The organism is Streptomyces sp. NPDC031479, from assembly GCF_055581065.1.
Genome location: NZ_JBVIKC010000006.1, coordinates 1 through 112,675 on the forward strand (window position 1 = coordinate 1; position 112,675 = coordinate 112,675).

Annotated in this window: 101 protein-coding genes and 4 pseudogenes (1 of these 105 cut by a window edge); 68 read left to right on the top strand and 37 right to left on the bottom strand. The window is 72.0% G+C overall.

Annotated elements, in window-relative coordinates; genetic code table 11:
• Positions 1-92 (top strand): aggregation-promoting factor C-terminal-like domain-containing protein (locus ACZ5D2_RS09050; protein WP_468928562.1); only part of this gene is annotated, 92 nt, incomplete at its 5' end.
• 111 nt (positions 93-203) lie between these two features.
• On the opposite strand, the gene ACZ5D2_RS09055 is transcribed toward ACZ5D2_RS09050, so the two are convergent.
• Complete coding sequence (locus tag ACZ5D2_RS09055) at positions 204-725, bottom strand: MarR family winged helix-turn-helix transcriptional regulator (protein ID WP_371680774.1); 522 nt, start codon at positions 723-725, stop codon at positions 204-206.
• Positions 726-769: 44 nt separating this feature from the next.
• Between ACZ5D2_RS09055 and ACZ5D2_RS09060 the strand changes: the two genes are divergently transcribed.
• The gene (locus tag ACZ5D2_RS09060) at positions 770-1,183 is read left to right on the top strand and encodes a carboxymuconolactone decarboxylase family protein (RefSeq protein WP_468928297.1); all 414 of its coding nucleotides are present in this window, start codon (positions 770-772) and stop codon (positions 1,181-1,183) included.
• Between the two features lie 85 nt (positions 1,184-1,268).
• Complete coding sequence (locus ACZ5D2_RS09065) at positions 1,269-1,700, top strand: PPOX class F420-dependent oxidoreductase (protein WP_371680777.1); 432 nt, start codon at positions 1,269-1,271, stop codon at positions 1,698-1,700.
• A 47-nt stretch (positions 1,701-1,747) separates the two neighbouring features.
• On the opposite strand, the gene ACZ5D2_RS09070 is transcribed toward ACZ5D2_RS09065, so the two are convergent.
• Positions 1,748-2,194 carry an Lrp/AsnC family transcriptional regulator gene (locus tag ACZ5D2_RS09070; protein ID WP_371680778.1) on the bottom strand — a complete coding sequence of 149 codons (447 nt, stop codon included), beginning with the start codon at positions 2,192-2,194 and terminating at the stop codon, positions 1,748-1,750.
• 93 nt (positions 2,195-2,287) lie between these two features.
• Here ACZ5D2_RS09070 and ACZ5D2_RS09075 point away from each other — a divergent pair, with 93 nt between their 5' ends.
• The 5 genes from ACZ5D2_RS09075 to ACZ5D2_RS09095 all read left to right on the top strand — a co-directional run bounded on the left by ACZ5D2_RS09075 (position 2,288) and on the right by ACZ5D2_RS09095 (position 5,672).
• On the top strand, positions 2,288-3,106 hold the full coding sequence (locus ACZ5D2_RS09075; RefSeq protein WP_468928299.1) for an LLM class flavin-dependent oxidoreductase: 819 nt from the start codon (positions 2,288-2,290) through the stop codon (positions 3,104-3,106).
• Entirely contained in the window at positions 3,103-3,537 is a 435-nt protein-coding gene (locus ACZ5D2_RS09080; protein WP_371680780.1) for a nucleoside deaminase, read from the top strand. Before ACZ5D2_RS09075 ends, ACZ5D2_RS09080 begins: the two co-directional genes overlap by 4 nt.
• Before the next feature lie 343 nt (positions 3,538-3,880).
• Entirely contained in the window at positions 3,881-4,147 is a 267-nt protein-coding gene (locus tag ACZ5D2_RS09085) for a hypothetical protein (RefSeq protein WP_371680781.1), read from the top strand.
• Positions 4,148-4,688: 541 nt separating this feature from the next.
• The gene (locus ACZ5D2_RS09090; protein WP_468928302.1) at positions 4,689-5,171 is read left to right on the top strand and encodes an SHOCT domain-containing protein; all 483 of its coding nucleotides are present in this window, start codon (positions 4,689-4,691) and stop codon (positions 5,169-5,171) included.
• 219 nt (positions 5,172-5,390) lie between these two features.
• Positions 5,391-5,672 (top strand): hypothetical protein, encoded by a 282-nt coding sequence (locus tag ACZ5D2_RS09095; RefSeq protein WP_468928304.1) that lies wholly within the window; start codon positions 5,391-5,393, stop codon positions 5,670-5,672.
• Positions 5,673-5,808: 136 nt separating this feature from the next.
• Here ACZ5D2_RS09095 and ACZ5D2_RS09100 read toward each other — a convergent pair whose 3' ends face one another.
• Positions 5,809-6,438 carry a TetR/AcrR family transcriptional regulator gene (locus tag ACZ5D2_RS09100; protein WP_371680786.1) on the bottom strand — a complete coding sequence of 210 codons (630 nt, stop codon included), beginning with the start codon at positions 6,436-6,438 and terminating at the stop codon, positions 5,809-5,811.
• 72 nt (positions 6,439-6,510) lie between these two features.
• Between ACZ5D2_RS09100 and ACZ5D2_RS09105 the strand changes: the two genes are divergently transcribed.
• Both ACZ5D2_RS09105 and ACZ5D2_RS09110 read left to right on the top strand, forming a co-directional pair.
• Entirely contained in the window at positions 6,511-7,683 is a 1,173-nt protein-coding gene (locus tag ACZ5D2_RS09105) for an FAD-dependent oxidoreductase (protein WP_371680787.1), read from the top strand.
• A 124-nt stretch (positions 7,684-7,807) separates the two neighbouring features.
• The gene (locus tag ACZ5D2_RS09110; RefSeq protein WP_468928307.1) at positions 7,808-8,284 is read left to right on the top strand and encodes a hypothetical protein; all 477 of its coding nucleotides are present in this window, start codon (positions 7,808-7,810) and stop codon (positions 8,282-8,284) included.
• Positions 8,285-8,378: 94 nt separating this feature from the next.
• Here ACZ5D2_RS09110 and ACZ5D2_RS09115 read toward each other — a convergent pair whose 3' ends face one another.
• A complete protein-coding gene (locus ACZ5D2_RS09115; RefSeq protein WP_371680789.1) occupies positions 8,379-10,421 on the bottom strand; it encodes a M4 family metallopeptidase in 2,043 nt (680 codons plus the stop codon).
• A gap of 535 nt (positions 10,422-10,956) precedes the next feature.
• On the opposite strand from ACZ5D2_RS09115, the gene ACZ5D2_RS09120 reads away from it, so the two are divergent.
• The 7 genes from ACZ5D2_RS09120 (at position 10,957) to ACZ5D2_RS09150 (ending at position 18,232) form a co-directional block, all read left to right on the top strand.
• A complete protein-coding gene (locus ACZ5D2_RS09120; RefSeq protein WP_468928310.1) occupies positions 10,957-12,279 on the top strand; it encodes a S53 family peptidase in 1,323 nt (440 codons plus the stop codon).
• Positions 12,280-12,399: 120 nt separating this feature from the next.
• The gene (locus ACZ5D2_RS09125; protein WP_468928312.1) at positions 12,400-12,552 is read left to right on the top strand and encodes a hypothetical protein; all 153 of its coding nucleotides are present in this window, start codon (positions 12,400-12,402) and stop codon (positions 12,550-12,552) included.
• A gap of 51 nt (positions 12,553-12,603) precedes the next feature.
• Positions 12,604-13,452 carry a MerR family transcriptional regulator gene (locus tag ACZ5D2_RS09130; RefSeq protein ID WP_468928564.1) on the top strand — a complete coding sequence of 283 codons (849 nt, stop codon included), beginning with the start codon at positions 12,604-12,606 and terminating at the stop codon, positions 13,450-13,452.
• On the top strand, positions 13,415-14,626 hold the full coding sequence (locus ACZ5D2_RS09135) for a glycosyltransferase (protein WP_468928314.1): 1,212 nt from the start codon (positions 13,415-13,417) through the stop codon (positions 14,624-14,626). The genes ACZ5D2_RS09130 and ACZ5D2_RS09135 overlap by 38 nt, the downstream gene beginning before the upstream one ends.
• 315 nt (positions 14,627-14,941) lie before the next feature.
• Entirely contained in the window at positions 14,942-16,414 is a 1,473-nt protein-coding gene (locus ACZ5D2_RS09140) for a sialidase family protein (RefSeq protein WP_371680793.1), read from the top strand.
• A 116-nt stretch (positions 16,415-16,530) separates the two neighbouring features.
• Positions 16,531-17,478 carry an alpha/beta hydrolase gene (locus ACZ5D2_RS09145; protein ID WP_371681407.1) on the top strand — a complete coding sequence of 316 codons (948 nt, stop codon included), beginning with the start codon at positions 16,531-16,533 and terminating at the stop codon, positions 17,476-17,478.
• A gap of 10 nt (positions 17,479-17,488) precedes the next feature.
• A complete protein-coding gene (locus ACZ5D2_RS09150) occupies positions 17,489-18,232 on the top strand; it encodes a helix-turn-helix transcriptional regulator (RefSeq protein WP_371680794.1) in 744 nt (247 codons plus the stop codon).
• 44 nt (positions 18,233-18,276) lie between these two features.
• Here the strand turns inward: ACZ5D2_RS09150 and ACZ5D2_RS09155 are convergent, their stop codons facing one another.
• The gene (locus ACZ5D2_RS09155; protein WP_468928317.1) at positions 18,277-18,879 is read right to left on the bottom strand and encodes a hypothetical protein; all 603 of its coding nucleotides are present in this window, start codon (positions 18,877-18,879) and stop codon (positions 18,277-18,279) included.
• 324 nt (positions 18,880-19,203) lie between these two features.
• Between ACZ5D2_RS09155 and ACZ5D2_RS09160 the strand changes: the two genes are divergently transcribed.
• The gene (locus ACZ5D2_RS09160; RefSeq protein ID WP_468928318.1) at positions 19,204-19,938 is read left to right on the top strand and encodes a dienelactone hydrolase family protein; all 735 of its coding nucleotides are present in this window, start codon (positions 19,204-19,206) and stop codon (positions 19,936-19,938) included.
• A 15-nt stretch (positions 19,939-19,953) separates the two neighbouring features.
• Here ACZ5D2_RS09160 and ACZ5D2_RS09165 read toward each other — a convergent pair whose 3' ends face one another.
• Positions 19,954-20,613 carry a rhomboid family intramembrane serine protease gene (locus ACZ5D2_RS09165; RefSeq protein WP_468928321.1) on the bottom strand — a complete coding sequence of 220 codons (660 nt, stop codon included), beginning with the start codon at positions 20,611-20,613 and terminating at the stop codon, positions 19,954-19,956.
• 212 nt (positions 20,614-20,825) lie between these two features.
• On the opposite strand from ACZ5D2_RS09165, the gene ACZ5D2_RS09170 reads away from it, so the two are divergent.
• Together ACZ5D2_RS09170 and ACZ5D2_RS09175 are read left to right on the top strand one after the other, a co-directional pair.
• Entirely contained in the window at positions 20,826-21,335 is a 510-nt protein-coding gene (locus ACZ5D2_RS09170) for a RidA family protein (RefSeq protein WP_266844560.1), read from the top strand.
• Between the two features lie 118 nt (positions 21,336-21,453).
• Positions 21,454-22,272: a hypothetical protein gene (locus ACZ5D2_RS09175; protein WP_468928323.1), complete on the top strand. Its 819-nt coding sequence runs from the start codon at positions 21,454-21,456 to the stop codon at positions 22,270-22,272.
• Positions 22,273-22,291: 19 nt separating this feature from the next.
• Here the strand turns inward: ACZ5D2_RS09175 and ACZ5D2_RS09180 are convergent, their stop codons facing one another.
• Positions 22,292-23,035: an SDR family oxidoreductase gene (locus tag ACZ5D2_RS09180; protein WP_371680799.1), complete on the bottom strand. Its 744-nt coding sequence runs from the start codon at positions 23,033-23,035 to the stop codon at positions 22,292-22,294.
• Positions 23,036-23,208: 173 nt separating this feature from the next.
• Here ACZ5D2_RS09180 and ACZ5D2_RS09185 point away from each other — a divergent pair, with 173 nt between their 5' ends.
• The 4 genes from ACZ5D2_RS09185 (at position 23,209) to ACZ5D2_RS09200 (ending at position 28,029) form a co-directional block, all read left to right on the top strand.
• Positions 23,209-24,060, top strand: a complete 852-nt coding sequence (locus tag ACZ5D2_RS09185; RefSeq protein WP_468928326.1) for a helix-turn-helix transcriptional regulator — start codon at positions 23,209-23,211, stop codon at positions 24,058-24,060.
• A 138-nt stretch (positions 24,061-24,198) separates the two neighbouring features.
• Positions 24,199-25,281, top strand: a complete 1,083-nt coding sequence (locus tag ACZ5D2_RS09190; protein WP_468928328.1) for an SGNH/GDSL hydrolase family protein — start codon at positions 24,199-24,201, stop codon at positions 25,279-25,281.
• A 213-nt stretch (positions 25,282-25,494) separates the two neighbouring features.
• Positions 25,495-27,066 (top strand): AMP-binding protein, encoded by a 1,572-nt coding sequence (locus tag ACZ5D2_RS09195; protein WP_468928330.1) that lies wholly within the window; start codon positions 25,495-25,497, stop codon positions 27,064-27,066.
• A 75-nt stretch (positions 27,067-27,141) separates the two neighbouring features.
• Entirely contained in the window at positions 27,142-28,029 is an 888-nt protein-coding gene (locus tag ACZ5D2_RS09200) for a hypothetical protein (protein WP_371680803.1), read from the top strand.
• A gap of 65 nt (positions 28,030-28,094) precedes the next feature.
• Here ACZ5D2_RS09200 and ACZ5D2_RS09205 read toward each other — a convergent pair whose 3' ends face one another.
• Positions 28,095-30,083 carry a hypothetical protein gene (locus ACZ5D2_RS09205; protein WP_371680804.1) on the bottom strand — a complete coding sequence of 663 codons (1,989 nt, stop codon included), beginning with the start codon at positions 30,081-30,083 and terminating at the stop codon, positions 28,095-28,097.
• A gap of 215 nt (positions 30,084-30,298) precedes the next feature.
• On the opposite strand from ACZ5D2_RS09205, the gene ACZ5D2_RS09210 reads away from it, so the two are divergent.
• The 7 genes from ACZ5D2_RS09210 (at position 30,299) to galK (ending at position 38,548) form a co-directional block, all read left to right on the top strand.
• Entirely contained in the window at positions 30,299-31,645 is a 1,347-nt protein-coding gene (locus tag ACZ5D2_RS09210) for an ABC transporter substrate-binding protein (RefSeq protein WP_468928332.1), read from the top strand.
• Complete coding sequence (locus ACZ5D2_RS09215; RefSeq protein WP_371680806.1) at positions 31,642-32,565, top strand: carbohydrate ABC transporter permease; 924 nt, start codon at positions 31,642-31,644, stop codon at positions 32,563-32,565. The genes ACZ5D2_RS09210 and ACZ5D2_RS09215 overlap by 4 nt, the downstream gene beginning before the upstream one ends.
• The gene (locus ACZ5D2_RS09220; protein ID WP_371680807.1) at positions 32,562-33,392 is read left to right on the top strand and encodes a carbohydrate ABC transporter permease; all 831 of its coding nucleotides are present in this window, start codon (positions 32,562-32,564) and stop codon (positions 33,390-33,392) included. The genes ACZ5D2_RS09215 and ACZ5D2_RS09220 overlap by 4 nt, the downstream gene beginning before the upstream one ends.
• A gap of 2 nt (positions 33,393-33,394) precedes the next feature.
• A complete protein-coding gene (locus ACZ5D2_RS09225) occupies positions 33,395-35,179 on the top strand; it encodes a glycoside hydrolase family 36 protein (RefSeq protein WP_371680808.1) in 1,785 nt (594 codons plus the stop codon).
• The gene (locus tag ACZ5D2_RS09230; protein WP_371680809.1) at positions 35,176-36,189 is read left to right on the top strand and encodes a LacI family DNA-binding transcriptional regulator; all 1,014 of its coding nucleotides are present in this window, start codon (positions 35,176-35,178) and stop codon (positions 36,187-36,189) included. Before ACZ5D2_RS09225 ends, ACZ5D2_RS09230 begins: the two co-directional genes overlap by 4 nt.
• A 113-nt stretch (positions 36,190-36,302) precedes the next feature.
• Complete coding sequence (gene galT / locus ACZ5D2_RS09235) at positions 36,303-37,352, top strand: galactose-1-phosphate uridylyltransferase (RefSeq protein ID WP_468928336.1); 1,050 nt, start codon at positions 36,303-36,305, stop codon at positions 37,350-37,352.
• The gene (gene galK / locus ACZ5D2_RS09240) at positions 37,349-38,548 is read left to right on the top strand and encodes a galactokinase (RefSeq protein WP_468928338.1); all 1,200 of its coding nucleotides are present in this window, start codon (positions 37,349-37,351) and stop codon (positions 38,546-38,548) included. The genes galT and galK overlap by 4 nt, the downstream gene beginning before the upstream one ends.
• 32 nt (positions 38,549-38,580) lie before the next feature.
• On the opposite strand, the gene ACZ5D2_RS09245 is transcribed toward galK, so the two are convergent.
• Together ACZ5D2_RS09245 and ACZ5D2_RS09250 are read right to left on the bottom strand one after the other, a co-directional pair.
• The gene (locus tag ACZ5D2_RS09245; RefSeq protein ID WP_371680812.1) at positions 38,581-39,423 is read right to left on the bottom strand and encodes an alkaline phosphatase family protein; all 843 of its coding nucleotides are present in this window, start codon (positions 39,421-39,423) and stop codon (positions 38,581-38,583) included.
• Positions 39,424-39,530: 107 nt separating this feature from the next.
• The gene (locus ACZ5D2_RS09250) at positions 39,531-41,657 is read right to left on the bottom strand and encodes an alpha-galactosidase (protein WP_468928341.1); all 2,127 of its coding nucleotides are present in this window, start codon (positions 41,655-41,657) and stop codon (positions 39,531-39,533) included.
• Positions 41,658-41,831: 174 nt separating this feature from the next.
• Here ACZ5D2_RS09250 and ACZ5D2_RS09255 point away from each other — a divergent pair, with 174 nt between their 5' ends.
• The 7 genes from ACZ5D2_RS09255 to ACZ5D2_RS09285 all read left to right on the top strand — a co-directional run bounded on the left by ACZ5D2_RS09255 (position 41,832) and on the right by ACZ5D2_RS09285 (position 50,668).
• Positions 41,832-42,992, top strand: a complete 1,161-nt coding sequence (locus tag ACZ5D2_RS09255) for an ROK family protein (RefSeq protein WP_371680814.1) — start codon at positions 41,832-41,834, stop codon at positions 42,990-42,992.
• A 166-nt stretch (positions 42,993-43,158) separates the two neighbouring features.
• Entirely contained in the window at positions 43,159-44,382 is a 1,224-nt protein-coding gene (locus ACZ5D2_RS09260) for an ABC transporter substrate-binding protein (RefSeq protein ID WP_468928344.1), read from the top strand.
• Positions 44,382-45,395: a carbohydrate ABC transporter permease gene (locus ACZ5D2_RS09265; protein ID WP_468928346.1), complete on the top strand. Its 1,014-nt coding sequence runs from the start codon at positions 44,382-44,384 to the stop codon at positions 45,393-45,395. The genes ACZ5D2_RS09260 and ACZ5D2_RS09265 overlap by 1 nt, the downstream gene beginning before the upstream one ends.
• Positions 45,396-45,402: 7 nt before the next feature.
• On the top strand, positions 45,403-46,248 hold the full coding sequence (locus tag ACZ5D2_RS09270) for a carbohydrate ABC transporter permease (protein ID WP_468928348.1): 846 nt from the start codon (positions 45,403-45,405) through the stop codon (positions 46,246-46,248).
• Positions 46,249-46,324: 76 nt separating this feature from the next.
• Positions 46,325-48,301, top strand: a complete 1,977-nt coding sequence (locus tag ACZ5D2_RS09275; RefSeq protein ID WP_371680819.1) for a glycoside hydrolase family 5 protein — start codon at positions 46,325-46,327, stop codon at positions 48,299-48,301.
• Positions 48,302-48,370: 69 nt separating this feature from the next.
• On the top strand, positions 48,371-50,125 hold the full coding sequence (locus ACZ5D2_RS09280; RefSeq protein ID WP_468928351.1) for a beta-galactosidase: 1,755 nt from the start codon (positions 48,371-48,373) through the stop codon (positions 50,123-50,125).
• Positions 50,126-50,239: 114 nt separating this feature from the next.
• Entirely contained in the window at positions 50,240-50,668 is a 429-nt protein-coding gene (locus tag ACZ5D2_RS09285) for a nuclear transport factor 2 family protein (RefSeq protein WP_371680821.1), read from the top strand.
• Between the two features lie 100 nt (positions 50,669-50,768).
• On the opposite strand, the gene ACZ5D2_RS09290 is transcribed toward ACZ5D2_RS09285, so the two are convergent.
• Together ACZ5D2_RS09290 and ACZ5D2_RS09295 are read right to left on the bottom strand one after the other, a co-directional pair.
• Positions 50,769-52,193: an FAD-binding oxidoreductase gene (locus ACZ5D2_RS09290; protein WP_371680822.1), complete on the bottom strand. Its 1,425-nt coding sequence runs from the start codon at positions 52,191-52,193 to the stop codon at positions 50,769-50,771.
• A gap of 205 nt (positions 52,194-52,398) precedes the next feature.
• On the bottom strand, positions 52,399-53,274 hold the full coding sequence (locus ACZ5D2_RS09295) for a LysR family transcriptional regulator (RefSeq protein WP_468928354.1): 876 nt from the start codon (positions 53,272-53,274) through the stop codon (positions 52,399-52,401).
• 71 nt (positions 53,275-53,345) lie between these two features.
• Between ACZ5D2_RS09295 and ACZ5D2_RS09300 the strand changes: the two genes are divergently transcribed.
• A complete protein-coding gene (locus tag ACZ5D2_RS09300; RefSeq protein WP_371680824.1) occupies positions 53,346-53,714 on the top strand; it encodes a nuclear transport factor 2 family protein in 369 nt (122 codons plus the stop codon).
• A gap of 16 nt (positions 53,715-53,730) precedes the next feature.
• Here ACZ5D2_RS09300 and ACZ5D2_RS09305 read toward each other — a convergent pair whose 3' ends face one another.
• The 3 genes and pseudogenes from ACZ5D2_RS09305 to ACZ5D2_RS09315 form a co-directional block, all read right to left on the bottom strand.
• Complete coding sequence (locus ACZ5D2_RS09305; protein WP_371680825.1) at positions 53,731-54,045, bottom strand: hypothetical protein; 315 nt, start codon at positions 54,043-54,045, stop codon at positions 53,731-53,733.
• 105 nt (positions 54,046-54,150) lie between these two features.
• Positions 54,151-54,540 (bottom strand): annotated as a pseudogene (locus ACZ5D2_RS09310) (histidine kinase dimerization/phospho-acceptor domain-containing protein); the annotation flags it as partial.
• A gap of 4 nt (positions 54,541-54,544) precedes the next feature.
• A pseudogene (locus ACZ5D2_RS09315) lies at positions 54,545-55,102 on the bottom strand (response regulator transcription factor); the annotation flags it as partial.
• 83 nt (positions 55,103-55,185) lie between these two features.
• Here ACZ5D2_RS09315 and ACZ5D2_RS09320 point away from each other — a divergent pair.
• The 5 genes and pseudogenes from ACZ5D2_RS09320 to ACZ5D2_RS09340 form a co-directional block, all read left to right on the top strand.
• A pseudogene (locus tag ACZ5D2_RS09320) lies at positions 55,186-55,578 on the top strand (ferric reductase); the annotation flags it as partial.
• Between the two features lie 255 nt (positions 55,579-55,833).
• Positions 55,834-56,010 (top strand): annotated as a pseudogene (locus ACZ5D2_RS09325) (FAD:protein FMN transferase); the annotation flags it as partial.
• A 118-nt stretch (positions 56,011-56,128) separates the two neighbouring features.
• Positions 56,129-56,533, top strand: a complete 405-nt coding sequence (locus tag ACZ5D2_RS09330; RefSeq protein ID WP_468928357.1) for a pyridoxamine 5'-phosphate oxidase family protein — start codon at positions 56,129-56,131, stop codon at positions 56,531-56,533.
• 34 nt (positions 56,534-56,567) lie between these two features.
• The gene (locus tag ACZ5D2_RS09335) at positions 56,568-57,218 is read left to right on the top strand and encodes an Rv1733c family protein (protein WP_468928359.1); all 651 of its coding nucleotides are present in this window, start codon (positions 56,568-56,570) and stop codon (positions 57,216-57,218) included.
• Positions 57,219-57,381: 163 nt separating this feature from the next.
• Positions 57,382-58,281, top strand: coding sequence for a universal stress protein (locus ACZ5D2_RS09340; RefSeq protein ID WP_371680829.1), 900 nt, complete (start codon positions 57,382-57,384; stop codon positions 58,279-58,281).
• A 76-nt stretch (positions 58,282-58,357) separates the two neighbouring features.
• Here ACZ5D2_RS09340 and ACZ5D2_RS09345 read toward each other — a convergent pair whose 3' ends face one another.
• On the bottom strand, positions 58,358-60,712 hold the full coding sequence (locus ACZ5D2_RS09345; protein WP_468928361.1) for a phosphoketolase family protein: 2,355 nt from the start codon (positions 60,710-60,712) through the stop codon (positions 58,358-58,360).
• A 173-nt stretch (positions 60,713-60,885) separates the two neighbouring features.
• On the bottom strand, positions 60,886-61,365 hold the full coding sequence (locus tag ACZ5D2_RS09350) for a hypothetical protein (protein ID WP_371680831.1): 480 nt from the start codon (positions 61,363-61,365) through the stop codon (positions 60,886-60,888).
• Positions 61,366-61,618: 253 nt separating this feature from the next.
• Here ACZ5D2_RS09350 and ACZ5D2_RS09355 point away from each other — a divergent pair, with 253 nt between their 5' ends.
• The gene (locus tag ACZ5D2_RS09355; RefSeq protein ID WP_468928363.1) at positions 61,619-62,560 is read left to right on the top strand and encodes an NADP-dependent oxidoreductase; all 942 of its coding nucleotides are present in this window, start codon (positions 61,619-61,621) and stop codon (positions 62,558-62,560) included.
• Between the two features lie 74 nt (positions 62,561-62,634).
• Here the strand turns inward: ACZ5D2_RS09355 and ACZ5D2_RS09360 are convergent, their stop codons facing one another.
• Positions 62,635-63,063: an amidohydrolase family protein gene (locus ACZ5D2_RS09360; RefSeq protein ID WP_468928365.1), complete on the bottom strand. Its 429-nt coding sequence runs from the start codon at positions 63,061-63,063 to the stop codon at positions 62,635-62,637.
• Here ACZ5D2_RS09360 and ACZ5D2_RS09365 point away from each other — a divergent pair, their 5' ends adjacent.
• Positions 63,064-63,231, top strand: a complete 168-nt coding sequence (locus tag ACZ5D2_RS09365; RefSeq protein ID WP_371680835.1) for a hypothetical protein — start codon at positions 63,064-63,066, stop codon at positions 63,229-63,231.
• Positions 63,232-63,297: 66 nt separating this feature from the next.
• On the opposite strand, the gene ACZ5D2_RS09370 is transcribed toward ACZ5D2_RS09365, so the two are convergent.
• The 5 genes from ACZ5D2_RS09370 to ACZ5D2_RS09390 are packed head-to-tail and all read right to left on the bottom strand — an operon-like array spanning position 63,298 to position 70,781.
• Entirely contained in the window at positions 63,298-65,862 is a 2,565-nt protein-coding gene (locus ACZ5D2_RS09370; protein WP_371680836.1) for an acyl-CoA reductase, read from the bottom strand.
• A complete protein-coding gene (locus ACZ5D2_RS09375; RefSeq protein WP_371681408.1) occupies positions 65,859-67,007 on the bottom strand; it encodes a LuxE/PaaK family acyltransferase in 1,149 nt (382 codons plus the stop codon). The genes ACZ5D2_RS09370 and ACZ5D2_RS09375 overlap by 4 nt, the downstream gene beginning before the upstream one ends.
• Positions 67,008-67,024: 17 nt before the next feature.
• Positions 67,025-68,164, bottom strand: a complete 1,140-nt coding sequence (locus ACZ5D2_RS09380; protein WP_468928368.1) for a GNAT family N-acetyltransferase — start codon at positions 68,162-68,164, stop codon at positions 67,025-67,027.
• Complete coding sequence (locus ACZ5D2_RS09385; RefSeq protein WP_468928370.1) at positions 68,161-69,516, bottom strand: MFS transporter; 1,356 nt, start codon at positions 69,514-69,516, stop codon at positions 68,161-68,163. The genes ACZ5D2_RS09380 and ACZ5D2_RS09385 overlap by 4 nt, the downstream gene beginning before the upstream one ends.
• Positions 69,513-70,781 (bottom strand): phenylacetate--CoA ligase family protein, encoded by a 1,269-nt coding sequence (locus ACZ5D2_RS09390; protein WP_371680839.1) that lies wholly within the window; start codon positions 70,779-70,781, stop codon positions 69,513-69,515. Before ACZ5D2_RS09390 ends, ACZ5D2_RS09385 begins: the two co-directional genes overlap by 4 nt.
• A 626-nt stretch (positions 70,782-71,407) precedes the next feature.
• On the opposite strand from ACZ5D2_RS09390, the gene ACZ5D2_RS09395 reads away from it, so the two are divergent.
• Positions 71,408-72,082, top strand: a complete 675-nt coding sequence (locus tag ACZ5D2_RS09395) for a DUF4232 domain-containing protein (RefSeq protein WP_371680840.1) — start codon at positions 71,408-71,410, stop codon at positions 72,080-72,082.
• 274 nt (positions 72,083-72,356) lie between these two features.
• Here ACZ5D2_RS09395 and ACZ5D2_RS09400 read toward each other — a convergent pair whose 3' ends face one another.
• Both ACZ5D2_RS09400 and ACZ5D2_RS09405 read right to left on the bottom strand, forming a co-directional pair.
• On the bottom strand, positions 72,357-73,274 hold the full coding sequence (locus ACZ5D2_RS09400; protein WP_468928373.1) for an AAC(3) family N-acetyltransferase: 918 nt from the start codon (positions 73,272-73,274) through the stop codon (positions 72,357-72,359).
• Positions 73,275-73,300: 26 nt separating this feature from the next.
• Positions 73,301-74,263 carry an alpha/beta hydrolase gene (locus tag ACZ5D2_RS09405; protein ID WP_468928375.1) on the bottom strand — a complete coding sequence of 321 codons (963 nt, stop codon included), beginning with the start codon at positions 74,261-74,263 and terminating at the stop codon, positions 73,301-73,303.
• Between the two features lie 131 nt (positions 74,264-74,394).
• Here ACZ5D2_RS09405 and ACZ5D2_RS09410 point away from each other — a divergent pair, with 131 nt between their 5' ends.
• The gene (locus ACZ5D2_RS09410; protein ID WP_371680843.1) at positions 74,395-75,048 is read left to right on the top strand and encodes a TetR/AcrR family transcriptional regulator; all 654 of its coding nucleotides are present in this window, start codon (positions 74,395-74,397) and stop codon (positions 75,046-75,048) included.
• 97 nt (positions 75,049-75,145) lie between these two features.
• Here ACZ5D2_RS09410 and ACZ5D2_RS09415 read toward each other — a convergent pair whose 3' ends face one another.
• The 6 genes from ACZ5D2_RS09415 to ACZ5D2_RS09440 all read right to left on the bottom strand — a co-directional run bounded on the left by ACZ5D2_RS09415 (position 75,146) and on the right by ACZ5D2_RS09440 (position 82,996).
• Complete coding sequence (locus ACZ5D2_RS09415) at positions 75,146-75,805, bottom strand: DUF5825 family protein (RefSeq protein ID WP_371680845.1); 660 nt, start codon at positions 75,803-75,805, stop codon at positions 75,146-75,148.
• A gap of 53 nt (positions 75,806-75,858) precedes the next feature.
• Positions 75,859-77,760, bottom strand: coding sequence for a RiPP maturation radical SAM C-methyltransferase (locus tag ACZ5D2_RS09420; protein ID WP_468928378.1), 1,902 nt, complete (start codon positions 77,758-77,760; stop codon positions 75,859-75,861).
• Positions 77,761-78,009: 249 nt separating this feature from the next.
• Positions 78,010-79,863 (bottom strand): S9 family peptidase, encoded by a 1,854-nt coding sequence (locus ACZ5D2_RS09425; protein ID WP_468928380.1) that lies wholly within the window; start codon positions 79,861-79,863, stop codon positions 78,010-78,012.
• A complete protein-coding gene (locus tag ACZ5D2_RS09430) occupies positions 79,860-81,125 on the bottom strand; it encodes an MFS transporter (protein WP_371680848.1) in 1,266 nt (421 codons plus the stop codon). Before ACZ5D2_RS09430 ends, ACZ5D2_RS09425 begins: the two co-directional genes overlap by 4 nt.
• A gap of 262 nt (positions 81,126-81,387) precedes the next feature.
• A complete protein-coding gene (locus ACZ5D2_RS09435; RefSeq protein ID WP_468928382.1) occupies positions 81,388-82,035 on the bottom strand; it encodes a dihydrofolate reductase family protein in 648 nt (215 codons plus the stop codon).
• A 232-nt stretch (positions 82,036-82,267) separates the two neighbouring features.
• Positions 82,268-82,996 carry an SCO6745 family protein gene (locus ACZ5D2_RS09440; RefSeq protein ID WP_371680850.1) on the bottom strand — a complete coding sequence of 243 codons (729 nt, stop codon included), beginning with the start codon at positions 82,994-82,996 and terminating at the stop codon, positions 82,268-82,270.
• A gap of 79 nt (positions 82,997-83,075) precedes the next feature.
• On the opposite strand from ACZ5D2_RS09440, the gene ACZ5D2_RS09445 reads away from it, so the two are divergent.
• Entirely contained in the window at positions 83,076-84,005 is a 930-nt protein-coding gene (locus ACZ5D2_RS09445; protein WP_371680851.1) for a LysR family transcriptional regulator, read from the top strand.
• 110 nt (positions 84,006-84,115) lie between these two features.
• Here ACZ5D2_RS09445 and ACZ5D2_RS09450 read toward each other — a convergent pair whose 3' ends face one another.
• Positions 84,116-85,909: a hypothetical protein gene (locus ACZ5D2_RS09450; RefSeq protein WP_468928385.1), complete on the bottom strand. Its 1,794-nt coding sequence runs from the start codon at positions 85,907-85,909 to the stop codon at positions 84,116-84,118.
• 901 nt (positions 85,910-86,810) lie between these two features.
• Here ACZ5D2_RS09450 and ACZ5D2_RS09455 point away from each other — a divergent pair.
• From ACZ5D2_RS09455 to ACZ5D2_RS09485, 7 genes are all read left to right on the top strand, one after another.
• Positions 86,811-87,032, top strand: a complete 222-nt coding sequence (locus ACZ5D2_RS09455) for a DUF7489 domain-containing protein (RefSeq protein ID WP_468928387.1) — start codon at positions 86,811-86,813, stop codon at positions 87,030-87,032.
• 406 nt (positions 87,033-87,438) lie between these two features.
• Positions 87,439-91,344: an nSTAND1 domain-containing NTPase gene (locus ACZ5D2_RS09460; RefSeq protein WP_468928389.1), complete on the top strand. Its 3,906-nt coding sequence runs from the start codon at positions 87,439-87,441 to the stop codon at positions 91,342-91,344.
• A 193-nt stretch (positions 91,345-91,537) separates the two neighbouring features.
• Positions 91,538-91,888: an SH3 domain-containing protein gene (locus tag ACZ5D2_RS09465; RefSeq protein ID WP_371680856.1), complete on the top strand. Its 351-nt coding sequence runs from the start codon at positions 91,538-91,540 to the stop codon at positions 91,886-91,888.
• A 197-nt stretch (positions 91,889-92,085) separates the two neighbouring features.
• Positions 92,086-92,208, top strand: a complete 123-nt coding sequence (locus ACZ5D2_RS09470) for a hypothetical protein (RefSeq protein WP_468928392.1) — start codon at positions 92,086-92,088, stop codon at positions 92,206-92,208.
• A gap of 71 nt (positions 92,209-92,279) precedes the next feature.
• Positions 92,280-93,692 (top strand): tetratricopeptide repeat protein, encoded by a 1,413-nt coding sequence (locus ACZ5D2_RS09475; RefSeq protein WP_468928393.1) that lies wholly within the window; start codon positions 92,280-92,282, stop codon positions 93,690-93,692.
• Complete coding sequence (locus ACZ5D2_RS09480; protein ID WP_371680860.1) at positions 93,689-94,060, top strand: effector-associated constant component EACC1; 372 nt, start codon at positions 93,689-93,691, stop codon at positions 94,058-94,060. Before ACZ5D2_RS09475 ends, ACZ5D2_RS09480 begins: the two co-directional genes overlap by 4 nt.
• Positions 94,061-95,161 (top strand): caspase, EACC1-associated type, encoded by a 1,101-nt coding sequence (locus ACZ5D2_RS09485; RefSeq protein WP_468928395.1) that lies wholly within the window; start codon positions 94,061-94,063, stop codon positions 95,159-95,161.
• A gap of 366 nt (positions 95,162-95,527) precedes the next feature.
• Here the strand turns inward: ACZ5D2_RS09485 and ACZ5D2_RS09490 are convergent, their stop codons facing one another.
• Positions 95,528-96,037, bottom strand: a complete 510-nt coding sequence (locus tag ACZ5D2_RS09490) for a TspO/MBR family protein (RefSeq protein WP_371680862.1) — start codon at positions 96,035-96,037, stop codon at positions 95,528-95,530.
• A 331-nt stretch (positions 96,038-96,368) separates the two neighbouring features.
• Between ACZ5D2_RS09490 and ACZ5D2_RS09495 the strand changes: the two genes are divergently transcribed.
• Positions 96,369-96,548 carry a DUF6480 family protein gene (locus ACZ5D2_RS09495; protein ID WP_371680863.1) on the top strand — a complete coding sequence of 60 codons (180 nt, stop codon included), beginning with the start codon at positions 96,369-96,371 and terminating at the stop codon, positions 96,546-96,548.
• Positions 96,549-96,822: 274 nt separating this feature from the next.
• Here ACZ5D2_RS09495 and ACZ5D2_RS09500 read toward each other — a convergent pair whose 3' ends face one another.
• The gene (locus ACZ5D2_RS09500) at positions 96,823-97,680 is read right to left on the bottom strand and encodes an EamA family transporter (RefSeq protein WP_371681410.1); all 858 of its coding nucleotides are present in this window, start codon (positions 97,678-97,680) and stop codon (positions 96,823-96,825) included.
• A gap of 73 nt (positions 97,681-97,753) precedes the next feature.
• Between ACZ5D2_RS09500 and ACZ5D2_RS09505 the strand changes: the two genes are divergently transcribed.
• From ACZ5D2_RS09505 to ACZ5D2_RS09520, 4 genes are all read left to right on the top strand, one after another.
• Entirely contained in the window at positions 97,754-98,599 is an 846-nt protein-coding gene (locus ACZ5D2_RS09505) for a MurR/RpiR family transcriptional regulator (RefSeq protein ID WP_371680864.1), read from the top strand.
• A 99-nt stretch (positions 98,600-98,698) separates the two neighbouring features.
• Positions 98,699-99,421: a hypothetical protein gene (locus ACZ5D2_RS09510; RefSeq protein ID WP_468928398.1), complete on the top strand. Its 723-nt coding sequence runs from the start codon at positions 98,699-98,701 to the stop codon at positions 99,419-99,421.
• Positions 99,422-99,764: 343 nt separating this feature from the next.
• Positions 99,765-101,330 (top strand): alpha/beta fold hydrolase, encoded by a 1,566-nt coding sequence (locus tag ACZ5D2_RS09515; protein WP_468928400.1) that lies wholly within the window; start codon positions 99,765-99,767, stop codon positions 101,328-101,330.
• Between the two features lie 51 nt (positions 101,331-101,381).
• Positions 101,382-102,470 carry a serine hydrolase domain-containing protein gene (locus ACZ5D2_RS09520; protein WP_468928566.1) on the top strand — a complete coding sequence of 363 codons (1,089 nt, stop codon included), beginning with the start codon at positions 101,382-101,384 and terminating at the stop codon, positions 102,468-102,470.
• 112 nt (positions 102,471-102,582) lie between these two features.
• Here ACZ5D2_RS09520 and ACZ5D2_RS09525 read toward each other — a convergent pair whose 3' ends face one another.
• The 3 genes from ACZ5D2_RS09525 to ACZ5D2_RS09535 form a co-directional block, all read right to left on the bottom strand.
• Entirely contained in the window at positions 102,583-104,214 is a 1,632-nt protein-coding gene (locus ACZ5D2_RS09525; RefSeq protein ID WP_371680868.1) for a serine/threonine-protein kinase, read from the bottom strand.
• Positions 104,215-104,402: 188 nt separating this feature from the next.
• Positions 104,403-105,083, bottom strand: coding sequence for a DUF4436 family protein (locus tag ACZ5D2_RS09530; RefSeq protein ID WP_468928402.1), 681 nt, complete (start codon positions 105,081-105,083; stop codon positions 104,403-104,405).
• 4 nt (positions 105,084-105,087) lie between these two features.
• On the bottom strand, positions 105,088-105,801 hold the full coding sequence (locus ACZ5D2_RS09535; RefSeq protein WP_468928404.1) for an O-methyltransferase: 714 nt from the start codon (positions 105,799-105,801) through the stop codon (positions 105,088-105,090).
• Between the two features lie 257 nt (positions 105,802-106,058).
• Between ACZ5D2_RS09535 and ACZ5D2_RS09540 the strand changes: the two genes are divergently transcribed.
• The 7 genes from ACZ5D2_RS09540 to ACZ5D2_RS09570 all read left to right on the top strand — a co-directional run.
• Entirely contained in the window at positions 106,059-106,304 is a 246-nt protein-coding gene (locus ACZ5D2_RS09540) for a hypothetical protein (protein WP_371680871.1), read from the top strand.
• A 119-nt stretch (positions 106,305-106,423) separates the two neighbouring features.
• Positions 106,424-107,980, top strand: coding sequence for a hypothetical protein (locus ACZ5D2_RS09545; protein WP_371680872.1), 1,557 nt, complete (start codon positions 106,424-106,426; stop codon positions 107,978-107,980).
• A 122-nt stretch (positions 107,981-108,102) separates the two neighbouring features.
• Positions 108,103-108,657: a GNAT family N-acetyltransferase gene (locus tag ACZ5D2_RS09550; RefSeq protein WP_371680873.1), complete on the top strand. Its 555-nt coding sequence runs from the start codon at positions 108,103-108,105 to the stop codon at positions 108,655-108,657.
• Between the two features lie 267 nt (positions 108,658-108,924).
• Complete coding sequence (locus ACZ5D2_RS09555; protein ID WP_371680874.1) at positions 108,925-109,356, top strand: ATP-binding protein; 432 nt, start codon at positions 108,925-108,927, stop codon at positions 109,354-109,356.
• Between the two features lie 158 nt (positions 109,357-109,514).
• The gene (locus ACZ5D2_RS09560; RefSeq protein ID WP_468928408.1) at positions 109,515-109,967 is read left to right on the top strand and encodes a hypothetical protein; all 453 of its coding nucleotides are present in this window, start codon (positions 109,515-109,517) and stop codon (positions 109,965-109,967) included.
• 307 nt (positions 109,968-110,274) lie between these two features.
• Positions 110,275-112,584, top strand: a complete 2,310-nt coding sequence (locus tag ACZ5D2_RS09565; RefSeq protein ID WP_468928409.1) for a sensor histidine kinase — start codon at positions 110,275-110,277, stop codon at positions 112,582-112,584.
• On the top strand, positions 112,581-112,675 hold the 5' portion of the coding sequence (locus tag ACZ5D2_RS09570) for a roadblock/LC7 domain-containing protein (protein ID WP_371680877.1). 310 nt of this gene lie beyond the right edge of the window; 95 of the gene's 405 nt are visible here — the first part of the coding sequence; the start codon lies at positions 112,581-112,583; the stop codon falls past the right edge of the window. Before ACZ5D2_RS09565 ends, ACZ5D2_RS09570 begins: the two co-directional genes overlap by 4 nt.

Genomic DNA, 112,675 nt, shown 5'->3' on the forward strand with positions numbered 1-112,675 from the left:
CCCAGATCAAGTGGGGCCTGGACTACATGAACTCCCGCTACGGCAGCCCCGTCGGCGCCTGGAACTTCTGGCAGAACAACCACTGGTACTAAACCGCCGGTGGACAGCGGACAGCGGACCGCGGACATCCGAAAACGCCCGGCAGGGACCACCCCGCCGGGCGTTTTCGCATGCCCGCGGCCGACGAGTGTGCGAGCCCCCCGTCAGGCCCCTCCGAGCCAGCTCGTGGCGTCCAGCCGGTAGGCGGTTTCGGCCGGTACGACGGTGCGCAGCGCGTCCTCCATGTCCCGTACGCGATCGGCGCCGAGGGTCGTGGCCCACTGGGCCCGCAGTTCGTCGAAGATCGCGGCTGAGCGTGCCAGGGCGTCGAAGCCGCGCGGGGTGAGGCGGACGAGCTTGCGGCGGGCGTCCGCGGGGTCGTCGGTGCGTTCGGCGTAGCCGACGGCGAGGAGGCGGTCCACGGTCTTGCCCGCGGCCTGCTTGGAAACGCCGAGCCGGCGCCCGATGTCGCTCGCCGTCGCCCCTCGTGGCCCGATGGCCTGCATGGCGAAGCCGTACGCGGGCCGCAGGTCGGGGTGCCCCTCGGCAGCGAGGCGGGCGTGCAGTCGATCGATCAGGGTGCGAAAGCCGGCGAAGAGGAGGAGCGGGAGCTCGAATCCCGGCCCATCGCCCTTGCCATCATCGACAACCTGGTTTACGTTTTTCTCCTCGGCATGGTCAACCATGTTGTCCATGCTAATCCACTCGTCCACCCCGTCTGGAGCTCCGCATGCCCAACGATCTGACTGCCCGCACCGCCAACGCCGTCGCCCTGCTGAAGGTCTCCCCGCACACCCTCGACGGCTTCCTCAAGCTGAGCGAGATCTTCGAGTCCACCACCCTGGACCCCCACTCCCGCGAAACCGTGATCCTGACCGTCGCCGCCCGCAACCAGTGCCACCTGTGCGTGGACATGCACGAGGCGAAGCTCACCGCTCTGGGTCCTGCCCCGGACCCGGAACGACTGCTGGCCGTAAGGGAGTTCACCCTCCAGGTGCTCGCGTCGTCGGGGGCGGTGAGCGACGAGGACCTGGGGCGGTTCCAGGAGTCCGGCTACACGCGCCAGAACGCCTTGGAGGTGGTCCTGGGCATCGGCACGTACACGGTCTCGACGTTCGCGAACCGGCTCACGCGAGCCGCCTGACGGAAACGGACGGCGTTCGCACGTACGGGCGTCCATACGGGTGAGGCGGGAATAGACGCCGCCGGGCGGGGACTTGGCATTGACCATGAACACCACCTCGTACGACCCGCGCGCACTGCTCGCGGAAAGCCGCCTCGGTGTCCTCGCGACGATCAAGGCGGACGGCCGTCCGCAGCTCTCACCCGTCATGCCCTTCTACGACCGGGCCGCCGACGTCCTCTACGTCTCGATGACCGAGGGCCGCGCCAAGACGACGAACCTGCGCCGCGATCCCCGCGCCGCCCTGGAGGTCACCCGGCCCGACGGCTGGGCCTGGGCCACCGCCGAGGGGACCGTCACCCTGACGGGGCCCGGGACCGACCCGCAGGGCTCCGAGGTCGAGGCGCTGGTGCGGTACTACCGGGCCGCGGCCGGAGAGCACCCGGACTGGCACGAGTACCGGGCGGCGATGGTGGCCGAACGCCGGGTGCTGATGACGATGACGGTCGACCACGTGTACGGCGACAGGATCCGCTGACGGCGCGCGTACGGGGTGCCGCGCTCCGTGCGGGCGGCCGGCGTCCGTCAGGGCCGCCCGGGCCCGCGATAGGGCAGCGTCTGGCCGTAGACGACGCTGGTGGTCGTACTTCCGAAGCCGGCCAGTTCGTCCATGAGGGTTTCCAGCTGCTCCATGGAGGTCGCGGCCACCTTCAGGGTGTAACAGTCGTCGCCGGTGGTGCGCAGGCACTCCAGGATCTCCCGTCGCTCCGCGAGCAGCCGGTGCAACGGCTGGTGGCGGTTGCCCGGGTACTTCAGCCGGACGACGGCGAGCACGGGGTAGCCGACCTTGCCCAGATCGACCACGGCGCGGTATCCGGTGATGACGCCCGCCGCCTCCAGCTGCCGCACCCGTTCGGTGGTGGCCGACGAGCCGAGACTCACGCGCCGCCCCAACTCGCTGAGGGAGATGCGCGCGTCCCGTTGCAGCTCGTCGATGATCGCCCAGTCGATGTCATCAAGGTTCCCGGTCATATCGCGACCCTACCGGGAAACTTCCGGAAGAACGGCAGTCCGACCAGGAGAACCGTCTTCCGGATTCCTTGATCGCCGAGATAGCCTCCGTCCATGCAACTTGGCGTGAACGTACCGAACTTCGGGCCTGGGACCGACCCCGGCGTGCTGCGCGAGTGGGCACGGATCGTGGAGGAGCTCGGCTTCGACCTCCTCATGGTGTCGGATCACGTGGCCGTCACCCCGGACGTGGCCGCGCGCTATCCCGCACCCTTCTACGAGCCGTTCACCACCCTGTCGTGGCTGGCCGGCATCACCACCAGGGTGCGGCTGGGTACGACGGTGCTCGTACTGCCCTACCGGCACCCGCTGTTGGTGGCACGGATGGCCACCAACCTCAACCAGCTCAGCGGCGGCAGGCTCGTGCTCGGCGTGGGAGTGGGCTGGGCCCGAAAGGAATTCGACGCGCTCGGCGTCGCGTTCACCGCGCGCGGCAGGCTCACCGATGAACACCTCGTCGCCCTGCGCAAGGCCTGGCGCGAGGAGGCCGACCAGCACACCGCCCCGATTCCCGTCTGGGTCGGCGGCAACAGCGAGGCGGGGATCCGGCGGGCCATCAGGTTCGGTGATGCCTGGCATCCGCTGCGGGGCACCCTTCCCTGGATGCGTTCGGTCCTGGCGAACCACTCGCTGCCGGCGTTCGCACCCCGCATCGCCCTTCGGCTGACCACCGCACCGATCACCGACCCCGAGCGGCTCGCGGGCACCGGCACCCTCGATCAGATCCTCGACGACCTCGACCAACTCCACGACCTCGGGGCCGACACCGTCGTGCTCGACCCCTACCACGGAGATCCGGAGTCGACCCGCCGGCCCCACGAGGCCTGGCAGGCGCTCACCGCCGTGGCCGCACACCGGAGGACACTCTCATGATCACCACTGCCGACGAGGCACTCCTGCGGCGGGCGATCGCCATCGCGGCCCACGCCATCACCCTGGGCGACGCGCCGTACGGCTCCCTGCTGGCCGGTCCGGACGGCACGATCCTCGCCGAAGCCCACAACACGGTGCGACGCGACAACGACATCAGCGCCCACCCGGAACTCAAACTCTCCCGCTGGGCGGCGCGCGAACTCGACGGGCATACGGCCGCACGCACCACCCTGTACACCAGCTGCGAGCCGTGCGGCATGTGCGCCGGTGGAATCGTCCGCTCCGGACTCGGCCGTGTCGTCTACGCACTCTCCACCGCACAACTCGTCGAGCTCAACCCGGAGTCGGGCGCCTGGCCGACGGCGGCGCAGGACGGCCCGGCCCTGTTCGACGAGGCGCGCGTTCCCATCGTCGACTACTACCGGCGATAGCGGTGCGGCCGGGGGCTTGGGCCGGGGCGTCGCCGGGGTCTCCCGTCGTGGTGCCCGGCGGCGACGGCGGCGCTGGAGGTTCGGGCGTTCGTCCACCCCTTGCGACGTAGGCTCCGTCCACCTCGGGCCGTATGCCGTCGAACTTCCCGCGGCACCCGCCCCCGGTGTCCGGCGGGGCGTGCGGAGCGGGACTCGTCCCTCCCGGCAGCGGTACACCGATCTGGTGACAGTCTCCGACCGAGTGGTGCCGGCGGACGGTGTCGGGAGGGCGGAATGCCGGCTTCCAGGTTCTCGGCATGCTACAGATATGTGGCAATAGTCCGAAAACAGGAGGTATCTGATAATGCGTACACGTCTTCTCCGCATGGCGGCTGTGCTGGGCACGGCCGCGCTCCTGGCCCTCGGCGGAGCTGCGGTGGCCAGCGCGGACGGAGTGGGGAACTCGGGTATCGGGAATTCGGGTGTGGGCAACGCGGGTATCGCCAACAAGGGCGTCGGCAACGCCGGCATCGCCAACTGGGGCCTGGGCAACGCAGGTTTCGCCAACTCGGGCATCGGCAGCGCCGGCATCGGCAACTCGGGGATCGGCAGCGCCGGCATCGGCAACTAGGAACGCCGTACGCGCCGCCCGGCCCGTGAGGCGCGAGTGGCGGATGCCCGGGCGGCGCTGACGGGCGCAGGGCGTTTCGTGGCCGGTGCCCCGGCCGCTCGTCCAGGCGGGCGGCCACGGCGCATGGGCGCGGCGCCCCCCTCCGGCAGCACATGCGAGCCTGCCCCGGGGGTGGGAGAAGTGGGCGGGCCTCGGTGCCCCTCTCGGGCGGGCGGCGCCGGTGCGGCGGGGCTGTGGCCGGATGCCGAATGGGGGCGGGGGAGGCACCATGTCAGTACGGGAGGCAGTGTGTCCCGAGTACTGGACGAAGAGGTGAGCACCAAGGCGGGCCGTCGAGAGGCCGGGGGCCACCTACCGTGACCGGCACGCCTCCGATGAGGCCAATGCCCCGGCGCGCGGCACCGGAGCCCGGAGCCATTCAAGGGCGGCCGGCCCGTGACTCCCTTCCCATGCTCGTAGGACGCCGTGCCCCGCGCGATTCCCGAAGCCCCCGGAGCGGCGAAGGCCGGACCCGGGGGTGCCGCCCAGGCGGAGGGGTGAAATGACCAATCAGACGTACCTCGCCTACGACTTCCCGCTGCTGAGCGTCTTGTGGACCATGCTGGCGTTCGCCCTGTGGGTCTTGTGGTTCTTCCTGCTCTTCAAGATCATCTTCGACATCTTCCGCGATGACGACCTGAGCGGCTGGGGCAAGGCGGGCTGGCTGGCCTTCGTCGTCCTGCTGCCGTTCCTCGGCGTCTTCGTCTACCTCATCGCCCGGGGCAAGGGCATGGGCCGCCGCGAACTGGAACAGGCACGCGAGCAACGGCAGCAGATGGACGCCTACGTCCGTGAGACGGCCGCCGGCCGGCCCAGCGCCGCCGAGGAACTCGCCAAGCTGTCCGCGATGCGTGACCGAGGCGACATCACCGACGAGGACTTCCAACGGGCCAAGGAGCTGGTCCTCACCGACTACGCCCCGCAAGCCCCCGCACCCCCCGCACCCCCCACCGCCCCACCTCCTGGTGACGGCGGTCCGAGCTGACCGCAGGGAGAGGGGAAGGGATGGGTGGGGCCGACGGAGGTATTCGAGGTCGATCAGCCGGACGACTCGCGGCCTCGGGAGGCCATCAGTGCCGCGTGGGGGTTCGCTCGGGTGGCGAACGCGGGAAATCCCTGCGCGACACGGCAGTGGCGGCCCTCAAAGCGGCCAAGAGTGCAGACACTGCGGCTGCCAGAGACCAGAGAGGCAGCGTGGGCGGCCATGTCTGCGGCAGGCTCCGCCTACCTGCATCCGCTGGCCAAGGCCACCCAGGTCAAGCACATTCTCGGAGCCGGCGCCTATGCGGCCAGAGCGGCCGAACTCGTCGCCGGCGACGATCGGAGCGTGGGTGTCAAAAACCTTGAGCAGATGGTGCATCGCGCGACACCAGTCGTCGTTGACGTGCTCAAGCGCTTTCCGGCGGCGCCGAGCGGCGGAGGACGTGTTGGTGAGTTGATCCGCATGCTGGACTCCGACCTTCGTTCTCTCACCGTCGCCGAGTGACTTTCAGCCTTCTTCAGGTGCGCTCGTCGATCGAGGTTGCAAGTCCGGCCTCAGGCCCAGGGGCCGGTCGCCATCGACACCAACGACCCTCGGCCGAATGGGTGGCGGGAGCCGTCGGACTGAATGAACCCCGAGATCAAATTCTGGTGGCATGTGGGCCCACCTCGGCACTGCCCGAGGTGGAGGGACGTGGATCGAGGCCGTCCAGGAGGACGGTGAGGTAGGCGTTGGTGAGGCCGGGCGAGGTCGGTTCGGCGCGGGCGACTGCCAGGGCGGTTGCGCCGATGAGGGCGGTGGTGACCGCGGGGTCGATGTCGGCGCGGACCCGCCCGTCGCGGCGGGCGCCGTCGATCATTTCCTCGACGGCACCGACCAGGCCGGCGCGCAGTGCGGTGGTGGCGGGCAGGTCGAGACCGGTGAGCTGGTCGTTGATGGCGTGGTGTGCGGTCTGGAAGCCGATCAGCTCGCGCAGAAAGGTGCGCAGGGCCTCGTAGGGCGTGGCCGTGGCGAGCAGATCGCGGGCGCGTTGGACGACGGGTTCGAGCAGCCGGGCGACAGCCGTGTCCAGCAGGGCGTCCTTGCCGCCGAAGGCGCGCACGACGGTGGCGGCGCCCAGTCCGGCGCGCTTGGCGATGGCCTCGACGGTCAGGGACGCCCCCGGTTCGGCCAGCAGCGCCATGGCGGCGTCCAGTGCGAGGTCCCGGTTGCGCACGGCATCGGCGCGGCGCTTCGGCGCCGGAGTGGGGCTCGGCTGCTTCGAGGACATTGACAACTGAAATGGTCCTTCCACATAGTTATCTGGAACGCGTGTTTCAGATAAGTCTACCGGGGAGTCTCCATGAACGAGCGGGTCCTGATCGTCGGAGCCGGAATCGCCGGACTCACCCTGGCCCATTGGCTGGCCCGGCACGGCCGGCGACCCACCGTCGTCGAGCGCGCCCCCGAGCCGCGCACCGGCGGCAACGGGGTGGACGTGCGCGACGGCGCGGTCACCGTGGCCGAGCGGATGGGTCTCATGGACCGCATCCGTGAACTGGCCACCGACGTGGACGGCATCAAGTTCGTCGACGCCGCCGACCGCGCCGTCGCCCGGATCGGGACCCGCGACAACGCTTCGGTCGAGGTCATGCGGGGCGACCTGGTCGCGCTGCTGCACACGGTGACCGATGACGTGGAGACCCTGTTCGGCGACTCGATACGGGCCCTGGAGCAGGACGACCGAGGCGTGACGGTCACTTTCGAGCACGCGCCCGCCCGCCGCTTCGACCTCGTGATCGGCGCCGACGGAATGCACTCCGGCCTGCGGCGGCTCGCCTTCGGCCCCGAGGAGCGGTTCGTCCGGCACATGGACCACTACTTCGCCTTCGCCGACGCCGACGGCACGCTGGGCGAGGACCGCTGGGTGACGATGTTCAACACCCCCGGCAAGATGGCCGGAATCTATCGGTCGGGCAACCATGCCCAGGCCAAGGCGTACTTCATCTTCCGCTCCGAGCGGCTGGACCACGACCACCGTGACGTCGCAGAGCACAAGAGGCTGGTCACCGAGGCATTCGCCGACCAGCCGTGGCAGCCCACGCGGGGCCTGCTGGAAGCGGCCCTGGCCGACCCCGAGTTCTACTTCGACGCCCTCGGTCAGGTCAGGATGGACTCCTGGTCCAACGGCCGCATCGCACTGGTCGGTGACGCGGCCTGGTGCGCCTCCCCGGCCTCGGGCGCCGGCGCCGAACTGGCCCTGGTCGGTGCGTACCGGCTGGCGGGGGAGCTGGCCGCGGCGGGCGGCGATCACAGGGCCGCCTTCGCCCGCTACGAGGCGGTCCACCGGCCTCTCGTCGAGCGCAAGCAGCGGATCGGCCCCAACGTGCGCCTCATGGTGCCCAGGACCGAGGGCGGCCGGTGGGTGCGTGACGTGCTGGCCCGGCTGCCCCTCATGAAGGCCGCCGGAGCGATCGAGCGCCGCCTGCAGTCCCGCGCCGCCGATCCCCTGCCCGTCCACCACCGCACCGCCTGAGACGGGACACGCCGTAGGGTGGCCGAAACGAGGGAAGGGACGGGGTCCCGGACATCACCGGGCGTCCGGGTGAGGCGCTCGCACCGGACGGGACGCCCGCGAAGTCGGGCACGAGGGGGACGCGGTGGAGCGACGGAAGGTGATCGGGATCGGGATCGGGGTCGGGGCTGCGCTGGCGGTTCCACCCGCCTGGTGGGGCTTGCGCCAGGTGGCGAGCGGGGCCGAGGAGGACTGGCACACCGATACCGCGCCGCTGGAGCGGGCATTCCCGCTGCTGGGCCCGCTCACCGGTGCCAAGTGGGTGAGCAGCCGTGACAACGACCGGGACCTGCCGTCGCCGGAGCTGGTGATCTCGGGATTCGCCACGCTGGCACCGGGGAAGCGTGCCGAGCTGACGGCGGCCCACGCCTTCGTCTCCGAAGGGCCGGCCGATGACTTCTCCTCGTGGTTCGAGAGACCGCTCAAGGGCGAGGGGCCGGAGGACCCGCAGTGGATCCGGTCGCCCGAGCTCGACCGTGACGACAGCGGCCACACCACCCACCTGTGGTTCGACCGTCGCAGCGACACCGTCCGCTTCCGGGCACTCAACCCGTACGGCTAGCACGACACCCCCGCCTCCTGTGTCCTGGAGGCGGGGGTGTCGGCGTACGTGGGGTCAGGCCCTTTGAAACTTCAGATCACGTGCGGTCGGGCGATCAGAAGGTGAGCTTGAAGTCGGTGATGGTGCCGACGTCGGCGGCGCCCTTGTCCTGGACCTTCAGCTTCCAGGTGCCGTTGGCCGCGACGGCCGAGGCGTTCACCGTGAACGTCTTGTCGAGGTTCGCCGTGGAGTCCGAAGAGGAGTTCTGCAGGCGGTACGAGGTCCCGTTCGGCGCCACGAGGTCGATCTGGAGGTCACCGACGTAGGTGTGGGTGATCTTCACGCCGACCTTGAGGGCGCTCGGCGCGTTGCCGGTGACGCCGGTGACGTTGACCGAGGAGGTGACCGCGGGGCCCGGGGAGTCCGGGATGGCGACCCGGGCGGTGCTCTCGAAGACGTTGCCCGGGGTGGTGGTGCCACCGCCCGAACGGGCGCCCACGTTGACGGCGGCCCACGCGTCGGTGACGTTCTTGACCTCGGCGCTGCCGGCGCCGTACAGCTCGGTCGCCGCGGCGATCGTGCCTTCACGGGCACCCGCGTAGTCCGTGCTGGAGTTGAACTTGGTGGTGAGGGCCTTGTACCAGATCAGCTGCGCCTTGTCCCGGCCGATGCCGGTGACGGGCAGGCCGTCCGAGGTCGGCGAGTTGTAGCTGACGCCGTTGACCGTCTTGGCGCCGGAGCCCTCGGAGGCCAGGTAGAACCAGTGGTTCGCCGGGCCCGAGGAGTAGTGGACGTCGAGGTTGCCGACGCCGGAGTACCAGCTGTCCGCGGACCCGCCGTCCTTGCTCGGCTTGTCCATGTAGCGCAGCGGGGTGCCGTCGCCGTTGATGTTGATCTGCTCGCCGATGAGGTAGTTGCCCGGCGCGCTGGTGTTGTTGGCGTAGAACTCGACGGAGGTGCCCATGATGTCGGAGGTCGCCTCGTTCAGGCCACCCGACTCGTCGCTGTAGTTGAGACCGGCGGTGGCGGAGGTGACGCCGTGCGTCATCTCGTGACCGGCGACGTCGAGCGAGGTCAGCGGGTCGTTGTTGCCCGTTCCGTCGCCGTAGGTCATGCAGAAGCAGCCGTCGTCCCAGAAGGCGTTGACGTAGGCGTTTCCGTAGTGGACCCGGGAGTAGGCGGCGACGCCGTCGCCGCGGATGCCGGAGCGGCCGAGGACGTTCTTGTAGAAGTCCCAGGTGACTCCGGCGCCGTAGGCGGCGTCGGCGCCCGCGGTGGCGGCGTTGGAGTTGGCCCCGTTGCCCCAGGTGTCGGTGGACTGGCTGAAGAGCGATCCCGTGCCGGACGTACCGTGGTTCAGGTTGTACGTCTTGTGGCTGCCGCGGCCCGTGTCGTTCAGCGTGAAGTTCGAACCGGACTTCGAGGTGCCGAGGGTGACCTGGCCGCTGTAGTGGGTGTTGCCGACACCGGTCTCGATGCCCTGCCACTGGTGGAGCTTGGCACCGGTCTTGGCATCGGTGATGACGTGGAGCTGGTTGGGGGTGCCGTCGTCCTGGAGGCCGCCGATGACGGTCTCGTAGGCGAGGGTCGGCACGCCCTTGGCCATCCACACGACCTTGCGGGGCGCGACGTCGGCCTTGGCGGCCTTGGAGCCGACCGCCTTCGCGGCGTCGAGGGCCTGCGTGGAGGCGGCCGCCGGAGCGTCGGCCGGGGCGGAGGTGGAGACGCCGGCCAGCTGGGCGGTGGACGCCTTGCTGACGCTCTGCGTCGTGTTGGCCGCCGAGCGGTTGACGACCAGGTCGCCGCCGAGGACCGGGAGTCCCTCGTACGTGCGCTCGTACCGGGTGTGGGTGGTACCGTCCTGATCCTTGACCACATCGTGGACGAGGAGCTTCTCCTGGGAGGTGAGGCCGAGCTCCTTGGCCGTGGCGGCCGTGGTGCTCTGCGCCTTGGCTATGAGCTCGGCGCGCTGGGACGGGGTGAGCTGAGCGGGCAGCGCGCCCGGGTTGCGCACCGGCTGGCCCTTGGGGGCGGCGGTGTTCGCGGAACCCTCGGGCTGCGCGCTGGCGCTGCCTGCCTGGACACCTACGGTGAGCAGGGCGGCCGCGGCGAGCAGGGCACCGGTGGCGGTGGCATTGCGGCGATGCGTGGACTTCACGCTGACTCCTTCTGCGTGTGGGGGGTTACCGGGCGACCGGGATGGGGCCGTCCGGGCAGAGCGTGCGGAGCTGGTCCGTGCTGGGGATGTGGGAGAGAGTGCCAGCGATCGCGATCTTTGTCAGGGACGCGTCATGAATTGGCCGCATGGAGTCCGGATTTCGCTGTTCGGTGTTCGCTGACCGGACACATCGGGGTGGCGATCGGCCGGCTCGGGCACACCCGACAGGGCTGACCTGGGGCGGGACTTGCTCCGGCCGGGGGTGGATCCGCCGAGGGCTCGTACCCGTGGCCGGGACATGGCGGTGGCGGGAGCCGTGGCGGCGGCCGTGGGGCGGCGTACTGCGCATTCAGGTAAAGCGTTCGGCATCAAGCGTCAAACACCCTTGTCCTGCACATGACTTGCCGGGTGTGATCTCGGAAGCCGCTTTGCGCGGCGCCACCCCCCCAGGGAGTCTGCAATGCATCCAGTTCGTCGTACGTTGCCGCGCGCTGCGGCCGCAACGGCCGCTGCCGCCGGTCTCGCACTCACCGCGATGGCCGCCGCCCCACCGACCGGAACCGCCACCGCCTCCGCGCCGCACACCTCCGCGGTCCCGCGCACCGTGGCCCGTCCGGCCATCGCGGGACACCAGCTGATCCGCTCGGTGGGCAGCCCGCTCTCCACCGAGGAGTGCCGGACCAAGTGGAAGATCGCCTGCTACACCCCGCTGCAGTACCGTGCGGCGTACGACCTGAACCCGCTGTACAAGGCGGGCATCACCGGTAAGGGCCGCACGATCGTCATCGTGGACTCCTTCGGCTCGCCGACCGTCCAGCACGACCTGGACGTCTACAGCAAGCAGTTCGGGATACCCAGCACCAAGGTCGAGGTGGTCAAGTGGGGCAACGTCCCCGCGTGGGACCCCAAGAACGCCGACATGCTGGGCTGGGCCGGCGAGACCGCCCTCGACGTGGAGATGGCGCACGCGATGGCGCCGGACGCGAAGATCGTCCTGGTCGAGACGGCGGTCGCGGAGACCGAGGGCACCACCGGCCTGCCGGAGATGATGGATGCCGAGAAGTCCCTGATCGACCGCGGCATCGGCGATGTGATCACACAGAGCTTCGGCGCGACCGAGAACACCTTCCCCGGCTTCGACAAGGGTGACTTCTCCAGCATCAAGAACCTGCGCTACGCCTTCGAGGCCGCGGCGCGCAAGCACGTCACCGTGCTCGCCTCCTCCGGCGACGGCGGAGCCACCGACTACAACGCCGACGGCAGCGCCTACTACGACCACCCCGTCAACTCCTGGCCCTCCTCCGACCCGCTGGTGACCTCGATCGGCGGAACCCAGCTGCACCTGGACGACGCGGGCAAGCGGACCGCCCCCGAGAGCGTCTACAACGACAACGGCGCGGGCGGCGGAGGCCAGTCGCACGTGTTCAAGCGCCCGGCCTTCCAGAACGGCGTCAAGAACATCGTCGGCGCGCAGCGCGGCACCCCGGACATCTCGATGGCCGCCGCGGTCGACGGCGGCGCGTGGATCTACACCAGCTACGACCCGACCGCCACCGGCTGGGACGTCTCCGGCGGCACCAGCGAGTCCAGCCCGCTGTTCTCCGGCATCGTGGCCCTGGCCGACCAGGCCGCGGGCAAGCGCCTGGGCAACATCAACGAGGCGCTGTACCGCCTGTACGGGCGCTCCGCCTACGACCGTTCCACCGGCCTCGTCGACGTCAACGACGGTACGAACAACAGCTACCAGGGCGTCACCGGCTACACCGCGGTGAACGGCTACGACATGGCCACCGGTGTCGGCACGCTGGACGCGGCCCGCTTCGTGCCCGCCCTCGCCCGCGAAGGACGGCGCGGCTGACGGTTCGCCGCCACAGTCCGGCACGGGTGCGCTGCCATGGCGGGCAGCGCACCCGTGCGTCCGCGCGGCGGCCGGTCCGGCAGCACGGGAGCACCTCGCGGGACGCCATGCCGTCCGGCGGTGGCGCCGACGCCTGCGGTCGCGGCGATCGTCGACCTCCAAGGCCCCACCGAGAAGGTCCACACGGCCGCCCCCTACGGCCCGACCGCCAACGCGGTCCTCCAGCCGGGCGCCGGCCGGCTGCCGAACGCTTGCGCACCCGCGACGGGTTGACCCTCCCCTTACGTCAGGCTTGAGGCTGTGACGGAACGAAAGGGCAGGTCCATGGGCTACACCGTCGGTCAGGTCTCGGCCTTCGCCGGGGTCACCGTACGCACGCTCCACCACTACGACCGGACGGGGCTCCTGTCGCCCGGCGACCGGAGCCGGACCGGGTACCGTCGCTACGACGACGCCGACCTCGCGCGGCTCCAGCAGATCCTCTTCTACCGCGAACTGGGCTTCGCCCTCGACGAGATCGCCGAGATCCTCGCCGACCCGCAGGCGAACGCACTGGACCACTTGCGGACGCGGCAGCAGCGGCTGGCCGAGGAGATCGCCCGGCTTCAGCGGCTGGCAGAGGTGGCCGAGCGGGCGGTCGAGGTCCAGCAGACCGGGGTGTCCCTGACGCCCGAGGAGCGGTTCGAGGTCTTCGGCGAGATCGTCTTCGACCTCAGCTACGCCACCGAAGCGCAGCTGAAGTGGAGTGACTCCGACGGCCACCGGGAGGCGATGGCCCGTGCCGCGGCCCACACCAAGGAGGACTGGCGCCGGCTGATGGCCGAGGCCGCCGACTGGCGTGCGGAGCTGCTCGCCGCCTTCGACGACGGCGAACCGGCCGACGGCGAACGGGCGATGGACGTCGCCGAGGCGCACCGGCTGCACGTGACCCGCTGGTTCACACCGTGCCCTCCCGACATGCACCGGCGCATCGCCGCCGACTTCGCCGCCGACCCGCGCGCCTTCGCCCTCGTGGTGCCGCCCTCTCAGCAGCGGCCGGGGCTGGCCGCCTACCTGCACGGGGCGGTCCACGCGAACGCCTCGCGCCGTACCGGTGCCCTGCCCGCACCCACCACACCGCACGTGAGGAAGACGCATGAGGATCCTGATCGCCACGGCCGGCTCGCGCGGTGACGTCGCCCCCTACACCGGGCTGGGCGTCGCACTGCGCCGTGCCGGGCACGAGGTCGCGCTGGCCGCCACGGAGACCTTCGAGCCGATGGCAGCGGAAGCCGGACTGGAGTTCAGGCCCCTGCCGGCGGACCACCGTGCGCACGGGAGCGCCCGCGGCAAGCGCGAACTGCTGAGGGCTGCGGCCGCGTTCGTCACCGAACTGGGGGAGGGGTTCGCCGGCGCGGTGGACCGGGGAACGGACCTGCTCCTGCTGTCGGCCACCACGGCACCGCTCGGCTGGCACGTCGCGGAGGCCACCGGGATACCGAACATCGGCGTGTACCTCCAGCCGACCACCCCGACGGGCGACTTTCCCCCGACGGTGACGGGGACCCGGTCGCTGGGCCGGTTGGGCAACCGCGCGGCCGGGCGATTCGCCCTGGGCATGGCCGACCGGGTCTTCGAGCCGGCGGTGGCCCGGCTGCGCGCCCGCCTGGAGCTGCCCCCACTGACCGCGGCACGCATGCGCCGACGCCGGGAGGAAGCCGGCTGGCCCGTGCTGCACGGCTTCAGCGAGGCACTGGTGCCGCGCCCGTCCGACTGGGCGGCCGGCCTGGCGGTGACCGGCCCCTGGTGGCCGTACGTCGGCGGAGACCGGCGGCTGCCCGCGGAGCTGGAGGACTTCCTGGCGGCGGGGCCGCCGCCGGTGCTCGTCGGGTTCGGCAGCATGGCCGCCGGGGAGGGGGAGCGCCTCAGCGGTATCGCCGTGCGCGCACTGCGGCGGGCGGGGCTGCGCGGCGTACTGCAGGCGGGCAGTGCCGGGCTGGCCGCCGAGGGGGAGGACGTCCTGACCGTGGGTGACCTCCCGCACGCCCTGCTGTTCCCGCGACTGGCCGCCGTCGTCCACCACGCCGGGGCGGGCACGACGGCGGCGGCGCTGCGCGCCGGGGTGCCGTCGGTCACGGTGCCGGTGACCGCCGACCAGCCGTTCTGGGCCGGGAGACTCGCAGCGGTGGGCGCGGCCCCGGCCCCGATCCCGTTCCGCTCCCTGACCGCCGAGGGGCTCGGCGACGTGCTCGCGCGGGTGGTGCGGGAGCCTTCGTACGCGGAGGCCGCCGCGACCGTGGCGCGGCACATGGCGGCGGAGGACGGGTCGGGCGCCGTGGTGGCGGCCGTAGGACGGCTGGCCGGGTGATCAGAGGCGCGTTACGGGCCCGGGTGGCGGCGCGTGGGGCCGCCGTCTAGGACGGGCCCTCGCCCTGCCCCGCTGCGCAGGTGCGGGCCCGGCCGCACGGTGGGCCGTGCGGGCGGTGGTCCACGGGGAGGGGTGCCGGACGGCACCGGCTTCAAGGACTCCGCCGTCCGGCCCATCAAGGACACCGGCCGCCGCGCCGAAGAGGATCAAGCGGAGTCGTCCCGCCATCGGGTTCCGGTGCGCCTCTGCGCCCCCCGCCGCTCGCCGACGGCGGTTCCGTACACCCCGGCCGCCGAGGCCCGGAGGAGATCCCGCATGCGCGTCTTCCTGCCCATGACCGCTGTCGCCACCGCCGCGATCCTGCTCACCACGGTCACCGGCGCGGCTCCCGCCGCAGCGGACCGGAACCCCGACGGCGCGCCCTTGACCAAGGTGTCCGACGGCGACCCGTACGCGGACTGCACCATCGGCGCGAGGTCCCCCGACAGCGTGGTCTATCCGGGGACCGAGGTCGAGCCGTACCTGTCCGTCGATCCCCGCGACCCGAAGCGCGTGGTCACGGTGTTCCAACAGGACCGCTGGAACGACGGCGGCGCCCGTGGTCTGGCGGCCGCCTGGACCACGGACGGCCGCACCTTCCACCGGAGCACGCTGCCGTTCAGCCTCTGCGCCCCGGGCGGCGCGGACTTCGAACGGGCCACCGACCCCTGGGTGAGCACCGGACCGGACGGCACCGTCTACGCGGGCGGGGAGGGCGTCGACTTCACGAAGAGCACGCGCACCGGCCTCCTCGCCGCCACGTCCCGCGACGGCGGCCGCACCTGGCGGAACCTCACCACCACGCACGTCGACGAAGAGCCGTTCTTCAACGACAAGCCCTCGATCACCGCCGACCCCATCCGCAAGGGCACCGCCTACCAGGTCTGGGACCGCCTCGACAACGACCCGCCCGGCCCGAGTTCCCTCGACGGACCGGGCTACATCTCCCTCACCCGCGACGGCGGCCGCACCTGGAGCCGGGCACGACGCTTCGTCGACACCAGCAGCGTGCCCAACACCCAGACCATCGGCCATCTGATCGTCGTCGACCGCCGCACCGGCGCCCTGTACGACTTCTTCGACCGGATCACCCTGGCCGACGACCTGACCACCGTCGTCGAGGCCCACTACCAGATGGTCACCTCGACCGACGCCGGAGAGACCTGGAGCGCCCCGGTCACCGTGGCCCGGGACACCTCCGTACCGGAGGTCGACCCGAACGACCCCACCAAGGTGCTGCGCGCCGGGTCCACCCTGCCCAGCCCGGCCGTCGACCCGAAGACGGGCACGCTGTACATGGCCTACGAGGGCTCGGACTTCTCCGGCGGCGACTTCGACTCCGTCCAGCTGGTGCGCTCCACCGACGGCGGCCGCACCTGGGGGACCCCGGAGCTGATCAGCCCGGAGGGCGTGCCGGCCTTCTCCCCGTCGACCGCGGTCGACGAGCGGGGCACGGTCGCGCTCACCTACTTCGACCTGCGCTTCCTCAAGCCGGGCGACACCACCACCCTGCCCACCGCCTACCAGTTGGCCACGCTGCCGCACGGAGAACCGGAGCTGCGGAGCGAACGACGGATCTCACGGGTCTTCGACTTGCTGCAGGCGCCGTTCAGCGGGGGCTACTTCATCGGCGACTACCAAGGCCTGGCGGCGGACGGGAAGGGAGTACGGGCGGTGCTCACCGAGACCCACTCCGACGCACCCCAGAACCGTACGGACGTGTACAGCGGCAGCTTCCGCACCTCGTGACCGCCCCGGCCGTGCGATTCACCGATCCGGCCGTACGGCGATACGGCGATGGTGCGGCAGTGTGACGCAGCTCTCCGGAAAAGGGTGACATCACGCTGTCGCGCACGGCCGTGAGCATGGGCGACATGATGATCACGGACGAGGACTGCCTCGCGGAGACCCTGACGTTCAACGAGCGGTTCGAGGCCACCGCCGCGAGCCGACCGCAGCGCACGGGAACGCCGGACGCCGCCCTGCTGGCCGGCCTGCGGCGCAACCGGCTCGGCGGCGACACACCACCGGTGAGACTGGCGCACGGCCAGGACCGCATCGTCGGGGACGGGGTGAAGGTACGGGTTTTCAGGCCGGACCACGTCGACGGCGTGTACCTCCACATCCACGGCGGCGGCTGGATGTTCGGTTCCTCGGACGGGCAGGACGAGAGGCTGTGGCGCCTCGCCGAGCGGGCACGGCTGGCCGTGGTGAGCGTGGAGTACCGCCTCGCACCCGAACACCCCTTCCCCGCCGGGCCCGACGACTGCGAAGCGGCGGCCCGGTGGCTGGTGAAGCACGCCCCGGCCGAGTTCGGCACCGAACGGCTGTTGATCGGAGGCGAATCGGCCGGTGCCCACCTCAGCGTGGTGACGCTGCTGCGCCTTCGCGACCGGCACGGCATCACCGGCGCGTTCCGGGCGGCCCACCTGCTCTTCGGCCCCTACGACCTGTCGATGACACCGAGCCAGCGATCGTTCGGCTCCCGGCTGCTGCTGAGCAACACCGACACGCTGCGGTGGACCTACGAGCAGTGCACGCCGGGCATGGGGGCGGAGCAGCGCCGCGATCCCGAGGTCTCGCCGCTGTACGCCGACCTCGCCGGCCTGCCGCCGGCCCGTGTCGTCGTCGGCACCGAGGATCCGTTGCTGGACGACTCGGTGTTCCTGGCCGGGCGGTGGCGGGCGGCGGGCGCGCCCGCGCAACTCGAACTCGTCGCCGGTGCCATGCACGGCTTCACCCTGTTCCCGCTGACCGTCACCGAGCGGCAACTGGTGCGCGAGCAGGAGTTCCTGGCCTCCGCGGGACGGTAGCGTCGTGGGCATGAACCGTACGGTCCGGCTCTACGCCCTGGTGGAAGAACTGCGCGCGGTGGCGCCGCGGCCGATGACGGTCGCGGCGCTCGCCGCGCGGTGCGAGGTGAGCACGCGTACGGTGCAGCGTGACCTGCAGGCGTTGATGCAGACCGGTGTCCCGGTACGTACCACGACCGGGCGGGGCGGGGGCTGGTCCATCGACCGGGAGATGACCCTGCCGCCGATGCACTTCACCGCCGATGAAGCCTCGGCACTGGCCGTAGCCCTCGCCGCCGCGGATGCCTGCGCCCCGTACGCCGGTGCGGCCCGTACGGCAGCCCAGAAGATCGCGGCTTCGATGACCGGTCCCGCCTCGGCGGCGGCGCGACGACTCGCCGTACGGATCGTGGCGCAGCCCTCGCCGAGCGACTCCACGGTCCGCGCCGCGGTGGAACGGGCCCTCAGCACGAACACGGTCCTTCGGCTGACCTACACGGACGCGGCGGGCCGAGGAAGCGACCGTGAGGTGGAACCGGCCGGGCTGCTCACCGCCGACGGCCGCTGGTACCTCATCGCCTGGTGCCGCACACGACGGGCCGGCCGGGGCTTCCGGCTGGACCGCATCACGGCGGCGGCCCCCACCGCTGAGCCGGCCCAGCCCCACGACCTGGCCGAACTGCTGCGCGGCTCGGCCGCATCCGGCGCCGTGCGGCCCACCACACTGGCCCCGCTCGCACCCCACCTCGACCAACCGAAGCCACCACGCCGGTGAACCCGTGAAGGAGCCGGGCTTGCGGATCCTCGCCACAGCGGGCGTCAGCCCCGCGGGCCGTGCGCGTCGGCGCCTGCCACCCTTTTGAGGATGCAGCGCTCCCCGTTGTCGGGATCACCGATGTACGTCCAGAGCATCGGGGCCGCGGTCGTGCCGGTCGCCTCGTAGCTGCTGCTCACACCGTCGCGGGCGAATACGAAGCGAAGGGTCGACTGTGGCGGGCCGCCCTCGGTCTGTGATGCCGATCGGAGGTCCCAGGTCCCCGTACCCGTCTTGACCGAGGCGAGGCCGAACCCGGAGATGGCCTGGCTCTGGGGGTCGAAGTAGTCGCCACAGGCGGACGAGGCGCTGAACGTCCCGTCCCCGGCCAGGACGAGGCTGCCGCCTTGTCCGTCTTCCCACACCCCTGCCGCCTCGGCACTCGTCAGCACGACGGCGTCGCCCGGAGCTCCGGGCACCCAGAGGCGTCCCAGGAAGACCATCGCGACCAACGCCACCACGGCGCAGACCACGGCCAGGAACGCCAACGCGGCGCAGCCCAGGGCTCCGGTACAGCCGCCGACTGCAAGCCACTTTCCGTATCGCCGGGGAGGGGCGGGGGGCCACGGCGTGGTGGGTGCGGGGGGCCAGGGTTCAGCGGTGGACATGGGTCTTCCTCGGGCTTGGAGCCGGCCACGGTTCTGGCCGGCAGCGCCATCTTGCACGGGCCCCGGCCGGCTGACAGCAGCGGGTCCCATGCGGACACCCAGGCCAGGGCGTTGGCACGGACCCTGCCCGATGGGCTACGTTGTGGGGCTATGACTACCGGGACGGCCCTGCGCCACACACGGATCGGTGACCCGGTGCTCCTCTGAGCGCCGTACGGGCCGGTGCCGGCCCGCAGTCGGACCGCGCATCCGGCGCTGCCGCGCGGGCTCCGCCTCCTGTCGTGTCGATCACCACTCGATACGTCAACCACGACAGGAGAACACATGCCCACCACGATGCTGCACGTTCCCACCGCCGATGGCCGGGCCGACGCCTTCGCCGCCTTCCCCGAGGGCGGCGATCGGCACCTGGGGGTCCTGATGTACCCGGACGGCTTCGGAATCCGGCCCGTGCTCCGGGAAATGGCCCGCGAACTGGCCGGGCACGGGTACTACGTACTCGTTCCCAATCCCTTCTACCGGCACGGCCCCACCCCGGTGATCGAGCTTCCCGAGTACATCGGAGAAGAGGACCGGCCCGCCGTTCTCGCCCGGCTGATGCCCTTGATCGAGGAGCACACCGCCGAGCGTGCCCGGAGCGACGCCGAGGCCTACCTCAGGTTCCTCACCACCCGGCCCGAGGTCGCCGCCGGACCGGTCGCGGTGACCGGTTACTGCATCGGCGGCCTCCTGGCGACGCGCACCGCCGCGGCCCACCCCGGCAGGGTGGCCGCCGTCGCGGCGTTCCACGCTCCCGTGGCGGCGGACGGGCTCGACGCCCTCGCCGGGATGACGGCCCGGGTCCACTTCGGCCACGCCGAGAGCGACCTGACGCCCGAGTCCCTGGGCGAACTCAACCAGGCCCTGGACGCGGGGGGCGTCGACCACACCTCCGAGATCTACCCCGGCACCGTGCACGGGTTCACCATGTCCGACACCGACGCCTTCGACCCCGCCGCTCTGCAGCACCACTGGGACCGCCTGCTCCCCCTCCTCGACCGCGCACTGACCGGCGGCTGAGTCCGCACAGCCGAGTCATCCCGACAGGGGCGAGCGCGCGGGCACGGTCAGCGCGACTCCCAGCGCGGCGCCGACAAGAAGGCCCACGCCGTGGTTGTTGGTGAGGAGACACAGGACGAGACCTGCGGTGGGGACGAGGAGGGCCACCCACCGCAGGGCGACGACGCCGCCGCACACCGCGTACCAGGTGGCGAGCGCGCCCACGAGGCCGCAGATCGCCACCGAGTCGCCGCCTCCCCGAACGCTCCAGCCGGCCATGCTCACCGCCTGTGCGCCGACCCCGCTCGCAGCGAACACCAGCATCGTCCGCCAGGGGCCGAACTGCCGCTCGGCGACCGGAGCCACAACGGCGAGGGCGGCCAGGTTGAACAGGAGTTGGAGCCATCCTGACGACTGCACCGCCAACGCGGTCACCGCTCGCCACCACGCACCATGAGGGTGTCGCGCCAGCGCGTCGATCGTGCCGGGGACGACCGTCTGGACCGCACCCAGCACCACCATGGCGGCCACCAGCCCCACGGCGACCCCCGGGACCGGCCGCCGCCACGCCCGCAGCAAGGCCACAGGAGGAGGTATCTCCCCGCCGTCCTCCGCGGCGAGGGTCGTCAAGAGCCGGATACCCGGCACGATGACGGCCACCGCGCATCCATAGAGCAACACCATGTGCATGTTCATGATCGAAGCCTGTCAGACGGTGCGGCCACGCCCGAAAGGCACCGCCGCGCGAGGGGCGACGCGCAACGGCCTTCGCCGGAGGGCGCGTTGACGGATACGCGTACTTCCGCTCGGTGGTTCCACGTCCAATCGATTCCCGTTCGAGGAGTTCTCGCTCATGCCCTGTCAATGTCGGGGCTCCAGGCTCCACTCGGCAGGAAAGGACGAGGGAAATGACCAAGTCAGGGCGCAGGTTCGGCATCACCGCGGTGGTGGCCGCGGTCGTGGCCGCGATGATCACTTTCACGGGACTGCAGGGAGCCAGCGCGCAGGACCAGGGGCGTCGCGGCTGGGACCACTTCGGGTTCGGGGTGCCGTGGGAGGGGTCTTACGGGTACTCGCAGGCGATCAGAGCCGGGGACACGGTCTACATCTCGGGCCAGCTGTCGCATGACGCGGCCGGGAACCTGGTGGGCGTCGGCGACTTCGAGAAGCAGGTGCGCACGTCGTTCGACAACCTGGACAAGGTGCTCGCGCACTACAAGATCCCGCGCAGCCAGATCGTCAGCATGAAGATCTACACCAAGGACCTGCGCAAGAACTTCGACACGGCCGCGCGGCTGCACAAGGAGTACAACGGCAACCACCGCACGACCGACACCATCCTCGGTGTCACGGACCTCGCGTTCCCCGATCAGCTGGTGGAGATCGAGGCCGTCGCCCTGGTGTCGCCGCGCTCCTGACCCAGCGGGCCGCGCGGCGGTAGCCGCGCGGCCGCTGTGCGGCCCGCCGGGCGCGTACACACCGGCGGGCGTCCTGTGAAGTCCAGGGCCTACGATCGGTCGCCGGGGGTGGCGCGCGATGGGGCTGTGGCGCAGGCGGAGGAACCGGGCGACCGCCGAGACGGAACCCGGGACGGAACGGGCACGACCGCAGGCGCCGGAGCGGGACCCGGAGCCGGGAGCGGATCCGTGGCAGGACTGGCTGAGCCGTTCGTCCGGGGCGCTCGCCGTCCGGCAGTGCTGGGCGGACGCCGCCGAGCAGACCGCTCGGCTGGGCGAGGACGGCTACCGCGAGCGCCTGGGCGAGCTGCTGTCCCGACTGTCGCCCCGCGACTTCGCGGCCCTGGGCCTCGGCTGCACCCGCCGGATCGACCGCCCCTGCCGAGAGCCGCGGACCTGCGCGCAGGACCCCGTCCCGCCGCCCGCCGGCGAGCGGCCGGTTCCGCGCGGAGGCCCGGTGGCCGGCGCCTGCAGCGGCTTCTGGGACTGCTACACCCGGTTCGGGGTGCGGGCCGCTTTCACCGCCGACGACCGCCACCGGGCGGTGACCGTCCAGGGGCGGTGGTCCGGGGTGATGCTGTGGGTGGACGGGATCCGGGTGGAAGCACCGAACTTCCTCGACGACACCGGCTACTGGGTGGACGCCCGCTTCTACGTCACGGAGACGGCCGCCCCGGACGACCACCCCCTTCACGGGCACGTCGGCATGGGTGAGATCGCGGTGCTCTCGCTGGTGATCCACGACGTCACCACGGCCACCACCCACATCGTGGACCCCGAACCGCACGAGAACTGGTCCTGCCCGGTCGCGGTGCTCCGCGCGGGGGAGTGGCGCCTCTACCCGACCCTGGAGGCCCACGACGGCGACCGCCCCGACCGCACCCTCACCCTCCCGTGACGAGTCCGCGTCCGGCCGGTCAACGGGCGCTCGCGACCGGACGTACGACGATCTCGTTGACGTCGACCTCCGGGGGCTGGGCCAGGGCGTACGCGATGGCCCCCGCGATCGCCGAGGCGGGCAGCGCCACGGCGCGGTAGGCCTTCATCGCCTCCCGGGCCACCGGATCGCCGATGGTGTCGGCGAGCTCGGACTCGGTGACGCCCGGGGACACGAGGGTGACCCGGATGCCGCCGGCGGATTCCTGGCGCAGGCCTTCGGAGATGGCGCGGACGGCGAACTTGGTGGCGCAGTAGACGGCGGCGGTGGGCGAGACCTCGTAGGCCCCCACGGAGGCGATGTTCACGATGTGCCCGCCGCCCTGGGCGCGCATCGGGGGGAGGGCGGCGGCGATGCCGTGCAGGACGCCCCGGACGTTCACGTCGAGCATGCGGTCCCACTCGTCCGTCCGCAGGGCGTCGAGCGGAGAAAGCGGCATCAGGCCCGCGTTGTTGACCAGTGCGTCGAGGCGGCCGTAGGCGCCGAGCGCCGCCTCGACGAAGGCGCGGGTGTCCTGCGCGTCCGTCACGTCCAGCCTGCGGAAGAAGGCCTCGCCGCCCGCCTCGGTGATCTCCGCTGTGATCCGTTCGAGCCGGTCGGTCCGGCGCGCGCCGAGCAGGACGCGGTACCCGTCCGCCGCCAGGCGGCGTGCGGTGGCTTCGCCGATGCCGCTGCTGGCGCCGGTGACGGCCACGGTCCGGGTGACTGCGGTGGTGTCGGTCATGTCTGTTCCTCCTGGGGGAAGTCCCGTACGGAGCCGCGGAGTCGAGAGGCCGACGGGCTCGTACGTTTTCGTGTTCCGGAGTCTGGTGCGGCGGCCGGGGCCGGGCCAGGACGGTCCGTGCCGGGGTACCGCGCACCCAGGTTCGCGGCCGGCGCCCGGTCTAGCCTGGGGAGATGAGCAGCAATGACCTCGGCGACTTCCTCCGGGCCCGCCGCGCACGACTGACGCCGGATGACGTCGGGCTGGCCTCCTACGGGCGCCGCCGGGTTGCGGGGCTGCGCCGGGAGGAGGTGGCGGTCCTGGCCGGAATGAACGCCGACTACTACACCCGTCTGGAACAGGGCCGCGAGCGCGGCCCCTCGCCGCAGATCCTCGACGCGATCGGCACGGCCCTGCGCCTGGACCGCGAGGGCCTCGCCCACCTGTACCGGCTGGCGGGCGGCGGGCCGCGGCGTGACCGGGCGCAGCCGAGGGAGACGGTCGCGCCCGCGCTGCGCCGGCTGCTGGACGGTTACGCGCACACCCCCGCGTTCGTCCTCAACCCCGCGTTGGACCTGCTGGCCGCCAACGGCCTGGCCGAGGCGCTCTTCTCGCCGTTCCGGGCTGCGGACAACCTCGCCTTCATGACCTTCCTCGATCCCGCGGGCCGCGCCTTCCACGCGCGGTGGCACCGGTCGGCCGGGGCGGTCGCCGCCGCCCTGCGCCGCGCGGCCGGCCTCGAACCGCACTACCCACGCCTGCGCGAGGTGCTGGACGTCCTGCTCGGGGCGAGCGAGGAGTTCGCCGCGCTCTGGTCCGCGCACACCGTCGGCGGAAAGACCCGCGAAGCCAAGGAGCTCGTCCATCCCGAGGTCGGCCCCCTCTCGCTCTCCTACCAGTCCTTCGACGTTCGCGGCGCACCGGGACAGCAGCTCGTGATCTACCACGCGGAACCGGGCAGCCCCGGCGACCGGGGCCTCGCCCTGCTCGGCAGCCTCCACGCCACTCGCCACACGCAGCCGCGAACCGGTACCGGAGCACGGTGATCAGAGCCGGAGATCCGGCGGCAGCGGGCGGCGAGAGCGATGTCTCGTCATATGCCAGATGTCTAGGCGTGTGTCGCATTCCTGCGCGTAACTGTGTGTAGTGTTGCAGCTACACAAAGTGCCGCCCGGAAGGTTTCCATGTCCAGCATCCAGCCCCAGTACGTCGCGCTTGGTGACTCCTACAGCGCCGGCCAGTACATCGGCGGTGACGCCAACCTCGTCCGCGAACCGGTGGGCGGCGGCCTCGGCGGCCGGGACGGCGACTACACCGGCCGGTCGAAGGACAGCTATCCGCAGCAGCTGGCCCACACCGTCCTCTCCGGGCACGAGTTCATCGACGTCACCTGTGGCGGCGCGACGATCGACGACCGCGGGCTGGGGCTGGGAGGCATCCTCATCCCGCAGACGGTCTTCGGGGGCCCGCCCTACGTCCCGGTCGACGGCAGCGGCATGCCGCAGTTCACCCCCACCCCGCGCCCCGCTCAGATCGACGCGCTGAGCGCGGCCACCACCCTGGCCACCGTCGGCATCGGGGGCAACCAGTACAACCTCGGCCAGATCATCGCCACGTGCGCCACCCTGGGCGCGTCGTCCTTGGGCAGCCCCGGCACCGACTACTACCGCAACACCGCCGAGGGCCGGGCGGACCTCGCGCAGAAGGAAGACGACCTGCGCAGCGGCTTCGCGAAGATGATGCCGGAGCTGCGCGAGCGTGCCCCGCACGCCCGGTTCCTCTTCGTCGGCTACCCCACCCTGTTCCCGACCGCGGCCGGGCAGGGCACCTGCGACGGCGGTCTGGACGAGAACATCACGATCAAGAAGGGCGACATGCCCTTCATCCAGGAGCAGTTCGCCCTGGTCGACTCCGTCATCCGCGACGCGGCGCAGACCCACGGGCACACCTACGTCGACATCGCCGAATCCAGCCGCGCCCACCACGTCTGCCGTGAAGGCGCCGAGAAGTGGATGTTCGGCCTCTACGGCCGCTACGAGTTCGACGACCGGCTCGACGGCTACAGGCCCGCCCGCTTCCCCGCCGGCAAGGACATGCCGCCCTTCACCCCCGGGTGGACGGCCTGGTTGCAGGGCCTGCTCGCCCACGGCGGTGGCATCTTCCGCGGCAACGAGACCCTGACCACGTTCCACCCCAACAAGCGCGGAGCCGACAACCAGACCGCCCAGGTCGCGGCCGCGCTGCGCAAGGCCGGCATCGTGCAGTGACACCCCTGTCCAGCCGGCCGCCGGGGAGTCCGGGGCGCCCGTGCGCCGGCTGACGGCTCCGGGCGGCCGACCTGCACGGCCACCCGGAGCCACGTCACCCTGACCCGCGTGGCCCGGCGCGGGTATTGGCCGGATGTCGGCGTCCGGCTTGGGCGCGTGGATCAGTGACCGTTAACCTCCCGCTCGTTGCTCAAGTCAACCAATGGGGACGGTATGGACGACGGTATGTACGACGGTATGGACGACACCACCGAACACTTCCACAGCCACGTGGAAGAGATTCTTGACGCCCTGGCGAAGGAACCGGGCCGTGAGGCCCTGGTACACCGGGACCGGCGCGTGAGCGCGGGTGAATTACGCGGCCTCGTCCACGGCATGGCACGTGCACTGCGCGCCCAGGGGGTGACACGCGGTCAGACGGTCACCCTCCTCGCAGGCAACCTTCCCGAGACGATCGCGGCCCGCTACGCCGCCGGGCTGCTCGGCTGCGCCGTGAACCACCTCTACGCAGGCCTTTCGGCCGATGTGCACGCCGACATCCTCCGGGACGTCGAGACCCGGGCACTGATAGTCGACCCCGCCCACCGCGAGCGCGCCGCGGACCTGGCCGGCCGGTTGCCGCTGGAACGGGTGCTGGTCCTCGGCGGAGGCGCAGGCGCAGGCGCGGGCCTTGACCTGGTGCGGCTCGCCGCCGAGGAATCCACCGAAGACCTGCCGGGCTCGGCGCAGCCACAGGACATCTGCACCATCCGCCACACCGGTGGGACCACCGGTCATCCCAAGGCCATCTGCACGACCTTCGGGCAATGGGTGTCCATCGGACCGGACTGGTCCGAGGAGGGGCAGGTCAGGGCTCTGGTGTGCACCACCCTCGCGCATGCCGCGGGCCTCATGGCGGACACCACCCTGCACCGCGGCGGCACCGTCGTCCTGCTGGACGGGTTCGAGGCCGGTGCCGTGCTCGGCGCCATCGAGCGCGAGCGCATCACCCACACGTTCCTGCTGCCGCCGCTGCTCTACCAGTTGATGGACCACCCCGACGTCGACCGCACCGACACCTCCAGCCTGCGCATGCTCACCTACGGGGGCTGCGCCTCCTCCCCGGCCCGTCTCGCGGCGGCGGTCCGGCGCTTCGGCCCCGTGCTCAACCAGTTCTACGGCCAGAACGAAGCGGGCGGGATCAGCATGCTCTCCCCCCAGGACCACGATCCGCTGCGCCCCGAACTGCTGCGAACCGCCGGGAAGATCATGGAAGGCGTCGAGGTCACCGTCCGTGACGCCGACGGACGGCACCTGCCCGCCGGCGAACACGGCGAGATCTGCGTACGTTCCCCCCACGTGATGCAGGGCTACTGGAAGCAGCCCGAGCTCACCGCGGAGGTACTGCGGGACGGCTGGCTGCACACCGGTGACATCGGGTTCGTCGACCCGGACGGCTACATCACGATCGTGGACCGGCTGAAGGACATGATCGTGGTGGTGGGAGGCCACGTGTACACGGTGGAACTGGAGGACGTGCTGAACTCCCACCCGCAGGTCCTGCAGAGCGCGGTGCTCGGAGTCCCCGACGCCAACCTCATGGAGCGAGTCCACGCGGTCGTCGTCCGCGCGCCGGGCGCCGACGTCGGCGAAGAGGAGCTGCGCGCCATGGTGCGGGAGCGGAAGGGCGCCATGTACGAGCCCGCGAGCTTCGCCTTCGTCGACGCGCTGCCCCTGACCGACGCGGGCAAGCCGGACAAGAAGCTGCTCCGCAGCCGGGCGGTCGAGCCGGCCCCGTCTCCCTGACCGTGACCTGCGGCCCCCTCCACTCGCGGTCGGTGACGTACCCGCCCGATCGGGCCCTCCTCTAGGGTCGGCGTCATGAACACGCAGAACCCGACACTTGAGTCACTCCTTTCGCAGCTCGCCCGGCGAGATGCCGTGTGGCAGGTCGAGAAGGACCTGAAGGCGCTCGGATCCGAAGGGATCGGCGGCCTGTTGGAGATACGGCGCAGCGGGCCGGGCGCCTTGCGCCGCCATGCGCTGCACGCGCTGGCGTTGACCGGTGCCGGGGACGAGCTGAGCGACCGGGACCGGCGGGCGCTGGAGCGTCTGGTCCGGATCAAGCTGCCGACCGACCGGCCGCTGGACCACCACTGCCCGTACGTGTGGATCGCCGTGCCGGCGGCTGCGTACGAGGGTGTCTTCGACGCCCTGGGGCTCCACGACCGCATCCCCGCGACCATGGCCATGGGGATGTCGGCGGTGGAGCACGACACGGCCGTGACGACCGGCCCCGACGGCGAGGAGACGACCGTCCGCCGGGCATTCGTCACGCCCGAGTTCGACGGTTGGCGGATGGTGTTCGGCGGCCCGGTGGCCGGCTGCGCCGAGGAGGAGGTACTGGCCCGGGTCAGCGCGCACTGCGGGCAGGCCCACTTCTACTTCCGCGACGCCTACGACGACCAGCACGGCTGGGCCATCGCCGAGCAGGGCCGGGTCATCCGCTCGTACCAGACCTACCGCGAGCCGGCATGGACGGGCGACCCGCTGCCCTGGGAGACCCCCCAGACGGAAGACGAGTACTGGGAACCCGGCCTGTACGAACCGAACGCCTCCTGCGAGGCGAACGCCAACGCAGTGGCGGAAACGGTGACCGTCGACCCGGAGGAGATCGACGAGAACACCCCCATGAGCGGTCACGGCTGGCTGGCCGTCACCGCTCCCGGCGTCGGGAACGGGCCGTTCCCCGGAGCCCTGGAGATCTGACACCCGCCCGGCACCCTGCCGGGCGGACGCCGCGCCCCGGCGGTCTCCCACCGGGCCGCCGGGGCTCAGTCGGCCTGGACCGTGACCGTGCGGCCCGGGGCGACGAGCGGGGTCACGTAGGTGTACGTCACTCCGTCGATCACCTTGGTACGGGCCGGGCGGGCCACCCCGTTGACCTTCAGCGTGGGGTAGGTGCCGGGGAATCGGGCCTCCCAGGTGTAGGAGGAACGGCCCGAGGTGTGCGTGAGCGAGGAACGGGTCGCCCCGTCGTGGCGCAGCGAGAAGGCCGAGTCGCCGATCCGCAGGTCGTCGATCTGCAGCCAGTCCATCCCCGAGGGCAGCCGGGACTGGGTGCTCAGGGAGTGCGCGGGCGCGTCGGGGGAGACTCCCAGCAGCCCTTCGACGGTCTGGCCGAGCAGGGTGAAGGAGACCTCGGGATAGTCCCCGTTGGTGCCCTGCTTGGTGTTGACGTGCTGGATGTCCTTGTGGTCGTAGACGTCCTTCATCCACTTCCAGCCGGTGTCCGCCCGGTTGTTGCGGAAGAAGGTGTCCGGCAGGTAGGTGAGGGCCTCGATGTTGTCGGGGCGGCCCGGGCCCGAGGCCTGCTGGTCGATGTAGTCGAGGTAGGCCTCCCGGCGCGGACCCGGGTCGAGGATCTGCTTCATCGGCATGAACCAGCTGTTCTCCTTGCCCCAGCCGGTCAGGGCGCGCCCGTCCGTGGTGTAGCCGCGCACCATGTCCGCACCCGAGCCGGTCCCGCTCCAGGTCGAGTTGAAGTACGCCTTCAGGTCCCGGGCCTTGGCCCCGTAGCGGTCGGCGAGCGCGACGTCCCCCTTGGAGCGGGCGAGCGAGGCCATCGCCAGGTAGGCCTGGTACTGGGAGCCGATCGCGTCGCCGGCCTCGGCGAGCGGCTCGCCGCTCTGCTCGTTGTAGCTGGCGGTGCCCTGGAAGATGCCCTGGCCGGTGCCCTCGGCCACCTTGACGGTCCCGTTGTCCTTGAGCCCGTCGTGCAGGGTGACGAACTCGTCGGTGGCGTGCCGGTAGAAGTTCCACAGGACCGGATCGTCGACGTAGGAGCGGTCGCCGCTCCAGCGGTACGCCTCCTCGGACTTCTGCACCAGCTCGAAGGTGGCGGGCACCTCGCGGACGAAGTTCACCGGGCTCCTGTAGTCGATCGACAGGTAGGTCTTCGCATCGAAGTTCAGGGCCCAGGCCGGGTAGTACTTGTGCTCGGGAGTGGCGGAGGCGGCGAAGGAGCGGAGCATCGTCCGGTTCTCGGCGTTCAGGGCGAGCACCCCGGCGCCCGCCAGTTGGTGGGCCGTGTCGCGCGAGTAGTAGCCGCTGCGGTTGGCGTAGCCGGCCCAGTAGGAGGCGGCGTAGGCGCCGGTGCCGCTGCCGCCGGTGTGGTTCTCGTCGACGTTGAGCGGGCCCTGGGTGCCCGGCAGCTGTACCCAGCTGTTGGCCTTCCGCTTGGACCAGTCGAACATCTCGACGATCTTGGGGTCGGAGGAGCTGATCTTCGGGTCCGCGGGGGAGGCGGGCGAGAGCATGACGTCGTCGGCGTTGACCCAGCCGTCCCCCGACTCGAAGGCGATCTCCAGCGTGTCGCCGGGGGCGAGGGCGATCCGGCTCAGGGTGTAGCGCCGGTAGTTCGTGGCGCTCGGCAGGGTCAGCGCGGCGGCCACCGTGCCGTTGACGCGGGCGACGTAGCGGCCGTTCGGCCCGCCGGTCGCGATCCAGGCGGATATGTCGTACGTCCCCCGGCCGGTGGCCGTCACGGTCTGGGACACCTTCATCGCGGGTCCGGCGTCCAGGTAGGCGAGGCGGGCCGCGCCGTGCGGATAGTTCGTGGCGACTCCGGTCCCGGCGGTGAACTGCCACCCCGCAGCGCCCTGTTCGAAGCCGGGGTTGACGACGGGGAGCGGGGCGGGCGCGAGCGGTACGGACCGCCCCGCGGCCGGGCCCGCCGCCGAGGCCTGGCCCCCGAGGGCGAGCGGGGTGAGCGGGAGGAGCAGGGCGAGGGCGGACAGGAGTGACACACGGGAACGCGTCATCGGGTTCTCCCGGGTTGTGGCGGGGCGGCCGGTCTGCACGGCGCGGGGCGGGCGGCACGCTAGCAACCTCCACTGAGGGTCTGCAATGAACTTGTCAGAATTCACTGCCGGATCGAACTGAAAGATTTCAGTGAAGTCTTGCAAGCGTGGAGGCGTCTCGTTACAGTCCTGCCCCATCGGCTTTCGTGACGGTGCGAGCAAGGGGTGGGTCAGGTATGGAACTGGAACGTCGGAGAGTGCTGCGGATGGGCGGCGCGGTCGCCGCGGGGGCCGGGCTCACCGCCCTGACGGCCTGCTCCGGAACGGGCGCCACGGGTCAGGAGGGGGCCGCCGGGGACAAGGACAAGGGGAAGATCTCGGTGTGGTCCTGGCAGGGGCCCGCCGCCGAAATGAAGGCCCTCGTCCCCGAGTTCAACAAGAAGTACCCCGGGATCGAGGTGACGGTCGAGGACATCGGCAACCCGGCGATCTGGGACAAGATCACCACCGGGCTCGCCGCCAACGGCCAGGGCCTCGCCGACGTCCTGCACATCGGTGTCGACTACCTGCCGGGCTACGTGGAGAAGTTCCCCGGCGGCCTCGCCGACCTCGGCCCGCTGGGCGCGAACGCCTACCGGGACGCCTTCGCACAGGGCATGTGGCAGACGGTTTCCCCCGACGGCAAGCGCGTCAACGCCCTGCCCTGGGAAGCGAACTCGGCGGGCTTCTACTACCGCGCCGACCTCTTCGAGAAGGCCGGGGTGGACGCGGAGGCCCTCCAGACCTGGGAGGAGACCATCGAGGCCGGCAAGGAGATCAAGCAGAAGACCGGCGCTCACCTGCTGGGCATCGACAAGCCCGCCTCACAGGCCGACGCCGCCAACTTCTTCCAGATGCTGCTCCAACTCCAGGGTGCCTTCTACTTCAGCCTCTCCGGCGAGATCACGCTCGACTCCCCGGAAGCCGTGAAGGCCATGACCCTCATCAAGACGATGAACGACGCCGGCCTGGTCAGCGATCTCGCGGGCGGCTGGAACGCCCTGATGAGCTCCCTGAAGCAGGGGACCGCGGCCGTCCTGCCCATGCCCACCTGGTTCGGCGGCATCATCCAGGAACAGGTCCCCGAGGAAGCGGGGAAGTGGAAGGTCAGGCTTCCCCCGGCCGTACGCCGGGGCGGCTCCAGCGCGGCCACCGTCAACTCCACCCACCTCGCCGTCGCGGGCGCGAGCAAACACCAGGCGGCGGCCTGGTCCTTCGTCGAGTTCGTCCTCACCCGCCCGGCCTCCCAGGTGCAGATCTACAAGGGCAAGGGCATCGCCCCCGCCCTGATGAAGGCGTACGACGACGCGGTCTTCCACGAGCCGTCCCCCTACTTCAGCGGTCAGAAGAAGGGAGAGGTCTTCCTGGAGGCCCTCAAGGCCCCCTCGCCCGCCTTCAACTACACCGCCGATTACGCCCGTGCCCTCAAGCTGGTCACCGATGCCCAGTCCAAGGTGCTGCTGGGCGGCGCCGACCCGGCGAAGGTGCTCAAGGACGCCGCCGACCAGCTGGGCCGGCAGACCGGGCGCAAGGTCCGCCGATGACCGCCACGCTCACCGGCGGCAAACCCCGGGCCGTCGCCTCCCGGGGGCCGGCCCCCCGGTCCCGGCCCCGTCGGCGCGTGGCGCCGTACCTCTTCGTCCTGCCCGCGCTGCTCCTCTTCGCCGTCTTCAAGATCTACCCCATCGGCCGGTCCTTCGTGATCAGCCTGCACAAGACCGTCGGCGGGTCCGAGCGGTTCGTCGGCGCCGACAACTACACGCGCCTGATGGGCGATCCGCTGTTCTGGACCGCCCTGAAGAACACCGCGGTGATCCTCGTCGTCCAGGTGCCCGTCATGCTGGCCCTCGCCACCGGGCTCGCCGTGGCCCTGAACTCCACCCTGCTGCGCGGCCGCGCGCTCTTCCGGCTGGGCTTCTTCCTGCCCATGATCACCGGCCTGGTCGCCTACGGGATCGTCTTCTCCGTCCTGCTGGGCAAGGACTACGGGCTCGTCAACTGGCTGCTGGGGCTCGCGGGTCTGGACCCGGTGCCGTGGCTGACCGACCCCCTGTGGGCGAAGGTCTCCCTCGGCCTCGCGCTCACCTGGCACTACACCGGGTACAACGCGGTGATCCTGCTCGCCCGCCTGCAGACCGTGCCCGCCGAGCTGTACGACGCGGCGGCCGTGGACGGAGCCGGTGCCTGGACCTCCTTCCGCCACGTCACCCTGCCGGGCCTGCGCCCCGCGCTGCTGCTCACGACGGTGCTCTCCACGATCGGCACCCTGCAGATCTTCGACGAGCCGTACGTGCTCACCGGGGGCGGCCCGGACAACGCCACCCTGACCATCGGCGTGTACCTGTACCAGAACGCCTTCAAGTACTTCGACTTCGGATACGCGTCCGCCATCGCCTACGCCCTGGCCGTCCTCATCGGCATTCTCGGCGTGATCCAGTTCCGCTTCCTGGGGGACAAGTCATGACGCCCGCCCGCCACCGCGGCAGGAGCATCCTGCTCACCTCCGGACTCGCCATCGTCCTCGCCGCCGTCCTGATCCCCTTCTACTGGCTCGTGGTCGCCGCCACGCACAGCTCGGCGGAGATCTTCGACAGTCCGCCGCCGCTGCTGCCCGGCGGCCACCTGGCGGCCAACCTCCACACCCTCCAGGACACCGCGCAGTTCGGCCGGGTGGTCCTCAACTCCCTGTTCATCGCGGTGATCTACACCCTGTGCGCGGGAGCCGTCTGCACCCTGGCCGGCTACGGCTTCGCCAAGTACCGCTTCCGGGGCCGTGAGGCCCTGTTCGGACTGCTCATGCTCGGGCTCGTGGTCCCCGCCCAGGTCACCCTCGTACCGCTCTTCCAGATGATGGCCGGGCTCCGGTGGCTGGGCACCTACCAGGCCGTGATCATGCCCAACCTGGCCCTGCCCTTCGGCATCTTCCTGATGCGCCAGTCGATGGCCGCGCTCCCCGACGAACTCCTCGACTCGGGGCGCATGGACGGCTGCGGCGAACTGCGACTGTTCCGGAAGGTGGTGCTCCCGCCCATGAAGCCGGCACTGGCCGCCCTGGCGATCTTCCTCTTCCTCTACCAGTGGAACGACTTCATCTGGCCGCTGATCGTCCTGCGCGACGGCGCCACGTTCACCGTCCCCGTCGCCCTGGCCTCCCTGCAGGGCCTCGACGAAACCGACTACGGCGCGATCCTCGCCGGAACGGCCGCCGCGGCCATCCCCATGGCCCTCGTGTTCCTGGCGCTGCAGCGCCACTTCGTGTCCGGCCTGCTCGCCGGCGCCGTGAAGGAGTGACCGTGCACACCACCACCGCCTCGTCGGACGGCTCCGGGGCCGTGACCACCGCGGGGCTGACGCCCGCCCGGGGCGAGCCGCTGCTCGACGGGGTCTCGCTCGCCGTCCTCGCCCACGCTCCGGGCACCGATCCCCGCTGGACCCTCGGTGAACTCTCCGGGGGGCTGCGCGTACTGGAGGTGCGGGCCGACGGCGCCCCCGTCGAGCTCCGCTTCTCCGTGCCCCTCGGTGACGCCGCCGGATACTGGCACCCTCAGGGCGGCTGGCAGCGCACCCTCCTCGCCGACTGGGAGGGCCGGTCCCGGGTCTCGCTGGTCGACGGACACGCCGCCGGATGCCTCTACGACCACACCGGCGCCACCCTGCTCACCTTCGCCGCCGCCGACCCGGTGCCCGAGGCGGCCCTGCGCTTCGGGGTCTCGGAAGAGAACGACACCCACGTCGTCCACCTCCACCTGCCCGCCTCGGCGCGGGCCCACCGGATCCTGCTCGTCCCGCGGTCGCCCTCGGTGGCGCGGGCCATGCGGACCCTGCGTGCCTGGTTCGGCGCCGGGACCGCGACGGCGGTGGTGCCCGACGCGGCCCGCACGCCCGTCTACTCCACCTGGTACGCCTTCAACCAGGACGTCGACGCCGCCGCCGTCGAAACCCAGGCCGCACTGGCCTCCGCACTCGGCTGCGGAGCGCTGATCCTCGACGACGGCTGGCAGGAGCTGGGCCACGGGCGCGGCTACGCCGGCTGCGGGGACTGGGAGCCCGACCGGGCCAAGTTCCCCGACTTCGCGGGGCACGTCGCCCGGGTCCGCGATCAGGGGCTGAGCTACCTGGCCTGGGTCGCGCCCCTGCTCCTCGGCCCCGAGGCCGCCTGCCACCGCCGCTGGGAGGCCTGCGCGCCCGCCCCGGCCACCGTCCCCGGCGCGCACGTGCTCGACCCCCGCCGCCCCGAGGTGCGCGCGCACGTGGTCGGCCTCTGCGCCCGGCTGGTCGACGCGTACGGGCTCGACGGACTGAAGCTCGACTTCCTCGACCAGGCCATGGTGTACGCGGGCGACGGCGCCGGGGACGTCGGACAGGCCATGGTGACCCTGCTGACGGAACTGCGCGCGGTCCTGGAATCCGTACGCCCGGGGGTGCTCCTGGAACTGCGCCAGCCCTACACGGGGCCCGGCATGGCCCCCTTCGGCAACATGCTGCGCTCCTTCGACTGCCCGGCGGACGCGACCGCGAACCGGGTCCGCACCCTCGACACGTCACTGCTCGCCGTCGGCGGAGCCGTCCACTCCGACATGCTCCTGTGGTCGGCCGACGCGCCCGTGACGACGGTGGCCCGGCAGCTGATCGGGGCCCTGCACTCGGTGCCGCAGATCTCCGTACGGCTGGACCGGGTGCCCGCGGCGCACCGGGAGGCGATCGGCTTCTGGCTGGCGCAGTGGCGGGGCCACCGCGAGCTGCTGCTGGACGGGGACGTGGAACCGGGCCGGCCCGACGAGCTGTACCCGCTGGTGCGGGTGAGCGCCGGGGACCACTGCCTGCTGAGCGTCCACGGCGACCGGGTCGTCCCGCTGGACCTCTCCGCGTACCGCCACTTCTGCGTGGTCAACGGCTCGGACCGGGACCGGGTGATGGTCGAGGTGACGGGCGGCGGGGGCCGGGTCCAGGGCGTGGTCCACGGGCCGGACGGCCGTATCATGGACGATCCGCCGACGTACCTGCCGGAGGGAGCGCACTCGCTCTCCGTGCCGCGCGGCGGCATGGCATCGCTCACGATCACGGAAGGACCGCGATGAAGGTCGGGATCACCGAGGTCGCAGCCCGCGCCCAGGTCAGTGAGGCCACCGTCAGCCGGGTGATCAACCGGCGCCAGGGCGTGTCGAAGAAGACCCGGGACGCGGTCGAGCAGGCCATGACGGAGCTCGGCTACGAACGGCAGGTCCAGGGCCAACTGGTCGCGGTGATCACCGAGTTCGTCTCCAACCCGTTCTTCGCCGATGTCGCCGAGCGCATCGAGTCGGCCCTCGCCCCGCACGGGCTCAAGACGATCCTGTGCCCCGCCTTCCCGGGCGGGGTGCAGGAGCGGGACTTCATCTCCGCGCTCGTGGACAAGGGAGTCGCGGCCGTGGTCTTCCTGTCCGCGTCCAACACCGTCGACGGCGCCGACACCGAGACGTACGAACTGCTGCGCCAGCGCCGGGTCCCCTACGTGGGGATCAACGGCGAGTTCGCGGACGGGGTGCCCACCCCGGTCTTCTCCACCGACGACGCGCTCGCCGCCGAACTGGCCGTCGACCACCTCCACCGACTGGGCCACCGCAGGATCGGGATGGCCTCGGGCCCGGCCGGCAACCAGCCCGCCGACCGGCGGGTGCGGGGTTTCGTGGAGGCCATGGCCAAGCGGGGCATCGAGGAGCCGGAGCGCTGGGTGATCCGGCAGTCCTACACGGTGGAGGGCGGCCAGGCCGCCGTCGGCCCGCTGCTCGCCCTGGGCGCCACCGCGATCGTCGCGGCCAGCGACTACATGGCCCTCGGGGCGATCCGGGGCGTCCGCCGGCACGGGCGTTCGGTGCCCGGGGACGTATCGGTGGTGGGCTACGACGGCTCGGCCATCACCGAGTTCACGGATCCTCCCCTGACCACGGTGCGCCAGCCCGCCGACCGGCTGGCGCTGGAGGTGGGCCGCAGCGTACTGGCACTGGTGAGCAACCGGGACGTGCCGACGGGGGAGCTGCTGTTCGACCCCGAGCTGGTCATCCGGGCGACCACCGGGCCGGCGCCCGTGGAGCCCGTCCCCGGAGCCTGACGACCGGGAGAACCAGTCGGAAAGCAACAGGACCACATCGAGTGGTGTTGGTTTTTGTAGAATCATCAGCTCCACGCTGTTGATTTGATTTGAAATCTGTTTAGTCTTGGCGAGTGAAGAAGACTCTTGCGAAACTCGCGGACGGCCGCGAACTGATCTACTTCGACACCGACGAAGGCGCCGTGCGCGATGCGCCCGATCCGCGCCCGCTGGACCGGGTGAGCAGCCACCCCCAACTGAGGCGGGACGAGGCGACCGGTGACTGGATCACCATCGCCTCCCACCGGCAGGACCGCACGTACCACCCGCCCGCCGGCGAATGCCCGCTCTGCCCCTCACGGGACGGCCGGCTCAGCGAGATCCCGGCCGACGACTACGAGGTGGCCGTCTTCGAGAACCGCTTCCCCTCCCTGGCGGGCGGGGCCGGGCGCTGCGAGGTGGTGTGCTTCACCCCGGACCACGCGGCCGGATTCGCCGACCTCACGCCGGCCGCCGCCCGCCTGGTCCTGGACGCGTGGACCGACCGCACCGCGGAGCTCTCGGCCCTCACGGAAGTCGAGCAGGTGTACTGCTTCGAGAACCGGGGGGCCGAGATCGGGGTGACCCTCGCCCACCCGCACGGCCAGATCTACGGCTTCCCGTTCGTCACACCGCGCACCGCCAAGATGACGGCCGCCGCGACCGCACACCGGGCCGCCACCGGACGCAACCTCTTCGAGGACCTGCTGGCGGGTGCCCGCGCCGCCACCGACCGGGTGGTGACGGCCGGGGAGCACTGGACCGCCTTCGTGCCCTACGCCGCCCGCTGGCCGTACGAGGTGCACCTCTACCCGCACCGCCGGGTCCCCGATCTGACCTGCCTCACCGAGGCCGAGCGGGCCGAGTTCCCGGAGCTCTACCTGGACCTGCTGCGCCGGTTCGACCGGCTGTTCCCCGTACCGGGGCGGCCGCAGGGGCCGGGCCCCACCCCGTACATCTCGGCCTGGCACCAGGCCCCCCGCACCGGGGGGGAGGAACTGGCCCTGCATCTGGAGCTGTTCACCGTGCGGCGGACTCCCGACAAGCTCAAGTTCCTCGCCGGGACGGAGTCCGGGACGGAAGCCTTCATCAATGACGTGGCCCCCGAGGAGGCCGCGCGGCGACTGCGGGAGGCCCTGGCGTGAACCGGACGGCTCAGTGGGACGACGACAGCCGGGCCGACGGCGTCGCGGACGTCTTCGCGCGGCTCTTCGCAGGGCCCCCGGACGGGGTCTGGGCGGCGCCGGGGCGGGTGAACCTGATCGGTGAACACACCGACTACAACGACGGGTTCGCCCTGCCCATCGCCCTCCCGCGGAACACCCTGCTCGCCGCCCGCGCGCGCACGGACGGGCGGCTGCGGCTGCACAGCGCGCAGGGGAAGGGCGGGATCACCGAACTCTCCGTGGACGGGCTGGCTCCGGGGTCGGTGACGGGCTGGGCCGCGTACCCGGCCGGCGTGGTCTGGGCACTCGCCGAGGCGGGCCACACCGTCGGGGGAGCGGACCTGCACTTCGACAGCACGGTGCCCACCGGCGCCGGCCTCTCCTCCTCGGCGGCGCTGGAGTGCGTGGTCGCCGTCGCCTACGACGCGCTGTACGGGCTGGGCCTGCCCGGGCCCGAACTGGCCCGGATCGGCCAGCGCGCGGAGAACGCCTTCGCGGGCGTCCCCTGCGGGATCATGGACCAGATGGCCTCGGTCTGCTGCACCGCCGAGGCCGCCCTCCACCTCGACGCCCGTACCCCGCAGGACCACCGGCAGGTGCCCCTCGACCTCCGGGGCCAGGGGCTGGGGCTGCTGGTGATCGACACCCGGGTCTCCCACGACCTCGCCGACGGGGCGTACGCCGCCCTGCGGGCCGGCTGCGAACGCGCGGCCGCGCTGCTCGGGCTGCCCGCCCTGCGCGACGTGGACGCCGGAGAACTGCCGAAGGCCCTCAAGGCCCTGCCGGCGGAACTCGTGCCCCTGGTGCGCCACGTGGTGACCGAGAACGCCCGGGTCGCGGAGGCCGTCACCCGGCTGCGGGAGGGCGACGCGGCGGCCCTCGGCCCGATCCTCACCGCGGGCCACGCCTCGCTGCGCGACGACTACCGGGTCTCGTGCCCGGAGACCGACCTCGCCGTCACCGCCGCGCTGGAGGCCGGGGCGCTCGGGGCCCGGATGACGGGAGGGGGCTTCGGGGGCTCCGTCATCGCGCTGGTGGAGGCGGGGCGGGAGGACGCGGTGGGCGGGTCCGTCACGACCGCCTTCGGTGCGGCCGGCCACCGCCCCCCGCGCCTGTTCCCCGTCACCCCGGCGGCCGGCGCCCGCCGCCTCACGGCCGAGCGCGGGAAGCGGTAGCCCGCCGGGTCAGGGGTCATGGGGCAGGGGGGTCAGGGGGTGAAAGCGGCGCCGTCCAGGGTCCAATGGGGATCCTGGACGATGCCGAGCGCGGCGTACACGTGCGCGGCGACATCGGCGTGCCGGACGCCCGGCACGGTCGCGCCGGCGGGCAGACCGGGGCCGCACGCGGCCACCCACGCGGTGCGCTCCCGCTCGCTGCGACCTCCGTGGCCCCCCTCCTCGCGGTGGCCGTGGTCGGTCACGACGATGACCGTCCACTGCTCCCCGGCGTGGCCGGGGCGCCCGCGCACGGCCTTGACGATCCGTCCCAGGCGGCTGTCCGCGGTCTCGATCGACCGGCGGTACTCCTGACCGCAGCCGAGGAAATGGGCGGTCTCGTCGACGGCGCCGAGATAGACGAAGGAGGCGTGGAGTTCCTCTCCGGAGCCCAGTACGCGTGCCGCTTCGGCCGTCACTGTCTCGTCGGCCTCCTCCCAGGCCTGAGGGGTGTCCTCGCGGGGGGCGATGAAGCTCAGCCGGCTGGGGGCGGTGAAGAGCGGCCCGCCCTGCCGGGCGAGGAACAGGGGTGCCCAGCCGCCGACGGCGAAGGTGCGCCGCCCGTGTTCGAGGGCCAGGCGGGTGGTGAAGTCGGGGAAGACGTCGAGCCGGTTGCCGTCGAGACGGTTGCCCCACACCCCGTGTTTGGCGACGCCGACCCCGGTCACGATGGTGGTCCAGCACGGGCCGGACATGGTCGGCGTGGCGTCGTCGATCCCGACGGGCGCCAGGAAGCCCGCGCGGGCCACTTCGTCGAGGTGAGGTGTGTCCAGCTCCGGCAGCAGGTCGAGCCGTACGCCGTCGATGCCGACGACGAGGACGTGGCGGTTGTCCATATCGGTCCAGGGTGTCCGTGGGTGGGCGTGTGTCCGTGGGTGGTCGGCGCGGTCGGGGGCGGCCGGCACGGTCGGGGGTGCGGTCGCGGGGCTCGTCCGACGCGATGTCAGGGGGTGACGCGGCACAGCCGGATCAGCCGGCTCGCGTGGTCCCCCGTGGGCAGCCGCAGGTCGATTCCGCGGTGGACCAGGACGGCGCCGCTGTGCACGCGGTCCAGGTCCGGGTCCAGGTAGTGGGCGCCGGCGTCGAGGGCGGGCAGTCTGACGGGGGCGGCCGGGTGGCCGAACCGGGCCGAGGGGCGCCACGCGAGAACGGCGTGCTCGCTGCCGTCTTCGGCGGCGTAGTGGACGGCCGTCACTCCGCCCGCCCCCTCGACGCGGTACTGGAGGCCGAACTGCACCAGCGGACGGATCCGCTTGTACTCGGCCACGAGCCCGGCGGCCTCGTCGAGTTCCTCCTCGGACCAGGTCGTGAGGTCTCCGCCGAGGCCGAGCGCGCCGGACATGGCCACGTGGAAGCGGAAGCGCAGCGGAGTGAGCCGTCCGGTGGTGACGTTGGGGCTGTCGGTGACCCACGCGGCCATGACCCGGGCGGGGAAGAGCTGGCTGAAGCCGTCCTGGATCGCGATCCGGTCGACGGGATCGGTGTTGTCGGAGGTCCACACCTGGTCGGTGCGGGCGAGGATGCCGAGGTCGGCGCGCCCGCCGCCGCCCGCGCACGCCTCGATGCGCAGGCCCGGGTGGTCGGCGCGGAGCCGGTCCATGATGCGGTAGACGGCCCGGGTGTGGTCGATCCAGAGCCGGTCCGGATCGTGATGCCCTTCCCAGCCGGTATCGGTGAAGGCGCGGTTGGCATCCCATTTGAGCCAGTCGACCCGGTGGTCGCGGACGACGGAGTCGAGGGTGTGGTGGGCCCAGGCCTCCACGTCGGGCCGGGCGAGGTTCAGCACCAGTTGATTGCGCAGCTCGGTCGTCTCGCGCGTGGGGGAGTGGATGACCCAGTCCGGATGGGCGCGGTACAGCTCGCTGTCGCGGTTGACCATCTCGGGTTCCACCCACAGCCCGAACTCCATGCCGAGGCGGTGGACCTCGTCGGCGAGGGGGCGCAGTCCCTGCGGGAAGGCGTCGCGGCGCGGCACCCAGTCGCCGAGCCCCGCCGCGTCGCCCCGCCGCGCGCCGAACCAGCCGTCGTCCAGCACGAAGAGTTCGGCGCCGGCCCGGGAGGCCAGGTGGGCCAGCCGGACCTGTCCGGCCTGGTCGACGCCGAAACCGGTGGCCTCCCAGGAGTTGTAGACGACCGGCCGCTCCCGGCCGGGCTCGGGCAGCACCTGGTCCCGGACGTGGCCGTGCCAGGCGCGGCTGGCCGCGCCGAAGCCGTGCGGCGTGTAGAGGCCGGCGAACACGGGGGTGCGCAGGCTCTCGCCCGGTCGCAGCGTCCACCGCAGTCCCTCGTGCCCGAATCCGCCGGTCCAGGTGGTGCGGCCGACGGGGTCGCGGTGGAGGGTGATGCGCCAGCTTCCGCTCCAGGCCAGGGCGGTGCTCCACACCTCGCCCCGGTCTTCCGTCGCGGTGCCGTCGTCGAGCGCCAGCCAGGGGTTGGCGTGGTGGCCGGTGAGCCCGCGGCGGCTGGTGAGGACGGTCTCGGCGACGGGGAGCCGGTCGCGGTTCAGCTGGAACTCGCTGTTCCAGCCGCCCGTGAGATGGCTGAGCCGGTAGTCGGCGAGCGCGGGGGCCGTCCAGGAGGCCGAGTCCAGCCGGTCGATGGTGACGGGCCCGGCGTCGTCCTCCGCCGCCGCGGTGTGGGTGAGCTCCACCCAGCGTTCGATGACGTCACTGCCGGGGCGGACGCGGTAACACAGCTCGGCGTGCAGGGGGTAGTGGCGGTCGCGCAGGTGCAGGCGCAGCTCGCCGCCCTCGACGGTGTGCCCCGTGAACCGCCACTGGGCGCCGCTGGTTCCGTCGGCGAACCGGACCTGGAGGCCTGCCGGACCGAACCGCGCCCCGGTCTGCGGAGCGAGCTCGTCCGCGTCGGCGTCGGCTTCGAAGCTGCTGGCGGCGGGTGAGGCGGCGTCCGGCAGTCGGGACAGGGCCGCGGCGTCGAGCGGCGCGCCCCAGTACAGGTGCCGAGGGCTTCCGTCGAGGCCGATGCGCAGGGCGTACAGGCTGTTGGGCGTGCGCAGAAGGGCGACGCCGGGGCCGGGGTCGAAGGTGGCGAGCGGGAGCGCGGCAGACACGAAGGGGTCTCCTGGGGTGCGGAAAGGACCACGGCCGTACGAAGGGTGGTGCGGGCGAGAGCCCCGCTGCGCCGAACGCTCGGGTACAGGCCGTGAGTTGGGCCAGAGGCTAAGGCGGAGACGGGTGGGAAATCAATACTGGACGAAGTTATTTATTTGCTCTACGTTGCACCCGTGTTTCGAAACGACTCCCAACCACTGGTCACCGCACCGGCCGAAACCGCGGTCCTCGCCCTGCTCCTGGCCGAGGGCCCGCTCAGCCGGGTCGAGCTCGCGCGCCGGACGGGGCTGTCCTCGACGGCCATCACCAAGGCCGCGAGACCGCTCATCGATGACGGCTATCTGCACGAACTCGCGCCGGAACGCACCGCTCCGGGGGCCGGCCGGCCTGTCAACCCGCTGGCGGTCACCCCGGACCGGGAGTTCTTCGTCGGCGTGAAGATCAGCGACGACCGGCTGTTCGGCGTGGTGTGCGACCTGCGGGCCCGAGTGCGGGCGACGGCGGGCCGGACCCTCGGTGACTGCCGGCCCGAGGCGGTGAGCGTGCTCCTGACCGAACTCGTCGACGAACTGCTCGACGCCGAGCCCGCGTTCCGCGCCCGGACCCGGCACCTGGGCATCGCGGTCTCGGGAGACGTGGACCGGGCGAGCGGCCGGGTCCGCTTCTCCGGCCGCCTCGGCTGGAGCGATGTCCAGCTCGCCGACATGGTGAGCGCGTCCACCGGTCTGACGGTCACCGTCGAGAACGACGTCAAAGCACTCACCATCGCCGAGCACTGGTGGTTCGGGGAGGGAGTGGGCACCGGCTACTTCGCGCTGGTCACGATCGGCGCGGGCATCGGCTCCGCCATCGTCGTCAACGGACAGCTGGTGGAGGGCGCCTACGGCGTGGCCGGGGAGATGGGACACATCTGCGTCGACCCGGCCGGCCCGAGCTGCCGCTGCGGGTCGGCCGGCTGCGTCGAGGCCATCGCCTCCAGCGGAGCGATCCTCGAAGCCGTCCGCCGAGGCACCGGTCTCGGAGAACTCGCGTTCGAGCAGGCCGTGGAGATGGCCCGCGACGGCAATCCCGTGGCGCGGGAGGCGTTCGCCCGCGCCGGCCGCGCGATCGGGGTCGCCATCGCCACGCTCGTCAATCTCGTAGGCCCCGAACGCGTCGTGGTGAGCGGCGAGGGAACGGACACCTACGACCTGTTCGGACAGCACATCAAGGACGCCTACGCGTCCCACACCTTCGGGGCGGCGGGCCGGTGCCCGCTGTCGCTGCGCCCGCTCCCCTGGGAGGAGTGGGCCCGCGGGGCCGCCGCGGTGGCGGTACAGGCGCTGTTCCCGTAACACCGCGCACAGCTCACCCGACCGGCGCCCTTCCCTGCCGGCAAGCACTGAGGAAGGGCACCGGCCGGGTGGAACACACCCACATCACGCCTGCCTCACGGAAGGATGCGACATGCGCGCACACAGAACCGAGCTTAGCCGAAGGGGTTTCCTCGGCGGATCACTGATGATCGTCGCGGGAAGCGTGGTGACCACCGCCTGCAGTACGAACCCGGGCACGGGCGGCTCGTCCGCGGCCAGGACCACCCTGAACGTCTGGTACCACGCCTACGGCGAGGCCGGCGCGCAGCAGGCCGCGCTGCGCTACGCGACCGCCTTCACCAAGGCCCACCCGGACACCGCCGTCAAGGTCACCTGGGTCCCCGGCGACTACACGGCCAAGATCAACGCGACGCTGCTCACCGACTCGGCCCCGGACGTCTTCGAGATCGGCGACTTCAGCGACAGCCTGGCCCGCCGGGGCCAGATCGCCGCGCTGGACGACATCTACGGCAGCGCCAGGTCCGACTTCAACGACAACGCCATCGCCGGCGTGACCGTCGACGGCAAGCTCCACGGCGTCAAGATGATCGACGACGTCATGATGCTGTACTTCCGCAAGAGCAGGCTGTCCCGGGCCGGAATCACCCCGCCCACCACGTTCGACGAGCTCGTCACGGCGGCGAAGGCCCTCAGCACCAAGACGGGCAAGGGCCTGTTCGTCGGCAACGACGGACTGGGCGACAGCCCCATCCTCGCGGTCCGCTCCAACGGCGGCGACCTGGTGACCGACGGCAAGGTCGCCTTCGGCTCCCCGCAGGCGCTCGAAGCCCTGACCGGCCTGAAGCGCCTGCACGACGACAAGTCCCTGCTCCTCGGCTTCACCACCGACTGGTGGGACCCGTCCGCCCTCACCCAGGACGTCGTGCCCATGCAGTGGTGCGGCCTGTGGGCGATGCCCGCGATCAAGGCCGCGCTCGGCGACGACTTCGGCGTCCTGCCGTGGCCCGCCTTCAAGGCCGGCGGGAGCCCCGTCGTGCGCGTCGGCGGCTGGACCAGCTGCGTCAACGCCAAGGGCAGGAACGTGGACGCCGCCAAGAAGTTCGTCCAGTGGCTGTGGGTCCAGGAGAGCGGACTGCAGAAGGACTGGGCCGAGAGCTACGGTCTCCACGTCCCGCCCCGCAAGTCCGTGGCGGAGGGCGCCGAGAAGCTCTCCGGCGGCGCCGCCCGGGAGGCGGTGGAACTGGCCGCCAAGTACGGCAAGCCCAACCCGGGCACCTGGGACACCGCCGTGAGCGATGCCTTCAGGTCGGCCGCCGCGAAGATCGTCGGCGGGCAGGGGGACCCCGCGCAGGTCCTGGCGGAAGCAGTGGGCCGGGCCCAGGCGGTCGTCGACAAGCAGCGCGGCTGATGGTCGCGGCACCGCACACCGGCACCCCCCGGTCCGGGCCGTCCGGGCAGCCCGGGCCCGCGCCGGCCTCCGTGCCTTCCGACCGGCGCGCGGCCCGCGCCGCGCGGCGGCCCCGCACCGGACGCTCGGCCTGGGCCGCCTTCGCGCTGCTCACCGCGCCGATGCTGATCGGGCTCGGCGTCTTCAAGTACGTGGCCATCGGCTGGAGCTTCCTGCTCAGCCTGAGCGACGCCCGCGGCACCATAGCCCCCGGCCGGTGGGTGGGCCTGGACAACTACCGGACGCTGCTCTCCGACCGGACGTTCCGCGCTTCCCTCGGCCAGATCCTCCTGTTCACCGCGTTCATCGTGCCCGTCACCTTCGCGGCCTCCCTCGGGCTCGCCCTGCTGGTGCACCGGATCCGGCGGGGGCGGGCCGTGGTGCGCACCGCCTTCCTGATCCCGGCCGCCGTGTCCTACGTGGCCGCTTCGCTCCTGTGGAAGATGTGCCTGTTCAACGGGCTGCCCGCCGGCATCGCCAACACCCTCGCCGGATGGTTCGGCATGGACCCGGTCCCCTGGCTGCAGACCACGTCACCACCGCTGTACTGGATCGTCCTGGTCACCCTGCGGCTCTGGCTCCAGGTCGGCTTCTACATGGTGCTCTTCCTCGCCGGCCTCCAGGGCATCCCCAAGGACCTCTACGAGGCCGCCGCGCTCGACGGGGCGACGGGCCTGCGGCTGCTGCGCGGCGTCACGCTGCCGATGCTGCGCAACACCTCCGTCGCCGTCCTGATGCTGCTCTTCATCGCGGCCTTCCAGGCCTTCGACGAGTTCTACAACCTGTTCAACAGCGGGCTCTCCGGAACCGGCGCGGCCCCCGTGCAGACCCCGCTGGTCTACCTGTACAGCACCGCGATGGGCAGCCAGGACTACGGCCTCGGATCGGCCGGAGCGTTCGTGCTCACCGCCCTCATCGTCGGAGTGACCCTGATCCAGGGGCGCTTCACGGGTTTCGGGAGAAAGGAAGGATGAGCCGCACATGAGCACCGTGCCGAGACTCTCCGGAGCCCTGCGCCTCTCGGCGCGGGGACTGCTGGTGGGTCTGCTGACGACGGCCTTCCTGACACCCTTCTACCTGATGCTGCGCGGTGCCCTGATGGACACCCGTGGCGCGAGCTCACCGCACTGGACGTGGTGGCCGTCCACGATGCACTTCGAGAACTTCAGTGCGCTCTTCGCCGACCCGACCCTGTCCATGGGCAGGGCACTGGCGAACTCGGCCCTGATCGCCGTCATCACGGCTCCCGTCTCCACGCTCCTTGCCTCCGCCGCCGGCTACGCCTTCGCGCGGATACCCGTACCGGGACGCGGCATCCTGCTCGCCCTGGTCGTCGCCACCCTGATGATCCCCAGCTCGGTGACCTTCGTACCGACGTTCGTCGTGGTCGGCTCGATGGGCGGGGTGAACACGCTGTGGGGCATCATCGCGCCCGGCCTGTTCAACCCCTTCGCCGTCCTGCTGTTCCGCAACTTCTACCTCCGGTTCCCGGCCGAGGTCGAGGAGGCCGGACGGCTGGACGGGCTGGGCTGGTTCGGCATCTACCGCCGGATCGCCCTGCCGAACTCGGGAGCCATGCTCGCCTCGCTCGGAGCACTGGCGTTCATCGACAGCTGGAACTCCTTCCTGTGGCCCCTGGTCATCGGCCAGGACCCGTCGGCCTGGACGGCGCAGATCGCCCTGTCGACGTTCCTCACCTCACAGACCGTCAACCTGCCCGGCCTGTTCGCCGGAGCCGTCGTGACGATCGCCCCCCTGGCCGTCATGTTCCTGGTGGCCCAGCGCTACATCGTCGAGGGCATCGCCACCAGCGGCCTCAAAGGCTGACCCCGGGGCGACCGCCGCCGCCGACCGCACGCACGTCAAGAGCACGGCACATCCTCCATCCTCAGAAGGGGCCGACATGACAGGCACCCCACTGCTCCGACGCGCGACCGCGGCACTCGCCGTGCTGTCCGCGCTGCTCCTCGGCACGAGCACGGCCGCCGGCGCGGCGGCACCCGTTCCGGGCGGATCCGCCGCCGTGACCGCCACCCCGACCGGCAACCAGGCCACGCCCACGGTCCTGACCGGTCAGCAGCTGGCCGCCTCCTGGACGGGCCCCCTCAGCACCCGGGGCCGTTGGATCGTCGACGCCGGGGGCAACCGCTTCAAACTGAAGGCGGGCAACTGGGCGGGAGCCCAGGGGACGTGGACCGGAAGCGGGGACATCAACGATCCCGCCAGCCACATGCACGGCGAACCGGCCCACAGCATGCCGCTCGGACTGGACCGGGCCCCCATGGCCGCCATCCTCGCCGACTTCCACGGCCTGGGCCTCAACAGCATCCGGCTGCCGTTCTCCAACGCGCTCGTCCACGACACCACGCCCGTCCCGGACACGGCGGTCGCCGCCAACCCGCAGCTGAAGGGCAAGACCCCGCTCCAGGTCCTCGACGCCGTCATCGCGGCCCTCACCGCCGACGGCTTCGCGGTGATCCTCAACAACCACACGACCACCGCCCGCTTCTGCTGCGGCCTGGACGGCAACGAGCGCTGGAACAGCAGCCAGAGCACCCAGCAGTGGGTGGACGACTGGCTGTTCATGGTGAACCGCTACAAGGCCGACAAACGAGTGGTGGGCGCGGACCTGCGCAACGAGGTGCGCCGTGACACCTGGGACGACCCGAACTGGGGCCGGTACGACGGCCACGACGCCTACGCCGCCTTCGAAGAGGCCGGAAACCGGATCCTGCAGGCCGACCCCGACATGCTCGTCGTCATGGAGGGCATCAACTGGTACGGCGTCCCCCTCGCCGGACTCCCGCACGGGCGGCCGATGCTGACGCCGGTGGCCAACCTCTCCCACACGCTGATCGAGTCGGGCAAGCTCGTCTACGCCGCCCACTTCTACGCCTACACCGGCCCCGCCAACACCGGCGCGGGCAGCGGCCCCGGCTCCACCAGCGACCCGCGCTACCAGGACTTCACACCGCAGCAGCTCGCCCAGGTGGTCAACCAGGAGGCGCTGTTCGTCACCGAAGCCGGCCAGCACTTCACCGCCCCGGTGTGGATCAGCGAGTTCGGCGCCGGCGGCCGCGGCTCCGACGACGCCAAGGAACGGGCCTGGCTGCACAACTTCACCGACATCCTCACGGCCAACGACACCGACTTCGCGATCTGGCCCCTGGTCGGCTGGACCGACGGAGCCGGCGCCCCGATGGACAACTGGGCACTGCTGTCCTACAGCGCGACCGGCGTCCGCCAGGGCATCGAGGACGGCGGCGACTGGCGCGCCGACGACTGGAACAAGCTGGTCTCCGCGCCCGCCCGCACCGGCCAGGTGCCCCAGGTCAGCCACTGGAACATGCTCGACCTCGACCACGCCGACTACGACGTCTCCGCCACGATGTCGGCACAGCCGGACTGGTCGCCGGGCAACCGCAAGGGCAACTGCCCCGACACCCAGCGGCTGACGGGCCTCGGCCGCAGCGACAGCCGGGGCCTGTGCACCGACGCGGGCGAGCCCCGCAAGGCGGCCGGCGCCTGGACCGTGGTCACCGACGAGCGCTATGTCACCCGGGGCGACTGGGCGGACGGCTACAACAAGCTGCAGTGCCCCGAGAACTCCTTCGCCGTCGGCTACAGCGTGCGCGACAACGCCATGTCCGCGCTGCTGTGCGCTCCCGCCGCGGGCCCGCTGCCCGTCACCGGCCGGACCATCTGGTTCGACCACGGCGACAACCGCCCCGTCACCGGAGGCTCGACCGGCAGCGACTGGGCGCCCGGCTACTACAAGGGCCAGTGCGCCGACACCGAATACGTCGCCGGAGTCGCCTTCACATGGCGGTGGAACCACGGCGGCGTCCCCGACGCGCTGCTGTGCCGCCCGCTGGCCTGACGGGCGCCCCGCTCAACCGCTTTCCCCTTCCCCGCTTTCCCCTTCCCCGCTTCCCGAGGAGCGCACCGCATGCCCCGACTGGAGATCGCCGCAGACGGCTTCCGTCTCGACGACCGGCCGTTCCGCATCGTCTCCGGTGCCCTGCACTACTTCCGCGTTCACCCGGAGCAATGGGCCGACCGGCTCCACAAGGCGCGCCTGCTGGGCCTCAACACGGTCGAGACCTACGTCCCCTGGAACCTCCACGCCCGCCGGCGCGGGGAGTTCCGCCTCGACGGAGGTCTCGACCTGCCCCGCTTCCTCCACCTCGCCGCCGCCGAGGGCCTGCACGTGCTGCTGCGCCCCGGACCGTACATCTGCGCGGAATGGGAGGGCGGCGGCCTGCCCTCCTGGCTCCTCGCCGAGGAAGGCATCGCGCTGCGCAGCCGCGACCCGCGCTTCCTGCGTGCCGTGGACGAGTACCTCGGGGCCCTCATGCCGCCCCTCCTGGCCTCGCTCGGGAGCCGCGGCGGGCCGGTGCTCGCCGTCCAGCTGGAGAACGAGTACGGGGCCTACGGGGACGACCCCGGGTACCTCGCCGACCTGGCCGGGCTGCTCCGCCGGCACGGCGTGGACGTCCCCCTGTTCACCTGCGACCAGCCCTCGGACCTCGCACGCGGCGGTCTCGACGGAGTGCTGCGCACCGCCAACTTCGGCAGCAGGGCCGAGGCCGGCCTGGCCCGGCTGCGCGAGCACCAGCCCGACGGGCCCCTGATGTGCTCGGAGTTCTGGATCGGCTGGTTCGACCGGTGGGGCGGGACCCACGCCGTCCGCGACGCCGACGATGCCGCGGCCGAACTCGACCGGCTGCTCGCGGCCGGTGCCTCCGTGAACATCTACATGTTCCACGGCGGCACGAACTTCGGCTTCACCAACGGGGCCAACGACAAGGGGACGTACCGCCCCACCGTCACCTCGTACGACTACGACGCACTGCTGGACGAGGCGGGCGACCCGACCCCCAAGTACACCGCCTTCCGCGAGGTCATCGCGAAACACGCGCCGGTTCCCGACGAGCCGGTGCCCGCCCCCGCCCCGAAGCTCGGCCACGGGCCGGTCGCACTGACGCAATGCGCGCCCCTGCTGGCCCAGGCGGACCTCCTCGGCAGCGCCGAGGAGGCGGCCCGCCCGCTCACGATGGAGGAGCTCGGCCAGGACTTCGGCTTCGTCCTGTACGAGACCCGGCTGCCGGACGGGGGACCGGCCCTACTGCAGGCCGAAGACGTGCGCGACCGCGCGCAGGTCTTCGTGGACGGACAACCGGTCGGCGTGCTCGAACGGGAGGGCCGCGAGCACGCCCTGGCCTTCGCCGTCCCCCGCCCCGGAGCCCGGCTGACGGTGCTGGTGGAGAACCAGGGCAGGGTCAACTACGGGCCGGCCGTCCACGACCGCAAGGGACTCCTCGGCCGCACCGCCGTGGGCGGCCGGGAGCCGGCACTGTGGTCCAGCCGCGCCCTGCCCCTGGACGATCTCGCCGGCCTGTCCTTCACCGCCTCCGACCCGAAGTCGCCCCCGGTGGGGCCCGCGTTCCACCGCGGCCACTTCGACGTCGCACGGCCCGCCGACACCTTCCTCGCGCTGGAGGGCTGGACCAAGGGCAACGTCTGGATCAACGGCTTCGCGCTGGGCCGGTACTGGTCCCGCGGAGCCCAGGCCACGCTGTACGTCCCGGCCCCGGTGCTCAGGGCCGGCCGCAACGAGATCACCGTTCTCGAACTGCACGCCTCGACCACCGCCACGGTCGAACTGCGCGACCACCCCGACCTGGGCCCGACCGAGGAGTAGCCGAGGAAGACCACCGGCCATGACACGGGTCTCACGATGCAGAAGGAGCTGGTGGGAGTGGAGCCGGCCTTGGGAGGATGGGTGCTCCAACACGCCTACGCGGAAGATGAGTTCATGAACGAGAAAGACCCGAAGGTCGAGGCTGTCGAGAAGTTCTTCGCCGCCTACGCGGCCGGGGACGTCGAAGGCATGAGTGCCGTCCTGGCACCGGACATCCAGTGGACGATCCCCGGACGGCACCCGCTGTCCGGGACCAAGCACGGTGTCGCCGAAGTCCGCAGCTTCTTCGACCAGCTCGGCAAGGCCGGCTTCCAGGCCGACCCGATCTTCTTCGGCAGCAACGACGCGTACGTCGTGGACATCCACCGCGGCTGGACGACCGCGGGCACCGGCAAGGTCGACACGACCTGGGCCCTGGTGTGGCACTTCAACACCGACGGGCAGATCGACCGCGTCGTCAACCTGAGCGCTGACCAGCACCAGATGGACAACTTCGTCTGGGACAACTTCACCCTCGCACCGCTGCCCGACCGCCTCGCCTGACCGCCCCCCCCGGCGGGGCCCCCGGCTCCGGCCGCCCGGGCGACGGGCGGGCGGGCGGAGCCGGGGCCCCGCGACCTCGGACGCCGGTATCCGGGTCGGGTCAGGGGAGTGGCGGCGCGAGCAGTCCCGCGCCGTCGTAGCGGTGTCGGAGCGCCCGGAGCCGGGCCAGGTTGCCGCCGTAGGCGGCCCGCGTCTCGGTCTCGGTTTCGGGGAGGCCCGGTCTCAGTTCGACGTTGTAGACCCCGACGGTGTGCGCGGCCAGGGTACGCAGCGTGTCGCGGGCCCACGACGTGCAGGCCTCGGTGTCGGCGGCGTCGTCCCAGATCGCGTTCAGCGGGATGCTCCATTCGGCGGTCCTGCCCCAGAACGCGGTGGCGGTGTCGTCGACGTCGGCCAGAGCCCCGCCGGTGTGCTGGAAGTCGATGCGGCAGGCCCGCGTGGGTGCGGCGCGGATCCGCTCCGCCAGGGCGTCGGCGACCGCGGCGTCGAGGGTGGGACCGGTGAAGACCGCTTTGCCGAAGAACGAGCCACGCGGACCGTCACCCGGGCGGGGCAGCCGGATCGGTTCGGGCTCGGCGCCCCCGGCCCCGGGGATGGCGAACTCGGGCAGCCCGGCCAGATACCGCCCGGACCTCTCCGAGCGGTAGAGGGGAGGCGCGCCCGCCCCGGCGACGACGGCGGAGGCCGCCGACCTGGCTCGTCCCACGGCGCTGTCGTGCCGGCTCGCGCAAGCGGTGTAGACGAACAGGACCGGCTCGTGGGGCGAGAGGGAGGTGTAGCCGAGGACCGCGCTCATGGTGGTGTCGCGCGGAAGCTGCGGAGCGATCCGGAAATACGCGGCGAGCGCGTCCGTGCCCACCACTGCCCGGTCGACCCAGACCGGGGCGATCTCGTGGGTCCGGAACTCCGCGGAGGTGACCACCCCGACGCAGGGCGCGCCGCCCCGCACCGCCCACCACAGGTCGGCGTCCTCGCCGGCGCTCCTCTCCGAGAGACGCACGAGGTCACCGGAGGGGAGCACCAGCTCGACCCCCACGAGATGGTCGACGGTGAGCCCCAGGGACCTCGTCAGGTAGCCGACGCCCCCTCGGGTGGCCATCCCCAGGCCCGTGTGGCCGGACACGCCGACCGGCACCGCACGACCCGACGGGCCCAGAACCCCGAGCACGGTGGCCATCGTCGCCCCGCCGTCGACGACCACCCGCTCTCCGTCCGGACGGGCGGCATCGCGATGCTCCGAGAGGTCCAGCATGACGGCCCCGTCGGCGACACAGTTCGAGCTCAGACCGCCCCCGCGCACCGTGACCCGGACTCCCGCCCCGGTGGCGACCCGCATGACGGTCGCCACCTCCTCGGCCGTACGGGGCGCCACGACGCACGCGGGCCGTCGACGGGCGGCCTCGGGGAAGAACACGCGGGCCAGGGAGTCCTCGTACCCCGCGGTTCCGGGCGCGCGCACAGCCGCCCCGAGCGCGGACCGCAGCGGTCCGACGATGCCGTCCGATGGACGGATCGGCGCGCTCATCGCGGCTGCCGCTGTCGGAGACCGCCCGGTGGACGGGCTGAGGGTACGGGCATGTCACAACTGCTCACGGGGGCTCCGATTCCCGGCGGGCGGGTTTCGGGCGCGGAGCCTTCGGTTGTCCCGGATGGACGAGCAACAACCCCAGGAGGCTAGGCCGTCCGGACACCGCGCACAAGATCCCGCGACCGGGACTCACCGCACCTGCCTATGCGGCGCGCAGCGCGGCGAGGAGCCTGGTGCGCAGGAGCTGTACGGCTGGGGAGTGCTGACCCCGGCGGGTGATGAGGCCGAGCCGGGCGTGCGTGGCGGCGTCGGTGAGCGGGACGGTCCGCAGGCCCGTGCCCTGTGCGGAGGACGCGCTGAGGACGGCGGCGCCCGCGCCGCGCTCGGCGAGGCGCAGCAGGGCGACCGGGGAGCTGGCGTCGATGTCCACGCGCGGGTCGAGGCCGATCCTCTGGCAGGAGTCCTCGTAGGCCGCGCGGATGCCGGTGCCGGGGGAGAGACAGAGGATCTTCTCACCCCGGAGGTCTGCGAGGCGCAGTTCCGTGCGGTCGAGGGGGTGCCCGGCCGGGACGGCCGCGGTGATCGGCTCGTCGATGACGACGCTCACGTCCAGGCCTGGGGTGACATCGCCCGCGTAGCCGATCAGGGCCAGGTCGAGGGAGCCGGAGAGGACCTGGGTCTGGAGGTCGTCGGAGTAGCCCTCGTGAAGGCTGAGCTCGATGCCGGGGTGGGTGCGGCCGAGTTCGGCGACGGTGTCGAGGAAGGCCGGGATCGAGCAGCCCATGATCATGCCGAGACGGGCCCGGCCGCGAACGGCATCGGCGAATTCGGCGGCGGTGTGCTGGATGGCCTCCAGGGTGGCGAGGGCGTTCTTCGCGAGGGGGAGAACGGCCTCACCAACCGGGGTGAGGCGGATTCGACGGCCGGAGCGGTCGAGCAGCGGTTGGCCCAGCTCCGACTCCAGCTTGGCCACTTGGGTGCTGATGCCGGACTGGCTGACGTGCAGGCGATGGGCGGCGGCCGTGAAGGTGCCCTCGTCCACGATCGCGGCGAAGTAGCGCAGCTGATGTACTTCCATATGCGGTGATGATAGGTGCCATCGGATCCATCTGTTGGACGGATGGGTGAGGCGGGCCGGAGGATGGAGGCATGACGACGACGAAGACTGCGCGAGAGCTTGCCGAGACCTACTTCACCGCCTGGGAGGCGGGCGACTTCGAGGCATTGCGGGGGTTGCTGGCCGAAGACGTCGACTTCGTGGGAGCGCTGGGAACGGCGTCGGGGGTGGAGGAGGCGCTCGCCGGGCTGAAGGGGCTCGGACAGGTGCTGGAGAAGATCGACGTGAAGACGCGGGTCGCGGAAGGCGATGAAGTGATCACCTGGTTCGACCTGCACACGAGCGTTGCGCCGCCCGCACCGACCGCGAACTGGATGCACGTCGAGGACGGGAAGGTCACCCGTATCCGCGTGACCTTCGACCCGCGCGCACTGCTGGCGGGATTCGAGGAGCGCAACTGAGCGGGGAGGCCCACTGCTACGCCGGTTCCTCCCCACTGCGAACCGTGTCCGCGGGCATGGTGTGGGGAACGGTGGCGGCCGCATCGCCGCGTACGGCGTCGACCACCTCCTGGTGCAGGAGGCGGCTGTCCTCCTCGGACGAGCAGTGCACCGGACTGCCGGTGACCGTGAACCAGTCCGAACCGCCGCTGTACTGCACCGCCACATTGGCCTCCCGCCCCGACCAGGTGGTGTGCACGGTCAGGTCCCCACTGAGAACCCCCGCCTCCTCGGTGAGCACCCCGCCCCGTCCGGCGAAGACCCCTGTCGTCGTCCACGAAGCCCAGGTCATTGCGCATCGCCCCTCACCGCGGAGTGTCCTTGCCCCTTCCACGCTACGGCCGGGCCGGCGTTCTCGCGTGGTCGCCCCGCGGCAGCCCGCCGCATGCACGGACGGGGCGCGGACGTCATCGAGCGCGTCGAGGACGACGCGGGTCAGGTCCACCGGCCGCCGGTCCAGCGGGCGGCCGGCGTCGAGGCGGGCGAGCAGCAGCAGGTCGTCCACCAGTCCGCTCATCCGGGCGGACTCCGCGGCCACGCGTCCGAGGGCCTGGCGGACCTCGTCGGGAACGGGGCCGGGATGGCGCAGCGCCGGCTCGGCACGGGCCCGGATCGTCGCCACGGGTGTGCGCAGCTCGTGGCCGGCATCGGCGGCGAAGGCGCGCAGCCGCTCCTCGCTGACATGGCGGCGGGTCAGGGCGTCGCCGACGTGGCCGAGCATGCGGTCGAGCGCGGTGGCGACCCGGCCGACCTCGGTGTCCGGATCCGTGTACGGGACCGGATCGGGCCTCCTTCGACAGCACGCGGCGCGGGTTGCGCATCAGGAACCGCAGCAGTTCGAACTCGGTCCGGGACAGTTCGACGATCTGTCCGCCCCGCGCCACTTCGCGTGCCTCTTCGTCCATGACGAGGTCCCCCGCCACCAGGCACGGGCTCTGACCGCCGCGGACCATCCCCGCCCGCCGCATCAGCCCCCGCAGCCGCGCCTGCACCTCCTCAAGGCTGAACGGCTTGGTGACGTAGTCGTCGCCGCCCGCCGTGATGCCCGCGATGCGGTCCTCCACCGCGTCCCGCGCCGTCAGGAACAGGAAGCACACACCGGGGCAGAGCCCGCGCAGCGCCCGCAGGACGGAGAGCCCGTCCAGATCGGGGAGCATCCAGTCGAGGACGACGAGGTCGGGACGGAACCGCGCCGCGCACGCGAGGGCTCCGGCGGCGTCCGCCGCGGTGCGGACGTCCCAGCCCTCCGAACGCAGGGCCGCGCCGAGCACGTCGGTGAGGTCCGGTTCGTCGTTCTCAGAAAAAGTTCCGCACCGGTGTGGATCCGGCCCCGCCGGCCGCCCGCGCACCGCGTGCGGGACCGCTTCCCGAGAGACAGGAGACGCCGTGGCCGCGTATCCCGCCACCGACACGACCCGTAGGCCCGGGTAGCGGGCTGTGGTGGACCGCGAACCCGTACTCGCTGTCCGCCCCGGCCGACCCGAGATGTCTGCGGATCACGGTGAAGGCCCTCGACGCCCACAGCGCCGCCCTGGCCCGGCTCACCCCGGGCACCCGCGTGTGGGCCGAAGGCCCCTACGGCGCGCTCACCGCACGGAACACCGGAGCCGGACGCGGGGCCCGGGCGTACTACTCGGTGGGGGACGAGCCGGCCGGGCACGAGCTGGCGCTCACCGCCCCCTGCCTCACCGCCCTCGTTCCCGACCTCGGCCACCGGGACGTCTACCTGTGCGGTCCGCCCGGCATGACCGAAGCCGCCGGCGCCGCCCTGAGGGGAGCCGGGGTCGCACCCCACCGGATCCACCAGGAGTCCTCCGCCCTGTGACCCGCCCCCACACCGCTTCCCGATGGCCCCCACCCGTCTCCCGAGGAGCCCCGTTGCGTCGTACAGCCGTCACCACCGCAGCGACCGTGACAGGCATCGTCTCGCTGCTCGCGCTCAAGCCCCACCAGGCCGCCCGCCCCGCCCTCTCCGCGCAGTCGCCGGCCGCGCCGGACCCGACGACCGGGGCGGCGGCAGGTACGACGGGATCGAGCCGCTCCGGCACCTTCACCGGCGACGTGATCGACACGCGCTGCCGTGGCCACCTCGGGCGGTGCCGAGCGCGGAGCGCACGTCCTCGACCCCCGGACCGGCCGCGCCGCCCACCGGCTCCTGGCCGCCACGGTCACCGGCCCCGACCTGACCTGGGCCGACAGCTGGGCCACCGCGGCCGTCGTTCTCGGCCCCGACGCCCATACGTGGATCGCGTCGCGGCCGGGGTACGAGCTCCTCACGGTCGACCTGGACGGGCAGGCCCGCCGAAGCGGCGGCTTCCCGCTCACGGGATCGGGGGAGGGCACGGGCGACGCGATCTCGCACCCCGAGCGGAGATGTGACGCTCGGCGAGGAGGAATGCCGGCGGCTGCTTTCGACGCACGGCACGGGCCGCGTCGCGATCTCCACCGCGGAAGGCCCCGCGATCTTCCCGGTCAGCTACGTCGCCGCCGCCGACGGGGCACTGCTCGCGCCGGGAACCCGGACGCAGCGGAGGCGAGGCGCCTTCGACGCGGAGCACACTGAGAGCATGGAGGAGAAGGACCACCGGGAGCCCGGCACTGATACACGTGGCCGGAGCGGACGGCCACCGGTGGGTACGGAGAGTGTCGTCACGACCGGGAAGGGAGTGCTCGTGGCCCACGGCGGCAGGCACGGCACGACGGCCGGCATCGCCCCACGGATCAGCCGGAGCCGGGCCCATCACATCGGCATCGGCACCGGACCCGGCACCGCGCACTGAGCGGATCGGCACCCTCGCAGCGAGGAGGTGCGGCATGTTCCACCGAAGCTCGTCCGGACCAGGACGCAGGGGTTCGCAGGACGGCCCCACGAGTCGACAGCACTGGCATCGTGCGCCGTCCAACCCGCTCCGGCGGGCGACGGACCGTACCCGCAGCCGCTGGCTCCTCGTCTTCGCGCTGTCGTGCCTTCTCGCCGCGGCCTGTGGGGTCCAGGTGGGACTCACCTCCATGGACAACGGGCTCCGCGCGGCCGCGGAGCTGGCACGGCAGCGACATCCGGTGAAAGCGACCACCGTCGGCGAGGTCACGCGGCACACCCCGGCCGGGGTCAACGGCGCCGCCACAGTGGCCCGCGTGCAGTGGCGGTATCCCCCCGCCTCCCAGCACACGGCCACGCTGCCCGTCCCGGCGGGGACGCCCGTGGGGCACACCGTCCCGCTGTGGGTCGACGACACCGGCGAGATCGCCTCCGTTCCCCGGGCGGCGACCGAACTGGCGTCGGACGCCGTCGCGGCCGGAGCGGGCAGTGCGGGACTGATCACGCTCGCCGCCGCGGGAGTCGTCTCCCTGCGGCTGCGCAGCGTGGAAGCGCGCAACCTGACCGAGTGGGAGCGCGACTGGGAACGTGTCGAACCGGGCTGGTCCGGCCGCCTCCGTCCGGGCCGCGATGCCGGTGACGACTGAGGCCCCGCCGCACCCGCACGCCGCCGAACCGGGCCCACCGCTGACCCTGGGGGGGAGAACCCTGGTCGGTCGTGGGCGACGCGGGGATCGTAGGCCCCCCCCGGCCGGGTGAGGCCCGGTGCCGGCGTGGTGGCTGTCCCTACCGGCTCGGCGAGGAGGAATCATGGAAGGGCCCCGAGACCCGGACGTCAGCTCGGTCATCGTGGGTGTCGACGGGTCCGATTCCGCCCGCGCGGCCGTGCTGTGGGCCGCCGCGGAGGCCGTACGCCGCGACCGTCCGCTGCACGTCGTCCACGGGGCCGACACCGACGGAAAGGCGCTACGCCTGTCGGCCTACACCATCGAACGGGTCGACGAGGCCGGCGGCGCACTCCTCCGGGAGACGGCCGAGGCGGTCGCGGCCGAACACCCGGGTCTGCGCGTCACCACGGAATTCAGCCGAAGCGATCCGGTGACGAGCCTCCACCGGGCCGCCGGACTCCACGGCACCATCGTGGTGGGCAACCGGGGCCGGGGCGGCTTCGGCCCTCTCACGCTCGGCTCGGTGGCCCTCAAGACCGCAGCGGGTGCCAGGACCCCGCTGGTCGTGGTCAGGGGAGCCGGGAGCGGAACCGAGGCAGGAGTCGTCGCCGTGGCCGTCCGGGACGAGCACGACCTCCCGTGCGCCCGGTACGCCGCGCGTGAGGCGGAGTTGCGCGAGGCGTCGCTGCGGCTGCTGCACGTGTGGAAGATGCTGCAGTCCGTCAGGAACGTCGTGACCATGGTCGACAACATCGAGGACCTCGCGGGCGGGCACGTCGAGAAGCTGAAGGCCGTCAGGGAGCGGATCCGGGACGAATACCCCGACCTCACCGTCGAGGCGGACGCGGACAAGGCGATGTCGGTGGCCGATGTCCTGGTCGAGGCGTCGAATCACGCAGACCTGCTGGTCATGAGCGGTCGTCGCGCGCCCGGACACATGGGCCCCAGCCTTGGGCGGGTCACCCACGCCGTGGCGCGCCATGCCCACTGCCCCGTGCTTCTGGTTCCCCGTCACGGCCGGGAGATGTGGAGCGAGTCATGAGCGCGGTCGGCATCGACCCGGCCGGGGGCCGGCGTCCGGCCGACAGGGGCCGGCCCCGGACGTCTGGGCAGGGCCGTCAGTACGGCCAGGACCAGTCCACGACCTCCGGGAGGTCACTTCCGTGGGCGCGGATCCAGTCGTGGTGGCGGATCCGCTGGTCGGCCATGGTCTGGCGCACGGCCGCGGCGCGTTCCGCCAGGCCGGGAACGCGGTCGATGACGTCCATGACGAGCCGGTACCGGTCGAGGTCGTTGCGCACCACCATGTCGAAGGGCGTGGTGGTGGTGCCCGACTCCTTGTAGCCGCGAACGTGCAGGTGGGGGTGGCCGGCCCGGCGGTAGGCGAGCCGGTGGATCAGCCACGGATAGCCGTGGTACGCGAAGATCACCGGTGTGTCCGTGGTGAACAGGGAGTCGTACTCGACGTCCGTCATCCCGTGCGGGTGTTCCTCCCGGGGCATCAGGCGCGTGATGTCGACGACGTTGACGACCCGGACGGCCAGGGACGGCAGGTTCTCGCGGAGCAGCGCCGCCGCGGCGAGCACCTCCTGGGTCGGGACGTCGCCCGCGCAGGCCAGCACCACGTCGGGCTCGCGCGTGCCGTCGTCCGTCCCCGCCCAGTCCCAGATGCCGGCGCCGCGGGCGCAATGGATCCGGGCCTGGTCCATCGGCAGCCAGTCGAAGGAGGGCTGCTTGCCCGCGACGATCACGTTGACCTGGTCCCGGCTACGCAGGACGTGGTCGGCGACCGCGAGGAGGGTGTTCGCGTCGGGCGGGAAGTAGGCGCGCACGACCTCTGGACTCTTGTTGAGGACGTGGTCGACGAAGCCCGGGTCCTGGTGGGAGAAGCCGTTGTGGTCCTGGCGCCAGACGTGCGAGGTCAGCAGGTAGTTGAGGGACGCGATCGGGGCGCGCCACGGAAGCCCGCGCGCAGTCCGCAGCCACTTCACGTGCTGGGCGACCATCGAGTCGACGATGTGCGCGAAGGCCTCGTACGTGGAGAAGAGTCCGTGCCGGCCGGTCAGCAGGTACCCCTCCAGCCAGCCCTGGCAGGTGTGCTCGGAGAGGATCTCCATCACCCGCCCGCCGCGCGCCAGGTGCACATCGGTGGGCTCGGTCGCCTCCTGCCAGGCCTTGCCCGTGACGTCGAAGAGGTCGTCGAGCCGGTTGGAAGCGGTCTCGTCCGGGCCGACGACGCGGAAGTCACGCCTGCCCTCGGTCTCCCTCATCACCTCGGCCAGCAGGGAACCCAGCACCCGGGTGGGCTCGTGGACCGAGCGGCCGGGCTTGTCCACCGCGACCGCGTGGGCCTCGGGCTCCGGCAGCGGGAGCGGACGCAGCAGCAGCCCGCCGTTGGCGTGCGCCGTCGCGCCGAGCCGCAGGTCACCGGGCGGAGCGCAGGCCAGGACCCGCTCCGTGGGACGGCCCTCGGAGTCGAAGAGTTCCTGTGGCCGGTACGAGCGCAGCCACTGTTCCAGCATCCGCAGGTGCTCGGGGTTCTCCCGTACGGAGGCCAGCGGGACCTGGTGGGCCCGCCACGTTCCCTCGACGGGGTCGCCGTCCACCGCGACCGGGCCGGTCCAGCCCTTGGGGGTCCGCAGGACGATCACGGGCCACGGGCGGCGGCTGGAGCCGCCCCCGCCGATCCGAGCCTCGCTGCGGATCCCGGAGATGAGGTCCAGGGCCCGGTCCAATGCCCTGGCCATGGCCTGGTGCACGCGGTGGGGATCGCTGCCCGTGACGTAGAGCGGCTCGTGGCCGTAGCCCCGCAGCAGCCCGTCCAGTTCGGCCTCGGGGATGCGGGACAGCACGGTCGGGTTGGCGATCTTGTAGCCGTTGAGGTGGAGGATCGGCAGGACCGAGCCGTCGCGCACCGGGTCGAGGAACTTGTTCGAGTGCCATGAGGCCGCGAGCGGCCCCGTCTCTGCCTCGCCGTCACCGATGACGCACGCCACGAGCAGGCCGGGGTTGTCGAAGGCGGCGCCGTAGGCGTGTGCGAGCGAGTAGCCGAGCTCGCCACCCTCGTGGATCGACCCCGGAGTCTCGGGTGCCACATGACTGGGGACCCCGCCGGGGAAGGAGAACTGCCGGAACAGCCTCCGCATCCCCTCGCCGTCCCGGCTGATGTCCGGGTACGTCTCGGTGTACGTGCCCTCCAGCCAGGAGTTCGCCAGGACGGCGGGCCCGCCGTGCCCCGGACCCCAGACGCACAGGGCCTCCTGGCCCCGCTCCTTGATCACCCGGTTGAGGTGGGTGTACACGAGGTTGAGGCCGGGGGAGGTACCCCAGTGGCCGAGCAGCCGTGGCTTGATGTGTTCGGGCCTCAGCGGTTCGGTCAGCAGCGGGTTGTCCATCAGGTAGATCTGCCCGGCGGCCAGGTAGTTGGCGGCGCGCCAGTGGGCGTCGAGCTCGGTGATCGGGTACTGCGTCATCTCCGCTCCTTCGTGCGGCGGACCGAGAAGTTCGTCGACTGGGCCGACATCAACACGGTGCCGCGGACGGCCGCCGGCCGACAGGGGAGAGAGGTCCCCCTTGAGGGACCATCGGACCTTGCGGCAGCGCCACGACGAGGACGACGCCGAGGGCCGACGACGCCAGTGCCGGCCTAGATCCGGGTGTCGTCCTGGTTGCGGCGGCTGTCGGAATCCAGGGCCGTGACGGTGAAGCAGACGGCAGCTCCGAGGCCGAGGAAGAAGAAGACCGGGTTGACGTGGCCGGGGACGGAGACGGCGTAGTCGCCGATGTCGTCGGTCTCGCACACGAAGCGCAGGGGCACGTACTCCACCCGGTAGCCGGTGATCCCTTCCGCCCGCTGCTCCCAGCCCGGGGTACGGCAGGGCGGGATGGGGATCGAGTCCGTGCCGCCGTCCTCCGCCGACATGACCGCGCCGGTGACGTGCAGCAGGCCCCAGGTGTACACGCCCAACGCGATCGCCGCCTGGGCGAAGCCGGCCGTGCGCAGCCAGGCGTGGCTGTCGGCGCGCTGCGGTCCGCCGGCCCGGGCCAGAACACCGATGGCCCGGCCCGCGAAGACGAACGGAAGGATCAGACCGGCCGGGACGAGAAACAAGAGGAAGAAGGCCATCACCCGACTTCAGCAGGGCTGTGGGAGCAAGTGCTGTGGCGTAGCCCACAACTGCGGCAATAAGTTCGTAACTCCGGCGGTTTGGCCCGGGGTCGGTTGGCCTTCGGTCCGTCGATCCGCGGCCTGACACCCTCGGGCTCGGCGTGGACGGTGGTTTCTCGCGCCGCCCCGACGGAATGAGGAGCCGGTCGTCCGGGTTCCAGGGATGGACCGCCGGGGCCTGCCCGGCCAGGACACCTTCAGAGAGAAGAGCATGAAGATGCGTGCCGTCATCCTGTCCGAATACGGTGGCTCCGACGTGCTCCGCGTCGCCGAAGTCCCGACCCCTCGACCGGGCGACGGTCAGATCCGTATCCGGGTCGCCGCGGCCGCGTTGAACCCCGCCGATGCCTTGATCCGTTCCGGCGCGCTGGCCTCGCGCGTCCCCGCGCAGGAGCACTACGTTCCGGGTCTCGACGTCGCCGGAACCGTCGACGCGCTGGGCGGCGGTGTCCGGGGTTTCGCGGTCGGCGACGCCGTGATCGGCTTGTCCGACTGGCCGGACACCCAGGCGGGCACGCACGCCGAGTACGTCGTCCTGCCCGCCACCGCCGTCGCCGCCGCACCCCGGCACGCGAGCCCGGTCCAGGCGGCGACGCTCCCGCTGAACGGACTCACCGCCTGGCAGGCACTGGACCTGCTCGCCGCGGCCGACGGCGCCACCGTGGCGGTCACCGGTGCGGCAGGCGCCGTGGGCGGCTACCTCGTCGAGCTGGCGGCCGCGCGTGGTCTGCGGGTCGTCGCCGTCGCCGGGTCCCAGGACCAGGAACTGGTCCGCGAGTTGGGAGCCGCCCTCTTCGTCCCGCGCTCCGAGGACCCCGCCGCTGCGATCCGCGCCACCGTTCCCGGCGGAGTCACCGGGCTGATCGACGCCGCGGCCTTGGGCGGCTCGGTGATCGGCGCGGTGGAAGACGGCGGCACCTTCGTCAGTGTCCGCGGCGCCGGTCCGGCAGCGGAACGCGGGATCCGGGTCTCGCAGGTCCGGGTGCACAGCGACGCGGTGCAGCTCGCCGAACTGGCCGCCCTCGCGGACGCCGGCGGTGTCACCCTGCGGGTGGACCGGACGATGCCCTTCGCGGAAGCCGCCGCGGCTCACGACGCTCTGGCCTCGCGCGGCCTGCGCGGGCGCATCGTCCTCGTCCCCCAATGGAACTGACGGATGCTCGCGGACCGGCCCGACCACGGAGGACCGGCTCGGGCCGGACCCTCTCCTGATCGTGGGGCTGCTCGTCAACCCGCGGTGCACGCCGGTGCCGTGGCCGCCGCCGCATCACGGGGGGCCGACCCGCGCAACGACGAGGCCCCGGGACACGAGCCCCGGGGCCCGGCCGTGTCACTTCGCCGACCGCCCGTTGCGACGACCGGTTTCTCAGAGGACGGCACCGGCTTTGACCACGTGCCGAAGGTGGCGCTCGGGACGGGTGAGGACGGCGAGGTCCGCCAGGGGGCGCCGTCCACGACGAGGAGATCGGCGTGCGCGCCCGGCGCGAGGGTGCCGATCTCGCCCTCCATCCGCAGCAGGCGGGCCGCCGTGCTGGTGGCGGAGCGGATCACGTCCGCGGCGGGCTGGACCTCGGCGCGCAGCGTGAACTCCTCCAACTGGGCCGAGTGCAGCGGCCCGAGCAGGTCGCTTCCGAAGACCAGGTTGACTCCCGCCACATGCCCGAGCTGGTACCGGCCGGGGCCGCAGCCGAGCAGGCCGCCGAGGTGATCCTGGCGGCACGCGAGGGCCTGCTCGCCCGTACGGGCTCCTCCGGTGACCGCCGGGTGGTGGAGACGGACGAACCGGTGTGGGACGAGGGCCGGGTCAGCCGCGTCCGCGGCTGACCCGGGGCACAACGGTCATGGCCCGGGCGGCGGAGCCGCCGCCCCGGCGTCGACGGCGCGGCGGGGTTACGGTCGCGCGGGGCGGTGCCCGTCGCGTGCTTCGTGCCTGCGGTCCACCACCGCACGGAGTTTTCCGCTCGTCGGCGTGCGGTCCAGGGCGGAGCCGTGCACCGGCTCGACCGCGAAGTCCAGCAGCTGCTCCGACACGGCCGAGCGCACTTCGGGGTACGCCGCCAGGAAGGCGTCGTGTGCGGCGGTCGGGTCCAGGGTGTCGGTGCGCTCCATGCGGAGGGTGAGGACCTCCCGGACGGGCCCGCTGGTCAGGACGGTCTGGATCTCGCCGCTGTAGTGCAGCCGCTCCTCCGCGATGGCCACGAAGCGGCGGTGGTTGAGGAAGTACGTCGCCACCCGCATCACCTCGCCCAGCCGGCCGAGCAGTTCGAAGCGCGGGGCGTGGCTGCCGCAGGGGCAGCGGCCCGGCAGGGCGCGTCCGAGGTCGCCGATGACGTAGCGGTCGAGGTGCTGGCCGCGGCGGGCGCGGGTGGTGAAGACGAGCCGGCCGGTCTCCCCGGGCGCCACCGGGCGGTCGGCGTCGATCTCGACGATCTCCAGGGTGTGCAGGTCGGCGTGGAGGTGGTGGACGCTGCCGGTGCTGTGCGTGCACTGGTAGCCGAGGGGGCCGAGGTCGGTGCTGCCGTAGGTGATGGAGCGGATGACCTCGATGCCGTAGGTCTCGGTGAGGGTGCGGCGCTGCTCCTCGGTGAAGTGTTCGCCGCCGTAGTAGATCTTGCGGATGCCGCCGTAGGAGCGCAGGAGGTCCGACGCCTCGTGCAGGAGCTGCCAGAGGTAGGAGGGCATCCCGAAGAGGGTGTCCACCTCGTACGCGATGATCATCTCCGCGGTGGCACGGTGGTCGGGCCCGGCGGCCATCGGCATCTGGACGCCGCCGAGGCGCTCCAGGATGGAGAAGAAGCTGATGAACCCGCCGTACATGCCGCCGCAGTAGAAGAGGTTGGCGGTGCGGTCGCGCGCCGGGTCGTAGCCGGCGGCGAGGAGGCCGCGTGCGGCGGCGTGCATCTGCGTGTCGTAGTCCTCGTACGTGAAGAGCGACAGGGCGGGCGTACCGGTGCTGCCTCCGCTGCGGAAGTAGAGCTCGGCGTCGCCCCGGTCGACTCCGCGGTTGAGCTCCTGGACGGCGGCCTTGTCGAGCAGCGGGCCCGCGGGCGCCGGGAAGGCGACCGGGCGGGCGAGGTCGTCGAGGCAGGCGGTGGCGGCGAAGCGCCGGTCGGCCTGGACGGCGACGCGGCGGCTGTAGCGCTGGAGGGCGTACACCCCGTCGTGGGGTTCGCCGGAGTAGCCGGCCGTCATGGCGCCGATGGGCGTGACGCGGGTGGCCCCGGCGGCGAGGACCAGGGCGGACAGCTCGGCGGTGTCGGTCGGGCTGCCCGCGATGCCCGCGGTCTGGAGGTAGCGGCGCATGGGACGCAGCGTCGCGATGAGGTTCTTGCGGGGCAGCGGCTTGACCCACACGCTGCGGTGCAGCGGGGAGGCGGTGAGCGCCGGGCGGGTGTCGGCGATGACGCGCCAGGTGCCGTCGGGGGCGGCCAGGACGCGGGTGAAACCGAGGTGTTCCTCCAGGCGGGCGAGGTGCTCGGTGGTGGTCAGCTCGGCGTACTCGGCCGGGTCGAGCTCCACCTCGGCAGGCGCCGGCCGGGCGGCCAGCGCGGCGGCGAGCCGCTCGGCGCACGCGTGGAGTTCCCCGGCGTCCTCGGTGTCGAGGTAGACCACCTGGGGGCTGGAGCAGGCCTGCTGCTCGAAGAGGCAGATGTCCCGGGCCAGGTCGGTCAGGGTCTGCTCGTCCGCCCAGGTGTCCCGCGTGAGGTAGGCGAAGGAGATTTTGTGTCCCCACTCCACCAGACGGCACCCGGCCGGGACGTGGGCGGCGACGCCCTCGACGGCGGCCTCGCCGCCCCAGACGGCGACGGCGTCGGCGGGGGCGCACATCAGGCCCAGCCAGTCCCGGCGGGAGGAGGGGAAGCGCAGCACGATGATGCGCTCGGCGAGGGCGCCCGTCGGATCCTGCGCGGCGAGTTCGGCGAGGAGGTGCTGGGCGAGCAGGGTGTCGGCGCTGCTGGTCTTGAGGACGTTGACGTTGCCCGCGAGGAGTCCCTCGATCAGGCTGAGCGGGGCGACGGTGGCGGCGTTGCCGGGGGCTATGTGGGCGACCAGGCCGACGGGCGCCCAGGCCTCGTAGACCGTCTCCTTGGCGTCGGGGCGGGTCAGCCGCTGCGGGGCGGTGCCTCCCAGCTCGCGGTGGAGCTTGCGGGTGAGGGAGCCACGGCCGAGGAAGGCGGCGAGCTCGGCGAAGAGCTCCTCGGTCGCCGGGCCGTCAGCCCCGGTGCCCGCGCCGCCCTCCACGGGCAGGTGCGGGACCAGCCGCTCCCGGACGGGGTGGCCGGGGTCGCGCAGGGCTTCGGCGAGGGCGTCGCAGGCGGCCAGGACCGTCTCGGTGTCCAGCGGTGCGGCGAGTGCGGCCTCCACGGCGGCGGGCAGCGCGGCCAGGCGGTCGGCGGCCTCGGCGTCGCCGATGAAGGCGCCCTGCCAGTAGTGCTCGGTGGTGGTGTCGGTCATGACATTCCCTTCATCAGTTCGGCGGCGGCCACGGCACAGCTGCGGTTGCGGCTGACACCGGCGCGGCCGTGGATCGTGAACCACGGGGTGGACAGCTCGCATCCGCACTCCTCGCCCGGGTGGAGCGAGGCCAGGTCGCCCATGACGACGCTCTGTGCCGGTACGGAGGTGATGTACGGGGACACCAGGTGCAGGTAGCCGCGCTCGCCGTACGGGAGCGGTTCGAGCGTGCGGGTGGAGCGGACGAACACGCGGGACCAGACGGGGGCGTGGAGGTTGTGCCGCGCGCACTCGATGTACGGGATGCAGTGCTCGACGGATCCGAAGGTGTCGCGGATCCGCTCGGACGGGATGCCGAGCTGCTCGGTGACGCGGGCGTACAGCTCGTGCTTGCCGATCTGCCGGTCGGTGTGGCCCTTCCAGCCCCCGCCGAGGATGACCAGGGACCCTTCCGGCAGTTCCAGCGGCGCCAGGCCCATGGCGCGCATCCGCTCCAGGGTGAACCAGAGGAACGCCGGGAAGCCGAGGATGCGCACGGGGGCGTCCTCCTCGGCGAAGCGGCGCAGTGCGGCGACGCAGCCGAAGGGGTCGAACTCGTGCCCGTTGCCGGTGGTGCGCAGCGCGTACTCGACCTGCCGGGCCGGGGCGAAGTCGCACAGGTAGTTGTCGGTGAACGAGGTGCCCAGGTTGAGGTCGCGTGCGGGCTCGTAGCTGTAGAGCAGGTAGTTGACGTCCTGGGTGGGGTCGATCCAGCCGTTGTGGTCGAAGATGCGTGCGACCATGCGCTGGGCCGAGCGGATGGTCCACTCGTCGAAGAACATCTGCGACTTCTGTCCCGTGGTGCCGGAGGAGGTCAGGTGCAGGTGGACGTCGTCGCGGGGGATGGACAGGACCTCGTGCCGCTTGAAGAAGTTCGCGTGCACGAGGGGCGCCTCGTACGGGGTGTCCGGCCGCTCCCCGTCGTAGAGGCTGCGGAAGAACGGGGACCGGTCCCGGTGCCAGGCGTTGATCTCCGCCATCGCGGCGGCGAACAGCTCCTCCTCCGCGGGGCCGGAGGCGTAGGGCGCGGTCAGGTCGCAGAGCTGCTGGACCCGGGCGAGGGCCGTGGCGTCGGGGACGCCGACGGGGGCGAGATGGGGGTTCACGGCCGGGGGCGGGGGAGTCATGGGGCAACCTCACGGGAGGGCAGATGTGCCGACGCCCAGGCCGACACATAGGAATCGAGGAATGGCTGGAGCGGAGGGTCGACGACCACGCCGCGGAAGTCGATGTGCTCGGTGGTGCGGGACATGACCGCGTAGTCGTGGAAGCCGTCGTGGTCCCGGCGCATGGCCGGGTACAGGGCGCCGGCGATGAAGCCCTGCGCGGTGAAGGCGGAGAGCGCGGCGTGGTGTTCGAGGGGGACGAGCGCCTCGACGTAGCCGGCCCCGGCACGGGTGAGGGTACGGGTGACCGGCTCCAGCCAGCCCGCGGCGGCGGCCGGGTCGGGGTGGGCGGCGACCAGGGCGCAGTACCCGCCGGTGCGGTTGAGGTACGCGTACACCTCGAAGCTGCCGTCGCCGGGGGTGAGGAGGACGTTCGGGGTGTGCAGGGGGTAGAACCAGCGGCCGGTGTCCGGGAAGTGCGCGTGGAAGCGGCGGCGGACGAAGGCCGGCGCCTCGATCATCTCCAGCGGGGCCGCCGCGGGCCTGGCCGGCACCGGCTGCGGCGGCGTGGGCCGGGTGTCCGCGTAGCTGATGCCGAGGCTCGCCCCGGCGGTGTGCAGGAGCGGCTCCAGGGAGGCGGGCACCTCGGCGACGGGAACCCTGCGGTCCAGCACCCCGGGTGAGTGACGCGCGTAGAGTGCGAGGCTCTCCCGGCTGCTGAGATCAACGGCGTTCGGCAGGATGCCCATGGGGCGGAAGCCGTTGCGGGCCACGACGCGCTGGGGTCCGGCACTGACCGTACGGACAGTGGCGTACACCGAGTCGAGGGTGCCCGCGTTGAGGGTGCCCGCGCACAGGGCTTCGGTCAGCTGTCCGGCCAGCCCCGATCCGCGCTGGTCCGGGTGGACGGCGAGCCCTTCGAGGCGGCCGATACGGCTGCCGGGCTCGCCGTGGATCGCCGCCGATCCCGCGAGGGCCCCGGTACGGGGGCAACGGGCGACGAGCCAGAGGGTGTACGCGTCCTGGATGAGGCGGGACATCTCGGCGGGGTCGGTGCCGAGGGCCGTGGGGTAGTGCGGGCCGTAGACGGCGTAGTAGAGCTGACGGAGGTCGGCGATGTCGGCCGGGGTGGCCTGCTCGATCACTGCGGCGTTCATCGGGCGCCTCCCGCGGCGGGGGCCGGCGACGGGGCCGCGGAGTCGGCGCCGCGGTCGGTGACCGGGTCTTCCGCCGTACGGGAGTGCCCGGGCAGCAGGAGCAGGGCGAGGGCGGCGGGTACCAGTCCGGCCGCCTGGATCAGGCACAGGGTGCGGGCGGAGAGGTGGTCGCCCAGCAGGCCGAACAGGAGCGAGGCGACGGGGAAGGTGGCCCCGAGCACGGCCTGCATGACGGCGAAGAAGGCCGGCTTGTCGGCCGTCGGCACCAGCCGCTGGAACAGGGCCACGAAGCGGACCCCGATCACCCCGACGCACCAGCCGGTCACCAGCAGGGCCCCGGCGATGACGGGCAGCGCCGCGATCAGGCCGGGGACGGCGAGGGCGACGGCCATCGCACCCAGGCAGGCGGAGCCGACGACGGAGGGACGGCCGGGTACCCGGGCACCGGTGAAGGAGCCGAGGAGCGTGCCCGCGCCGAGCGATGCCTCCAGGAGGGACACGGTGGCGCCGTCGCCGTGCAGGACGGAAGCGGTGTAGAGCGGCATGACGACGAAGACGGCGGTGGTGAAGAGGTTGGCCGCGGCGAAGGAGAGCAGGATGGCGCGGACGTAGGGCAGCGCGCCGAGGATCTGGCGCAGCGTGCGCCGGGGCGGTGCCCCGGCCCGCTCCGTGTCCGCGTCCGCCGCCGCATCCACCGCATCCACCGCATCCACCGCATCCGCCACCTGCGCGTCCGCGGTGCGGAACCGTACGGTCGTGATCAGCGCCGCGGCCGCGCAGTAGGCGACGGCGCAGCCGGCCGCGAGGCCCGCGATGCCACCGCTGTCCACGATGAGGGCGCCGAGCAGGGCGCCGCCCAGGCCGGCGAGCGACTGGGTGGACAGTTCGAACCCGGTGGCCGCTTCGATGTCCTCGTCCTCGACGAGCTCGGGCACGGAGGTGGTCAGGCACGGGTCGAAGAAGGCCTGGCAGGTGGCCAGTGCCAGGGCCGCCGCATAGGCCGCGGCGACCGGCAGATCGCTCGTACCGGCCCAGACGGCGAGCGCCGCGGCGGCCGCTCCGGCGCCACCGGCCGCGGAGCGGAGCAGCGAGCCGTGGGCGCAGCGGGTGATGGCGCGGGCGACGAGCGGGGCCGAGATCACGGCGGGCAGGGTGCTGACGCACATGAACAGCCCGGCCGCGAGCCCGCCGCTGCCGGAGGCGGCGTAGCCGATGAGCCACCAGGAGGTGCCCACCTGGAACATGCGTACCGCGGCCTGGGTGAGCACCTGGCCGACCCACATGGTTCCGAAGGCGCGGTTGCGCAGGACGAGCGGGAGCCGGTGGCCGGGGGCCGTCGTAGGGGCGGTCATGCGGTCGGCCTCTCGTCGAGGACGCGGATGAGCTTGCCGGAGCGGGAGTTGACCGTGAGGTCGCTGTGGCGGGCCCACTCGACGCGGAGGGGGTGGACGAACCCGTTGGCGACGCTGTCGGGGTAGAGCGGCCGGGCGGTGTTCAGTCCGGTGACGACCGCCTCGGCGAGGACCTCCAGGCCGGCCGGGTCGCGGTCCTGGGCGGTGGCCAGGCGCAGGACGAGGCCGTCGCGGCCCTCCCCGCGGCGTACGAGGAGCTGCATGCCCGTGACGAGTCCGCCGGTGTCGGCTTCGGCGACGGCGCTCGCGACGTCCTCCCAGTAGAGCGAGACGGGGCCGACGCGTACGCCTTCCTCGGCGCGGCCCAGGATGCGGAAGGGGCCGCCCTCGGTGTCGGTCCACTCGGCGCGGTCGCCGGCGGGGTAGCGGATGACGGGCATGAGGCGGCGGAAGAGCTGGGTGACGACGACCCGTCCGGGCCGTCCTGCCTCGCGGATCGGTTCGCCGGTCGTCTCGTCCAGGATCTCCACGACGGTCTGCGGGGAGAACGGCCGGTGGACGCGCGAGTCCGGACCGGGGACCGGCCTGCCGAGGAGCCCGCCGTCGACGCTCGCGTATCCGAGGGAGCGGGGTACGGCGTGGGGGAACGCGCCCGAGAGGAGGCGGCGCTGGTCGTCGAAGAGGGCTTCGCCCCCGAAGAAGAGGAGTTCCACGTGCGGGAGTTGGCGCCCGATGGAGATCAGGTACTCGGCGAGTCGGCACAGCGTGGTCGGCGTTCCGGCGACGACGTGCGCGCCGAAGTCGTCGAGGGTGGAGACGGTCGACTCCAGCGGCGCCGCGCCGCCGATGGGCAGCCGTACGTTGGCGACGGGGGCGTGCGCGAGCGAGTCGAGGATGAAGAGGAAGCTGGCGTAGAGCTCGCCGGCGTAGAACAGGTCGGCCACCCGGTGACCGGGCCGCAGGCCCGCGTCGACGAGGCCGGCGCCGAATGTGGTGACGAACTCCTGCCATTCCTCACGGGTGTAGCAGGAGAAGCGCGGAGTCCCCGTGGTGCCGCCGGTCTTGAACACGACGGCCTCCCCGAGCGGGGCGGTCAGGACGAGGTTGTCGCGCAGGGTGTTGGCGGCCCAGAACTCGTTCTGATCCACCACGGGCACATCGGTGAGGCTGTTCACCCGGGGCGCCAGGTCTGCGTAGAGGTCTGCGTAGAAGGGAGAGCAGTCTCGGGCGAAACGCACGAGGTCTGAAAACTGCTGGACGGGCATGCTGCCTTACCTGGAAGACGAAAGTTGAAAGAGAAAAGGAAAAGGGAGCAGATGGCAGCAGGTGCGTGGGAGTCGTCACACGCTCAAGCTGTTGATCGTTCAATAATGCTGGCACGCCCCCTAGTTCGAAGGCGTGAGCCCCACCTGATGCCCATTCACATCATGGAACACCGGGAGCGCACCACCAAATCGATGGCAGTTGACTCCGGCCACGTACGGCAGACTTTTGGCCCGCGGGGCCGGAATTGCGCAGCCCGGCGTGGAAAAGGGGGGTGGGGAAAGGTGGTTGCCCCGTGCCGGGTGGCGGCCCCGTACGCGTCGGAGTCAACAGAACCCGGCCTTGGTCAAGATCGGCTGTGTCACGGCTGTGTGCCAGGAGGCGGTGGCCGACAGTGGCTGCGAAGTGATGGCGGGATCCATGCTTTCGGCTGGTCGATGGGGTGCCACGGTGCCGTGTGTCCGGTGGTGACGGCCGGCGTCACGGCTGTGTGTGTAACGGCCAGGTATTAGAGGGTGCACGGGCGGAACGGCTGTCGTTCAGGTGGGGTCTTGCTGATCAGAAACACCCACTGGTGCCGATCCGCAACGATGTGCCGGGCACCGCCAACAGATCCGAGGATGAGACGATGCGCGTTCACAAGCTGACCTTCGCGGCCCTGGCCGTCGCCGCGGGCTTCTCGCTGACGGCCTGCCAGAACGGCGATGACGGCGCGGCGCAGAGCAGTCCTTCGTCCGCGGCCTCGGCGCCCGTCACTTCGCCCTCGGGCGGGGCTTCGGCATCGGCCGGAACCGGAGCGGGCGGCACCGCGAAGCCCTCATCCGGGACGTCCTCCGACGGCAAGGGGACGGCCGGCGGAACGGGTTCGGCCGACAGCGGCAAGTCCGGTACGTGCAAGACGGACGAGCTGACGATCACTGCCATGGACAGCACCATCGGCGGGGACACCGAGGGCACGGTCGCGGTGACGTTGAAGAACCACGGAAACCGGGACTGCACCCTGCCCGGGTACGCGGGTGTCGACTTGAAGACCGCCTCGGGTTCGTTGTCGGCGCAGCGCACGGGCGAGAAGGCCGAGCCGAGCACCCTCAAGAAGGCGGCGTCGGTGTCCTTCGGGGTCACCTACCCGCTCAACACCTCGGGTGGTTCCGGTGTCCGCGTCACCGGCATGGTGGTGACCCCGCCGGGGGAGAGGCAGTCGGTCACCCTCGCCTGGCCGGGCGCCGCCACGCTGCCCGTCACCGAGGGCTCCGGTTCCGCGGTCAAGGTCGGCCCGATCGGCAGCGCCGGCCAGGGCGGCTGAGACGGTTTACGGTGCCCCTGACCCCCCTTGACGCCGGTGTGCGGTGCGGCCTGTCGGGCCGGGGAGGTGGGAGAGGCGCGTTGCCGGCCCCTCGTCGCGGCCCCGGTTGCCCACCGATCGGCGGCGTAGGCGGCGGTCGGGCCAGGTGGAGCGTCCCGGCCTGCTCGGCGGGGAAACCTCGCCGGCCCGGGCCCTGGGTGGAGTCGGTGTCAGACGCCGATCAACGAGGGGCGTCCACTCCTCCGGACCACCTGGCGGATCGGGCGGGTGCTCGTCAGATGTCGGCCACGGAGGGGCGGCGATGGCCACTCCGGTGCAGCAGTTGAGACAGGCGCTTCCGGGCGTAGTCGACGAAGGCGACGGCGGGCACCAATTGGCAGAGGGCCGATCCGATCACGCGACTGCGGGACAGCCCCAGGGCTGCGAACTCCGCGCCGATGAGCGGGAAGTGGGTGTCGTTGTCGTTGCCGACATCCAGCGCCTCGAGCCACACCCGCTCACCGTCAACCAGGTACGGGAAGCGGCGCAGCTTCTTCCGGTGCGTGGGCACCAGGGATTCCGCGTGGTGCAGGAACGAGTTGCGGTTGTGCCCGACTCCGAGCAGCAGTATGGATCCTCCCAGCTGATGGATCTTGGCGAAGGGCGAACCACTCCCGAGGGCGTAGCCGAGTGGCTGCCCGGCACAGATGGTGTGGGCGTCCGCGCCAAGGGCCGCCAGGGATGCTTGGGGATGCCGGCTCCGGACCCGGTCCGGGTGCCCCAGCACTGCGCTGGGGACCGCACCCATCGCCGTCGGCAGCGCGTCGTGGAAGAGCGGGACGCCCGCGCGTGCTTCGGCCGTTCGCGGGTCGTCGAAGGCGTGGCTGTCCGGGTACGGGTCGGCGACCTGCCGGGTATAGGTGGGCACGACGATCGTGCCCTTCCGGCCCACCGTCGCGCACAGGGCCCGCACCACCGCGTCGGCGCCTCCGTCCACGTGCCCGAAGGCGGACAGCGACGAATGGACCATCAGTACGGACCCGGGCCGCACGCCCAGTGATGCGAACTCGTCTTGCAGCGCTGTCGCGTTCAGTGGCTCTGTCGGTGGCGCGGTGTTCATCTCGTTGCCTTTGTCTTCGCTCGTCGCCGCTGGGTGCCGGGTGAGGTTCGGCTGGTCAGGCAGGCCGGGAGGCGGCTCGGCCGTCGAGCCCAAGGGTGGCGGGGTGCATCGTTCCCTCGTCACTTCGCCAGGGCCGCGCGGAGGAACTGGAGGATCTCCGCCCGGGCGGCATCGGCCTGTGGTTCCACGCCGGGCAGGGTGAGGAACGCGTGCCCCGCGCCCGGGTATTCGGAAAGCCGCACAGGCGTCCCGGCCGCGCGCAGCCGCTCGGCGTAGCGGCGGCCGTGATCGGCGACAGCGTCCTTGGTGGGCAGCACCACGAGCGCCGGGGCGAGTCCGCTCAGGTCTTCCGTGTACAGCGGCGAGACCGCGGCGGCGTCGCTGCCCGGCGGGACGGCGAGCCGCTGGATGAGCTCCAGTTGCGGCAGGGCCCGGGTCGGGCTGTACGCGTACTCGGCGATCGAGGGGTGGTCGAACATCGTCTCGGTCACGTCGACTACGGGGTTGACCAGCACCTGCGCCTTGAGTGCAAGGCCGGCTTCCCTGGCGCGGACGGCTGTCAGAGCGCTGATCAGCGCGCCGCAGCTCTCACCGAAGACGGCCGCGCGCGCCGGGTCGACACCCCACTGCGCGGCGTGCCGCACCATGTGTTCGAGTACCTCCCAGCCGTCGTCAGCGGCGTTCGAGAGCGGGCTGCCGGGGACGAGGAGGCGGTGCTCGACCGAGACGACGAGCGCGGGCAGCCCCGCGGCGAGGTGGCTGTTGGTCCAGTCGCACTGCGCCGCTGTGCCCACGAAGCCGCCTCCGTGGACATGGACCACGAGTGGCATGCCGGTTCGGGCGTCGGCCTCGCCGTCTCCTGTCGACACCGGCCGGTACACCCGGACCGGGAGGTCGCGGCCGGGCAGCGCCAGCTGCCGCCAGGCGATCTCGGCGCCCGGATCCGGTTCACCGAGCATGGCCCGAGCCGTGCCGGACGCCCGCCAGCGGTTCTCCGCGTCGCGGTAGGCGCGCAGTTCCTCGGCCGTGATCGTCGAGAAGCCCGGCTCCGGCGGCCGTGTCGCGGTGGTGGTCCCACTCATGTGTCCTTCTCCCCTCCCGGCCGGATGCCGGGTGTGTCGTTGTGGCCGGACGGTGCACTGTCCTCATGATGCACGCAGTGCGTGCATCATCAAGTGCACAGGTTAGGCTGAGTCCGGAGGAGAGGGGCGAGATGACTGGCCGAAGGCGATGGTCGAATGAGGAGATCCTGGACACGGCGGCGGAACTGCTGCGCACGGGCGACGCCGAGTCGTTCAGCGTGCGCAAGCTCGCCGCAGCGCTCGGGACAGACTCCTCCAGCCTCTACCGGCACTTCCGCAACAAGACCGAACTGCTGCGCGCGGTTGCCGACCGGATCCTGCTGTCCGCCATGGACGGCTACCGCCCCGAGGGCGACTGGAAGCAGCGCATCACCGCCCTGGCCCTGCGCCTGCGCGAGGCCTTCGGCGAGCAACCCCAACTCGCCGCGGTGTGGGGACGCTATGCGTCCGGCGGCACCGGATCCCGATGGGTCATGGAGGAGCTGCTGCAGGCTCTGCGCGCGTCCGGCCTGCCCGACGAGGAGGTGCCGGTGCGATACCACCGCATCGTGATCCTCCTCGCCGCGCTGATCGCCTCCGAGGCCGGAATCAGCACCATCACCCCCACTGAGTACGAACAGGCCATGGAGCAGTTCCGCGTCGCGGTGCTCGGCGCCGACCCCGAACGCTTCCCCGCCCTGGCCCACTTCGCCCGCGACATCCGCCCCCTCGGAGCAGACCGCCGCGCCGCGTTCGAAGAGATCCTCGCCGCCCAACTCGCCCACATCGAGGCCCGGATCCCCTGACGTGCCGGATCGTGGGTGCCATGCGGTCGGGCCGCGGCCGCAGGCTCGCCGCCCGATCGGCGAGGCCGCGCGCCCTCGACCTGACCAGCGGCCGGCGTCAAATCACCATCGGTGCCTCCGACCAGCGGCGGACGCGGTACGGGGCCCACCACACGTGGTCCCCGAAACGCAGGACCAGGGTCTCGGCCATCAGATCGTCCAGCACCGGCCCCGCGATCGCGTCGGCGCGGGCGCCGTCGGTGAGTGCCGCGACGGCCTCGTGGTACTCCGGTTCGTCGATGGTGAAGCGGCGCAGCTCGCCGTAGCGCCGGTCGCGCACCTGGATGAACCCGGGGCCGTGCCGGAAGACGCACTTGCAGATGTAGTACGTGTTGCGCCATTCGAGGGCCGTCGCGGCCGGGTCGGGGGTGCCCAGTACGGCGGTCGGCGGGTGGAGGTGGCCGTAGTGGCGCCAGGCGTCGGGGTCCGGGCCGGTGTGGAGCTGCCAGTCGACGGCGATGGCCAGGCTGGTCAGGTCGCCGACGAAGCTCAGGGCACGTACGGACCAGGCGGCGTCGGCGGGGTCGGTCACGTCGACCGGGCGGGGCAGCGTGACGTGCCGGGCCCCGGCGGCGAAGAGCCGCCGGGCGGCCTCGCCGCCGGGGAGGTCGATCTCGTAACGTCCCAGGGACATCCCGGGCAGCGCGGCCACCTCGGGGTCGTAGTCCCGCGCGGCCGTCACGGTGAAGGGTGGGGTGCCGGTGAGTGCTGGAGTCATCGTCGTCCTCTGTCGTCCTCTGTCGGCGTCGCGTGGCGGTCGTCAGACGGTCGTCAAGCGGTCGTCGCGGCGAGTTCGGTGTCGCGGGCGGAGGTGTGCCGCATGAAGTCGATCCGCAGGAACTCCTCGTTCAGTGCGGGCGGCGCGATCTGTACGAACTGCCCGTTGTCCTCGAAGACCACCCCGAGCGCCCGCCACCGCTTCAGCACCTCCCGCAGGGCGTCCTCGCCCACCTGGTGCTCCCCGTGCAGTTTGCGGGCGGCCGCCTTCACCGTGTGCGGCTGGTCGAGCAGCCGGAACAGGGCCAGCTCGAACGGGACCGTCAGTTCCAGGTGTGTCCAGTCGAAGGCCCGGCGCCTGCTGACCAGCACGATCCGGTCTTCCAGGTCGCAGTGGGTGAGGCGGCTGCCGGCGTAGTTCCGCTTCCAGTGCGCGATTCCCTCGTCCAGCCGGCGGACGACCTCCTCGCCGATCCCGCGCGGCGGCACGTCGAAGACGTACGCCAGGTCGAACATCTCGGCCTCGGGGAGGTCGTAGGTGAGCCGGTACGGTTCGGCGGGGCGCAGTTCGGAGAACCCGAGCCCGGGGTTGTTGAAGTAGGGGCTGAACCGCTCGATCGCGATCCGGGAGGACTGGCCCACGGGTGGGTTGAGGTGCTCCAGCGCGGCCAGTTGGGCCACCACGTCGTCGTAGTCCGCGGCGTCCTCGCCGGGGAAGCCGTGCAGGTAGTTCCAGGCCACGGAGAGGCCCACGGTGGCGGCGTCGCGGAGCATCCGGACGTTCTGGCCGCCGGTCACGCCCTTGTCCATCAGGGTGAGCACCCGGCTGTTGAGGCTCTCGATGCCCGGCTGGACGAAGATCAGGCCCGCGTCGGCGAGGGTCTGGAGCTGCTTGTGCCGCATGTTGGACTTGATCTCGATGTGCATGCGCAGGTCGAAGCCGCTGTCGATGATGCGCGGCAGCACGGTGTTCACGTACCCCATGTCCAGGATGTTGTCGACGACGTACATGTCCAGGACCCGGTGCCTGCGGGCCAGTTCGACGACCTCGTCGTAGAACACGTCCGGGCTCTTGCTGCGGAACTGCATGAACGAGCCGTTCAGCCCGCAGAAGGTGCAGTGGTGCTTCTCGCCCCACCAGCAGCCCCGCGCACCCTCGACCACCAGCTTGGGCTCGACCCAGTTCCGTGCGTGGGAGGAGGCGAGCCGCTCGAAGTACCCGCCGTAGTCGGGCGGCAGGATGGCCGCGGGCGGCAGCGGTGTGGTGCTCATCGCGTTCACCACGGACGTGCCGTCACCGCCGCGCCGGCACAGTCCCGGCACCTCCGACAGCGGCTCTCCGGCGTCCAGTGCGCTGAGCAGTGCGGGGAAGGACACCTCGCCCTCGCCGCGCAGGACGTAGTCGACGAAGGGGAAGTTGCGGTGGACGGCCTCGCCCTGCTTGCCGTCGCAGTTGGCCCCGCCCATGGCCGTCGCGATGTGCGGGGCGAGGCGCTTGACGTACTTGGCGGCCGCCAGGGCGGCCGTGTTCTGCTGGAACGTCGAGGTGAAACCGACCAGGTCCGGGGCGAGCCCGACGATGCGCTCGGCGATGTACCGGACGAAGTCGGGCGCGGAGGCGTGCAGCGCCCGCGTCATGTCCATACGGGCCCCGCGCACCCGGCTGCCCATCGCCTCGGTGAACTCGGGAACACGCCACTCGGGATCGTCGTAAAGGGCGGAGGAGAACACCCAGTCGCCGCAGCCCAGGAAATAGGATCCGAGCGAGTAGTAGGAATAGTCCTCCAGGGTGAATTCCGTGTTCTTGGTGATCCAGTCCACATATTCGAGATTGGCGTGCAGAACGTCCGCGGTTCCGTTCGGAACGCGCTCGTCGACACTGCGCTTGAGAATTCCGAGAGCCAGCGACGGGAGGTCGATCGGGGCCCAGGGCATGTTCACCAGGAGTACGCGCACGGCTGGCCTCTTCTCATGTGATCAGGGCACGGGGGCGGGGGCCGGGCCGGGCGCCCGGGTCGGTCGGGGGCCCGGGCGTCCGGTGGGGGCCGGCCGCGCACGGGTGCGCGTCCGGCCCCTGGTGCTACTTCTCCTCTTCCTCCATCTCCTCCGAGGAGCGGAAGTAGATGACGACGCCGACGCCCGGCTTGCGGCTCTCCTCGTCGCCCTCGAGCGGGTCTCCGTGGATGATGTCCTTCTGCATGCTGTTCACCTCCCCTGCGGGTGCGAGGACGGCTCGGCCCGCACGGGCGCCGTGGGCAGCCCGCGGCCGAGAAATCTCAGGGACCGGCGGATCACGGCCAGGTGGTCGGCGCCGTCGTAGCCGTCGTGGCCCGAGTCCAGCCACATCAGCTCGTGCGCCACACCGCCCGCACGCAGCACGTCCAGGTACGCCTCCACCTGCTGCGGCGGGCACTTGGCGTCCCGGCGCGCGGCGACGAGCAGCAGCGGGGCGCGGATGGCGGCCGCGTACGAGGACGGCGAGGCGTGCGCGTAGGCCTCGGGCACCTCGTCCGGGGTGCCGCCGAACAGCGCGGTGTCCAGCGCCCGGAGGGCGGGGGTGGAGTGCCGGAAGGCCGTGGCGCAGTCGGCGAGCGGTTTGACGGCGACCCCGGCGTGCCACAGGTCCGGCCGCGTTCCCAGGGCCAGCAGCGTGAGGTAGCCGCCCCAGGAGGTGCCGCACAGGGCCACGGCGTCCGCGCGCCCGATGCCCCGGTCCAGCAGCTCGGCGCGGGCCCGTACCAGGTCGGCGACCTGGGTGTGGCCGACGCCCTCGGCGTAGGCGGAGCGCCAGCGCGGCCCGTAGCCGGTCGAGCCCCGGTAGTTGACGCGGGCCACGGCGTAGCCCGAGCCGACGAGGGCCTGCACCATGGGGTCGTAGGCGTCGCGGTCGTGGTCGGCCGGGCCGCCGTGGACGAGGAAGACCAGCGGGTACGGGGCCGGACGGTCGGCGGGCGTCGTGACGAAGGTGTGCACCGGCCCGTCGGGGCCCGGCGTCCACAGGTCCTGCCGCCGCCCGAACCGGGGGAGGCGCCACCGGCTCTGCCCGGGCAGCGCCGCACCCGACAGGGACATCGCGCGCGGCACGTTCACCGCGTCGGTCCAGATGAAGTGCACGTCGCCGTCGGCGGCCGGTGACGCGTCCAGGACGGTGCCCTCCGGGGTGGGCACCGGAGTCAGCGCCCGGCGTTCCAGGTCGGCGGTGAACAGCCGGCTGCGGCCGTGCCGGTCCTGCCGGAGCAGGATCCGCGCACCGCCCGTGCCGGGGTACCAGCGGGCGGTCGTCTCGGTGTCGAACGAGCACCAGGGCAGCAGTTCCACGCCGCGCCCGGGGGCCCAGGTGCCCAGGTGGTACCGGCCGGCCCGCTCCCGCATGACCAGCAGCAGGGTGCGCGAGACCGCCGAGCCCGACGACGACGCGGGCGGGGCGTCGGAGGTGCTGGCGGGCCCGGGCGCGGGCGCGAAGCCGAGCGCCCAGGTGCGCTCCCGGGCGCCGGAGAGCACCGCGACGGTGGTCCCGTCCGGGCGCAGCAGCGTCACGGCGCGGGCGGAGTGGGCGGGTCCGGACACCGCCAGCAGCCCGCCGTCCGGGGCCAGGCCGCACAGCGTGCCGGACTCCGTGGTGTGCAGGACGGCCGTAGCGGTGCCGCCGCGACGTCCGATGTGGACGCCGAGTCCCCCGGGTCCGCGGATGCCCACGGCCACCGTGCCCCCCGTCGTCAGCGCCAGCCCGGCGGGGCGCCCGGACGGGACCCCGGCGAGCGCCGGGCGGTCGGGGCCGCCGTCGAAGGCCTGGGTGCGCCAGCCGCCGCTGCCGCCGCGGTCCTCGTCGAACCACCAGACGGCCTCGTCCGCGTCGATGGCGCACAGCAGCGTGCCGTGCGGACGGTCCGTCACCTGCCGCCCGGTGCCGGTGGAGCGGTCCCACGTGAAGATCTCGCACCGGCCGTCGGCGTCCCCGGTGTACACCATCCGGTCCGGCCGGCGGGGGCTGGTCACGGGCAGCACCGGCCGGTAGACGCCGTAGGCGCGCGGGGCCGCCTTCGGCGGGGCCGGCGTCACGTGGCCCCTCCCGCCACGAGCCCGGCCCTGGCGGTCGCGTACAGCGCCAGCCCGGCGAACGCGCCCGCGCAGCCCAGTGCCACCGTGCGTCCTCCGTACGCCGCCACCAGGATGCCCGCCGTCACGGGCGCGAGCGCCGCGACGGCCTGGCCGGCGGTGCCCAGTACCGTTCCCATCCGGGCCAGCAGCCGGTCGGGGGTGACCAGCATCGCCCGGGTCTGCAGCACCACCACCACGGACGGCACGATCAGCGAGACCCCGCCGAGCAGCAGCCCGTAGGCCCAGGTCCGGGACGCGAACGCGAGCCCGGCCGCCGTGGGCACCATGACCCACGACGCGCCCGTCACGATCCGCGCCGCCGGGAGCCGTCGTACGAGCCACGGCGCGGCGAGGGCGCCCAGCAGCCCGCCGACCCCCGCCAGGGTGAGGACGAGACCGATCGAGGAGGGGCTGGCGCCCCGGGCGTGGGAGGCGAACACCGCGTGGAAGTACAGGGCGCCGAGCAGGGCGTTGATCCCGGCGGTCCACACGACCACGAAGCGCAGGAAGGGCTCGGAGCACACGAAGCGCAGCCCCGCGACGAGGTCACGGCCGAATGACGGGGCCGGATCCGTCCGACCGGGCGGGGCGGGCACCAGGTCCGTGCGGATCGCCTTGCTCAACGCCGCCACCAGCAGGAAGGACACCGCGTCCGCGAGCAGCGGGACCCACCGCGCCAGTTGGAACAGCACGCCGCCCAGGGTGGGCCCGACGATCTGCACGGCCTGGTCGCGCGCTTGCAGGTATCCGATCGCCCGGGCGTACCCCTCGGGCGGGACCAGCCGCCGGATCGTCCCGGAGGCCGCCGCCCCGTAGGTGGCGCCGGCCGCCTGCTCGACGACGGCGGCGGCGAGTACGTGGACGAGGAGGACGTGGCCGAGGGCCACGGTCACGAACACCGAGCCCATGGCGGCCGCCGCGGCCAGGGCGGCCAGGTACATCATCCGCTTGCGGGGCCAGCGGTCGGCGTAGACGCCCGCGACCGGCGAGACCACCAGACCGCTGACCAGCGCCACGGAGGCGACGAGTCCGGCGAGTCCGGCGGGGTGGCCGGCGCCGAGCAGGATCAGCGGAAGGAAGAGGGAGGACGCGCAGGTGCCGAGACCGTCGACGGCGCCCGCCGTCCAGAAGAGCGTGAAATCCCGTCTACGGAACGGGGACGGGGAAACGCCTTTGGATAATAAAGGGCCGGAGTGCTTTAATTTCTCGTCGGCCTCGCCCATCAAGAATTCCGCTCGGGGGGTGTTGCCGACGCCAACGCACCCACAACGCCCCCTGGAATAGGCAGATTCACGGCCGTCGAGGGTTGCGATCGTAGCGAACGGGGGGACCCGTCACAACACCTGCGTTCGAATGTAATTCTCGATCAAGAAACGGCGTTTTTGGCTGCTCCCGGAGAACGCCGCGTCCCCCGTCCGGTGAGTGGGCGGGGGAACGCTCACGCTCAACGCCGGCCGCGCGCGGGCCGCCGGGCCGTCCCGCTCGTCACCTGCGCCAGAAGAGGTGGTGCGACACACCGCTCGGGCTGGGCACGACCTCCATGTGGAACCGGTCCAGCAACTCCTCGGGCGAACCCCAGAGGCGCAGCCCGGATCCGAGTTTCACCGGTGAGACGGCCACATGCATGGTGTCCACGAGGTCGGCGTCAAGGAACTCCCGGATGGTGGTCACGCCGCCGCCGAGCCGGACGTCCTTGCCCCGCGCGGCCTCCCGCGCCTGCGCGAGAACGGTGGCCGGGTCGCCGTCCACGAAATGGAACGTGGTGTCGGAGAGGGTGAACGACGGGCGCCCGTGGTGGGTGAGGACGAAAACCGGCGTGTGGAAGGGCGGCTCGTCACCCCACCAGCCGCGCCACTCGTGGTCGCTCCACGGGCCGCGCTGGGGTCCGAACTTGTTGCGGCCCATGATCTCGGCGCCGATGTTGTGGCTGAAGTCCCGGGTGAAGTAGTCGTCGAGACCCCGGCTCCCCCCTGGCTCGGTGCGGTTGGGCCAGCTCGCCGTGGCACCTGCCCAGGCGAAGAGCTTCCCCGGATCGACGTCGTGACCGAAAGGCCGCTCCAGGCTCTGGTCCTCGCCGGCGGCGACGCCGTCGCTCGAGATGCTGAAGTTCTGCACGCGCAGCAGTTGATCCATGTGTTCTCTCATCGGGTCCTGTCGCCTCCTCGTACGGCGATGCGTCCTGCATCAGGATGTCGAACGGGACGCGGCCGGATCGACAGCGGCGCCGAACTTCTTTCCAGGCGTGTCCCGCGCGACCTCTCACCCGCGTCGTCCGGCGGCATCCCGGTGCCCATCGAGGGCCCGGCGGCCATCGTGGGCCCGGCGGCCCGCTGCCGGCGCTCACGGCCGACGAGCGTCAGGCTCGTCACAGGGCGGTCAGTTCACCTGCGAGCCGAGCGAAATCGGTGCGCTGCGGGCCGGTCAGACCGGCGTAGAGCGGCATCTGCATCTCGTCGGTGATCCGCTCGGCACGATGCCGTCGGGGTATCTGGTCCGCGTCGACGGGCTGCGGTTCCCGCCAGCCGTAGTGCGCCGCCCGCTCGACACCGAGATCGATGACCATGGCCGACCGGGCGCTCAGCCCGCACCGGCGTACCGCCGCCAGATGGCAGGCGCCCCGGTGTTCCCGTAGTACGTGTATGCGCTGCATGGCCGCGCCGGCCGGGTCGTCACCGGGACAGGGCAGAGCGCGCCAGCCGGCGAACAGGGGCAGTGCGTCGGCGTCGGCGGCATCGATCAGCCGCTGTGCCAGGTGGTTGAAGTGTTCCACGTCGGCATCCGCGGGGATGTGCGCGCGCCCCCACGCCCGGACAGCCCGTGCGTAGCAGGCAGCGGCCTCTTCCGCCGGCATCACGGGCCGTCCCGCCAGCCAGCCCGCGGTCACCAGCCGGGGGCCGAGGAAGCCCTGCACGGCCTGGACCACGGCGACCGGTGCCTCGCCGAGTACTCCGAAGCGTCCTCGGCAGTAGAAGCCGCGGCCCGGAGCGAACCCGGCACGCAGGCCGATCCCGGCGGTCGCCTCGTCGGACATGAACTCGTCACCGAAATCATGGATGGGGCGGGCCACGGCGGCCACGCACTGAGCGATTTCCATGGCCTGAAGGTCGCCCATCACAACTCGACAGGTCAAGAGGCGTTTTCCTGAAGGAACCCGTTAGCTAATCTATCGAGTCATGCTCGATGTCCGACGCCTGTACATGCTCAAGACCGTCGCCGCCCGCGGATCCATCACCGCGGCCGCCCACTCACTGGCGCTGACCGCCGGTGCGGTGTCCCAGCAGCTGGCAGCTCTGAGGAACGACGTGGGAGTCGACCTGCTGCGCCCCGACGGGCGAACCGTCGCACTGACCGAGGCCGGCCGCGTCCTCCTGGAACACGCCGACCGCGTCCTCGCTGCCATGGAAGAGGCCGAAAGCGCCATCGCTGCGGTCAAGGGCACGGTCGGCGCCGCCACCACGCTGTCCGCGCTGCCGTCCACCGTCACCGGGATCGTGGCCCCCGCACTCACCGAACTCGGCTCACACCACCCGCAGCTCACCGTCACCTGCCTCATCACCGACCAGGCACAGCTACGCGAACTCGCACTCGGCACCGTCGACGTGGTGCTGGGACAGCGCTACCACCACCTGCCGGACGCGACACCGCGCGGCATCGACCTCGCACCCCTGCTCGACGATCCGCTGCTCGTCGTCACCGCCGCCGATCAGGGCGACGACGACCGGCCCGTCCCGCTGCGGGAGCTGGCTGCGCACGATCTCGCGGTACCACCCCCGACCACGGACTGCGGACAAGCCATCCTGCACGGCTGCCACCGGGTCGGCTTCACACCCGTACCCCGTTACGTCACCGCCGACATATCCGCCCAGCTCACCCTCGCGCGAGCCGGCCTGGCCACCGCGCTCGTCCCCCGTACGGCCATCGACCCGGCCACCCCCGGAATCCGCACGCGTCCCATCGCGGACCACCCGATCCAACGCCTGCTGTTCGCCGCGACCCGTCACACCGGGAACACGAACCCGACCACCGCCGCCGTCACCGCAGCACTGCGCACGGCCGCCGAGGAGAATCAGGCCGCCGGCCCACCGTCGGCCCCCGGGGAGTGACCCCCGGCTCCGCGCCGTGCAGGCGGGGGCAGTCGATGTCGGCTCCGGAGGAGGTGCGCTCGCTCCGCCGGGCCCACGGGGCCGGCGGAGCAAGCGCGACGATGAAGCGGTCAGCTGTCGGAGCGGAAGGCTCCGTGGACTCGCAGGTCTCCTTGGACCGAGATCTGCCCGTCGTTCGTGTGCATGATCCAGGCGTCCGCGTTGCGGACGGAAAGGTGCCCGTTGGCGTTCACCTTGCCCCGGAAGAGCGACTCCCCGTGGACCCGGAGTGTCCCCTTGGTGGTGAGGTTTCCGGCGACGGTGACCTGGCGGTCGGCCAGCACCTCGCCCTGGGCGTCGAGGCGGCCGTGGACGATCAGCCGAGGCGGGCCGTCCTGCGTCTCCAGCACGTTGTCGACGGTCAGACCGCCCTCCAGGCTGAGCCGTTCCTTGACCCGGGCCCGGTGGGTGACGACGTCATTGAGGTCCGCCGTACCGGCCGCGACGGTGCCCCACTGCCTGTCACCGGCTCCCTGGAACACGTTCAGCCCGTTGGCCGGGAATTCGATCCACCCGTCCCCGGTCGTCCGGCCCTGCACCCACGAGGTGTTGATACCGGTCAGATCCGCCTTGTCGGCGGCGACGGTGCCCCATTCCTGCGTCCCGTCCTTGCGGATGTTCACCCCCGACTGCGGGAACTCGATCCACCCCTTGCCACCATCGATGTCACCCACCCAGGTGGTGTTGATGCCGCTCACCCGGACCCGGTCCGCCGTGACGACACCCAGGTCACCGCCCGCGCCGTGGCCGACCGCGATCCCGTCGGCGGGGAACCGGACCCATCCCGCTCCGCCGTCACGCCCCCGCACCAGCGCCGCGCTCACGGTTTCCGCGTCCAGCGCCGCGGCGGTGACGCTGCCCGGCGCCTGCCGGTCGTCGAGGATCCGGGCGCCGTGCTCGGTGAATTCGATGCGGCCTTCGTGTTCGGTGCCCTTGACCCAGGGGGTCGTGACGCCGGTCGTGGCGGTGACGGTTTCCACGGTGGCGGCCTGCGCGGCGAGCGTGCCGTACTTCTGCTGCTTGTCCAGGAGCTTCGCGCCCAGGTCGGTGAACTCGATCCGGCCCTCGTGGTCGATGCCCTTCACCCACGGAGCGGACAGCCCGTTCGTCGCCGTGACGCTCTCGAACCCGGGGTTGCGCAGGTGCACCGTGGTGGTGAGGTAGTACCCCGGCTGGTGCTCGCTCTGGGGGGTGGCGATCAGGACGTAGGTGGCGTCCCGCCTGGGCTCCTCACCCGGCTTCGGCGACCAGCTCCAGTCCGGTCCGGAACGCTGCGGGACGGTCTGGGCCAGCCCGTCGGGACCCTGGATCCGGTAGGCCAGGCTGTCGGGTCCGTCCCACCGCAGGGTGACCCGTTCCGTAGAGCCCAGCAGGGTCTTGTCCGCACGGAAGTTGCGGGGGATCTTGGGAGCCCGCTTCAGCAGGCTGAGCGTGACGAGGTGTTCGTTCCTGGCACCCCGGCCCTGGGACTCCTCCGCCACGGACAGCAGGACCAGCCCCTCCTCCGAGGAGACGGGGAAGCCGGTCAGCTCGATGACGATGACCTCGCCCCTCCGCAGGCGCGTGCCCGAGGGCGACTCCAGTCGGTAGGTCCCGGTCGTGACGTCCCAGGAGTCCGCGAGGTCGACCGTGGGGCTCAGCGTGCTGCGACTGACCCGGGCCCTGATCCGGTCCGGGTCGACGGTCAGATGGTCCCGGCCGGTGCCGTACGGCACTGTCACGGCGAGATCGTAGAGGGTCACGAACCACGCGTTCGGATTGGATACGACGATGTGCACCGTTCCGGGCGACTCCTCGTCCTTGCCCGTGCCGGATACCTGAAGCTGTGCGGGATCGGTGAGTATCTCGTAGTGCAGGTTGGCCATCGCCACATCCCCCTGTCGGCTCCACGGGCGCTCCCCCCACGGGGCGCGGTCCCCGCCGTCCCCAGCACTATCCCGCCAAACACACTGAGAACACCCCATCCGCCATGAACGGCCGAAACCGCTCAGCACTGGCCGATTCGAGACGAGGCCGTACGGTCGGCACCGGAACCGCGCGAAGGCGGCAGCCGGACCGCCGTCCGCGCCGGCCGCTTGAACTTGCGCAGTTCGGCGCGACGCTCGTCTCCGCAAGCCTGCTGTGCCGTTCCGTGCTGTGCCGTTCCTTGCGCGCCCGGGAGGCACCCGGGGCGGGGCCAAGACGCGGATCGGCAATTTCCTCCGTTTCCGAACTGGCGTGCGCGGCGTTCGTATGCTCTGGGCATCTTGTACCGCGCCTCTGCGATGAACATGCTCGGCCGGCACAACGAATCCGAGGCGAAGAGCGTTGCCGTACTGGGCCGCCCCTTCGAAATCTGGGACAAGCGCACCCCGGTGACCGGGGCCATCGAACTGGCCGAGGCCACTGCCCTCCTCGGGCTGGGCCGCGGCCGGCCACAGCGCCTGCCTGGAGGCGTTCGGCCCGGACCACATACGCACCAAACAGGCCCGGGTGCTCCTCGACCGCATCAACGGCGCCTGATCAGGAGCCCCGTTACCTTTTGTGGCTCCGCAACGGAGTCTCCGGCCTTCGGGTTCGGCATGACTTCCCCCGTGTCGCAGTCCACGATCCGTTTCACCGGCCGGGCACCCCCGACGGTCCGCCGGACCGGGCGATCGCGGAGCACCGTGCCGGGCGGGCCGCACCCGGGGGAGGTCGCCAGGAGCCGGGCATGACATTCGTACGGTCCCGGACGGGATGGACGGCCCTGCCGGAGCGCCTGCCCGGCTCCGTAGACTCCAGAGCATGACGAAAGCAGAAAAAGATGGGCGTGATGACGCCTGGGAGGGCGTCGTCTCCGCCAGGTCGCGAGGCATGCTCGATGGCTCGAACATGTACCACTTCGTCGACGTACGCCTCGCCGATGGACGATCGATGAAGGTCCGGATCAGCCGCCGACTGTGGAAGTCGCTGGCGGTCGGCGACCGAATCGCCAAGCGGCCCGAGTCCGAACCGTTCCGGCCATGATCCCGCGCCTCCCTGCGCGATCACCGTACTGACGGCCCGGGCCCGGTCCGACCCCGCCGGCGCAGGGAGGCCGCTGCGACCAGCGCCCCCCGGGCAACCGGCAGGCCGGTGGCCACGACGGCCGCGAGGGCGCCATCGCGGGTCGCCGCTGCACCGGCTGACGGTGCCCCGGAGCGGGCCCGCTCGCTCGCGGAGCCAGGAGCCCGGGAGCCCCAGGAGCGGCGGACGGCGTCGGGAAGTGGCGGGGCGCCTGAGGGGGTGGAGACGGTGGTGAGTGGCCGGAAAGTGCTGGTGGGGCGGCGTAGAAAGGGACCGCTTCCAGGTGTTCCGGCCACGCGGCCGGATGGGCGCGGGAAGGGTGGTCCACCGCATCACCGCCGTAGCGGAATCGGACCACGGAGGCCCCATGGACCCCACCCCTTTCCTCTCCCCACCCCCTTTATCGCGAGCGGAGTTCGCGGCCGACCTGACGCGTCTGCGGGAGAAGGCCGACCTGACCGTCCGGGCCGTCGCCGCACGCGTCGACGCGCCGGGCGCCCACAGCACCATCGGTGGCTGGTTCGCCGGCCAGAACCTGCCGTCGATGGGGTCCCTGCCCCTGTTCCGCCGGGTGCTGCACGTCTGCGGGGTGACCGACGCGGCCGAGATCGAGCGCTGGCTGGAACGGCTCGCCGAGCTGCGACGGTCCCGGCTTCTGCGCGTCGCGGGAGGCGCGTCGCCCTACCGGGGACTCGCGGGCTTCGAGGAACGCCACGCCGACTGGTTCTTCGGCCGGGAGCGCCTGCGGGCGGTCGTCGTGGACCGGATCCTCTCCGAGGGCGCCGACGTACCCCAACTGCTCGTCGGAGCCTCCGGTTCCGGGAAATCCTCCCTTCTGCGGGCAGGGGTGCTGCCCGTTCTCCGGGGTGAGCACGGCTTCCTGCCGTTGCGGCTCACACCCGGCCGCGACCCGATGGGCGCCCTGAGGTCCGCCCTGTCCACGCAGTGGAACGCCGTGCACGGGGCGCCGTGGGCGGACGAGGCGGACGATGCCGTCGAACTCGCGGAACACATCAACGAGTTGGCCCGGCGGGAGAGCGTACGCGTCGTCGTGGCGGTCGATCAGCTGGAGGAGGTGTTCACCGCATGCCCCGACCCCGCCGAACGGGAGCGGTTCCTGCGGTGCCTCGCGGACCTCCCCTCCCTCGACGTGCGCGTCACGGGCTGCCTGCGCGCGGACTTCTACGGTCAGGCGCTCGACCAGCGTCCCCTCGCGACAGCCCTGCAGAAGGGCCAGACCGTCGTGGGCGCGCTCAGCGAAGACGAGATCCGCGCCGTGGTCGGCGGCCCTGCCGCCAAGGCCGGTCTCGTCCTGGACGAAGGGTTCGTCGACGTACTCCTCGCCGACCTGAGGGAGTCCGGCCCCGGGGCCCTGCCCCTGCTGTCGCACGCGCTGCTCTCCACCTGGGAGCGCGGGCGCGGCACCGCCCTGACCATCGCGGACTACCGGGCGGGAGGCGGGATGTCCGCGGCCGTCTCCGAGACGGCGGAGGAGGTCTACGCGGGACTGTCGGAGGCCGAGTGCGTACTCGCGCGGCGGCTGTTCCTGCGGATGGTGGCGGTGGGGGACGGCGTGCCCGACGCGCGCAGGCTGCTGCCGCTGCCCCCGCCCACAGGACGCCTGGACCGGGCCGGCGAGGTGTACTCGGTGCTGGAGCGCTTCGTGGACCGCCGCCTGGTCACGCTCGACGGCGACGGCGCCAGGATCTCCCACGAGGCACTGCTCACCGCCTGGCCGAGGCTGCGCGGCTGGATCGACGCCGACCGGGCCGGACAGATCGTCCGGCAGGACCTCACGCGTGACGCCGACCGCTGGCTCGCGCACGGCCGTGACCCCTCACTGCTCTACCGGGGCACCCGCCTGGCCGTGGCATCCGGTTGGGCCCTGGACAGCGGCCACGCCCCGGAACTCGACGCGGGGGACAGCGAATTCCTCGACGCGAGCAGGCTGGCGGAGGACGGCCGCGTCCGACGTGAGCGGCGCGGCGCCCGGCGGTTGCGCCGGCTCCTCGTCCTGCTCTCGCTGCTGGTCGTCCTCTCGGGCCTGCTCACCGGTGTCGCCGTGGTCCAGCGCCGTGACGCGGAGAGACAGCAGGCCGTCGCCCTGTCCCGGCTGGTGGCGGCGCGCGCGGAACGGCTGCGGGGCAGCGACCTCGCCCTCTCCGCGCAACTCGGTCTGGTGGCCTACCGTACGGCTCCCACGGCAGAGGCCCGGGAAGCGCTGATGGACGCCTCGGCGCTGCCTGCCGTGACCCGGATCCTCGCGTTCCGTGGCGTCGTACAGGCGGTGGCCCTCAGCCCGGACGGGCATACCCTCGCCGCGGGCGGCCTGGACCACCAGGTCGCGCTGTGGGACCTGCGCGATCCTCAGCGGCCGCGACCGCTGGGAGTGGCGCCGGTGACGTTCCCCGACACCGTGTACGCGCTCGCCTTCAGTCCGGACGGCCGGCGGATCGCGGCCGGGTCGGGGGACGGGACCGTACGGGTGTGGGAGCCGTCGGGCACCGGTCCGCCGACGGCCGCGCCCCGGTCGTTCAAGGGGCCGGATTCGGCCGTGTACGGGGTGGCCTTCGCGCCGGACGGCAAGACGCTGGCCGCGGCGGGCGGCGACGGTGGGGTGTACCTGTGGTACCTGATGCCGGACCCGGCGGTGACGGCCGCGCCCACGGACGGGGGCTCCGCCCCGTCGGCCGCAACCGGTCTGCGGCTCACCGGGTTCACCGGGGCGGTGCACACGGTGGCGTTCCGGCCCGGCCCCGGCCCGGTCCTGCTGGCCGCAGGCGGCGCGGACGGCTCCGTACGCCTGTGGGACCTCGCAGAACCCGGCCACCCGAACGCGTACGGGCAACCGCTGACCGGGGCGGCCGGCCCGGTGTTCGCCCTGGCCTTCACCGCCGACGGCGCACGGCTCGCCGCCGGGAGCCAGGACCGGTCCACCCGGGTGTGGGACGTACCCGCCCCGGGCGCGGGCCCCGACGCCCCCGCGGTGATCGGCGGGGGCCCGGCCGCGCCCGACGGACCGGCCAGCTACGTCAACGCGGTCGCCCACAGCCCCGACGGGCAGTGGCTGGCGACCGGCAGCGCGGACAACCAGGTGCGCCTGTACGACGCGCGGACGCGCGTCCTCGCCGGAGTGTTCCCGCACCCGGGACCGGTCACCTCGCTCTCGTTCCATCCCGGCGGGCAGCAGCTGGTGACGGGTGCCGCGGACGGGACCGTGCGCCTGTGGCAGCTGCCTCCCCGCCCGCTGCGCGGCTTCCAGGGCACGGTCAACGCGATCGGATACGCGCCGGGCGGGAAGCTGCTCGCCGTCGCGGCGCGTGACGTACAGCTGTGGGACGTCACCGATCCCCAAACCCCGCGCCCCGTGGGGCCGCCGATGACGAATCCCACGGGGTACTCCGCGACGGTCTCCTTCACCCCGGACGGCCGCACCCTCGCGGTGGGCGGCCGGGAGGGCAAGCTGTGGCTGTGGGACATCTCCCGCCCCGACCGGGCCGTGCCCTACGGAGAGCCCCTGACCGGCGGCGCCGGAACCATCCAGTCCGCGGCCTTCGACCGGACGGGCCGAATCCTGGCCGTGGGCAGCGAGGGGCGGACCGTACGCGTCTGGAACACGGGGGATCCGGCGCACCCGGAGCTCTCGGCGGAACTGTCGGAGCCGACGAACTACGTCTATTCGGTGGCGTTCAGTCAGGACGGGCGGTGGCTCGCCGCCGGCACGGTCGACAAGCAGGTACTGCTGTGGCGGCTGCCGGAGGGCGGCGGCCGGCCGGTGCTGGAGTCCACCCTGCGCGGGCCGGGCAGCTACGTCATGTCCGTCGCGTTCAGCCCCGACAGCCGGATCCTGGCGGCCGGAACCGCGGACCGGGACGTGTGGCTGTGGGACGTGAGCGGAGACCGGGCGCGGACAGCCGGGCCGAGGCTGACGGGGCCCAGTGGTTACGTGTACGCCCTGTCGTTCAGTCCGGAGGGCGGCACGCTCGCCGCCGCCAGTACGGACGGCACCGTCTGGCTGTGGGACACCGGTGATCCGCGGCGGCCGCGGCCCCGCACCGTGCTGAGCGGCCTCGGAGGGAAGGCGTACGCCGTCGCCTACAGCCCGGACGGCCGCTCCCTCGCGGCCGGCGGTGCGGGCCCGGCCGCCCTGGTGTGGTCCCGCGACGAGGAGGAGATCGCCCGGAGGCTGTGCGAGCGCGCGGGGACGGTCATCACCGCACAGGAATGGGCCCAGCTCGTCCCCGGACTGCCGTACGCGCCGCCGTGCCGGTGAGCGGGCCGGTCCGGTGGGCCCGCGCGACCCGGCCGCGCTGTACGGAGTTGTACGGACCGCCGTACGGGCCTGGTCGACCTGCGGTTTCCTCCTTCCCCCGGCCGCGGTCGGGATGGCTCTCTGGTGGAGCGCCGCCGGATCGGCCGGGGCGCCGCACACCACCGCGAGTCTCCCGAGGAGAACGACGATGCGCATGACGACCACCACTCTGCGGTCCCGGGCCGGACTGGCCGCCGCCGCGGCCGCCGTCGCCCTGACCGGTCTGCTCTTCGGCGCCGGCGGCGCCGACGCGGCCGGCAGTTACATCTCGTCCAACAGCGGCGGGGCGAACGAGCGCACCTGCGCCAACACCGGTTGCGGTTCGCTCGGCTACCTCTCTAACGGGACCGGCGTCACGATGCTGTGCTGGACCGACAGCCAGTGGGTGTACCCGCCGAGCTCGAACTACGCCTCCAACCGCTGGTTCCGCGTCTCCAGCTACGCGGGGACCGGCTACGTCCACTCGTCACTGGTAGCCGGCCAGACCAGCGTGGGCCACTGCTGACGGCCCCCCCGGCCCTCGGCCCTCGGCCTCCAGCTGCCGCTGGAGGCCGAGGGCCGAGCCGTGCCGACTGCTCCGAGGACGGGGACATCTCCAACCGGCAAGGGGAGGCGGACACGGCGCCACCGGCCGCGGTCCGCGGGCGGCCGAGCAGGCGCCAGGGCGACCACGATCGCGCGTGGGCGCAGGTGGTGCTGGGCGTGACGCACCAGCCGGTGCTGGACGTCCCGCTGGGCGTCCTGATGTTCGGGCCGAGCGTGCCGGACCTGGGCCGGGTCCTGTTCGGCGCCGCCACCGGGGCGGCCGGCAGCAGCGCCCGGTGAGACGCCGAACTCCCTGTGTGATCATGCCCGGACCCGGGCAAGCTGCCTCTGCCGACGAGGGAAGGGGGCCCATGGACGAGGCGGAGCGGAGGTTTCGCAAGGCCGCTGAACGCGGCGACCCGAGGGGGATGGTGCCCTTGGGGTGGGTGCTGGAGCAGCGGGGTGATCTGCGCGGGGCCGAGCAGTGGTACGGGCGGGCCGCCGAGGCGGGGCACGCCGACGGCATGATCCGGCTGGCCGGGCTGCTGAAGGACCGCGGGGAGAGCGCCGGGGCCGAGAAGTGGACCCGGGCCGCTGCGGCGGCCGGGCACGCCTTCGCCATGGGGGCCCTTGGAGGGATCCTACAGGAACGCGGCGACCTCGCCGGGGCGCTGGAGTGGTACGAGAAGGCGGCGCAGGCCGGGAGTGTCTTCGGCATGTGGAAGGCCGGGAACCTGCTGGAGCGGCGCAACGACATCGCCGGGGCCCAGCAGTTGTACCGCAGGGCGGCCGAGGCACAGGGCAGCGCCCTCATCCGAGTCCAGGTGTTACGGGAGCTCGCGCGTCTGGCGCAGCAGCGCAACGACCCGGCCGAGGCGGAGTCGTTGCTGCGGAAGGCCTCGACGATCGTGCCGGAGGCGGAGGCCGAGGGCGTGTCCGCGGAGGAGGCCTTCGGCGTCATGGCCGAGGTGGTCACCCACACCGCGAGCCTCGTACGACAGCGCGGGCAACACGCCGAGGCCGAGGCGATGCTCCGGTGGGCCGCCACGGTCGGGCACGTCCCGGCGGCCTTCGACCTGGGCATGATGCTGGAGCAGCTCGGCAGGACGGCCGAGGCCGAGGAGTGGTACCGCAAGGCGGCGGAGAGCGGGCACCTGCGCTCGATGGCCCTGCTGGGCATGCTGCTCGACGAAGCGGGCCGGGCGGGCGAGGCCGAGAGCTGGTTCCGGCGGGCGGCAGAGGCCGGGATGCCGCTGGCGATGGGCGCCCTGGGCGGGCTTCTGGAGGAACGCGGCGAACTCACCGAGGCCGAGCGGTGGTACCGCCAGGGTGCCGACGCTGGGGTCCAGCACGCCACGATGAGGCTGGCCGTCGTCCTGCAGAAGCGCGGCGGCGATGCGGAGGCCGACAAGTGGTTCCGCAAGGCGGGTGACGGCGGGGACGCCCTGGCCATGCTCCAGGTGGGGGCGCGGGCCGAGGAGACCGGGGACCTCGCGGAGGCGGAGCGGTGGTACCTGCGGGCCGCCGAGGCGGGGCACGAGTTCGGCATGTTTCACATGGGGCGGCTGCACCAGGACCGCGGGGATCTGGAGGGGGCCGAGTTGTGGCTGCTCAGATCCGCCACCGCCAGCAGCCACAACGCCATGGCCCTGCTCGGGCTGGTGCTGGCCGAGATGGGACACCAGGCCGATGCGGAACGGTGGTGCCGGCTGGCGGTCGACGCCGGCAGCCCTACCGCACTGATCGACCTGAGGGCCGTACAGAAAGCGAGGGGTCTGGGTTGAGCGGCGAAAAAGAGGAGGACGCGGTGCGGGCATGGGTCCGGCTGACCGGCGACGGGGCGGCCGCGGAGCTGGCCGATCTGGCCGGCTGGCTGTCGCGGGAGGACGAGTTCCGCGGCCGGGCGGCGATCGAGCGGCCACCGCCGCGCGCCGGCGAGATGGGCGCGCTGGCCGACGTACTCGTGGTGGCCCTCGGCGCGGGCGGAGCAGGGACGGCGCTGGCCGCCTCGCTGTCGGTGTGGATCAGGCACCGCCGCCCGTCCGCCGAGATCGAGGTCACCGGCCCCGACGGGCGGAGCGTACGGATCACCGTGCGGGACGTGCCGGAGATGGACGTGGAAGCCGTGGTGCGCCGAGCCCTGGAGCGGTGAATGCCCCTGCCCGACCCGCTCAGATCCCGGGCGCTGCTGCTGGGGTCCAGCAGGTACACCGATCCCGGTCTGCCCGATCTGCCCGCCGTACGCAACAACGTCGAGGACCTGGCGAACGTGCTGCGCAGCCCGTGGGGGACGGCCCTGTCGGGCGCGCACTGCCTGCCCAGGCCCGACGAGGAGAGCCTCCCCGCCGTCGGAGCCCACCTGGTGGCGGCTGCCGCGGAGGCGGAGGACCTCCTGCTGGTCTACTACGCCGGACACGGACTGGTGGGCCCGGACGGGGAGTTGTACCTCTCGCTGCCCGGAACCTCCAGCGATCCGGCACTGATCGCCTGGACCGGGGTGCCGTTCGGGCTGGTACGCCGTACCCTGGCGACCGCCCGGGCCGCCAGCCGGGTCCTCGTCCTGGACTGTTGCTTCTCCGGGCAGGCCATCGACCTGATGGCCGCGGACACCTCGGTGGTCTCCGGCCAGCTGGAGGTGTCCGGGACGTGCACCCTCGCCTCCTCGCCCGCGAACCGGCCGTCCCACGCCCCGTCGGCTGCGCGGTACACGGCGTACACGGGTGAGCTGCTCGACCTGCTGCACCGCGGGTCGGAGGACGCCGCGGAGTTTCTCACGCTGCTGGGCATCCACGAGCACCTGGCGCGGGCGCTGCCCGCCAAGGGGCATCCGCGCCCCGAGCAGCGCAACACCCGTACCGTCGGCAGGCTGGCGCTGGCCAGGAACCGGGCGTACACGGACATCGTGGACCCGGCCGCGATGGTCAAGGAGGGCACCCGGCTGGAGCGGATCGGCGAGCTCGGGGACGCGGCGCACTGGTACCGGCTGGCCGCCGACGCCGGGCACACCGACGGCATGCTCCGGCTGGCCCGGCTGCTGACCCTCCGCGGGGACACCATGCAGGCGGGACTGTGGCGGCGCCAGGCGGCGGAGGGCGGGCATCCCGTCACGATGAACGCCCTGGGGGTCCAGGCGTGGCACACGGGGGACCTCCCACAGGCGGAGGAATGGTTCCGCAGGGCCGCCGACGCCGGGCTGGACGAGGCCCGCGATAACCTGCGGACGCTGCTGCGGCAGCGGGGCCGGTCGGCCTAGTACTGCAACCGCACATGGCGTGACGGTTGGCGTCGATGCTCGCTGTCGTGACGGTGTGATCAATCGCTGACGGTCGAACAGATCGAGTCGCGGTCCACAAGGGCGCCTCAGACTGCGTCGTGGTCTGCTGCGGCAGCCCAGCGACGTATGTGCAGGTCGGGATGGGCCCGGGCGGATGCCAGTGTGCTTTCAAGCAGTTCGTGCAGGGATGGCGGGTATGCGGCCGGAGCGGGATCACGCACCCCGCCGGGTGCGTACGCCGGAGACCGATCCGCACGCAAGGGCACGCGGTACGAGGCCGAGCGCGACTGGCTCGTCAGGGTCGGCGGGGGTCGGCCTGCCACCGTGGGCACCCGGCCTGAACCCTCAGTCGTTGTTGCGCCGCGCGATCGAGGTGTTCAGCGCGGTGGCGAAGGTGCACCAGGCCGCATAGGGCAGCAGCGTGCGGGCCGCGACCGCGTCGAAGCGGGCCATCCGCCGGATGAGCTCCGCGTTGCTGGCGTCCAACAGCAGTGTGCCGGCCAGCCCGGCCCGCGGGCTGCGGCAGGCGAAGAACAGCCAGGGCCAAGCGGCGTTCAGGAACAGGTTCGCCCCGAGGCCAAGGGCCAGCCCCTTCCGCTCCATGCCCCGGGCCCGGCCGAACGCATGCCCGCCGGCCAGGGTGAGGGAGGCGTACAGCGGCGGCCACACCACACCGAACAACCACGACGGCGGCTGCCAGACCGGCTTGCGCAGGCGCCGGTACCAGGAGCCTGCCGGATCGACGGGCAACGAGCCCACGACCGCTGTCGTGGCCACGGCGGCGGCAACAGCGCCGTACCGCAGCAGCCGCTCCCGCTCTGCGGCCTTTGCCTGGTGCTCACGGATCGGCTTCATGGAAGGTCCCTACCCTGAAATGAGGCCCCCGGAGCCACGGCCGTGCGTGTCGGCGGATCAGGCGCCCCTGCATTTGCCCGGCCGGGTCTGGTCCTGAGATGCCCATGGAGGTCGATTTCGCTGCGTATCGCTGCGTATCGCTGCAGAAACGATGCGACTTTGCCGACGTCTCGTGTGCGGGGACGCTTGCCCACAGACCGGCGCTTCCGGGTTCACCGGGCTGGGTTCGGGGCTGAAGGTACGGCTCAGACTCCTGCCCGCCCCACTACACGGTATCGACGTGCGGACTGCGACCTGTGGCCAGGGAGATCAAGCATTCTTGGAGGATCACATGTCAACATCCAGAGTGCCGCCCGGCGAGACGCCGCCGGCGGAAGGTTCGACAGCATCCGCTCACCGCGAGCGCGCGGACGGAGGTCTCTGGGAGCACCCGGGCGTTTTCGTCTTCCTGATCGTGGTGGGGACGCTCATGGTCGCGGGCTTCTTCATGGCCCGGATCTGGGGCATGTAGGCATGTAGCCCCACCCGAACGCGGCCTGCCGGGGCCGTAGGAGCCCGCCCGAGCCAGTGAAGGGCGTGGCTGTGGCAGGCCGCTCCCGAAGTACAGCCGGACCGGAAGCGCCACCAGGATGGGGCCCGGAGCAGTGGCCCGACGCCCGGCTTTTCGGCGACCGCGGTCCGTCCCCGAAACGTCGCTACGGGATCGCGCCCGCGCACAGGCCGGACGCCACGGCTCGACGCCCGCGCTCCGAATGTCCTGGCGGGCCGGGTTCCCGAGCCCGCCCTCACGGGCCGGCGGTGAGTTGGAGTAGCGCTATGCCCGCCAGGACGGCGATGCTCGCTGTGATGCGCCGGTGGCCGAGGCGTTCGCGGAACACCACCGCGCCGATCAGGGCGCCGAAGACGATGCTGGTTTCCCGAAGGGCGGCGATGGTGGGGAGGTCGCCGCGGGACTGCGCCCAGACCACGAGCCCGTACGCGAGGAGCGAGAGCAGCCCGCCGGTCAGCCCACGGCGGTAGAGCGGGCGCAGGGCGGTCAGCAGGGCGGGGCCCCGAAGGGCCCATGCGATCAGGGGGAGGACGAGCCCTTGGCAGAGGAAGAGCCAGGCGATGTAGCCCATCACGCTGCCGGAAGCCCGGACGCCGGTGCCGTCGACGAGTGTGTACGAGGCGATCATCACGCCGGTGCCGAGCGCGGCGGCCAGCGCGGGCAGTTGGGCGCGGCGGGGGACGCCGTCGGCGACGGCGAGGCCGACCAGGCCGCAGGCGATCACCGCGATGCCGAGGGCCTGGCCGACGGGCAGGGCGTGACCGAGGAGGGCGGTGGAGACCAGGGCCACCACGACGGGCGAGGTGCCCCGGGCCGTCGGATACATCTGACCGAAGTCGCCGAGCTGGTAGGCGCGCAGGAGCAGGAGCTGGTACGCGACCTGCAGTGCGGCGGAGGCGGCGATGTACGGCCAGGCCGCCCGATCGGGCACGGGGGCGAGGCAGACGAGGACGGCCCCGCAGCCGGCGGAGGCGAGGCTGATGAGCGTGAAGCCGGCCAGCTTGTCACGCAGGCCGTGGGTGAGGCCGTTCCAGACCGCGTGCAGCAGCGCGGAGGCGAGGACGACGACGGGCACGGCGGCGGCGCCCGTCATGGGCGGCAGGGCTGTGGGCACGTGGGCTCCCCACGACTGATGATGGAATGAGATTCCTTGGTAGGGTACCCCTATGGAAATTCATTCCACACAGGGCGGGCTCGCCGCCCACATCCGGGCCCACCTGTCCGAGCTGCGCGACACCGAGGCACGCGTCGCGCAGGTCGTCCTGGACAAGGGCGCCGAGCTGGTGCACCTCAGCGTCAGCGACGTCGCGACGCTGGCCGGCACCGCGCCTTCCTCCGTCGTACGGGCCTGCCAGCGGCTGGGGTTCCGCGGGTACCAGGAGCTGAAGATCGCCGCCGCCCGGCAGGCGCCGGCCCCCGAGCCATCCCGTGACCAGGACCCGGCCGCCCGTGCCCTGACCGACACGGTCCGCGCCGCCCGGGAGGCGCTGGACGGGGTGGTGACGACCGTGACCCCGGACCGGCTGCGCGCGGCCGCCCGAACGATCGACGCGGCCCACCGGGTGCTGGTGGTCGGCGCGGGACTGTCCGGCGCGGTCGCACTGGACACCGCCTACCGGCTGCGTGCGCTGGGCTGCGCGGTCGACGCGCCGGCTGACCCGCTGACCGCGCAGCTGGCCGCCTCGCAACTGACCCCTGCCGACGCGTGCCTGGCCATCAGCCATACCGGAGCCACGCGCAGCACAGTGGACGCCGCCCGGCGCGCACGGCAAGCCGGGACTCCGGTCGTCGCCCTCACCAGCTACGCCCGCTCGCCCCTGACCGAGTCCAGCGACTGCGCGCTGGTCGCGGGCGGCCAGGACCTGGTCTTCGGACTGGAGACCGTCGCCAGCCGACTGGCCCACCTCACGGTGATCGATGCCTTGACCCTCACCCTGCTGGGGTTGCGCGGGGCACCGGCCGAAGCCGCGCTCAGGCTGGCGGCCGACGTCACGGTCGACCACTCGTACTGACGGCGGCCCTCACGCACGACGCAGCCCGGCACCGGACGGGTCGCCCGGGGCGGCCGAGAACCTGGCGCAGCGTCGAGCGGGCAGTATGTTCCGGTGACGATGTCCCGTACTCAGGGATTGCTGCTCCGCGCCCTCAACCGCGAGTCGGGCCGCGCCCGACAGCTGCTGGCCGCCGGGGAATGGCGCCCCGCCGCAGCGGACACCGCCGCGGCGGCCGAGGTCCTCGCCCGCCTCGCCGCTCCACTCCCCGCACGGGGGGCCGACAGCGCCGGGGCTCGGGCGGTCGACCGGGACCGCCGGCTCCAGCGGATCTGGCGCACCGCCGTTCACCACCTCGACGCAGGCTCCGTCAGTCCGTCGGCGGCCGCCCTCTTGGCCGCTGTGGCGCGCGCCCTCCTGCCGTGGTCCGCCGCCCCGAATCCGCCGGCCGCGGCGGCGGCTCCGCGCTACCCGACTCCCCAGGGCACGGCGGCAGGCTTGCCCGTTCCGCCGACCGATGCGGGCGAAGCCCTCCTGCCCGACCTGATCGCGCTATTCGCCGCACTGGCGGCCCCGCCCCCGTCCGGGGTCAGTTCGCGCACGCCAGAAGCGGCTCCCTGGCAGGTCCGGTACGGGGGCCGCTTCCGGCACTACGGGAGACCCGCCCGCGGCGTGTGGACGGCCGACACCGTCCGCTGCCCCGGATGCGCGCATGCGGACGGCCCCTGGACGGTGACCTGTGGTGACTGGTGTCTGGTGACCCTGGCGTGCCCGTGCGGGAGGGTGAACGACCGGCACGGCCTGACGTTCTCCGAAGTCTTCCTCGTTCTGCCGGACATGTGAACCGCCGCCGCTTTCCGCTCACGGTCGGCCACCCCGGGAGCAGGCCCCCGAACGGTCACGGTCGTATGGCCCCGCACCGGCCGCTCCACAGGTGGGGCCCTCGGCATCCGGACACCGAATGACCGGGCATCGGAGTCTGCCGGAAGGGCCGTTGTCCGCGTACGAGACGCTCCCGGAGGCGGCCCCGGCCGGGCGGGATCCCCGTGAGCGGCGCGGCGTACCGGGCCGGCGACCGTCCGTGTGCACGGACTCGGACCAGCGAGTAGCGTTGGTGGTGTGCGTTCCGCCCGCACCGCCGCGGCGTCGCCCAGCGGGGCGGCCGTCGAGCGGCGGAGGATCTCCCATGGCAGAGCACGGCTTCCGTAACAAGGTGGCGCCTGCCGGGGCCCTCCTGGCCCTCCTGGCAGCACTCGGCCCGACACCGGCGGCCGCCGCACCACCGAATGCCGGTACCACCGGCACCACCGGCCCCGGCAAGGCCGCCGCGTCACGATTCGTGCCGGGTCCCTGCCCCAGGACGCATGAGCCGATCGAAGCGCTGGCCACTGCCCGGTGCGGATTCCTGGAGGTCCCGGAGAACCGCGCCCGTCCCGGCGGCCGGGTCATCCGCCTGGCCGTGGCGGTCATCCCGGCCACGTCGGCGAAGCCCGCCCAGGACCCCGTGGTGTTCATGTCGGGCGGCCCCGGTGGCGAGACCTTCGACGACATCCCGTTCCTGGTCTCCTCCGGCCTGAACCGGGATCGCGAACTGATCGTCATGGCCCAGCGCGGCAATCTCTACGACAAGCCCGACCTCGCCTGCCCGGAACTGGACCGCTTCTACGCCACCTCCGTGGGGCTCCCCTCCTACGCACCGCAGACGCAGAGGCTCATGCTCGACGCGGTGAAGCGGTGCCGGGACCGCCTGACGTCCGACGGAACCGACCTGAGTGCCTACAACAGCACCGAGAATGCCGCCGACTTCGCCGACCTGCGCACGGCGCTCGGCATCAGGCAATGGAACGTGTACGGCCACTCCTACGGCAGCAACCTGGCGATGACCTACCTGCGCCTGCACCCCCAGGGGATCCGCGCGGTGGCGTTCGACTCCATCGCCCCTCCGCAGTACGTCTCCCTGCCCTTCGCCTGGGCCGGCGCCCGGGAGGGGCTCGACCGCCTCTACCAGGCCTGCGCGGCGGAACCCCGCTGCAAGAGCCGCTACCCGGACCTCGCGCGCACCCTGAACGAGCAGGTGCGCAAGCTGCAGGCCCACCCGCTGACGCTGAACGTCCGGCCGCCGCAGGGCGGAGAGCCGGTGAAGGTCGTCCTCGACGGCGGCGCGCTGGTCAACCTGCTCGTCGCCAAGGCGATCCCGTTCAAGGACGTGCCCGCGGCGATCGACGAACTCGGCCGCGGGAACCCGGAGCGCTTCGCCCGCGCCCGCGCCGCCGGCGCGGTCCAGACCGTCGGCCAGACCGCCCACGGACTGACGAACTCGGTGGTGTGCAGCGAATGGGTGCCGGACCACTCGGCGTCCGATGTGCTGGAGGCGGGCCGCAAGGCCTTCCCCGACTGGCCGGACCCGGTCCTGGCCCAGGCGCCCCAACTGGCCTTCCAGGACCAGGTGTGCCGGGTCTGGAACGTGCCGGACCGCACGGCCACGATGCGGGCGGCCCCCGTCAGCACGGTCCCGACGCTCTTCCTCAACGGGACGTTCGACATGAAGACCGGGGCGAGCTGGGCTCAGAAGACCGCCCGTACGCTGCCCCGTTCGACCACCGTGCAGATTCCCGGCATCGGGCACTGGGCGGTCCCGCAGTCGCCCTGCGCCCAGAAGGTCCTGGCGTCCTTCCTGGCCCGTCCGACCGCGCCCGACACCGGCTGCGTGGCAGGCCTCGGGTGGCAACCGTTCACGATCACCCCGAAGTGAACGCACCGTAGCTTCCGGACCTCAAGAATGAAGGTGGTGTCCGTGAATCGGATGGTGTCGTTGTGTACCGCCGGGGGTGCCATGGTGTCGGTCCTACTGGTCGTTGTCGCACACCCGCAGGCACACGCGACCGGCGACGACCGCGAAAAACGGAGCGCAGAGGTCCTTCGGAAACTCGTGCCCTCCGCCGATGGCCCGGGCTGCGCGGCAGCGGTCGGCAGACGTGGTGACGTCATCTGGGAGGCGGGGAGGGGGAAGGCCGATCTGACGACCGGGCGCGCCATCACCCCGAAGACCGTCTTCGACATGGCGTCCAACTCCAAGCAATTCACCGCAGACGCCGTCCTCCTGCTGGCCGGACGGCACCAACTCACCTTGAACGACCCCCTGTCCGGATACCTCGACAACCCGCCCGCATGGACGCGGAAGATCACGCTGGGCGACCTGATGCGTCACACCAGCGGCATCACCGACTACCAGGATCTGCTGGAGGCCAAGGGAATCAAGCTGACGGATCCGGCCGGCCAGAAGGAAGCGATCGCGGCCATCCTCGCCTCCCAGCCGGAAGACCCGCCAGGTAAGCGATTCGCCTACTCCAACTCGAACTACGTCCTCCTGGCGCATGTCGTCGAAAAGGTCACCGGCAAGCCGTTCCCGGCCTTTCTCCAACAGGAATTCTTCACCCCCCTGCACCTGCGCATGACGTTGTCCCCGGCGGCGGACGTTGCCGGCAAGGCAAAGTCGTACGATGAGAAGAACGGATCCTTCACTCCCAATTCCTCCCCCTGGAAACAGTACGGAGACGGGTCCGTCCAGACCACTCCCGGGGAATTCGTCCGCTGGGCCGACAACTACCGCACGGGTCGCGTCGGCGGAACGGAACTGCTCACCGGAGTCACGCGGGGAGCGGTGAGCGTGGGTGACGTCCTGCGCCGGCGCGGCATCGACGAAGGGCGGTACGGAGCCGGAATCCTCCTGCTCCCCGACAAGAGCCTGGTGCATCGCGGTGACTGGGAGGGATTCCACAGCACCTTCAAGGTGAGCCCGGACCGCAACACCGCCGTGACCGTGGTGTGCAACGTGGATTCACCCGATAATTTCCGTGCGGCCGATCAACTGCTGGATATATGGGACAAGTGATGGGTGGATGCCGTCCGTCGTCGTGGCCCTGTCCAAGGAGGTGGGGCCGTTCGGGGACCGGCCGGCGAACGCAGGTGCTGCAGCGCCGCGAGCGTTGCGTTGCCTCCCGCTGTTACCGCTGCTGCCAGAGGGTGAGCCGGGTGGTGTAGTCGGGCAGGTTGCCGTGGCCGGGGGTGATGCCGGTGACCTCCAGCATCGCCAGCCGGTGCTCGGTCGTCACCGTGCAGATCAGCGCCCCGACGGGGAGTGTGGCGGGCAGTTCCTTCGCTTCGATCTTCTTGGGCAGCACATCGGCCTGGGCGCCCTGCAGGCACTGCTGCGATGTCTTTCCGCCGCTTTTGCCCATCGGCGTGGAGAACTCCCACCTGCCGCCCGAGATCTCACTGAGCTGGATCTCCCGGCCCGCGGAGTCCTGTACCACCTGAGGGACGTCGAGGTCGACCGTCACGATGTTGGCCCCGCTCGGCGAGCGCAGCGTAAGGGGGCGGTCCCGGAAGATGACGGCGTACCCGGAGTCGTCGGAGGGTGAGGGGGAGGCCGTCGGACCAGGGACGGCGGCGTGGGTCGGCTGCTCCGACCGTTTGCCGTCGCCCTGCTCCCGCGCACCGTCCGCGGTTCCGTCGGAGCGCGCCACCGTCCAGGTCAGGACCACGGCCAGGACGACGGCCATGACGGCTCCGCCGACGACGAGGCCGGTCCGCGTACGCTGCGGGGCGGCCGGTACCGTCGGGGCGTACGGCGGCGGGGACGGCGCAACGGTCGGGGCGGCGGCAAAGGTGGGGCCGTGGGGCGGGTGCGGCCCTGAGCCGGTGACCGTCGGCTCGGGACCCGGCGTGAGTGCGGCACGCCTGCGCGCGGCCAACTCCTCGGCCAGTGGCTGTGGCAGCCACCCCGTGAAGTCGTTCAGGGAGTGGCCGGCGGACCGCTCGCAGAGGGCGGCCAGATCCTCTGTGCCGATACGGCGGACCGGGTCGGGGGACAGGCAGCGCTCGATGAGCGAGCGCAGTGTGTCGTCATAGTCGTCGAGGCGGGGCGGCCGCACGGCGGTGTTGGCGATCTGCGCGGCGAGCGTGAGGGCGCCACCGTCACCGTAGGGGTGGCGGCCGGTGGCGGCGACAGCGGCGATCAGGCCGAGCGAGAAGACGTCCGAGGCAGGTCCGACCGGCTCCCCCAGCGCGTGCTCGGGGGACATGAACTGAGGGGTGCCGACGATGCCGCCGGACGCGGTGACCTGGGTGGCGTCGGCGGCGCGGGCGATGCCGAAGTCGATGACGTACGGGCCCTGGTCGCTCAGCAGGATGTTGCTGGGCTTGAGATCCCGGTGCACGATGCCGGCGGTGTGGATCGCGGTGAGTGCTCGCGCGGTACAGCCGACGAGCTTGAGGACGGCGGGCAGCGGGAGCGGGCCGTGTGCGACGAGGATCTCGTGCAGGGACAGACCGGGAACGAACATCGAGGCCAGCCACGGCTGTTCGCTGGTGGTGTCGTGGTCCACGACCGGGACCACGTGGTAACCCTGTACCCGGCGGGCCGCCCGGACCTCCTGCTCGAAGCGGCGCCGGAAGCCGGGATCGCTGCCGTACTCGCGCCGGATCACCTTGAGCGCGACGGGCTGCTCGCCGCGGGAGCGGGACAGGTAGACGGTCCCCATGCCGCCCTCGCCGATTCGGGCGAGAAGCCGGTATCCCGCGATGTCCCGCGGATCCTCGTCCCGCAACCGTTCACCTGTGCTGTGCGCCGCCATGCCCGCCCCCGTACCATGATCGTCCGGCGCAAGCGTAGCGGATCGCGATCAGGCCTCGGCCGGATCTCCCAGCCCTGTGATGGGGATGCCGTTCTGGCCGTGACGGGGGATTCCCGACGCTCACACGACCCACTTCCCGCCTTGGCGGTCCCGAAGGTCCCCAGATGCGGGCCGGCAGTCCGACCGGCTCACGCCCACGCGGCTGACCGGGGGAGTTCCCGTCCTGAGCCCTCCCTCGGGCTCGGACCCAGAGGCGGAGCCTCACGGCCGGATTCGGCGGCCGCGATGCCGCACCAGTCCGGTGGCTTCTCGTAGGTGTCGAACGGGTAGTCGCTGATCGCCCCACCCGTGATCGCGACCTGCAGGTCCCTGGTCGGGAGCCGCTCGTGCGCCGTGAACTCCAGGTGTCGATCGCCTGCCGCTCGCTGAACTGCAGCCACGACCCCACGGACACGGCCACCACGATCAGGACCGCGATCGGAAGCAGGACCGGCAGGAGCGACGTACGGGAGCGGCGTGGGCGGGGTGGGTCCGGGGGTGGTGCCATGGCGACTCCGACGAGGCGGGAAGGGCGACGGGCTTGCTCGGGCGACGCCGGGAGCGGACCTCGCGCCCACGCGGCCGCGTTCCGCCGAAGCGGGCCGTGTTCCGCCGATGCCGGGTGCGAGCGTCGCGGACGGCCGCCTTCTCCGGGACGCGGGTGCCGGCCGCCGTGCGATCCTCGTCGACCGCGCAGGCGATCCACCGCAACCGGACGGGTGTGTCGGTACCGACCGGCAGCCCGGTCCGTCGCCCCGGTCCGTCCCCCCCCCGTCCGTCACCCTGGCCCGTCGCCCCGGCTCCAGGGCGACGGACCGCAGCCCGCGCACTTGATCAGTTACCGGACGGCTCCTCGTCGGGCAGGCGCGCGGCGAGGATCATGCCGCTCGCGTACTGGAGCAGGGCACAGGTGACCCTGGAGTCCTCCAGCACCCGTCCGGGGTCGTCCCCGTGCAGGGGCAGGCGGGTCCTGCCCTTGCCCCAGTACGGGTTCATGTCGTCCATCAGGAGCTGCCCGCCGGGCCTCAGCGCGGTGATGGCGCCGTCGAGCAGGGCGGCCTTCAGCTGACCGGGGACGTCGAGGAAGATCAGGTCGAACTCGCCCAGGGACGGGACGACCTCCTTGGCGTCGCCGACCACCAGCGTCACCCGGTCGGGCCAGCCCGCGCCTGAGGCGAGGGCGGACTTCCGCGGGTCGATCTCCACGCTGACGACGTCGACGTCGGCGCGGGAGCGCAGCCCGTGCGCGATCCAGGCGAGGCCGACGCCGACTCCCGTGCCGAGTTCGAGGATCCGCCCGCCGGTGGGGACGGCCGCCGCGAGGACGGACATCAGCGCGCCCACCTCGGGGCGGCAGGATTTGCGGAATCCGATCTGACGGGCCCGGGCGTAGCCGGCGCCGACCGGGGCCGGTACCTGCAGGGCGGTTCGCGCGCCCAGGCTCCGCTTGAGGCCCTCGACCTCGGCCGTCGACATCTCGCGGTCGAACGTCAGGCTGACGCAGGACCGCGCGCCCGACCTCCCCGTGGTGGTGGCCGTCGGCTCCATGGCATGCCTCCTGGGTCGGGATGCCCGCCACCCGGTCCGGCCGCCCTCCGCGCGTGCGGCCACGTGCCCGTTCCGCCGAACCGCGAGCCCCTACGGCACGCACGCCCGTTCAGGTGGCTTTCCGGCGCGCGAACTGGTACTGGCGGGCAGTACGGGCATGAATGATGCTCGCACGGGGGGTGTTGTCCCGCAATTTCGCACCGTATTCGAACACCGGAGCCGGTCATTGCCGCCCCTCCGGAGAAGGGCGCCGAGCCATGGGAGCATCCAGCAATCCCGGGAACCGCAAGCCGGAATCCCGCGTGATCCTCGAATTCGACCGCGAGGTGACCGACAAAGAGGTCGAGGAGATGCAGGCCAAGCACAACGCGACCTCCGCGTTCCTGGAGGCCGCGGGCGGCCACCACCACCACGACGATGACGACACTCCCGATGTCGTGGACGCCGGAGAGGTCGACGACCCCGATGTCGTGGACGCCGGGGAGGTCGACGATCTCCAGTAGTGCCCCCGCTCGTGCCGCACCGGGAACCGTGCGGCACGAGCGGCCGCGGCGAACCACCACCAGGCGACACGAGAACGGCGCGCGGGTGCGCCGGGACGGCACAGACGGAAAGGCGAGAGATGGACTTGAACGCATTCGACACGGCACTGTCCCGCAAGCCGTTCGGCGACAGCCCCTACGTGCGTGATCAGATGCATCTCGCGTTCAAACGCCGGCTCGAAGGCCTCGGCGAGTCGGTGCCGGCCGCCCGCCACCTGCTGACCGCGCTTCAACGGGCCCGGCCCCAGACCGAATACCGCGCCCTGGGCGATCCGCTCCTGCGCCAGGCCGTCCAACAACTGCTGGCCCAGGAGGCCTTCGGCCCCCGGCGGAAATCCCTGTCCCCTCAGCTGTGTGCCCAGGTGATCGAGGCCGTCGCGCAGCACGTGGAAACCGGCTCCGCCCACGGACCGCTGCAGGGCGGTTCCGCCGGCGCGCGGTGGCTCGGCGATCCGTCCGACACACCGTGGATCTACTCACCCGGCCAGGACGACGGCCTTCTCGGGCGGACGTTCGACCACTTCGTGGAGCAGCAGTTCGACGCCGGGCTGCACCGACCCGACGAGAGCGACCTTGAACGGCTGCGCCAGGGCCACCGCCTCCTCGGCGAACTCCTCCCGCTGACCTCCCGCGGTGCCCTGAGCCACACCCACCTGATCGGGATCACCTCCGGGACCGACGCCTGGGAGGGCAGGGCGTCGAGCTCGCAGTTCACCGTGGTCGGCATCGTCTTCCTGAACCGCAAGCTCCTCCAGAACCCCTGGTGGGTGGCCGAGCACCTGCTCCACGAGGCCCTCCACCAGAAGCTGTACGACTTCCGGCACGCCCACTCCATGCTCGTCCGCGACCTCGACGACTCCCCGCACGCGCCCGCCGAGGTCCGCCGCGTCGTGTCGCTGTGGAACGTCCCGGGCCCCGACGGGAACAACCGCTGGAACGCCCACCGCGCCATGGCGGCCTTCCACGTCTACGTCCACCTGGCTCTGCTCTGCTCCCTCGCGGAGCAGCACGCTCCTCGGCTGAGGGGCGCATACGGCCCGCTGGACGCCCCGAGTCCCATGACCCCGAGCCGCAAGGCCTTCGAACGGGCCCGCTACCTGGCCGAGAGTCTGCGGACAGAGTGCTGGGACGAGCTCGGACTCGCGGGCCGGCGCCTGGCCGAGTGGCTCAGTGCCGTCCTGGACGCCATGGACCAGGACCCGCCCCCGGCCGGCTCGTACCTCCACCTCATCCTCGACCGCTATCTCAAGGAAGCCCGCCGGCTTCGCAAGGCACCGGTCTCCGACGATCTGGCGACCACCCTGGCTGCCCTCGGGCGCTCCGAAGCCGAGACCTTCCGCGAGGTCCTGTCCGCCGTCGGTGCCGAGGGCCACCTCGACACGGCGACGACCGGACCGGCGCCACGGCCCGCCCAGGAGCACGGCAGGGGCGACCACGCGGCCTTCGCGCAGCAGCGCCACCACATCGCCGACACCCTCCTGCGGCTCGCCCCGAACGGCTACAGCCTCGACTCCCTGTGCCGCACCCCCGGACCGTCCGCGGACGAGATGGTGCGCGCCATGGTCGAGGCCTCCAGCCGGGAGCTGGCGGCGACCTCCACCCGTCCCGACCACCGGCGCCGGACCTCGCGCCGTTGATCCACGGCGTGTCCGGTGATTCCCGCCGGGCGCGCGACGCGCCCCACCGAAAGTGCAGTTCACAGGCCCAGTGAGCACCTTGGAAGCCTGGACTTGAGAAGCCCGGAATGATCCAATACAGGATGACATCGTTTTGGGTGGGCAAGCGGGTGCGACTGCGCGGTATCGAGCCTGATGACGCCACGGCGTTCATGGGTTTCGCGGTGGACGAGGAGGGTCTGGGGGACCTGGTCAGCCCGCCCCGGTCCGCCGAGGGATACCGCGTCTGGGCCAGGGAACGGGCGACTGCCGCGCCCGATGCCGACCGCTTCCAGCTGGCAGTCGAAGCGGTCGGCACGGGGGAAACAGTGGGGGCCGTCGGCTCCCACCAGGCTGACGCGCGTACGGGCTGGTTCGAGTACGGCGTCACGATCGGTGCCGAGCACCGTCGTCAGGGCTACGCGGCAGAAGCCGCGGTCCTGCTGCTTCGCTTCATGTTCGAGGAGAACCGGTACCACAAGTGCCAAGTGCGGATATTCGCACACAACGAAGCATCACTGGCTCTCCACCGTCGGCTCGGCTTCGTGGAGGAGGGCCGACTGCGTGAGCTCGCGTACCTCTCCGGTCGGTACCACGACGTCGTGATGATGGGCATGCTCGCCGACGAGTTCGCGCGACTGCACCCCGTGACCGCCTGACGTTCCTGAGCGCCCCGGACGACGAATCCGGGCCGGGCGGCCGGCCGGGGGTTTCGTCCGGGGCGCGGCGGAAACACGCGAAGAGGTCGAACACGTCGAAGAGGTACCGATCGTGAGGAGACTGATCGCCGTGGGGATCATGGTTCTGCTGATCGCACCGATGCTGCTGGCCCTGCTGCTGGTCACCCGAGGGGACGGGCACCGTCCCCGCCACCGGGCCGGCCGCAGCTGATGCCCGTTCGCGTCGAGCGAGGGTGAGGAGGGGACGTGTCCGTACGAGCGGTGGGTTGGGCCCGGTCGTTTCCCGTCAACCTGGGTGTCCGTGAGGCCCGTCGGTGGTGTCTGGCGCATCTGGAGACCCTGCCGTGGACCGGCGGCGCCCCCGACACCGTCCACTCCGTCCTGCTCACGGTGTCGGAGCTGGTCACCAATGCGCACGTACACGCCCACAGCAGTGCCCGGCTCGTCCTGACCTGGGACGGCTGTTGTCTGCACGTCAGCGTGGCGGACGACGACCCGGAGCTGCCCGCGCCCAGGCCGGCCTCCACCCGGGCCACCTCCGGCCGGGGCCTGGCCATCGTCGACGCCCTCGCCGACGGGTGGGACGCGCACGCCGTCCACGGCGGCAAGGCGATCACGGCCTGCTTCCATCCGCCGGATGAGCGCTCCCCGCACGCGTGCGAGGCCCGGGGGTCGTGACCGAGCGGTGAGCCGCCCACAGTGAAGGTGTCACGGCCTGGGCGGAAACGGTTCAACTCCTGACCATCTCCCATTCGTATGCCATGTGAAATATCACATGACATAAGAAGCCGTCTGGGGGTCCCGGGCGGCGATCCGCGATGACGAGGAGAATTGCGATGAACCGCTTGACCCTTCTGGCGGTCGGCGCCGCAGGCCTGACCGTCCTTTCGATCGGCCCCGCCTTCGCGGCCGCCCCCGCGGCTGCCGCCGAGACCGCCACCTCCTGCGGGAGTTCGGGTCTTCAGGCGGGTCTGGCCACCAGGGTGTGCGCCGATGTCACCGGCACCACCGTCGAGTTCTACGGCACGGTCGGACTCGCCGGCCCGCCCTCGCCCGGCGGCCCGGCGCCCGAGCCGAAGGAGCTCTTCACGACCCTGTCCACCGAGGTCGTCGGGACCAACCCGCCCGTCACGCAGACGAGGTCGGTCATCTTCGCCTCATCGGCCCTTCAGGTGCGCGGTGCGGCCGGCACCGTCCCGTGCGGTTCGACCGTACGCGCCACCTTCGGCGTGGCCTCCTTCCCCTGGCCGTCCAAGCCGGTCGTCCACGAGGTCACGATCACCTGCTGAGCAGGCCCGCGCCAAGGTACTGCGGCGCACACGCCGGCGGAGTTCCCGTCGGCGTGTGCGCCGTTTTGGCGTCCGGGGCCGTTCGGGAAGCGGAGTCGGCGTCTTGGTCGCGCAGAAGTATGGAAGTAAGGTCTCCGTTTATTCGGACTGGCTGGATATGATCGGCAGCCTCACCCCACAGGGCCGTGTCGGCAGTTCCCCCATGCCCGCACCCAGGCCGTCCCGTCTCCGCCGCTCCCGAGGACCGATGTCTGCGATGGCACCCGAAGGCCCACCGAGCCCGCCGCCCGTCAGGCGCCGCCGCACCGTGCGCCTGCGTACGCTGCTGGTCTGCCTGGCCGTCGTCCCGACCGTGGCGATGGGGGCCCAGGTCACCGTGACCGCCCAGCGGTTGCTGGCCCAGTCGGAGCACCTGCGCGCAGACGTGGAGGCCGGCCGGCGGATCGGAGTACCGCTGGTCAGCCTGATGACCGAGCTCCAGGCCGAGCGGGCCATGACGGCGGCGCGGTGGGCGGGCTCACCCGTGTCCGACGACATCCTGCGCGAGAAGCGGGCCGAAACGGACCGGGCGGCAGGGGAGTTCCGGCGGCTCCCGGGTACAGGCGGCGACGACGCGGCGCAGGGCTCCGGGCAGGGCGAAGGGCGCCTCGCCGCCGTGGGCGGGCGGCTCGACCTGCTGGCCTCGTACCGCAAACGCGCGGACGCCCACAGCGGCAGTGCCGAACAGGCCGTCGGCTACTACACCGACGTGATCGACGACATCATCCGCGCCTACCAGGATGAATTCAGCCACGCGGACGACGCCGAACTCGCCCAGGAGAGCAGGCCCGCCGTGGCTCTGTTCTCGGCCGCCGAGATGGTTGCGCGCGAGGACACGGCCCTCGCCCTGGCCGGGCCGTCCCGTGAACTGGCGGCCACCGCCTTCTCCGACTTCCTCGACGCGGTCGGCACCCACCGGTACCTGTACGAGACCTGGATCGTGCCGTACCTCTCTCCCGCCGAACAGGCGTCGTACGACAGACTCACCGGCTCGGACGCCTGGCAGACCAAGCTCCGCATCGAGAACGCGGTCGTCGCCAACCACAAGGACACCCCGACCGGCGTGAAGCTGCCGGCCGACGTCGACGGCTGGCCCGCCGCACACCGCATCGTCGCGCCGGGACTCGCCGCACTCGACCTGGACCGGGCGCGGAGCGTGCTCGCGCACGCCGACGAGAAGGCTTCCGCGCTGGAGGCCGAGGTGTACTGGCTGGTCGGGGCCAGCGGCGGCGCCCTGCTGCTGGTCACCGGGGTCGTCGTCCTCACCACGCGGTCGGTCCTGCGCCGGCTGAACCGCCTGCACACCCGTACGGTCGCCATCGCCGAGGAGACGCTGCCCGACGTCGTGGCCCGGCTCCAGCGCGGGGAGCCCGTGGACCCGCAGGCACTGCCTGTCGTGCGCGGGCGCCGGGACGAGGTGGGGCAGATCGCCGACGCCTTCGCCCGGGTGGTCGCCGTGTCCGTCGACGGGCACCGGCAACTCGCGGCCGAGCGGCACGGCTTCGGCCTGTTCGCCTCGGGCATCGCCTCGCGCACCGGAAACCTCGTCAGCCGGCAGCTGAGCCTGACCGAGGACCTCCAGGACGCCTTCGGCCACGACGAAGCGCTCCTGGCCCAGTTGATGCGGTCCGACCAGTTGACGGTGGGGATGCGACGACAGATCGAGAACCTGCTCATCCTCGCCGGCGGCGACATCCCGGACCCGCACACCGAGCCCATGCGCGTCGCCGACCTGCTCCGCGAGGCCGCCGCCGAGGTCGAGGACTTTCGGCGGATCGAACGGCAGGCACTGGACGAGGCGAGCGTGGAGCCCCACGCGATCAGCCAGATCAGCCACCTGCTGGCGGAGCTGCTGGACAACGCGACCCGGTTCTCGCCGCCCCGCGCGAAGGTGGTCGTCCGCGCCGAACTCGTGCCGGACGGGCTGTCGTTCGAGATCGAGGACCGCGGGCCCCGCGTCCCGGCCTCCGGGTACGAGGCCATGAACGAGCGCCTGCACTCGGCGCCGCCGTACTCCGTCCTCGCGGAGAACGCGCACCGGCTGGGCCTCTTCGTCGTGGGCCACCTCGCCGACCAGCTCCAGGCCCGGGTCACGCTGCGGCGCTCGGTGTACGGGGGGACGGCTGCCGTGGTGATCCTGCCGAGCGGGCTGCTGGCGCCTGCCGGAGGGCAGGCGGAACCCCGGCCGAGGAGGCCCGAGCGGGATCCGGGTCCGGCGGCCGTGCTCCATCCCGTACGAGAATCCGTAGGCGAGCCCGTACGGGAACCCGCGCCCGGCCCCGTACGCGAGCCGGTACGCGAGCCCGGGGCCGACGCCCCGCTGGCCCCCGCCCCCCTGACGCCCCGGCCCGCACGGTCGCTGCCCACCCGCGCCGCGGCCGCCGGCGGTGCCCGGCCGGCCCTGCCCGAGCGCGTCCCGCAGACCCACCTCACCAGGCAACTCCGGGGCCCCCGCGCCCCGGAGCCGGAAGCCGGCGACCGGGACGCGGAGACACCCCAAGAGGTGGCCGACGCCTGGGCGGACTACGAAGAGGGGACCAGGAAAGTGGAAGCAGAGCTCGGAACGGATCGGCCATGACGACGACAGCCAGTGACATGATCTACGGCATCCTGGACAACAACCTGAGCCGGATCGCCGGCATCGAGGGAGCCGTGCTCCTGTCCAACGA

Bases quoted from the DNA above. Each gene is read 5' to 3' on its own strand.
- ACZ5D2_RS09055 (WP_371680774.1), bottom strand. From the start codon at position 725: ATGGTTGACCATGCCGAGGAGAAAAACGTAAACCAGGTTGTCGATGAT.
- ACZ5D2_RS09060 (WP_468928297.1), top strand. From the start codon at position 770: ATGCCCAACGATCTGACTGCCCGCACCGCCAACGCCGTCGCCCTGCTG.
- ACZ5D2_RS09065 (WP_371680777.1), top strand. From the start codon at position 1,269: ATGAACACCACCTCGTACGACCCGCGCGCACTGCTCGCGGAAAGCCGC.
- ACZ5D2_RS09070 (WP_371680778.1), bottom strand. From the start codon at position 2,194: ATGACCGGGAACCTTGATGACATCGACTGGGCGATCATCGACGAGCTG.
- ACZ5D2_RS09075 (WP_468928299.1), top strand. From the start codon at position 2,288: ATGCAACTTGGCGTGAACGTACCGAACTTCGGGCCTGGGACCGACCCC.
- ACZ5D2_RS09080 (WP_371680780.1), top strand. From the start codon at position 3,103: ATGATCACCACTGCCGACGAGGCACTCCTGCGGCGGGCGATCGCCATC.
- ACZ5D2_RS09085 (WP_371680781.1), top strand. From the start codon at position 3,881: ATGCGTACACGTCTTCTCCGCATGGCGGCTGTGCTGGGCACGGCCGCG.
- ACZ5D2_RS09090 (WP_468928302.1), top strand. From the start codon at position 4,689: ATGACCAATCAGACGTACCTCGCCTACGACTTCCCGCTGCTGAGCGTC.
- ACZ5D2_RS09095 (WP_468928304.1), top strand. From the start codon at position 5,391: ATGTCTGCGGCAGGCTCCGCCTACCTGCATCCGCTGGCCAAGGCCACC.
- ACZ5D2_RS09100 (WP_371680786.1), bottom strand. From the start codon at position 6,438: ATGTCCTCGAAGCAGCCGAGCCCCACTCCGGCGCCGAAGCGCCGCGCC.
- ACZ5D2_RS09105 (WP_371680787.1), top strand. From the start codon at position 6,511: ATGAACGAGCGGGTCCTGATCGTCGGAGCCGGAATCGCCGGACTCACC.
- ACZ5D2_RS09120 (WP_468928310.1), top strand. From the start codon at position 10,957: ATGGCCGCCGCCCCACCGACCGGAACCGCCACCGCCTCCGCGCCGCAC.
- ACZ5D2_RS09130 (WP_468928564.1), top strand. From the start codon at position 12,604: ATGGGCTACACCGTCGGTCAGGTCTCGGCCTTCGCCGGGGTCACCGTA.
- ACZ5D2_RS09135 (WP_468928314.1), top strand. From the start codon at position 13,415: ATGAGGATCCTGATCGCCACGGCCGGCTCGCGCGGTGACGTCGCCCCC.
- ACZ5D2_RS09140 (WP_371680793.1), top strand. From the start codon at position 14,942: ATGCGCGTCTTCCTGCCCATGACCGCTGTCGCCACCGCCGCGATCCTG.
- ACZ5D2_RS09145 (WP_371681407.1), top strand. From the start codon at position 16,531: ATGGGCGACATGATGATCACGGACGAGGACTGCCTCGCGGAGACCCTG.
- ACZ5D2_RS09150 (WP_371680794.1), top strand. From the start codon at position 17,489: ATGAACCGTACGGTCCGGCTCTACGCCCTGGTGGAAGAACTGCGCGCG.
- ACZ5D2_RS09155 (WP_468928317.1), bottom strand. From the start codon at position 18,879: ATGTCCACCGCTGAACCCTGGCCCCCCGCACCCACCACGCCGTGGCCC.
- ACZ5D2_RS09160 (WP_468928318.1), top strand. From the start codon at position 19,204: ATGCCCACCACGATGCTGCACGTTCCCACCGCCGATGGCCGGGCCGAC.
- ACZ5D2_RS09165 (WP_468928321.1), bottom strand. From the start codon at position 20,613: ATGAACATGCACATGGTGTTGCTCTATGGATGCGCGGTGGCCGTCATC.
- ACZ5D2_RS09170 (WP_266844560.1), top strand. From the start codon at position 20,826: ATGACCAAGTCAGGGCGCAGGTTCGGCATCACCGCGGTGGTGGCCGCG.
- ACZ5D2_RS09175 (WP_468928323.1), top strand. From the start codon at position 21,454: ATGGGGCTGTGGCGCAGGCGGAGGAACCGGGCGACCGCCGAGACGGAA.
- ACZ5D2_RS09180 (WP_371680799.1), bottom strand. From the start codon at position 23,035: ATGACCGACACCACCGCAGTCACCCGGACCGTGGCCGTCACCGGCGCC.
- ACZ5D2_RS09185 (WP_468928326.1), top strand. From the start codon at position 23,209: ATGAGCAGCAATGACCTCGGCGACTTCCTCCGGGCCCGCCGCGCACGA.
- ACZ5D2_RS09190 (WP_468928328.1), top strand. From the start codon at position 24,199: ATGTCCAGCATCCAGCCCCAGTACGTCGCGCTTGGTGACTCCTACAGC.
- ACZ5D2_RS09195 (WP_468928330.1), top strand. From the start codon at position 25,495: ATGGACGACGGTATGTACGACGGTATGGACGACACCACCGAACACTTC.
- ACZ5D2_RS09200 (WP_371680803.1), top strand. From the start codon at position 27,142: ATGAACACGCAGAACCCGACACTTGAGTCACTCCTTTCGCAGCTCGCC.
- ACZ5D2_RS09205 (WP_371680804.1), bottom strand. From the start codon at position 30,083: ATGACGCGTTCCCGTGTGTCACTCCTGTCCGCCCTCGCCCTGCTCCTC.
- ACZ5D2_RS09210 (WP_468928332.1), top strand. From the start codon at position 30,299: ATGGAACTGGAACGTCGGAGAGTGCTGCGGATGGGCGGCGCGGTCGCC.
- ACZ5D2_RS09215 (WP_371680806.1), top strand. From the start codon at position 31,642: ATGACCGCCACGCTCACCGGCGGCAAACCCCGGGCCGTCGCCTCCCGG.
- ACZ5D2_RS09220 (WP_371680807.1), top strand. From the start codon at position 32,562: ATGACGCCCGCCCGCCACCGCGGCAGGAGCATCCTGCTCACCTCCGGA.
- ACZ5D2_RS09230 (WP_371680809.1), top strand. From the start codon at position 35,176: ATGAAGGTCGGGATCACCGAGGTCGCAGCCCGCGCCCAGGTCAGTGAG.
- ACZ5D2_RS09245 (WP_371680812.1), bottom strand. From the start codon at position 39,423: ATGGACAACCGCCACGTCCTCGTCGTCGGCATCGACGGCGTACGGCTC.
- ACZ5D2_RS09260 (WP_468928344.1), top strand. From the start codon at position 43,159: ATGATCGTCGCGGGAAGCGTGGTGACCACCGCCTGCAGTACGAACCCG.
- ACZ5D2_RS09265 (WP_468928346.1), top strand. From the start codon at position 44,382: ATGGTCGCGGCACCGCACACCGGCACCCCCCGGTCCGGGCCGTCCGGG.
- ACZ5D2_RS09270 (WP_468928348.1), top strand. From the start codon at position 45,403: ATGAGCACCGTGCCGAGACTCTCCGGAGCCCTGCGCCTCTCGGCGCGG.
- ACZ5D2_RS09275 (WP_371680819.1), top strand. From the start codon at position 46,325: ATGACAGGCACCCCACTGCTCCGACGCGCGACCGCGGCACTCGCCGTG.
- ACZ5D2_RS09280 (WP_468928351.1), top strand. From the start codon at position 48,371: ATGCCCCGACTGGAGATCGCCGCAGACGGCTTCCGTCTCGACGACCGG.
- ACZ5D2_RS09285 (WP_371680821.1), top strand. From the start codon at position 50,240: ATGAACGAGAAAGACCCGAAGGTCGAGGCTGTCGAGAAGTTCTTCGCC.
- ACZ5D2_RS09290 (WP_371680822.1), bottom strand. From the start codon at position 52,193: ATGAGCGCGCCGATCCGTCCATCGGACGGCATCGTCGGACCGCTGCGG.
- ACZ5D2_RS09295 (WP_468928354.1), bottom strand. From the start codon at position 53,274: ATGGAAGTACATCAGCTGCGCTACTTCGCCGCGATCGTGGACGAGGGC.
- ACZ5D2_RS09300 (WP_371680824.1), top strand. From the start codon at position 53,346: ATGACGACGACGAAGACTGCGCGAGAGCTTGCCGAGACCTACTTCACC.
- ACZ5D2_RS09305 (WP_371680825.1), bottom strand. From the start codon at position 54,045: ATGACCTGGGCTTCGTGGACGACGACAGGGGTCTTCGCCGGACGGGGC.
- ACZ5D2_RS09335 (WP_468928359.1), top strand. From the start codon at position 56,568: ATGTTCCACCGAAGCTCGTCCGGACCAGGACGCAGGGGTTCGCAGGAC.
- ACZ5D2_RS09340 (WP_371680829.1), top strand. From the start codon at position 57,382: ATGGAAGGGCCCCGAGACCCGGACGTCAGCTCGGTCATCGTGGGTGTC.
- ACZ5D2_RS09345 (WP_468928361.1), bottom strand. From the start codon at position 60,712: ATGACGCAGTACCCGATCACCGAGCTCGACGCCCACTGGCGCGCCGCC.
- ACZ5D2_RS09350 (WP_371680831.1), bottom strand. From the start codon at position 61,365: ATGGCCTTCTTCCTCTTGTTTCTCGTCCCGGCCGGTCTGATCCTTCCG.
- ACZ5D2_RS09355 (WP_468928363.1), top strand. From the start codon at position 61,619: ATGAAGATGCGTGCCGTCATCCTGTCCGAATACGGTGGCTCCGACGTG.
- ACZ5D2_RS09365 (WP_371680835.1), top strand. From the start codon at position 63,064: ATGCCCGAGCTGGTACCGGCCGGGGCCGCAGCCGAGCAGGCCGCCGAG.
- ACZ5D2_RS09370 (WP_371680836.1), bottom strand. From the start codon at position 65,862: ATGACCGACACCACCACCGAGCACTACTGGCAGGGCGCCTTCATCGGC.
- ACZ5D2_RS09380 (WP_468928368.1), bottom strand. From the start codon at position 68,164: ATGAACGCCGCAGTGATCGAGCAGGCCACCCCGGCCGACATCGCCGAC.
- ACZ5D2_RS09385 (WP_468928370.1), bottom strand. From the start codon at position 69,516: ATGACCGCCCCTACGACGGCCCCCGGCCACCGGCTCCCGCTCGTCCTG.
- ACZ5D2_RS09390 (WP_371680839.1), bottom strand. From the start codon at position 70,781: ATGCCCGTCCAGCAGTTTTCAGACCTCGTGCGTTTCGCCCGAGACTGC.
- ACZ5D2_RS09395 (WP_371680840.1), top strand. From the start codon at position 71,408: ATGCGCGTTCACAAGCTGACCTTCGCGGCCCTGGCCGTCGCCGCGGGC.
- ACZ5D2_RS09405 (WP_468928375.1), bottom strand. From the start codon at position 74,263: ATGAGTGGGACCACCACCGCGACACGGCCGCCGGAGCCGGGCTTCTCG.
- ACZ5D2_RS09410 (WP_371680843.1), top strand. From the start codon at position 74,395: ATGACTGGCCGAAGGCGATGGTCGAATGAGGAGATCCTGGACACGGCG.
- ACZ5D2_RS09415 (WP_371680845.1), bottom strand. From the start codon at position 75,805: ATGACTCCAGCACTCACCGGCACCCCACCCTTCACCGTGACGGCCGCG.
- ACZ5D2_RS09430 (WP_371680848.1), bottom strand. From the start codon at position 81,125: ATGGGCGAGGCCGACGAGAAATTAAAGCACTCCGGCCCTTTATTATCC.
- ACZ5D2_RS09435 (WP_468928382.1), bottom strand. From the start codon at position 82,035: ATGGATCAACTGCTGCGCGTGCAGAACTTCAGCATCTCGAGCGACGGC.
- ACZ5D2_RS09440 (WP_371680850.1), bottom strand. From the start codon at position 82,996: ATGGAAATCGCTCAGTGCGTGGCCGCCGTGGCCCGCCCCATCCATGAT.
- ACZ5D2_RS09445 (WP_371680851.1), top strand. From the start codon at position 83,076: ATGCTCGATGTCCGACGCCTGTACATGCTCAAGACCGTCGCCGCCCGC.
- ACZ5D2_RS09450 (WP_468928385.1), bottom strand. From the start codon at position 85,909: ATGGCCAACCTGCACTACGAGATACTCACCGATCCCGCACAGCTTCAG.
- ACZ5D2_RS09455 (WP_468928387.1), top strand. From the start codon at position 86,811: ATGACGAAAGCAGAAAAAGATGGGCGTGATGACGCCTGGGAGGGCGTC.
- ACZ5D2_RS09460 (WP_468928389.1), top strand. From the start codon at position 87,439: ATGGACCCCACCCCTTTCCTCTCCCCACCCCCTTTATCGCGAGCGGAG.
- ACZ5D2_RS09465 (WP_371680856.1), top strand. From the start codon at position 91,538: ATGACGACCACCACTCTGCGGTCCCGGGCCGGACTGGCCGCCGCCGCG.
- ACZ5D2_RS09475 (WP_468928393.1), top strand. From the start codon at position 92,280: ATGGACGAGGCGGAGCGGAGGTTTCGCAAGGCCGCTGAACGCGGCGAC.
- ACZ5D2_RS09485 (WP_468928395.1), top strand. From the start codon at position 94,061: ATGCCCCTGCCCGACCCGCTCAGATCCCGGGCGCTGCTGCTGGGGTCC.
- ACZ5D2_RS09490 (WP_371680862.1), bottom strand. From the start codon at position 96,037: ATGAAGCCGATCCGTGAGCACCAGGCAAAGGCCGCAGAGCGGGAGCGG.
- ACZ5D2_RS09495 (WP_371680863.1), top strand. From the start codon at position 96,369: ATGTCAACATCCAGAGTGCCGCCCGGCGAGACGCCGCCGGCGGAAGGT.
- ACZ5D2_RS09500 (WP_371681410.1), bottom strand. From the start codon at position 97,680: ATGACGGGCGCCGCCGCCGTGCCCGTCGTCGTCCTCGCCTCCGCGCTG.
- ACZ5D2_RS09505 (WP_371680864.1), top strand. From the start codon at position 97,754: ATGGAAATTCATTCCACACAGGGCGGGCTCGCCGCCCACATCCGGGCC.
- ACZ5D2_RS09510 (WP_468928398.1), top strand. From the start codon at position 98,699: ATGTCCCGTACTCAGGGATTGCTGCTCCGCGCCCTCAACCGCGAGTCG.
- ACZ5D2_RS09515 (WP_468928400.1), top strand. From the start codon at position 99,765: ATGGCAGAGCACGGCTTCCGTAACAAGGTGGCGCCTGCCGGGGCCCTC.
- ACZ5D2_RS09520 (WP_468928566.1), top strand. From the start codon at position 101,382: ATGGTGTCGTTGTGTACCGCCGGGGGTGCCATGGTGTCGGTCCTACTG.
- ACZ5D2_RS09525 (WP_371680868.1), bottom strand. From the start codon at position 104,214: ATGGCGGCGCACAGCACAGGTGAACGGTTGCGGGACGAGGATCCGCGG.
- ACZ5D2_RS09535 (WP_468928404.1), bottom strand. From the start codon at position 105,801: ATGGAGCCGACGGCCACCACCACGGGGAGGTCGGGCGCGCGGTCCTGC.
- ACZ5D2_RS09540 (WP_371680871.1), top strand. From the start codon at position 106,059: ATGGGAGCATCCAGCAATCCCGGGAACCGCAAGCCGGAATCCCGCGTG.
- ACZ5D2_RS09545 (WP_371680872.1), top strand. From the start codon at position 106,424: ATGGACTTGAACGCATTCGACACGGCACTGTCCCGCAAGCCGTTCGGC.
- ACZ5D2_RS09550 (WP_371680873.1), top strand. From the start codon at position 108,103: ATGACATCGTTTTGGGTGGGCAAGCGGGTGCGACTGCGCGGTATCGAG.
- ACZ5D2_RS09560 (WP_468928408.1), top strand. From the start codon at position 109,515: ATGAACCGCTTGACCCTTCTGGCGGTCGGCGCCGCAGGCCTGACCGTC.